This is a genomic window from Knoellia sp. B-D-2 (assembly GCF_057714695.1).
This window is the reverse complement of sequence record NZ_CM173189.1, coordinates 1,130,039-1,242,494: the sequence shown is the minus strand read 5'-3', so window position 1 is coordinate 1,242,494 and position 112,456 is coordinate 1,130,039. Positions and strand designations below refer to the sequence as shown.

Below are 112,456 nucleotides of genomic sequence, written 5' to 3'. Positions count from 1 at the left end.
GCGCAGCAGCTGCTGGCACCTCGCCGGCAGCGCCTCGACGTGCTGCCACACGGCACGGGCGACCTCGGCGTCCTCGGTCGCGGTCACCGGGTCGAGCACCCGCAGCGGGGCGGTGGTGTCCCGGGACGTCGGCTCCTCCCACGGCTCGTGGGGCACGGTGCGGCGACCACGTCGGACCGAGCGCCACGCCTCGCGCCTGGTTGTCATGAGGAGCCACTGCAGGACGGCCTGGCCGTCGGAGATGTCGGTGGTGTGCTCGACGAGGCGCAGCCACGTCGTCTGGACGACGTCCTCGGCCGTGGCCGGGTCGGCGCCCTGCGAGCGAGCGGTGTGCCACAGCAGCGGGGTCAGTTCGTCGACGAGGTCACCCATCGCGTCCGTGTCGCCGTCGCGGTGCCGGGCGAACGCCCGGGCCGCGGTGACGGCGAGCCCGGCCGGGGCCGGGGCCGCAGGTCGCTGCGAGTCGGGCTTCGGGGTGCTCATCCGTGGACCCTGCCCGCCTCGAGCGCCGTGGCGACGGCCTTGCGGGCGCGCTCGCTGCGCTCTCCGGCGTCCGGGCCACGGTCGCTGCCCAGGGCGCGGGCGATGTCGCCGGCGAGGGCCGGGGCCGCGAAGGACGTCCCGCTCCAGAGGCCGAAGCCGCCGCTGAAGTCGTCGGAGTCGATCGCCCCGCGGGTGGGCATCGACTCCCCGAGCGACGGGGTCGGCTGGCGCAGCAGGGAGCCCCGCTGCGAGGCGTTGAAGGTCCGCGGCATCGTGCTCACCACCGCGGTGGCGGCACGGTAGGTCTGCACCCAGGGGCCGGTGTTGGAGTAGACCGACACGGTCCGGTGGTCGGGGTTGAGCGCGCCCACGCTCACCATCGGGGCGCCACCGGTGACGTGCGTGGCGAAGGCCGCGGGGAAGAACTCCACGTCGCTCGCGTCGTTGCCCACGGCGGCGACGATCGTCACCCCCTGCTCGGAGAGTCCCCGGAGCACCCTGACGAGGGCCTCCTCGTCGTCGAACGTGCCCGGCGTCTCGTGCCGGTAGCCGAGGGAGAGCGTGATGACGTCGATGGCCCGGCTCGGGTCGCCGCGCCGCAGCGCCGCGAGCTGGCGGGCGTAGAGGCCGACGAGGGCGCGCACGACGTCGACCTCGTCCGCGACCCCGTCGCCCCACATGACCGGGACCGACAGGATGGTGGCGTCCGGGCAGTGCTGGCGCACGATCCCCGCGATGAACGTGCCGTGACCGGCGATCGGGTCGAGTCGACCGTTGACCCGGTCGATCGTCACGCCGGTGTCCTCGGGGTCCGCGCCGGCGGGGAAGGTCACGCCGAGTCCGGGGCCCCCGGCCCCCGGGTGCCGCTCGGCGCCGTCGCCCTCGGGGAACCAGGGGTGCTGCCCGAGGCCGGTGTCGAGGGTGGCGACGACGGGGCCGGTCTTCGTGGCGCGGGTCGGTGCGGGCGCGGACCAGACCACGGGGATCCGCCCCCGCGGGCCACCGTTGATCCCGTCGCCGTAGCCGATGCCGTCCCCGTAGCCGATCCCGTCGCCGTACCCGATCCCGTCGCCGTACCCGATGCCGTCGCCGTAGCCGATCCCGTCCCCGTACCCGCTCGAGGTCATGACGTGCGCCAGGCCCAGGCCCGTGGCGGCCGCCGGTCCCGGGTCGTCCCGGTCGTCCGGCGTCCCCTTCGGGTCGCCCGAACGGGCCAGCTGCAGCAGCTCCCACGCGTCCGGCGGCGGACCCGCCCCCTCCAGCGGGACGAGCCGGACGGCGGTGTGACCGACCCGGTCGAGGTCGTCGAGCAGCTCGTTGTCCCGCGCGAAGGCCATCAGGTCGTCGTCCCCGACCACCTCGACGGCATACCCACGGCGACGGGCGACGGCCCGAAGGCGGGCCAACGGGTCCTTCGCGCGCCGGTCCAGGTCGGCGAGTCCCGGGACGAGGATGACGTCCGCGACGTATGCCGTGGGCTCGGGTGCGGGTGCGCCGTCACCGCGGATCGCGGTGGCCGGGTCGAGGGCGCGCGCGCCGAGCCGGCGCGCCGCGGTCCCGGGGATCACCGTCGGAGGAATCCGCCGAGGCGTCCTGTCCTGACCTCTGTCGTGGTTCATCGATGCCTTCCGTGAGCTCTGCGCCCGTCCCCGGTGGCGTGCTGCCGTCGACTCAGGGTAGGGACTGGCCGGTCACAGGGGAAGGAGTCGCGAGGCGCTCGGCAGATACCTGCATCGGCACAGAATCTTCTGCGGTCGCGGTCGTCCACGGGGATGTATCTGGCGCGCGAATGGGTACTCCTTGCTTGGTGCCGGGGCCACGCAAGGGGCGGCCCCGCCCACCCGAGGAGCAGTCATGGCAACACAGCACGAACTCGCCGCACAACGCGCCGCGATCAGGCCGGTGAAGGAGGCCGTCGAGGACGAGCTCATCGCCAAGCCGGGCGTCGTCGCCGTCGACATCGCCGAGAAGGAGACCGACGGGAAGAAGACGGGCGAGCTGAGCATCGTCGTCTTCGTCGAGCAGAAGAAGCCGACGTCCAAGCTGGCCAAGGGCGCCGCGATCCCCAAGGAGATCGACGGCATCAAGACCGACGTCCAGGAGCTCGTCATCGAGCTGCAGCCGGCGATGCGGCAGGTCGACGACGCCGAGCTGTTCGTCGACCCCGCCGACTACCCGACTCTGGCCGGCGGCATCAGCATCGGCCCGCGCCGCAGCGTCTTCCTGTCCCCGCCCGACGTCACGTCGCCGGGCAACTACGTCTTCGTCGGCACCCTGGGTGCCATGGTCCGCGACCGGGCCACCGGGGCGACGATGGCGCTCACCAACTTCCACGTCGCCTGCGTCAACAACACGTGGAGCGTCGGGGACCGTCAGGTCCAGCCCTCGCTCGTCGACGGCGGGGCCCCGACCGGAGAGTTCGGGGCACTGACCCGGGCCGCCCTGTCGGAGAACATCGACGGCGCCGTCATCACGGTCGACGCCGCGGAGCCGTGGTCGGCGTCGGTCACCGGTGTCGGCGACGTCGCCGGCTCCGCCACTGCCACCGTCGGCATGGCCGTCCAGAAGCGTGGGCGCACGACCGAGCACACCTTCGGCACCGTCGCCTCGGTCGACTTCACCGTCAACGTCAACTACGGCAGCGACGTGGGTCCACGGACGCTGCGTCACCAGATCCGCATCGACACCGACACCACGCGCAACCCGCGCTTCTCGAACAGCGGCGACTCCGGGTCGGTCATCCTCGACACGTCCCGCAACGTCGTCGGGCTGCTCTTCGCCGGCGCCACGGACGGGTCGATGACCTTCGCCAACCCGATTCAGGCCGTCTACGACGAGCTCGCGGTCGACCTGCTCGTCCCGACGGTCACGCCGGTGACACGCCCGCTCTCGACCTGTCTCAAGTCGCGCATCGCGATCTGCTTCAAGACGCGGATCGACATCAGCTGTCCCACGGTGAGGACCCGCGTCGCGGTGCTGTGTCCGAGCCTCGTGACGAGGCCGCACCTCTGCGACATCATCACGCGACCGAGCACGTGCGACGTCACGAGGATCGCGATCTGCGACCTCCGGGTGACCCGTGCCGGCTGCCCGCTGCCCACGCGCGCCTGCGGTGGGGAGTTCGAGCGGCCGATCGACCGGTGGGGCAACCCCCGCTCCGGGGACTACGGGTCCTCTGTCGACGAGATCGAGGAGGCGGTCGACGAGGTGTACTGGGCCGGCTACCTCGCCGCGCTCGAGGAGGTCGAGGCGCTCGACACCGAGGGCTCCCGCACCCCGGGCCAGGGAGCCTGACCGTGCTCACGAGCCCCGGCCTGCTCGCCGCGGCCGTCCGCCAAGGGATCGTCCCCGCGGCGGACGTCCGCGCCGGACGCGTGCGCGTGCGGCCCGTGTCGCGCAGCAACCCGGTCCACGTCGTCGAGAACGCCGGCACACCGGTCGGCTACGTCAAGCAGACCGGCACGGCGGCCCGGCTCGACGGTGACGACACCGTCGCGGTCGAAGCCGCCCTCCTGGACGCGATCGCGTCCCTCCGTCTCGCACCGACCCCGATCCGACAGGGGGGATCGGGGTCGGTGTGGATGACCGCCCTGCCGGGCGAGGAGCTCGGCGCCGCCATGGACGACGCGATCCGGCGTCCGGCCGCCGTGGACCTGGGGCGCGCCCTCGCGCGCCTGCACCGGCATCCCGCGGCGCCGGAGCTGCCCGAGGCGCCCCGACCGTGGCCGCTGCTCGACCGGCTCCCCCCGTCGATGGAGGGCGGGACCGAACGGGCCGACACCCGGCCGGTCCTCGACGCGCTCACCCACCCGGCGGTGGAACGGGCGCTGACGGTGGCCCGTGCCCAGTGGCGCCCGACGCACCTCGTCCACGGCGACGTGGCGGCCGGCAACGTCATCGTGCGGACCTCACCGTCGGGTGACGTCCGCGTCGGCCTCGTCGACTTCGAGCTCGGTGGTCGGGGCTGTCCCGAGCACGACCTGGCCTCGGCCGCCGCCATGCTCACCGACCTCTCCCGCCCCGGGCTCGACCTCGCGGCACTCTGCCTGGATGCGTACTGGTCCGCCTGCGGTCCGGCGTCCCTCACGGCTCCGTGGCGCTGCGTGCGAGCCCTCCTCACGGCCTGGCAGATGGCCCTGACCCACGGTGAGGACGGGGCAGCCGACGTGGCCTGCCTCCTCGACCGCGCGGTCCACACCGCCGAGGAGGTTCCGGCATGAACGACTGGCGACCCGAGCACGCCGCCCAGGTGCGGACGGCATACGACGTCCTCCGGGCCGGGCACGACGGTGCGCCTGCCGACGTCCTCTACCGCCACTGGTATGCCGTCCGCCCACCACGGCGGGACGCGCCCGACCCGTGGGCCGCGCCGGTCGGCTCCTCCGCGCGTGCCGCGCACGACGACGCGGAGGTCTGGGCGCAGGCCGACAGCGAGGTGGTGGGGACCGGGGTCGCGGGAGTCGTCGTCGTCGCGACGGCGACGGGGCGACGGGCCCTGTGCCGCGGGGAGTACGTCACGACCAGCGGGCGGGTCGGGTTCCCGCCGAGGGTGGGCGACCGCGTGCGCGCCCTCCGCCGGCACGGCGCCGTGGTGCAGGACGGCTGGTGGCGCACCTGGGGGAGCGGCTGGAACCCCCGGCCGGGCGACGGACCGCTGGTGCGCGTCTACCTGCGCCCGGCCACGAGGGCGTCGGCCCGGCTGGTCCACGAGGTGACGAGGGCGCTCAGTGGGACCGACGGGTGGCTGCTCAAGATCGCTGCGTCCACCGAGCACCTCACCCGTCCGGACTCGTGCGTCGTCTACCTCGCAGCGCCGTTGGGGGAGAAGGCTCGTGGCGAGGTGGCCACCGCGGCGGCAGGGCTGACCGACGGCGAGCCACCGCCGCTCACGGAGAAGGTCGCGGACGGCATCGGGTGGGCCGAGGACCCGGGCACCGGCGCGAGCTTCGGCGAGGTGCGGTGCGCCGCGCTGGCGACGGCACACGAAGGAGTCGGGGATGCCGCCGTGACCGCGGACGAGTGGCTCGCTCTCGTGGCCGACGCGCTGCGGCGCCTCGGCATCGACCCCTCTGCGCCCCACCTCGCAGCGGCGACGAGGGGGGCGGCGGGATGACGTCGGCGGCGAGGGGCCACGAGCACGCGACGACGGGTCGTGGGACCCACGTCCGGACCGACCGTGACGCCGACCGCGAACGGGTCCTCGACGCCGCGCACCGGTGCGTCGACGTCCTGGTGCGCACGGCGATCATCGACAGTTCCGGCACCCCGACGTGGCCGGCGTGGGAGCTGGGCCCCGACGGCCGCCCGATCGCGGTGGTCGCGGGCCAGCGCTCCCTCTACGACGGCGATGCCGGGGTCGCGTGGGCGTTGACGCACCTCGGCATCGCCCTGGACCGTCCCGACGCGCGGGACCTCGGCGAGACGGCCGCCCGCGTCCTGCTGAGGGCGCGCCCGAAGGGGGCGGACACCCCGGCGGGGCTGCTCGTCGGGGAGGCCGGGGTCGACCTGCTCGCTCGCGTAGGGGGACCGGTCACCCTCGGGTGGTCCGACGGCTCGGACCTCACCGACGGCCTCGCGGGCATCCTCCTCGGTCTGGCCCGGTCGCGCCGGCACAAGACACATGCCGCGGGCATCGTCGCGGAGCTGCGCCACCGCTCGCGGGTCGAGGACTGGGGTCGCAGCTGGCCCGACGCGAGGTTGGCCGGCGAGTCGGCCAGACCCCTGTGCGGTCTGGCGCACGGGGCGTCCGGCGTCGCGTGGGCCCTTGCCGAGGCCGCCGCGGTCTGGCCCGGGCTCGCCCCGCAGGCACTCGACCTCGCCCACGAAGCGCTGGCGTGGGAGGCCTCCTGGTCCGACCCCGCGCGAGGTGGCTGGCCGGACCTGCGCGAGGGCGACGTGACCTGGCCCGACCTCTGGTGCCACGGGGCGGCGGGGGCGGGGGCGGTGCGCCTGCGGCTGCTCGAGCTCGCCGAGGCGGGGCTCGACGTCCCGTGGTCGCTCGACACGACCCGGGCCGAGGCGGAGATGGCCGTCCAGCGCTGCGGCCGGGCGATGACCGAGGCGGCCGCGCTCGCCACGACCCACGGCGCGGAGGCCCTCACCGCGGGGTGGACGCTCTGCCACGGAGCCGGTGGACCCACCGCCGTCGTGGCCCTCGCGGCCGACGTGTTCGGCGAGGCCGAGCACCGGGACCTGGCGGTGGCCGCCGCGGCGGCCTGGGTCGACGCCGCCGGCGACGCCCCGGATGCGTGGCCGTGCGGCCTCCGGGGCGCGGACGGCGACGTCTCGCTCGTCAACGGGGTGGCGGGAACGGCGGTGCTGCTCGCCGACCTGGCCCTGCCGGGCTCCATGCCCTCGCTGCCCCTGCTCGGCATGGGCGGGTCCCGGTCCACCCGGGCCGCTGGGGCCGCTCGGTCAGCGGCCGGTGGCCTTGGCCCAGGGGTCGTCGCCGGGGGCGCCGGGCGACGGAACCCACTGTCCCTCTCCCGCAGAGCGGTCGGGCCGGTCGCTGACGCGTGACGGGATCGTGCGCGAGGCGCGCAGCTTCTCACCGGTGGCCTTCGCCGCGTCCGCGACGAAGTCGGCGACGACGGGCGCGGCCCGGGTCCGGGCGCTCTCCCTGGCCGCGGACACCTGCTTCTGCACGGGCTTGCTCTGCCAGACCTTGCCGGAGACGGTCTTGATCTGGGCGTAGCGCTGCTTCCCGGCGCGAGCGCCGAGGACGTAGCCGGCGGCGAGGCCGGCGAAGAAACTCAGTCTGGGCATGGGGATCGTCCCTTTCGATGTGAGCATCGACCCTACCTGCAGGGATGCGGACCGCCGGGTTCCACGGCCGGGGCGCTCGCGGCATACCCTGTCTCTCGGTCACCGGTTCGCCGGTGCGCCGGGCGGGTTCGCATAGTGGCCTAGTGCAGTCGCCTTGAAAGCGACCAGAGGGAGACCTCTCGTGGGTTCAAATCCCACACCCGCCGCCTCCGCCAGACGGCGCCCTGCGCCGGTCGGCTCGTCTCACGATCCGCACCTCCGGTTGACATACCCGCCGGTCGGGTTTCAACTGTCCGTTGACAACGTTGTCATACCCGGGAGATGCCCATGCCAGTCACTGCACGTCCACGCTCGCGACGCCGCCACGGCGTGGTGCTGATCGTCGTCGCCTTCCTCACGGCGCTCGGGGTCGCGCCCGCCGCGGCCGACACGCCCCAGCACCGCCCGGCCTACCACTTCAGCCCGGCGAAGAACTGGATGAACGACCCCAATGGGCTCGTCTTCCACAAGGGCGTCTACCACCTCTTCTTCCAGTACAACCCGCTCGGCGACCGCTGGGGCAACATGTCGTGGGGGCACGCGACGAGCAGGGACCTCGTCCACTGGGCCGAGCAGCCGGTGGCCATCCCCTTCGACGCGAACGAAGGGGTGTTCTCCGGTTCGGTCGTCGTGGACACGGCGAACAGCTCCGGCTTCGGGACGGCGCAGAACCCGCCGCTCGTCGCCATGTACACGAGCGCCTACACCGCGGCCAGCGGCCGCGACGGCATCCAGGCGCAGTCGTTGGCCTACTCGACCGACGACGGCACGACGTGGACCAAGTACTCGGGCAACCCCGTCATCGACATCGGCTCCCGCGAGTTCCGCGACCCCAAGGTGTTCTGGTACGCCCCGGCGAAGGAGTGGCGGATGGTCGCCGTCATCGCCAACGAGCACAAGGTCCTCATCTGGCGCTCCGCTGACCTCAAGGAGTGGACGCGGCTGTCCGAGTTCGGGCCCCGCAACGCGACCGGTGGGGTCTGGGAGTGCCCGGACCTCTTCCCGCTCGCCGTCGACGGCGACCCGACCAGGGTCAAGTGGGTCATGCTCGTCAGCCTCAACCCCGGTGGGATCGCCGGTGGGTCGGGCACGCAGTACTTCGTCGGTGACTTCGACGGGACGACCTTCACCGCGGACGGGCCGGCGAGCTACGAGCCACCTTCGGGGACGCTCCTGCAGGGCTTCGAGAACGGGTATGCCGGCTGGACCCCGACCGGGACCGCCTTCGGCTCCCAGCCCGCAGCCGGGTCGCTGCCGGGTCAGCAGACCGTCACCGGCTACGTGGGCGAGCGACTCGCCAACAGCTTCATCGACTTCGACGGCCCCCAGGGTGAGCTGACCTCACCCGCGTTCACCGTCGACCAGCGCTACCTCAACTTCCTCGTCGGGGGCGGCCGCCACCCGGCGGTCCCCGGGGCGACCCAGGGCGACCCGGGCGGCGAGGTGTTCACCGACTTCGAGACGCTCGACCCGGCGACCCACCTGCCTGCCGGGTGGAGCGCCACCGGTGACTTCGTGGGCTACGGCGCGACCAGTTCGGGCCTGCCCTACCACCAGGGCGACAAGGTGCTCGACACCTGCGTCGTGCCGGACCGGTGCGACCTCGCGGTCGGCACGTTCGTCTCGCCGGAGTTCACGGTGACCCGCGACTGGGTCAACCTCCTCATCGCCGGTGGCACGCATCCACTTGGGACCAGTGGGCCGACGGTGGTCGAGCTCGTCTCAGGAGGCCGGGTCGTCGGATCCGTGACCGGTAACAGCTCCGGCGACATGGACTGGCGGCACATCGACGCCCGCTCCGTCGTCGGGTCCACGGCGCGCATCGTCGTGCGCGACGAGAACAGCAGCGGCGACTGGGGTCACCTCATGGTCGATGACATCCGGTTCTCCGACAGCGCTGCAGGACCCCGTGACACCCAGACGACGGTCAACCTCGTCGTCGACGGTGACGTGGTCCGCTCGAGCACCGGCTCCGACAGCGAGGCCTTGGACTGGGCCTCGTGGGACCTGGCCGACCTGCAGGGTCGCTCGGCCCAGATCCGCATCGTCGACCACAGCTCGGGCGGCTGGGGCCACGTCCTCGCCGACCAGTTCATGCTCGCGTCGGCTCCCGCGAAGAGCGGGACCGAGCGCGCGGACTGGGTCGACTACGGGCGCGACAACTACGCCGGGGTGACCTTCAACGGGCTGCCCGACGAGCAGCGCATCTCCATCGGCTGGATGAACAACTGGCAGTACGCCCAGGACGTCCCCACGAGTCCGTGGCGCGGGCAGATGACGATGCCGCGCACCCTGTCGCTCGTCTCGTCCACCGACGGACCCCAGCTGCGCCAGGAGCCGGTGCGAGGCATCGCCAAGGCCCTCGTCAACCGCGACAAGAAGCAGGTCAAGGTGCGCCAGGTGGCGACGGGCGAGCGGGCGACGCGGCTCCATGCCACGGTGGCCCGCGTCGAGGTCCGGGTCGCCCTCGGCTCCGCGACCGAGGCCGGCGTCGTGCTGCGTCGCAGCGCCGACGGCTCGGTCGGCACCAGGGTCGGGGTCCGTCGCGACGGCACGCTCGTCGTCGACCGCACCCGCAGCGGCGACGTCGCGTTCCACCCCCTCTTCGCCAGCGTCGAGGAGGCGCCGGTGAAAGTGCGCAACGGCGAGGTGACGTTCACGGCATACCTCGACAGCAGCTCGGTGGAGGTGCTCGCGCAGGGCGGGCAGCGTTCGGTGACCGACCTCATCTACCCGCCGGCGTCGGCCACGGGCGTGGCCACCTACGCGGTCGGCGGCACGGCCAAGGCCGTCGACGTCAAGGTGACGCCGCTGCGTCCCTGACGGCTCCGCCGCCTGACTCCCGGCCATGCGCCGGGAGTCAGGCGGGGGGGATCTCGCCGGAGCCTCGCACGACGAGGGTGGGGTCGATGACCACGCGCTTCGGCGCCGAGGTGTCGCCGTCGATCCTGGCGAGCAGGAGGTCGGCGGCGAGGCGCCCGATCCGGCCGACGTCCTGACGGATGACCGTGAGTCCGGGGTGCAACAGGTCCGCGAGGGGGAAGTCGTCGAACCCGACGACGGCCACCGTTCGGCTCAGCCCGCGCCGGCGCAGCGCCCGGACCGTGCCCTGCGCCAGGTCGTTGCGGCCGGCGAAGACCGCCGTCGGCGGCTCGTCGAGGTCGAGCATCTGGAGGACGGCCTCCTCGGCGGCGGCCGCACCCCGAAGTCCCGAGATCGTCAGGCGATCGAGGGGTCGCAGGCCGCGCTCGGCGAAGGCCTGGACGAACCCGGCGTGCCGGTTCTTGGCGGTGGAGATCTCGGGCAGGTCCGTGAGCGACGCGATACGGCGATGGCCCTGTGCGAGAAGGTGTTCGGTACCCATCTGGGCGCCTTCGAAGTTCTCGACGGTGACCGAGTCCGCGGCCACGCCCCGCGGTTCACGGTCGACGAACACCACCGGCAGTCCGGCCCGCACCTCCGCGGTGAGGTAGTCCTGGCGCAGCGTCGACGGCATGATGACGAGGCCGTCGACGCGGCGCGTGACGAGGTCGTGGACGAGGCTGAGCTCGCGGTCGGGCTCCTCGTCCAGGCTCGCCGACAGGATCGCCGTGCCCCGGCTGCGGGCGGCGTCCTCGAGGGAACGGAGGAGTGCGGCCGAGAAGCTGTTGCTCACGTCCTGGAGCAGGGCGCCGATGAGGCCGCTCCTCGTCGTGCCGCGGCGCAGGTTGCTGGCGCCGAGATGGTGGCGGTAGTCGAGCCGGGCGACGGCCTCCTGCACCCGCTCGCGCACCGGATCGGCCACCCCGGGCTCGGCGTTGACCACCCGCGACACCGTCTTGATGCTCACGCCCGCGAGGGCCGCGACGTCGCGCATCGTCGCCCGCCCGCCCCGCTCAGACATGACCGAGCCAGCACCACGGGACTGACAACGATGTCACCTTCATGTAACGAGTTGTACGGCATCCCTTGACCTGAGCGCAAGGTGCCCCTATAAATGTCCCTGACAACGTTGTCATCGGACTCAAAGGAGAGAACCACCATGCGCATCACCCCCCGAGCTCCCCGAGCCACCCGAGGCCTCGTCTTCGCCGTGGCCGCCACGACCGCCCTCGGACTGGCCGGCTGCAACCGCGCGAGCGACTCCGACACGGCCGGCGGTGGCGGCGAGGCCCAGGTCGGCGTCGTCCTCATCACCAAGGACTCGACCAACCCGTTCTTCGTCGCCATGCAGAACGGTGCCAAGGCGGACGCCGCCAAGAACAACGTCAAGCTCACCGTGGCCTCCGGCAAGCAGGAGGGCGACGACCAGGGTCAGATCACGGCCATCGAGGACGCCATCGCCCGCGGCGACAAGGGCATCCTCATCACCCCGATGAGCACCGGCGTCAACGCGGCGATCAAGAAGGCCCGCGAGGCCGGCCTCTACGTCATCGCCCTCGACACCCCGCCCGACCCCGCCGACACCGTCGACATCACCTTCGCCACCGACAACCGCAAGGCCGGCAAGCTCATCGGCCAGTGGGCCGCGGCGCAGGTCGCCGGCAAGCCGGCCACGATCGCCCTCATCGACCTCTTCAGCGACAAGATCGTCTCGGTGGACTACAACCGCGACCAGGGCTTCCTCGAGGGGATGGGCATCGACGTCAAGGACGGCAAGAAGAACGGCGACGAGGCCAAGACCGGCAAGTACACCGCGTCCGGCGGTGGCGACTACACCATCGTCTGCAACGAGGCCGGCAACGGCGAAGAGGCCGGTGGCCGCTCGGCCATGGAGAAGTGCCTCGCCAAGAACCCCGACATCAACGTCGTCTACACGATCAACGAGCCGACCGCGGTCGGTGCGAACGCGGCGCTCAAGGCGGCCGGCAAGACGGCGACGATCGTCTCGATCGACGGTGGCTGTGCGGGCGTCGCGTCGGTCAAGGGCGGCGTCATCGGAGCGACCGCGCAGCAGTACCCCCTCAAGATGGCCACGCTGGGCATGGAGGCGATCGCCAAGGTCGCGCGCGGTGGTGAGAAGCCGAAGACCACGGAGGGCCTCGACTTCTTCGACACTGGGGTCGCCCTGGTCTCCGACAAGAAGGCCGAAGGCGTCGAGAGCATCTCCTCGGACGAGGGCTCGAAGATCTGCTGGGGCAACTGAGCATGAGTGCCGACGTCACGTCCGCCGCCGCAGAGTTCGCTCGGCGGCAGCAGTCCCCGGTGCAGAGGCTGCAGCACCAGCTCCACGGCAAGCCGTGGCTGAGCCCGCTGTTCCTCCTCGTCGTCGCGTTCCTCGTGTTCTTCATCGCGACGCCCACCTTCCTCACGGCCAACTCCATGGGTATCCTGCTCCAGCAGACCGCGGTCGTCGCGGCCCTCGCCGTGGGCCAGACCCTCGTCATCCTCACCGCCGGCATCGACCTCTCGGTCGGCGCGATCATGGTGCTGTCGATGATGGTCATGGCCACGCTGGCCCGTGACGACGGGATGCCGGGCATCCTCGCGGTGCTCATCGGTGTCGCTTTGGCGACCGGCGCGGGCCTGCTCAACGGGCTGCTCGTCACCCGGATCAACCTGCCGCCGTTCATCGTCACGCTCGGCACGCTGAGCATCTTCACGGCGATCGCGCTGCTCTACTCCGGTGGCTCGAGCATCCAGGCCGACCGGCTCCCCGACACGCTCAACTTCCTGGGTGAAGGCTTCGGCATCGGGCAGTTCCGGCTCACGTGGGGCATCGTCGTCGTCATCCTCCTCTACGCCGTCATCGGGTTCGTCCTGTCCCAGACCGCGTGGGGCCGGTACGTGTACGCCGTCGGCGACGACGCCGAGTCGGCCCGCCTCTCCGGCGTGCCGAGCAAGCGGATCCTCCTCGGCGTCTACACCGTGGCGGGTCTCATCTACGGCATCGCGGCCTGGATCCTCATCGGTCGCGCCGGCGCCGCGACGCCGAACGCCGCCCCGGACGCCAACTTGGCGAGCATCACCGCGGTCGTCATCGGTGGCACGAGCCTCTTCGGTGGACGCGGTCGGCTCGTGGGCACCCTCATCGGTGCCCTCATCGTCCAGACGTTCGCCTTCGGGCTCTCCCAGATGGGCGTCGACCAGCAGTGGCGCGTCCTCGCCACCGGCGTCCTCGTCATCGTCGCCGTCGCCATCGACCAGTGGATCAGGAAGGTCAAGTCATGAGTGCCACCACGAGCGACCTCGAGGTCGCCCACGGCGGCGTCCCCGCCGGCAAGGAGCACATCTACGACAAGCAGCCCGTGCTGTCGGCGCGCAACGTCGTCATCACCTTCGGCCGCGTCGTCGGCCTCGACGGGGTGGACCTCGACCTCTACCCCGGCGAGGTGCTCGCGGTCATCGGTGACAACGGCGCCGGCAAGTCCACGCTCATCAAGTGCCTCACCGGGGCCTACGTCCCCGACTCCGGTGACATCAGGCTCAACGGTAAGCCGGTCTCCTTCCGCAAGCCCCAGGACGCCCGCGACGCCGGGATCGAGACGGTCTACCAGCAGCTGGCCGTCATCCCGGCGCTCGACATCGCGAGCAACCTCTACCTCGGTCGCGAGGACCGTCGCAAGGGTCCCCTGGGTTCGGTCCTGCGCATGCTCGACAAGAAGGGCATGGAGAAGCGGGCCGGCGAGTCGGTGCAGAACCTCGGCATCCAGACGATCCAGAACATGGGTCAGGCGGTCGAGACCCTCTCCGGCGGTCAGCGCCAGGCCGTCGCCGTGGCTCGGGCCGCGGCGTTCGGGAGCAAGGTCGTCGTCCTCGACGAGCCGACCGCCGCGCTCGGTGTCAAGGAGTCGGGCATGGTGCTCAACATGGTCAAGCAGCTCCGTGACAAGGGGCTGTCGGTCATCCTCATCTCGCACAACATGCCGCACGTCTGGGAGGTCGCGGACCGCATCCACATCCAGCGGCTCGGAGGCCGGGCCGGGGTCATCACCCCCGAGACCCACGACATGGGTGAGGGTGTCGCCATCATGACGGGCGCCACGAAGCTCAGTGAGGACGCACCATGACCATCGTCGTCGGCTACATCCCGAGCCCCCCGGGCCTGGCTGCGGTCGACGCGGCGATCGAGGAGGCGCAGCGGCGCGGCTCGAGGCTGGTCGTCGTCAACTCCGGCGTCATGGGCGACTACTCGGGGCCGAGCTTCGCCGACCCCCAGGACCTCGACGCCCTCGACGCCCAGCTCGCCGAGAAGGGCATCGACCACGAGGTCCGGCAGACCACGCGCGGCCTCGCACCCGCCGAGGAGATCCTCTCCGTGGCGGCCGAGGTCGACGCCGACCTCATCGTCATCGGGGTCCGTCGCCGCTCACCCCTGGGCAAGCTCGTGACGGGCAGCACGGCGCAGCAGGTGCTCCTCGACGCGACCTGCGCGGTGCTCGCCGTCAAGGCCTGACCCCCGGCTCGAGGGCCCGGCCCCGGTTTGTTTGCGTCTGCGCGGATGGTGAGGTTTCTGACCATCCGCGCAGACGCAGGCGCAGGCGCGTGAGGGAGCCGCCACAGGGGGCGTTCAGGCTCGCGCCCTAGAATCGTCTGCGCGCGGCGTCGGACCGGGATCTGCACACCGCACCACCACCCCCGGACGAAGAGGACGTTGTGCAGCAGGACGATGACGAGCTGAGGAGGCGGGCCGACGTGCGCGTCGAGCGGGAGACCGCCCTCCGCCACCGCCGGCGCCGCCGGGTCATCGCCATCTCCGTCGTCATCGCCTCCGTGCTCGCCGTCGGCCTCGTCGCGGTCTACCTCAGGCTCAACGGCAACATCGACCGCATCGACGTCTCGGACATGCTCGGTGACGACCGCCCGACTGCCGCAGGCAACGTCGCCACGGGGCCGCTCAACATCCTGCTCGTCGGGTCGGACGCCCGTGAGGGCGAGGGCAACGAGGGCTACGGCAGCGGCGACTGGGAGCCCGGCCAGCACTCGGACACCAACCTGCTCATGCACATCTCCGCGGACCGCTCGTCCGTGACGATGGTCTCCATCCCGCGCGACTCGATGGTCCCGGCGCCGGTCGGCTGCGACGCCAGTGCCCCGGAGGCGCAGTGGCAGGTCCGGCAGTGGAACCAGAACTTCAACACCGGCGGACCCGGCTGCCTCATCCGGACCATCGAAGGCAACACCGACATCTTCGTCAACCACTTCGTGGTCGTGGACTTCGGTGGGTTCAAGGACATGGTCAACGCCCTCGGCGGCGTCCCGGTCTGCACGCCGATCGACATCGACGACCCCAAGGCCAAGCTCACGCTGTCGGCCGGCCGGCACCGTCTCGACGGCGAGCAGGCGCTCGGCTACGTCCGCACCCGCTACACCGTCGGTGACGGCTCCGACATCGGTCGGATCAAGCGCCAGCAGGCCTTCATGTCGTCGGTGGCCCAGGAGGCCACGCGCTCGTCGCTGCTCCTGCGCCCCGACCGGCTGCTGCGCTTCCTCGACGCGGCCACCCAGTCGTTGACCACCGACCCCGACTTCGGGATCGGCGAGATGCGCGAGGTGGCGGAGAGCGTCAAGGGGATCGGCGTCGACAAGATCCAGTTCGTCACCGTGCCGACCGAGCCGTACGCGCCCGATGCCAACCGGGTCCAGTGGGCACCCTCGGCCACGACGCTGTGGGAGGCGATCCGCACCGACCGCACCCTGGGAGCTCCCAGCCCGACGCCGAGACCCACCGACACGACACCGCTGACGGTCACGCCCGACAAGATCGCGGTCCAGGTGGTCAACGCCTCCGGCACGATCGGCCTCGCCAAGCAGACCGTCGTGTCGCTGGAGGTCCAGGGGTTCGTCAACCCGACCTCGCTCAACTCCGACGCCCCGGCCACGGGCGTGACCGTCGAGTACTCCGGCCAGGGGCTGGAGTCGGCCCGCACCGTCGCCGCGGCCTTCCCCGGCGCGGTCGTCAAGGCCGCCACCGCGGACCTCGGCGCCGTGGTCCGGGTCACCCTCGGCGCTGGCGCCCCGGACGTCGTCGCGGTGCCCAACCGTCTCGGCACCGGGCCGCTGCCCGCACCCACCGTCTCTGCCACGCCGAGCCCGTCGCAGATCGAGACCCGCAAGGCCGACCAGGACATCTGTTCCTGACGCACTGCCGAAGACGCGGCACCGCTCAGAACAGCCGCGCCGCCGCCACCTCCGCCGGTTCCTCGAGCGCGAGGAGCCGGGCCTTGCGGTCCAGCCCACCGGCATACCCGGTCAGGGAGCCATCGGCACCGACGACGCGGTGGCACGGGATGAGGATGCTCACGGGGTTGCGCCCGACCGCCTGGCCGACGCGCTGCGCCATCCCCGGGCCGCCGAGCTCACGCGCGATCGCGCCGTAGGTGGTCGTCGCTCCGTAGGGGATCCTCGCCAGGTGGTCCCAGACGCGTTCCGAGAAGGCGTCACCGTGGGTCGCCGTGGGCACGGTGAAGGCCGTGCGCTCGCCGCGGAGGTACTCCGCGAGCTGGGTCCGGGTCGCCTCGAAGACGGGGTCGTCGGTGGCCGAGACCCCGGGACCCGTCGTGCCGGTCCTCGGCGGGTGCCAGTGGCCCGGGAAGTACAGCCCGACGAGCGCGTCGCCCTCGGCGACGGCGAGGAGGTCACCGAGGTCGCAGGCCACCGTCGTGTGGCGGCGGGGCAGAGGGGTGGTCGTGGTCATGATGCCCATTGAACGCCGCCGGACGCACCGGTGTGAGCCCGCCGCGCCCCGCCGCGCCCGCTCGGTCGGGACACGGGAAGGGCCCCGGGAAGCAGAGCTCCCCGGGGCCGTTCCGTGTGCGGAGGCGGAGGGATTTGAACCCTCGATGGGCGGTTAGCCCAAACCGCATTAGCAGTGCGGCGCCATAGACCGGACTAGGCGACGCCTCCTCAGCCGGATCAGGGTAACTGCCCGGCCCGGCGCCGAGCAAAGCGGCCGCGTCCGGGCCGGCGGCAGGCAGGCACAATGGGCCGCTGCCGCCCGCATCCCCAGGAGTCCCGCGCATGTCCCTCGCCCCAACGCCGTCCACCGCCCCGACCCCGCGTCCGTCGTGGGTGGCGTGGACCGCCCTCGCCCTCAGCGCCGCCACCTTCCTGCTGACGACGGCCATCGGCATCGTCTACACGGTCGACCGCGTCTCGGGTGGTGGCTCCGAGTACGCCGACGAGGGCCCGTACTACGACGCCGGTATGCCGTCGTGGGGCGAGGTCGCGCTCAGCCCGACCGGCCAGGCGACCGAGCGGACGCTGACCGACAGCGTCGAGCAGGCGCTGCGCGTGGGGTTCGAGGACTTCGGCAACGACCCCGACGAGCTCGAGGACCTCTACTGCGCGGCGCTGCCGGCGCCGAAGAAGGACACCGTCGCGACCTGCTCGGTGACCGCGGTCGGCATCGACTCGACCGTCGTCCTCTTCTTCACCGACGACGAGGGCAGCTTCCTCGCGACGCTGTACTGAGCTCCCTCAGGCCGGAAGCAGGACGCTGAAGTCGGTGCGCCCGGGTGACGAGGTGAGCTCGACCCGGCCACCGTGCGACTTGGCGACGGCGTCGACGATGGACAGGCCGAGCCCGGTCGAGCCCTGGGCCCGGTTGCGGGACTCGTCGCCCCGGGTGAACCGCTCGAACACGTTCTCCTGCAGCTGCTCCGGCACGCCGGGGCCGTCGTCGACCACGCTGAGCCGCACCCACTGCTCCTCGCGCCGCAGCGAGGTCACGACCCGGGTCCCGGCGGGGGTGTGGGTCCGGGCGTTGGCGAGGAGGTTGGCGACGACCTGGTGCAGCCGCGCCTGGTCGCCGGTCACCTCGACCGGCTCGTCGGGGAGGTCCAGCTCGAAGCGGTGCGAGGGCGACGCCGCATGGGCGTCCGAGACGACGTCCATCGCGAGCAGGGTGAGGTCGACGGGCTCGCGGTCGAGGGGACGTCCCGCGTCGAGTCGGGCGAGGAGCAGGAGGTCCTCGACGAGGCCCTGCATGCGCAGCGACTCGGACTCGACCCGCGTCAGCGCGTGGGCGACCGTCGGGGGCACCGGGTCGGGCTCGCGCCGGGACAGCTCGGCATACCCCCGGATGGACGCGAGCGGCGTGCGCAGCTCGTGCGAGGCGTCGGCGACGAACTGGCGGACCCGGGTCTCGGACTCGTGCCGTGACCGGAGCGCCCCCTCCACGTTGTCGAGCATGCTGTTGAGGGCGAGGCCGACCTGGCCCACCTCGGTGCGAGGGTCCGTGTCGGCGACGGGGACCCGCTGCGCGAGGGCGACGTCTCCCGAGTCCAGCTGGAGGCGGCTCACCTGGGTGGCGGTCTGGGCGACGCGGTGCAACGGCAGCAGGCCGCGTCGGATGAGCCACTGCCCGCCGAGCGTGACGAGGGCGAGCCCGGCGATGGTGGTGCCGACGACGAGACCGATGACCTCGTCGAGGATGCGGCTGATCCCGCTCATCGGCAGCCCGGACACGACGACGGTGTCGTCATCCGCGTCCCGCGCGGCGGCCACGCGGTACTCACCGAGTCCCTCGATCTCCACGGTCCGCGGCGACGCCCCGAGGTCGTCCCCACGCAGCGACGCGAGCTGGGCCGCGGTGAGCTCGCCGGTCGTGCGGTCGTACTCGACGCGGTTGGTGACGACCTCGCCGTCGCGCAGCACGACGAGGAGGGACTCGCCGCCGCCACCGGGGATCGGCCCGCCCCCGCCCCCCGGGCCCGCCCCTCGCGGCCCGCCGGCGCGGGCGAGCAGGGAGGTGACGTCCTGGTCCATCTGGTCGACCAGGTGGTCGCGCAGGGAGAGCACCGTGAAGGTCGACGTCGCGACGGTGATGACGAGGAAGAGCCCGACGACCGCGGCCACGAGCTTGCTGCTCAGCGACCAGCCGGTCGGGTCCAGGCGCGAGCGGAGGGAGGGGGCCGTCGTCGGCGTGCTCACGGAGCCGGCTTGAGGACGTACCCGACGCCGCGCATGGTGTGGATCATCGGCGTGCGGCCGACGTCGATCTTCTTGCGGAGGTAGGAGATGTAGAGCTCGACGACGTTGGCCTGGCCGCCGAAGTCGTAGTTCCACACCCGGTCGAGGATCTGCGACTTGGACAGGACGCGCTTGGGGTTGCGCATGAGGTAGCGCAGCAGCTCGAACTCGGTCGCGGTGAGGTGGATCTCGTCGCCGCCCCGGGTGACCTCGTGGCTGTCCTCGTCCATCGTCAGGTCGCCGACGACGAGGAGCGAGGACGACGCGTCGGTGACGACGGTCGTGCGCCGCATGAGCGCCCGCAGCCGCGCGACGACCTCCTCGAGGCTGAACGGCTTGGTGACGTAGTCGTCGCCGCCCGCGGTGAGCCCGGCCACGCGGTCCTCGACGGCGTCCCGGGCGGTGAGGAAGAGCACGGGCACCGCGTCGTTGTCGGAGCGCATCCGGCGCAGGACCTCGAGGCCGTCGAGGTCCGGCAGCATCATGTCGAGGACGACCGCGTCCGGCTGGAAGTCCCGTGCCGCCTTGACCGCCTTGGTCCCGGTCCCCGCCGAGCGGACCTCCCAGCCCTCGTAGCGCAGGGCCATCGACAGAAGCTCGGTGAGGTTGGACTCGTCGTCGACGACGAGCACGCGCACGGGGCTGCCGTCGGGACGCAGGAGCTTCGCGGAGGAGGTCGGTGTCGTGCTCATGGAACCAGTGAACCGCTCGGGCTTCAGCGTTGTCCTTGAGCCGGCTGTGCGCTTCCTGTGAACGACACCGCGACGAGCGGGATGTCTCGCTCGCTCGCCCACTGCTGCCACTCGGTGGCGCTGCGCCCGGCGAAGACCCGGGCGAGGTGCTCGCCGGTGAAGTCCTCCTCGCCGATACCGAGGGCGGTGAGCAGCCTCTGGGCGAAGTGGGCCTCGAGGGCCGCCAAGGCGACGTGACCCTCGGCCGCGGCGTACACGGCATACACCGGCAGGCTCCCCCCGAGCAGGCCGTGCGTCCCCGTGAGCCCGTGGGCGAGGGGCCGGGCCAGGCTGTCGGCGACGTCCGACAGGGCGACCTCGCGCCGGCTTCCCCGGCCGGTCCGGGCCCGTTCGACGAGGGCCGCGGCGGCCTCGCCCGCGGCGCGTTCGGCGGCCGCGAGGTCGACGACGGTCGTCGCCGGCATCCGCCCGTCCGGGATGAGCCCCGCGCCGGCCTGGTAGGTGAGGTCGTGGCCGGGCACCTCGGCCCCCTCGCCGGGGTGGCCGACGATGTCGACCTGGCAGACCCCGGTATGCCGGGTGCGCACGTTCTCGTGGTCCAGCCCGAGCCGTCGCAGCGCGGACGGGCGCGAGCTCGTCACGAGGACGTCGGCGTCGGCGAGCAGCTCCTCGAGCCGCGCCCGGCCGACGGGGTCCTTGAGGTCGAGGTGGACGACCTCCTGCCCCGCGTGCAGCTCGTCGAAGTAGGCGCCGGCGAACTCCTGCAGCGGGTCGCCGGCCGGGGGCAGGACGGTCGTGACGTCCGCCCCCAGCGCGGTGAGGCGCGCCACGGCAGCCGGACCGGGCAGGTTGACGGCGACGGAGACGACGCGCACGCCCGCGAGGGGGCCGGTCACGGGCGCCGGCACTCGAGGTCGCGCAGGTCGACAGCGGCCGCCATCGCGGCGTAGCCGGTGTCACCGGGGTGCAGGTGGTCTCCGCTGTCGTGGGCGGGCAGCATCCGCGACGGCCGCTGCGGGTCGCGGACGGCGGCGTCGAAGTCGACGACGGCGTCGAACTCCCCGCTCGTGCGGATCCACGCGTTGACGGCCTCGCGGATCTCGTCCTTGGCCGGCGACCACCGGCTGCCGCCCTCCCACGGGGTGATCGTGCCGCCGACGACGCAGACGCCGCGGGCGTGGCCGCGCGCGATGAGCTGGCGGTACGCGGTGATGAGGTCCGCGGGCCTGGTCGCGATCTCCCAGCGCAGGTCGTTGACGCCCTCCATGACCACGGCGGTGCGCACGTCCGGCTGGGCGAGGACGTCGCGGTCGAAGCGGGCCTGCGCGCTCTGGCCGGACCCGTCGCCCAGGACGCGGTTGCCGGAGATGCCGGCGTTCATCACGCCGAGGTGCTTCGGCGCGGGCTGCTCGAGGATGCGCTCGGCGAGGAGGTCGGGCCAGCGGCGGTCGGCGCCCGTCGTCGACCGGTCGCCGTCGGTGATCGAGTCGCCGAACGCCACGACGGTGTCGACCTGCTTCGGGGCCTCGACGACGAGGGCCTCCACCCACGCTGAGCTCGTCGTCGGTGTCGCGTATGCCGTCCCGCTCTCGTCCTGCGCGTGGTCGCCGGGTGTCGAGACCCAGTTCGTCTGGTGGGCCAGCCGGTGGCCGCTCACGGTGCCGGCGTCACCGACGACGTGGATGCTCACGGCGAGGGTCGAGCGTGCGGGGACCTCGCCGGGGAGCGGGTCGCTGAGGACCTCGGCGCCCGGCGGCACCGTCACCGAGGTGCTCGCGCTGAAGGTCACGCGGCGGTTGGTCCCGGCGACGACCGCCGCCCCGGTGCCTGCCGTGCCGGCCCACACGGAGTCGAACGTGACCGCCCGCGACCCGAACGCGTTCGACAGCGAGACCCGCAGGTCGGTCCCGCCGACGCTGGTGTGGACGATGTTGCGCACCGTCTGGTCGGCCAGCGCGAGGGCCGTCGTGTCGGCTGCCGTGCCCCAGGTGCCGACCTGGTCGGTCGGTGGGCCCGGGCTCGAGGTCGCGTCCTGGGGGAGGACCGTGAGCGCGATGGCGAGGGCCCCCACCGCCGCGGCGACGAGGGGCGTTCGCAGGAGCAGTCGGGAGGTCATGGCGACCAGTCAAACCCCGCTGCCCCGCGCCCGCCACCCGAACGCCCGATCCCGGACGGACCGACGCCCGACGCTCACGCGGTGGCCACCGGCCCGCTCGCGCGGGGGACGCCGAAGGCGCCGCCCCCAGGGGGAGCGGCGCCTCTCGTGAGCGTCAGCGCGTGAGGGGGTCTCCCGCTCAGGCCTTGACGCCGAGGCGGGCCTTGAGGCCGTCGAGCTCGACCCGCAGGGCGGTCGGGAGGTTGTCGCCGAACTTGGCGAACCACTCCTCGATCTGCGGGATCTCGGCCTTCCACTCCTCGGGGTCGACCGCGAGTGCCTTGGCGAGCTCGGCCGGGTCCATGTCGAGGCCGTCGGTGTCGATCGACTCCGGGGTGGGGACGTGGCCGATCGGGGTCTCGACCGCGGCGGCCTTGCCCTCGATCCGCTCGATCGCCCACTTGAGGACGCGGCTGTTCTCGCCGAACCCGGGCCACACGAAGTTGCCCTCCTCGTCGCGACGGAACCAGTTGACGTAGAAGATCTTCGGCAGCTTGGAGGCGTCGGCGTCCTTGCCGAGGTTGATCCAGTGCTGGAAGTAGTCGCCGGCGTTGTAGCCGATGAACGGCAGCATCGCCATCGGGTCACGACGGACGACGCCGACCTGACCGGTGGCCGCCGCGGTCGTCTCGGACGACAGGGTCGCGGCCATGAAGGTGCCGTGCGTCCAGTCGCGGGACTCGGTGACGAGGGGAACGGTGGTCTTGCGTCGGCCGCCGAAGAAGATCGCGGAGATCGGGACACCGTTGGGGTCGTCGTACTCGGGGGCGAGGATGTCGCACTGCTTGATCGGGGTGCAGTAGCGGCTGTTGGCGTGGGAGGACAGGACACCGCGCTCGCCGTCGGCGGGCGTCCAGGGCTCGCCCTTCCATGACGTGGCACGTTCCGGAGTGTTCTCCAGCCCCTCCCACCAGATGTCGCCGTCCTCGGTGAGCGCCACGTTGGTGAAGACCGAGTTGCCCTTGTTGATCGTCGACATCGCGTTGGGGTTGGTGTGCTCGTTGGTGCCGGGGGCGACGCCGAAGAAGCCGAACTCCGGGTTCACGGCATACAGACGACCGTCCTTGCCGAAGCGCATCCAGGCGATGTCGTCACCGAGGGTCTCGACCTTCCAGCCCGGGATGGTCGGCTTGAGCATCGCGAGGTTGGTCTTTCCGCAGGCGCTCGGGAAGCCGGCCGCGATATAGTAGACCTGCTGCTCCGGGGAGGTGAGCTTGAGGATGAGCATGTGCTCGGCCATCCAGCCCTCGTCGCGCGCCATCACCGAGGCGATGCGCAGTGAGTAGCACTTCTTGCCGAGCAGGGCGTTGCCGCCGTAGCCGGAGCCGTAGGACCAGATCATGCGCTCCTCGGGGAACTGCACGATGTACTTCTCGGTGTTGCAGGGCCACTTCACGTCCTGCTGGCCCGGCGCGAGGGGGGCTCCGACGGAGTGGAGGGCGGGGACGTAGCGGGCCTCGTCGCCGAGCTCCTCGATCCGGCGCAGGACCTCGGTGCCACAGCGGGCCATGACGCTCATCGAGACGGTGACGTACTCGGAGTCGGTGATCTCGACGCCGAACATCGGGTTCTCGGACTCGACATGGCCCATGACGAACGGGATGACGTACATGGTGCGGCCCGCCATGCAGCCGGCGTAGAGCCCGCGCATGAGGTCCTTCATCTCGTTCGGGTCCATCCAGTTGTTCGTGGGACCGGCGTCCTTCTCGTCGAGCGAGCAGATGAAGGTGCGGTCCTCGACGCGCGCGACGTCGCTCGGGTCGGAGGCGGCATAGAAGCTGTTCGGCTTCTTGCTCTCGTCGAGCTTGACGAAGGTCCCGGCGGCGACGAGCTTCTCGGTGAGCCGGGTCCACTCCTCGTCGGACCCGGTCACCCACACGACCTCGTCGGGGGTGGTCATCGCGGCGACCTCGTCGACCCAAGCCTGGAGGCCTGCGTGCGTGGTGCCCTGAACGGGTGCAGCGGGGGCGGTCATGGTCTCCGTTGTCCTTCCGGTTCCGGGCTGGCGCCCGGCTGTGACCCGGCCAAATGCCGGAGCCACCTCGGAGGTGATCCGACGACTGACCTGCTGGATGATCCACCGTACCCGCATCGTGAGACGGATCTGGTCACGACGAGGGAACCGTGGTTCGGGGGCTCGAGGAGCCCGTTGACCCCACCGTAGGAGGTGACCGAGGGGTACATCTCTGCGGAAGCCTTTCCGCATCTATGAGGTCGCTCACACGCACGGATCGGGCCGGGTCCGGGGCCCCGGGAGGACGTCCCGAGAGCGGATTTCTCGTGCGACCCGGTGCTCGGGTACGCTTGCCGATCGTTGCGCCCACGGGTGTGACAGGCGCCCGTAGCTCAACGGATAGAGCATCTGACTACGGATCAGAAGGTTAGGGGTTCGAATCCCTTCGGGCGCACTCTGTGTTGAGACAGACGACGGGCCCCCGGCCAGCGGAAACGCTGTCGGGGGCTTACTCGTGCCCGGCATCCGGATGGCCCCGGATGAGGGCGTGGGCCCCAAAATGGGCCCCAAAATTCGCGCCGGAGTGCTCGGGTCGCGTGGGGTGACACTGAGGTCGTGAGCACAACGAATCGGGTCGGGACTGACCACACGACCCACTCCTCGCGGCTTTCGGGGTCATGGACACCGCACCTCACACCCAGGCCACCCTCCTGCTCAACCTCAACGAGGTCGCGACCCCGCTGCGCTGGACGCGCCGCAGCGTGGAGCGCCAGATCTCGGATCGCCGGCTGCGCGCGGTTCACCTCGGTCGCTCCGTACGGGTCGAGCGCGCCGAGCTCGACCGGTTCGTCGCTTCCATGCGTGATCCCGATGCGGGGTAGGCCAGATGCGCGGTAGGCCCCGAGCCAGCACCGCTGACACCGCCGCGACGAAGTACCGCGGCGCCGACGGCCGGTGGCACGCCAGGGTCACCGTCGGGCGCCGTCTCGACGGGGAGCGGGACCGCCGCCACCTCAGTCGGGCGACCAAGCGCGAACTCGACGCCGCCGTGCGAGAGCTGGAGAACTCACGCGAGAGCGGCCAGCAGCCCTGGCTCCTCGACAACATCACCGTCGAGCAGTGGCTCGAGCACTGGCTCGAGGAGATCCTGCCGTTGTCGGTGCGGTGGAAGACCCGCTCCGGGTACGCCAGCCACCTGCGCGTCCACGTCATCCCGTCCATCGGACCCGCGCGGCTGACCGAGCTGCGGCCCGAGACCCTCGAGCGCCTCTACCGCCAGCTGATCGACGACGGCCGCTCGACCCACGTCGTACACGGCGTTCACCGAGTCCTGCGCTCCAGCCTCAACGAGGCGGTCCGGCGCCAGCGTCTGGTCACCAATCCTGCAGCCCTGGCACGCCCACCGCGGGTGGATAGAACCGAGATCGAACCGCTGACCGTGGACGAGTGCCGAGCCATCCTGCGGGCGTCGCGGGGACGGCTGAACGGGACCCGCTGGTCGGTTGCGCTGTCCCTGGGGCTGCGCCAAGGGGAGGCGCTCGGCTTGATGTGGGACGACGTCGACCTCGACACCGGCGTCCTGCGGGTGCGACGTGCCGTGCAGCGGCGCACGTGGAGCCACGGCTGCAGCCCGCGACGGCGGGCGGAGCCGGCGTGTGGCCACACCCGCGGCTCGGAGTGCCCGCAGCGACGCGACGGGGGACTGGTGCTGGTCGAGCCCAAGACCCGATCGTCCCGGCGCTCGGTGGCCCTACCGCCGCCGCTCGTGGCCGAGCTGCGCGCCCACCGGGCGGTGCAGCTGCGGCTCAAGCTGGAGCGGGCCAACGTCTGGGACCACACCCACGACCTCGTCTTCTGCACCGACTGGGGCGCGCTCATCGACCCGCATGCCGACTACCGCGACTGGAAGCAGATCCTGCGCGACGCCGAGGTGCGCGAGGTGCGCCTGCACGACGCCCGACACACCGCGGCCACCCTGCTGCTGCTGCAGGGCGTCGACATCCGCACCGTCATGGCGATCATGGGCTGGACCGAGCTGGCCACCGCGCAGCGCTACGTCCACGCCGTCGACGAGCTCCGGCATGAGGCGGCCCGGCGGATGGGTGGGGCACTGTGGGGCGCCGCCTCTGCGGAACCAGCGGGGAGTCGCCAGCCGCCTGGCTGACACATTGCGGGCTCGTCAACGGCGCTGGATCCGTCGCTCAAGGGCGTCGATCAGCGCGTTGGCCGCCGGGATCAGCACCGGCAGGTCGCGGTCGTAGACCCGTCCCGTGTCCAGCCCGACGGCGAGCTCCTCCAGCAGCCGCGCCCACTCGTGGGCACTCGCGGGATGGACGGCTACGGGCACCGTCGTCCGGTGGTGCTGGACCACGGTCTCGGTCCGTACCGTCTCCACGACGCGGTCCACCACGGTCACGGCCGCACGCCCGGACGCGGCAGCGCGCGTCTGCTCCCACGCCCGGTGCCGACACGTCCCCGAGCACCATTTCGGCAAGCGACCGCGGGCCGGGACGGCCACCTCCGCCCCGCACCACCCGCACACGACGACCTGGCCCGGTGCTCGTGGGGCGGGCCGCGCCCGCGTCGTCGCGGGGGGCGCGGACACCTCGGCTCGCTCCGCCGACTCAGGGTTCTTCACGACGTCCCTTCTGGCCTGTGGGTGCGGATTTCTTCGTCACAACGATATAGCCGGACCCCGGAGTGCATGAGGTGTGTGGGCCATGAGATCTCGGACTTCTAGGTGGGGACGTACGTGCAGGTGCGAGCGCACGGCGATGCACGGTCGGGTAGGCCGAGCGCTCGTGAATCGGTGCGCAGGAGCGAGGCAGCGGGCGTGCTCGGTGTAGTCGAGATGATGAGGATGACCGTCCGGCTGGCCAGATCAGGGCTGGTGGGCCCGGATCGGGCTGTAACCCTGCGCGGCGAGCCAAGAGCGGGCGCGGCCGCGCAGCCGATCATCGCTGAGGGTGTACCACCGATCGGCGGCGGCCGGGTCGGCGGCGATGACGTCGTTGAAGCGGCGAAACGCGCCGCGCCCAGCAACCGCAATGGTCAGACGGTCGGCCAGTGCGGGGTCCTCGACAGTGCCGATGAACAGTTCCATGTCGCGGTGCCCTGCACGTGAGCCCTGCGGGTCCACCCACAACCAGCTCGAGTCGTCCTCGTCGTCATCTTCTTCCTCGTCGTCATCGAAGTCGTCGACGACGGACTGTGGCCATACCTCTCCGGTCCGCAGATCAAGCCGGCCGCCTCCGTGTACCGGGTCGCCCTCCAAAACCGAGGCCAGCTCGTCCAGGTCCACCGGCACGGGCCGAAGCATCGGCGTCGGGCCGTCGTTGCCCGCTGACGCCAGCGCGGCAGCAAGTTCGGCATCGCCCTCCCAGCCGCGTTCCTCCAGCATGGCAATGCACTGCCGCGCCAACACCCACGCGTCGGTCGCATCGCTAGCGACCACGACGAGGATGGCGTCGCCGACCAGTTGCAGCGCATCCTTGGGCGACGGGCTCGACGTCAACAGCTCCACCAGGACCGGAGAGTCTGCGCGAGCAGTGGCACCCCGCAGCTGCGTGCGGTACTCCCGAAGCGACACCCCGCCATTCTGCTACCACCCACGCGTCAACAAGTGGCTGTGCCCCCGAAGTCGGCTGTCACGGCGGAATGCCGATGAAGGCCGCGGCGAATGCGAGAGTCAGCAGCCTCGAGCCGCGCGGCACTGTCCGCGGCATGTCCGGACGACCTCGAACAGCCGAACCGGAGACATGCCGAATCAACCTCCCGAGTCACGATGATCATGACGACGATGACGAGGATGAAGAAGAAGAGGAACAACAGGAGCGGCGTCGACGATCCCTCATCGCTCGTCGACACTTTTGCAGGCGGGGCACGTCATCGTGACTTCCCTTGGGACTTCCAGACCCGGTCAGCCACGGAGCAGACCGAGGCGACAGCGGTTGGCGCGCCGGCGCAGTAGTTACCCGAATACCCTCATAGACGGTCTAAACTACATAAGCGGCTGCCGCATTATCTAGTTTAGACCGTCTGTGAGGGCTTCTGATGCACTCGTTCGTCGACCTTGACCGAGTCCTCGGCGCTGTGCCAGCGCCCTTGGTCATGACGTTACGCGACATCGACCGAGGCCAAGGCAGCGAGGGGCTGTACCTCAATCAGGTACCCGACCTACTTACCGAGCTGGCCAACCGCGCTCGGGTCGCGAGCATCACTGCGTCGTCTGCCCTCGAGGGCGTCGTCGTCAAGAACCGCAGCCGTGCGGCCGCCATCATCGCCAACAAACCCATCGAGCTGCGCACCCGCAGCGAACAAGAGCTCGCCGGCTACCGTGCTGCCCTCGATTACCTCTTCGCCGACGACTGGCGCCCCCTGAACGTCGGCCTGCTCCTTCACCTGCATCGGCTGCTGTTCGCGGATACCAAGGCCACCAACGGAACCTTCAAGCAGAGCGACAACCTTGTCGTCGACCGGTCTCCCGACGGAATCCAGACCGTCCGATTCAGACCCGTCCCTGCCGCTCGCACCGAGTACTACGCCGCCGACCTCATCGACCGCTACGCCGAAGCCCTCAAGGCAAACCAGCACCACCCCGTGCTCCTCGTCGGCCTGTTCGTCTTGGATCTGCTCATCATCCACCCGTTCGACGACGGCAATGGTCGCGTGGCACGCGCGCTGACGAACGCCCTCCTCGCCGAGGCCGGGTATGGGGTCGGCCGCTACGTGTCGCTCGAACAGCTCATTGCCGAATCTGCCGACGACTACTACCAGGCGTTGCTTGACTCAACCCACGACTGGAACGACCACGCCAACGACCCGTGGCCCTGGCTGGCGTACTTCAGCAAACTCCTGGCTCGCGGCTACGCGCGGTTCGCTGAGGGTGTCGCCGCCGATAGGTCTGGAAGCACGAAATCGGAACGCGTCCGTGAGCACGTCTTGAGGCACGGTGCTCCCGTTTTTGCGATCTCCGATGTCAGAGCCGCGCTACCCGGAATCAGCGATCCCACCATCCGACTCGTCCTCAATGAGCTGAGGGACGAAGGGCTTCTCAAGCCACAGGGCACAGGACGCTCGGCCGTGTGGTTGCGTGTGACCAAGTAAGCCACTCGCCACACGCCTTGCGGCATGTGGGGTAATCGGGGCCGCTTGGGTCGGCCTCAGAGCGTGCCTATCGGCGTCCTGAAATCGTCCTTCGGACAGGTCCAGATCGCGCCGCTGTCCTCGTCTACGACGGGTACCCCGTCCTTCATGCTCCAACTCATCCGACGATCTAGGACGCGCAGGGCATGGCCGCGCGGATGAACGGGACAGGACGGCCAGGTCGCGTCCTGCCCCCGTTCCCACAACAGCATCTGGGCCAGATCCTGCACGCCAGCCGCGATCGTCATCACCAAGTCGTTGTCGTCGCCGTGCCCGGGCGTCTGATGGTCTTCTGCCGGAAAGGGGTGCAAGGCCATGGAGTCAGCCCCCTCCTCTAGCAATCGGAACGTCTCCCACACCGGCCGGCGCGGCAGCGCGCCGGCCTCATGGACCGCGTAGCCAACCCCGGCGCGGCTGTCTTGCCAAGGTGAGACCTGGAGGTGAAGGCGGGTGGTCACCGCAACGTCCCGCAGCGCCGGTGCAGAGCACTCTTCAAGGCGCACATCCTGTGACACGTCTTGATCCTTTCACCGCTGGAGCGTCAGGAGCCACATCCTCCTTCGCCGAGTGCGGCATGTCCGGACGTTCGGGACTGCCACTATTTGACGCCCATGCCTTGCCAAACCTCGCAGGACTCGCGTTCTTGCCGCTACTACCGGCTGTACTGCACCGACGGATCGCGGCACGTCCGCACCGATGACGAACTGCGCCGGCTGCGGAACCCTGTCGATGGCCGCCCGTCGCCGTACGTCATCTGCAACAACCCTCCCCGCGTCGGCGACGCCGAGCGGTTCCTCGACCGGCTCCGCGACCACACCTGATGGGTTGAGTTCCACTCTCCTTTTGCGGATGGCCGAGATCAGTACGGACCGGGCCGCCCCAGCCGCAGTCGGTACAGCCCCTCGCGGGCGGTGATGTACAACATGCGGCCGTCTGCGCCGCCGAAGGCGCAGTTGGCGGGAACCTGCGGCACGGCGATGACGCCCCACGGTTTGCCGTCAGGTGCGAAGACGGCGATTCCGTTCTCGGCGGCGACGAACAGGTTCCCGTCGAGGTCGACCGCCAGGCCGTCTGGGCTGACTGCCTCCACGAACGTGCGAGCCTCGGACAGGGAGCCGTCAGTGGCGACGTCGAAGCTCCAGACCCGGTCGCCCGTGTAGTCCGAGACGTAGAGCAGACGCTCGTCGGGGGAGAGGGCGACGCCGTTGGGTGCCTCTTCGATGGTGCCGCGCCGTTCGGCGGTGAGCTCACCGTCGGGAGCGATCCGGAAGATCCCCCTGAAGTCGAGCTCGGCATCAGCAACGGCGTCATCGCCGAACGTTGGATCGGTGAAGTAGATGGTGCCATCGGAACGGACGACGATGTCGTTGGGTTGATTGAGCCGATGTCCTTGGAATCGCTGTGCGATGGGCGTCACCGTGCCATCGCTCTCGGTGCGGGTCACTCGACGCGATTCGGCTTCGGCGGCCAGCAGCCGCCCTTGCCGGTCGACAGCGAGACCGTTGGCCCCGTTGCTCGGGCTCCGGAACGTCGTGACGCTGTCGTCCGCGGCGACCTCGAAGATCTTGTTGTCGTCGGTGAAGCGCAACACCCCGGCGTCCGACATCCACTGGGGCCCTTCGGTGAACCCGTAGCCGTCGCTGACCAGCTCCACCTCGCCGCGACCCGCCAGTGGGCCCGGTGCGGCAGCGTTGCTGCTCGCGCCCACTTCCGGCGCGCTGCCGCCGCACGCGCTCACCAGCACACAGAGGCCCAGGATCACTGGTATCGGGATTCTCAGCACGGTGAAGTGGGTGTGCCTTGCGACCCCTCTGGGAGCCATCCGGTGGCGGTGTCCCCGTTGCGGGTGAGAGGTGCTGCTGATGACATGGGTACGAAGAGCGGACATGACCTGACCTCTTGATCGAGGTGACGCCACCCGGGCGGATGGCTTCCTCGGTTGTGACATGGGTCGGTCCTATGGTCGTGTCGCCCGGGTATCACGGCGGTATCGCGCCCCTTGACGGGCCGTCTCGGCAGGTCGACATTCGAGGCGTGGGTATCGCCGTGCTTGGTCCGCTCGAGCTCGACGGGACGACCTCGACCATGGGCCTGCGCGACCGCGTGGTGCTCGAGGCGTTGGCGGTCCGGCCGGGCGCGGTGGTGCGCGCCGAGTCACTCGCCGAGGCGATCTGGGGCGAGACGCCACCAACGTCATGGCCGAAGGTCGTGCAGGGCTGCGTCTCGCGGCTTCGCAAGGTTCTCGGCAACAACGTCATCGAGACTGCGGAGCACGGCTACCGGTTGCGCGTGCACGTCGACCATCTTGACCACCTGCGGTTTGAGCGGCTCGTCGGCCGCGCCCGCGAGCTGCTCGAGCTCGGCGAGCCAGAGCGGGCCGCCTACCTCCTGCGCGAAGCCCTCGGCCTGTGGCGGGGCGAGCCCTTCACCGAGCTCAACGGGTGGGCCCCAGGGCAGATCGAGCTCGAACGCCTCGTCGAGCTGCACCGTGACGCCGAGGAGCTGCACGTCGAGGCGATGCTGCGCTCGGGCCGCCACGGCGACGCGCTCGCCCCCGCGGTGCGGCTGCTGCACGACGCCCCGTTCCGCGAGCGCCGCTGGGGTCTGTTGGCGCTGGCCCAGTACCAGGGCGGCCGCCAGCGCGAGTCGCTCGACACCCTGCATCAGGCCCGCACCGTTATGGTCAACGAGCTCGGCCTCGACCCTGGCTCCGACCTCATGGCGCTCGAGCAGGCCATCCTGCGCCAGGATCCGTCTGTCGAGGTGCAAGCCGCCCTGCCGGAGCCGAACCCCGTCTGTCCGTACCCCGGGCTCGTGGCCTACGACATCCAAGATGCCGGGTCGTTCTTCGGGCGGGAGTCGGATATCGAGGCGTGCCTGGCCCACCTCGACGCCGGCAGTGCTCTGGCCATCGTCGGGGCGTCGGGGAGCGGGAAGTCGTCGCTGGCCAGGGCGGGCGTCGCGGCCACCCTGGAGCGGGACGGGCGCCGGGTGCGGGTCATGACGCCGGGACGGCATCCGTTGGACGTCCTGGGCGGCCTGCCCCAGCGCAGGGGTGACGTGCTCGTCGTCGACCAGTGCGAGGAGGTGCTGGCGCCCGAGGTGGACCCGGACGAGCGCACGGCCTTCCTCGCGGCGCTCGCCGACATCGCCAGCAGGGGGCCGCTGGTCCTTACCCTGCGGGCCGACCGACTGGGTGAGGTCTCGCGGTACGCGGGCTTCGCGCACCTGGTCGAACGAGGGCTGCACCTCCTCGGGCCGATGGAAGCCGACGCACTCAGGCGGGCTATCGAGGGACCCGCCGTGCAGGCGGGGCTACGGCTGGAGCCGGGACTGGTGGACCTGCTCGTCCGCGAGGTAGGAGGAGCCCCCGGGGCGCTACCCCTGCTGTCCCACGTCCTGCGCCAGACGTGGGCCCGGCGCGAGGGGAACACCCTGACGGTGTCTGGCTACACGGCTACCGGCGGCATCCAGGAGGCGGTGTCCCAGTCGGCCGAGACGGTGTTCAGGGGGATGACGGGCCGCCAGCAAGGCATGCTGCGTGACCTGATGTTGCGCTTGGTCGTGCCCAGCGACTCGGGCGACCCGGTGCGCACCCGGGCTCCGCGACGGTCGGTGGCCGCCGACGAGGAGCGCGAGGCGGTGATCGAGAGCCTCGTGGGTGCGCGGCTGCTCAGCAGCGATGGCGACAGCGTCGAGATCGCCCACGAGGCGCTCGCCGTCGCATGGCCGCGCCTGCGGTCCTGGCTCGACGACGACGTGGAGGGCCTGCGGATCATGCGGCACCTCGCGGTGGCGGCCGACAGCTGGGAGGAGCTCGGGCGACCGCCCGGCGAGCTGTACCGGGGGCCTAGGAAAGCCAACGCGCAGCAGTGGCGCACCCGAAGCGCCCCCACCCTCACCCCATCGGAACGCGACTTCCTCGACGCGTCTGCGGCGCTCGCCGAGGCCGAGGCGCGCGCCACCGAGGAACAGGTGAGCCTGGAACGTCGCTCCAACCGGCGGCTGCGGTGGGGGCTGACCTCAGTGGCGGCCCTGCTGGCCGTGGCGCTCGTGGCCGGCTTTGTGGCGGTGACCTCGGCGCAGCGCGCCGACCAGGAGGCCGCGTCTGCCGAGCAGCAGGCCAAGGCTGCGGACGCTCGGCGGTTGGGGGCCGAAGCCCTGCGCAGCATCGAGCTCGACCGAGCGCTCCTCCTCGCCGTGGCGGGGACCGCGCTCGACGACACCCCCGACACCAGGAGCAACCTCAGCGCGGTTATGGGCCGCACCCTGCAGCTGCTCGACTCGACCCGCAGCGACTCGACCATCTCCCTCTCCATCAGTCCGGACGGGCGCACCCTTGCCACGGCCGGCATGCTCAGCGGGGTCCACCTCCTTGACGCCGGCAACCTGGAAGAGAAGGCGACCAACGGCAGTGTGCCCATCCGAAAAGTGCAGTTCAGCCCGGACGGCACGAAGCTTTTCGCCTCCGTCAACCCCTTCTCGCCCACCGGTCTGCGCCGGGTGGACCCCGCCCCCCTCCGTGTCCTCGACCCGCTCACCGCCGAGCTCGCCGACACCCAGCTCGGCGGCATGCCCGAGGGACTGACCCTGAGCGAGGCGTTCTCCATCAGCACCGACGGCCGGTGGCTAGGCGCGGCATTCCTCCACCCCAAGTACCTCGACAACGCGAGCCACGTCCGAGTCTGGGACATGCATGACATGTCCGCACCGGTCGCCTCGTTCACCGTCCCCTACCTCGCGTCCCAGCTCGTCGTCAGCCCGGACGGGACCAGGGTCTTTGTCACGGGCGGCGGTGAGGTGCACGCTCTGGACGTGCGCAAAGGCCGAGAGGTCGAGTCGGCGCCCGTCACCGACGAGCTCCTGCTGGCCCTCACGCCCGACGGCAAGAAGCTGGCCGTGCTTCGGGACCCGAACGTGGCCCTGCTGGACCCGCAGACTCTGTCGGTGACGTCCGTCCTCGCGAACGAGGGCCACGTGTCCGGCGACTTCGTGGTCTCGGCGGACGGAAACATGATCGCGTACGCCGTGGACGACACCCTGCTGGTCCGCCCCCTGGCCGACCCCGAGAGTGCTGGCACGCTGTTTCCCACCGGCAACCGCGTCGAGCCGGAGGGCATCGCCTTCGCCAAGGACATGCGCACCGTCTACGAAGCGAGGGGTGACGGACTGACCCTGGCCTTGGACGCCGTCGGCGACCGCCAGCTGGTCCGCCCGATGGCACTGCAGCCCCGGCCGGGCAACGCCCATATTCAGTGGGCCCGAATCTCGCCAGACCGGCGCACCGTGGCCACCCTGCTCGAACGGCAGGGGTCGGTGGCCATACTCGACGGACAGGGGTCGTTCGCCGTCCAGTTCCTCGACGTGGCGTCGGGGACGTGGACGAAACCCAGCGACTTCTTCCCCAACTCGAACTTGAGATGGGACATCGCCTGGGACCGCGCAGGGCGCCAGTTCGCGACCGCCTGGGGCGGCCAATCAGTCCGGGTGTGGGATCCCCGCACTGCACGGCTGGTGGCCGAGTACCGGGTGCCAGAGGACCACGGGGTCACGACCACGACGGGCTTTAGCGGCGACGGTTCGCGCATCGTCGTGGGCACGGACGAAGGATGGCTCCACACGTTCAGCACGTCATCGGGGCGGTCCGAGGGTAGACCCGTCCACGTCGGGCCGGAAATGCTGGAGCACCAAGGGTTCCCGGTCCTCAACATGGACGTCGACACCGACGGGGCCCGTGTGCTCGCCTCAGTGGGCGGCGCCCTCCACCTCGTGGACCTGACCGCCGGCACGGTAGTCAAGAGCAAGGACGACCTCGGCTTCATGGTCGAGTGGTTCGCCCGGTCCCCCGCCGATGGCACCGTCACCGTGGGCGGGTTCAACTGCATCTCCAAGTGTTCAAATTCGGTGAATCGCGTCCTGTCGGACAACAAACAGGTGGCGACCATCGACCCAGTGACACTCGAGGTGCGGTCGGGTCCGACGAAGGCCGACGCCTTCGCGAACCTCGGGTTCTCCCGGGACGGAGCCCGCCTGATCGCCTCGGAGGCGCAGATAGTGAGCATCACGGCCACCCAAGGGGGCGAATCGCTCGGGTCGCTCCGCCTCGGGGATGACGGAATCGGCGGCGCGTTTTTCGGCGGCGCTGCTTTCACCGCGGATGAGAAGCGCGTGCTCATCGTCTCGGAGGAGGGAGGGCTCTACGTCTGGGACTACTCCCCGGCCGCAGCTACCCGGGCCGCCTGTCAGGCGGCCGGTCGAGACCTGACGAAGGAGGAGTGGCAGACCTACCTACCCAAGCGCGAGCCGTTCGAGGTCTGCCCGCACTGACGCGGAGCCGGATCCCGTCCACCCGAGGTGGCTGGACGGCATCCGCCTCGTGACGTGTGCAAGAAGGCAGGGTGATCATCGGTAACGGTGAGGCGTCCTGGGCGATGCCCACGGAAGGCTTGTCGTTGTTCACCGCAGGGCTGTCCCGCAAGGTGCAGATGACCGACATGCGCTGGCACGCCTGCGGCGTGACCTGAATTGCGTGAGCCCTTCTGGTCGATGGGTGGCCGATGGCTACGGCGGTCCGCAGGGACTATTGGAGGTCTTGTCGACGGCGGAGTGATGAGTTCACGACTTTGGAACCGTGCTAGGTCGAAAATGAATGGGTCGGTGTCCCCGGTCGCATCACGAGCAGGTCTGGCGACTGTCCGTCGGTCGCGGCTGAGGCCAGGCACGTCGCTCGAGATCGGTGGCGGCTGAAGATGGCGGGCTGGCTCCGGAAGGGCGCCAGTGGCCGACAGCCGCGCCGGGCCTCGGGGTAGGCGCCTCACAGCGCCGACCAAGGCCTCAACACAAGGGACAACCCCCCAGCCAAATGCGCGACTGCGCTCCGAGCCCAACGACTGGGAAGTTGCCCCGCAAGACGGCCGGTTGACAACAGAAGAGAGCCGAAGTGACGCTGCTTGAGCGCCTGCGCAACGTCCGGAACTCGGCATGTGCGTGAAACCAGGCGGTGCATGGACACCTTCTGGATTGTGTATAGCACTTGCTATAATGGGGCATGGACGCGAGGTTGGCAGAGGTGGCTCGAGAGAGTGATGCCGCCGTGCGCCGTGCCAGGGAGGCGCTGGTGCGGGCAGTGCGCAACGCTGCCGCGGCGGGCATGACTCAGGCGCAGATCGCCGAGCAGATCGGTCGGAGCCAGCCCGAGGTGTCGCGCTTGTTGCGGTTCCACGGAACGACCCCCTTGGCCCGAAGGCTGCGGACCGCGCGGTCCGAGATTCTGCGGTTGGTCAGTGACGCTGGCGGCGAACAGGTTCGGGTGTTCGGCTCGGTGGCTCGGGGCGACGATGACGGAGGATCGGACATCGACTTGATGTTCGTGATGCGCCGCCCGCTGAGCTTGATGGAGCTGGGTCGGCTCGAGGACGAGGTGTCTGCTGTGGTCGGGGTGCCTGTTGACCTGGTGCCGGAGAGCTCGCTTCGCCCTGGCTTGCGTGACCGGGCTCGTGACGAGGCGGTGCTCCTGTGAGGCGCCGGCAGCCGAAGTTGGTGCTTGAAGAGGCGTTGGCTCACTTCGAGGTCGTGGCCGAATACGGCTCGGGCGACCTGGCCGACCAGAAGACGGTCGACGCGATCTGCATGCGGCTCTCGGCGGGGATCGAGGCGCTGTCGGCGCTCAGCGCGGCCGACCGCAAGGCGCTGTCCGGTGATGTCTGGAACCAGATGTGGGGGATGCGGAACCGGATCGCGCACGGCTACCTGCTGGTCGAGCCGGCCATCGTGCGCAGCACAGTCGATCGAGACCTGCCGATGATGATCGAGGTGGTCGAGCTGCCATCCATCGGCTCTCGTGAAGCTCCGAGGACCGTCCGACGCGGCCGCCTCGCGTGGGCCCCAAAATGGGCCCCAAAATTCGGTTTCGGTATCGGTCCCGTAACGATGCGCCAGAGGCCGAACTGAGCCGCCACAGGCCACCTGACCTGCGGAAACGCGGTCCTGTGCGTCGCGACGTGGCAGCAGGATTCGGGTCGATTAGGGGCCCTCGCGTGCCTGCGGATCAGAAGGTTAGGGGTTCGAATCCCTTCGGGCGCACTCTGTGTTGAGACAGACGACGGGCCCCCGACCAGCGGAAACGCTGTCGGGGGCTGACTCGTTCAGCCAGGACCGCCGGATCTTCTGGTGGCCGTGCTGATCCTCGTCGTCCGAACATGGAGCTCGTCTTCATTGTGAGCAACGAATGGGTGTGCAGTTCAGCTGATCCGCAACCCGCTTGCTCATGTACTGGACACCACTGCTCAGCCGCGGAACACTCGGGCATCTCGTCATGCTGGCACTCGTCGGAAGTGAGCAACCCATGTGGTGGTGGATCTTGGCCGGTGTCATCGTGTTTGTCGTCCCGATCGTCGTGCTGATGCGCCGTAGCTCTGGCCCAGGAGATTCGCACCACGTGCCCGACCAGGTGTATGGGACTGGGCCCAGCACGACGCCGAACCAGTGGGGCAACGGACAGAACTTCTAGCCGATGTTCCCGCGCGGAGAGCGGCAGAGTTGGACGTCACTCCGAATGGAGTGGTGTCGAGCCACAGTCCTTCTAGCATGTGGCCGTGGCCTACGACGCGTTCACTGAGAGCGTCCAACTGATTCAGTCCGGGCCCTCGCAGCCGGTGTCTCGGTTGAGCCGGCGCCGTCGGTTCGCTCCGATGGCAGTCGACATCGCAGGCGACGTGGCGGTCACCCTGTTCGCCCGGCGTGGGGTCGGCTGCGTCATGTCTGAGACGTGGGTCCTGAGCAAGCATGGCGCGAGCTGGCACCTGCTCGGCGGCGGCGGTGCTTCTGCCGAGGATGACCTGCTCGCCCCACGCCCCACCCGATTGCCGGCCGCTCTTGGCCCACCAGAGACAGCGGATACCGGGATCGACACCGGGCTCGTCGCGGTCGATGGCAGCGGCGGGGTCCATGACGGCCAGGGGGGAGTGGATCGGTGGCCGTGGAGCGGTCGGTGGATTCGCTACGTCGTCCTACGAACCAGCGCCGACGTGGAATCGCTCATTCTCGACGACCGTACGGTTGTGGTGCCTTGGCACGGCCGGGTCGTCCTCGCTTTGACCAAGCGAGGGTCACCTCGGGTGATCGTCAACGGCAAGCATGGGGCGGTTCTCGGCGAGGTGCGCCCCTTCGAACAGGGAAGGTGAACCCGTCGCCGCCGTCAGGAAAGGCAAGCTCGGACGCGGCATTTGCCTGATCTCGCCCTGGATCAGCGGGAGGCTCGCAGATTCTCGATGATGCAGGTGGGACCGGCCGCTTGGGCAAGTCGTCGGTCGCCCGTCAACAGGGTCGTGTCCAGGGCCTCGGCCAGGCCCGCAGGTCCCAACAGCGGGGCAGCAGCGGCAGGTGCGCGGCGCGGCGCAGCGGCAGCGCCCGCAGGTCGGTCATCGCCAAGTCAGCCCGGCGGTTGTCGAGCATCCCCACGCGGTTCTGACGACGCAGGACGGATGCGACCTCGAGGTCGACCAGCTCTGGCGCGGCCAACGTCTCACCGCGCAGCCGGGATCGAGCGGCATCCCCGTCGAGTCCGTCGTCGGCCAACGCGACCGTAAGGACGATGGCGTCAACGACGAGCACGAGCCACCTGCACGGTCTTGACCGCATCCCTGAGCGGGACCGACCCTCCGGATCGCCCGCCGGCCCGATCCAGGACCTCCTCCAAGGTGGGCTGCTCGGCTTCGGCGATCAGCCGGGAGCACAGGTACTCCTGCAATGACTGGTGCGCGGCTGCAGCCCGTTGAGGGCCGCCCGCGCCCCGACGTCAACCAGGCCCTGACCGCCGGAGCCACCATCGAGCGCCTCTTGACGGTGTCAGCACTTGCTCTGAGGAGCATGGGCGCGAGGCTGGCGGTGGCGGCTCGCGAGAGTGATGCCGCCGTGGCAGCTAGTCCAACCAGGTTCGCAGGGCGCTCGAGCTCGCGACGTACGCCACGAGCAGCACCGTGGACACCGTGATCGTGCTCCAGTGCAGACGCCTGGCCCGCCTCGTCAGGCCCGGTCCTCGAGCCCGGAGCACCGACCCACTGATGACTGCCGCCAGACCTGCGGCCACCGGGCCGAGGAACGCGCCGACCAGAAGCCCCAACGGCCACAAGCCCTCGAGCGCGACGGGGATCTCCAGCGCGTCCACGTGCACCGGCAGCGCGACGAACACGAGGAAGGCCAGGCTGCACGCCACGGCGACCGCGCAGCAGAGCACCGCGTCCTGCTCGGCCTGTCGCGGTGTCGCAGCCTGCGTACCTGGCATGACGCCAGCGTGGCACCCGGGACGACGTCTGACCAGCGACGGGCGATGCACCGTAGCGCCACGCCCGTCGTCGGATGTGGCGCGTCAGTCGGCGGCCTGGAGCGCCTTGACCTCGTCGCGTGCCGCGACGACGGCCTGGCGCTGGCGGGAGACGACCTCACGGAACCCGGCGCTGAGGTCCTTCTCGAGCGCCTTCTCGTACTCGGACACCGCGTGGTCCTCGCCGGTCGCGGCGGCCCCGAGCACGGCGCTCGCGTCGTCGCCGGTCACGGCGTCCTTGAGGGCGATCCAGCCACGGTGCAGGGCCGCGGCGGCGGTGCCGCTCTCGTCGACGTCGTCGCCGTACTCGTGACCGAGGGCGACGATCTCGCGGGCGAAGTCCGCGCGCTGCTCGGACAGGCGCTGCATCAGCGTGGCCCACTCGGGGCGGTCGCCGTCCCGCAGCTTGTCAGCGGCGGCAGAGAAGCCCTTCTCGCCGTCGCGCAGCGTCTCGACCAGCTCCTTGGCAGCCTTCTCGTCGTCCGACATGGGCGCTCCTTCACGTGTGGGGTCAGGGCCCGGTGGGGCCGTTCACGACGGTACGCGAGGAGCGCGCCGGGGTGCGGGGGAGCGCAGGCGCGAATTGCGACTGTCGTGGGCGCGCGGCATACGGTGCAGGGATGGACTACCGACACCTCGGCAACAGCGGGCTCAAGATCTCCGAGATCACCTACGGCAACTGGCTCACCCACGGCTCGCAGGTCGAGAACGACATGGCGACGCAGTGCGTGCGCGCGGCGCTCGACGCCGGCATCAGCACCTTCGACACCGCCGACGTCTACGCCAACACCAGGGCGGAGACGGTCCTCGGCGAGGCGCTCAAGGGCGAGCGGCGCGAGAGCCTGGAGATCTTCACCAAGGTCTACTGGCCCACCGGGCCCGGCGGGAAGAACGACACCGGCCTGTCCCGCAAGCACGTCATGGAGGCGATCGACGGGTCCCTGCAGCGGCTGCAGACCGACCACGTCGACCTCTACCAGGCGCACCGCTACGACACCGAGACGCCGCTCGAGGAGACGATGCAGGCCTTCGCCGACATCGTCCGTCAGGGCAAGGCGCTCTACATCGGCGTCAGCGAGTGGACCGCCGACCAGATCCGTGAGGGTGTGGCGCTGAGCAGGGAGCTCGGCTTCCAGCTCATCTCCAGCCAGCCGCAGTACTCCATGCTCTGGCGCGTCATCGAGGACGAGGTCGTCCCCGCGTCCAAGGAGCTCGGCGTGAGCCAGATCGTGTGGAGCCCGATCGCGCAGGGCGTGCTCACCGGCAAGTACCAGCCGGGCCAGAAGCCCCCGGAGGGCTCGCGCGCCACCGACGAGAAGGGTGGTGCGGACATGATCAAGCGGTTCATGAACGACGACGTCCTCACCCGCGTGCAGAACCTCAAGCCCGTCGCCGACGAGGCCGGGCTGACGATGGCGCAGCTCGCCGTGGCGTGGGTGCTCCAGAACGACAACGTCGCGGCCGCCCTCGTCGGTGCCTCGCGCCCGGAGCAGGTCCACGAGAACGTCAAGGCCGCCGGCGTGCGGCTCGAGCCCGAGCTCATGGCGCGGATCGACGACGTGCTCGGTGACGTGGTCGAGCGCGACCCGGGCATGACCGCGGCGAACGCACCACGCACGCGGGTCGCCTGAGCACCCTGGCGGTGCTGCTCGGCCCGCGGCCGGCGATGCGGCGGATGTGGCACCACCCGACGACCGCCCTCGCGGCGAAGTCCGCGGTCGCCGCGGGGGCGGCGTTCTGGCTCGGCGGGCTGGTGCCGGGCGACGTCGGCGAGTACCGCTACTACGCAGCCCTCGGCGCCTACACCGTGATGTACCCGAGCGTCTCCGACTCCCTCACCCAGGCCGCTCGCGCGGTCGTCGCGGTCATCGTCGGCGCCCTGCTCGCGATGCTGCTCCAGCTCGCCGCGTGGACCAACCCGATCACCGTCGGGCTGGCCATCGGGCTCGGGGTGCTGCTCGGGGCCTGGCGCTGGCTGAGGGACCAGACCTCCTGGGTCCCGCTCGTCGCGCTCTTCGTGCTCGCGGTGGGCGGCGCCCAGCCCGAGGGGTACGTCGTGGGCTACGTCGTCCAGATCCTCCTGGGCGCGCTGGTGGGGACGGCGGTGAACTTCGTCGCCTTCACGCCGCTGCCGGTGCACGAGCTGCAGTCATCGACGACGGCCCTGCGCCGCGAGCTCGCGGTCCAGCTCCAGGCCGTGGCCGACGCGCTCGACGAGGACGGGCACGGACACGCCGACGAGGTGCTGGCCGGCCTTCCCGACGTCAGCCCCGCCCGGGAGCGGGTCAGGCTGTCCATCGCCCAGGCGCGCAGCGCGCTCAAGGGGAACCCGCGCGCACCGCGCAGCGCGCACATCCACCGGGCGCTCTTCGACCTCGGCGAGACCCTCCAGCGCTGCAGCACGAGCGTGGAGTCCATGGCCGTCGTCATCCTCGACCCGAACGCCACACCGTTGGCGGACAACCTCCGTCGCCGGACCGCCGCCCTGCTCACGTCGCTGGCGACCCTCTTCGACGACCTCGAGGGCGAGGTGCCGCACGAGCGCCAGGTCGAGCTGACCTGCCAGCGCGTCGACGAGCTCATCGACGCGGTCGAGACCGACACCGAGGGCGGTCGCGAGAGCCGCTGGGTCGCCGGAGCGGTCGCCGTCTCGGGACTGCGGTGCCTCGTGGCCTTCGTCACCGCGCAGCGCCGTTCGGGACCGGACGCCTCGGCCGTGCCGGCCCTCCCCGCGGGAGGCTGACAAGGTCGGGACGAGTGGGCGCGCGCGGGCTCAGTCGACGCGCACCCGCTCGCCGTACCGGGGGACGACGACCACGGAACCCAGCTCGCGGCGGACCCGCTCCGCCAACGCTGCTGCGGACCGGGCCTCGCCGTGGTTGACGAAGACGCTCTCGGGCTCGCGCGGCTGCTCGTGCAGCCACCCGAGCAGCTCGTCGGCGTCGGCGTGGACCGAGAACCCCTCGTCGCGGGCGATCTCCGCCCGCACCGGGACGTAGCTGCCCGCGATCTTCACCTCGCGCGCGCCGTCGACGAGCGCGCGGCCCCGGGTGCCGACGGCTTGGTACCCCGTGAGCAGCACCGTGTGGCGGCGGTCGGGGAGCATCGACGCGAGGTGGTGCACGACCCGGCCACCGTTGGCCATCCCGGACGCCGACACGATGATGCATGGCGTCTTCGGGCGGTTGAGCGCTCGGGACTCGTCGGCGGTCGCCGCGGTCCGCCAGCGAGGAAGGGCGTCGAGGGTCGACTCGATGTCGTCCACGAGCTCGCCGTCTGCGGCCGCGCTGCGGTAGACCTCGAGCACCTTGAGGGCCATCGGGCTGTCGAGGTGGATGGGCACGTCCGGGATGAGGCCGTCGGCACGCAGCCTCCCCAGCGCCTCGAGGACCAGCTCGGTGCGGTCGACCGCGAAGGCGGGGACGAGCACCGACCCGCCGCGCTCGACGGTGCGGCTGATGCACGCCGCCATCTCGAGGTGGCCGGGGTCGTCCGCCGGGTGGGTGCGGTCCCCGTACGTCGCCTCGATGACGACGTGCCGCGCGGCCGGGGGCCGGGCGCGCGGTCGCAGGAGCGGGTGGTTCGGCCGTCCGAGGTCGCCGGAGAAGAGCACGGTGGTGTCGCCGACGTGCAGGAGCGCACTGGCCGACCCCAGGACGTGCCCCGCCCGGACCAGGGTGAGCTCGCGGCCCGAGGCCAGCCGGGTCCGGGTGTCGTATGCCGTGGAGCGCAGTGCGGTGATGGCCCGTTCCGCGTCGGCGGCGGTGTAGAGCGGGAGCGGGGGGTCGTGCTTGGAGTAGCCGGAGGTCCGCGCGTACTCCGCCTCCGCCTCGAGGAGATGGGCGCTGTCCCGCAGCACGATCGGCACCAGGGCGGCCGAGCCGGCGCTGCACCATGCCGGGCCGGTGAAGCCCCGGTGGAACAGCGCGGGGAGGTAGCCGCAGTGGTCGAGATGGGTGTGGGTGAGGACGACGTCGTCGATGCTCGACGGCTCGACGGGGAAGGGCTGCCAGTTGAGCCGGCGCCACTGGCGCTCGCCCTGGTAGAGGCCACAGTCGACGACGGTGCGTCGCCCGTCGTGCTCGACGAGGGTCTTGCTGCCGGTGACCGTGCCGGCGGCACCGAGGAAGGCCAGGACGGCGCTCACGAGACGGCGCTCGCGGCCTGCGTCCCGCCGCCGTGGGGTGAGGGCACCACGACGACAGGACAGTGTGCGTGGTGGATGACGTGGCTTCCGACCGAGCCGAGCAGGAGGCCGGGGAACCCCCCGAGGCCGCGACGGCCAACGACGAGCAGCTGCGCGTCGCGCGACTCCTGGACGAGCACCGTCCCGGCGCGACCCCGGACGAGCATCTCGGTGACGTCCACGTCGGGGTACTGCTCGCCGAACCCGGCGAGCATCTCGGCGACGAGGAGCCGGTGCGCCTCGACGACCCTCGAGCGCGCACCCCTCTGGTCGGTGCCGGCGAGGTAGGCGTTCGCCTCGTCCCACCACCACGTGTGCACGGCCTTGAGCGGCGCTCCCCGGCGGGAGGCCTCGGCGAAGGCGAGGTCGACGGCGGGTGCCGAGTGCGCGTGGGCGTCGACCCCCACGACCACGGCTCCGGACGTGGACCAGTCGGCCGCGAGCGGGACCACCATGACGGGACACTCGGCGTGGGTCACCACCTTGTGGGCCGTGGCGCCGAGGAGGACGGCTCCGGTCTGCCCGAGCCGGCCACCGTCGAGGACGACCATGGACGCGTCGCGGCTGGCCGCCACGAGCATCGCTGCGGGGTCGTCGACCTCGGTCGCCGTCGTGATGTGGAGGTCAGGACCCACCGTGACGGCGCGCTGGCGGCAGTGCTCGGTGACCACCGCCACGCGTTGCAGGTGCTCGCTGGTCCACGGGACGATGGTGCGGCCGGTCGCGTGCATGAGGTGCAAGGGCCGACCCCACCGCAGGGCCTGCGCGGCGGCCTCCTCGACCGCCCTCCCGGCCGACTGGCTCCCGTCCACGCCGACGACGACGACGGCTCCCTGCACCTGCGTGTCCGATGTGCCCATGACGATCTCCTCTCGGCCCCTCCAGCGTCGCGGTGCGGAGCAGGTGAGGGGGAGGGGCGAAGGTCCCGGCGGCGTGGGTGACACTGTGCGGATGCTGACCATGGGCGCGCACGTCCTCCTCACCGGCGCGACCGGGACGATCGGCGCCGCCCTCGCGCGCCGGCTGGCCGTCCGCGGTGCGCGGGTCACCCTGCTCGCGCGCAGCCCCGTACCGCTCGCGGCGCTCGCCCGCTCCACCGGCGGGACGGCCTTCCCGGCCGACCTGTGCGAGCCGGACGGCGCCGACGGCCTGGACGGCCTCATCGACCGGGTCGAGGCACTGCAGGGGCCCGTTGACGTCCTCGTCAACAACGCCGGTGCCGAGACCACCGGGTTCCTCACCGACCTCACGGCCGAGGACCTCCGCCGCACCGTCGACCTCAACCTCACCGCACCCCTGGAGCTGTGCCGGCAGGTGCTCCCGGGCATGCTCGCGCGCGGACGCGGGCACCTCGTCAACATCTCGTCCCTGTCCGGGGTGGCGACCTTCCCCGGGCTCGCCCTGTACGGCGGCACCAAGGCCGGCCTGACCCACGCGACGTCGGGCCTGCGGGCGGACCTGCGCGGCGACCCGGTCGGCACCCTCGCGGTCGAGATCGGCCCGGTCGTCTCCGAGATGATGGAGCGCATCGGCCGGCACCGGCCGAGCGAGGCCGCGTTCGAGCGCGTCCTGCGCGCCCGGCTCCTCACCCTCCTCGACCCCGACGTCGTCGCCCGCAGGGTCGTGTCCGCCCTCGAGCAGGACCGACCCCACCTGCGCCTGCCGAGGCGCGCCGCGCCGATCGCCGCCGTGACGGGAGCCCCCCGGGCGCTCGCCCGGGTCGCACTCTCCGGCATACCGGCTCGTCACGTCCCAGCCCGCCCGCCGCGGTCCGCGCGATGAGCAGGCGTCGCACCCCGATCCGCCGGAAGATCGCGGTGGCCACGTGGCGGCCCTCGCGCGACGGCCGGATCCACGCGCGCATGGAGGTCGACGCCACCGCGGCCCTGGCCTACCTGGACCGGGTGCGCGCCGAGTCGGGCGAGCGGGTCACCATCACCCACGTCGTCGGAGCGGCGCTGGGGCGCGCACTCCGGCAGGTCCCCGAGATCCGCGCGCGCATCGTCCTGGGCCGGCTCGTCGACCTCGACACCTGTGACGTCGGGTTCGCCGTCGACATCGAGCAGGGGTCGGACCTGGCGCCGGTCAAGGTGCACGACGTGGACCGGCTGACCCCGCTCGAGGTGGCTCGGGCGGTGGACGCCGGTGCCGGCCGGCTCCGTGCGCGCGAGGACGTCGCCCACCGCCGCAGCTCCGGGATCGTGCGCCTCACCCCCGGGTGGGCGATGCGGCCCGCCCTGTCGTTCGCGAGCCTCGTCGCCGGGGGGCTGGGGTGGTCCGCGCTGGGCCAGCCCGGTTTCCCGCTCGGCACCGCCTTCGTGTCCAACGTCGGCTCGCTCGGGCTCGACGAGGCCTTCCTCGCCCCCCTGCCGTTCGCGCGCACCCCCGTCTACCTCGCCGTCGGGGCGATCCAGGACAAGGCGGTCGTCGTGGACGGCGAGGTCGTCGTGCGCCCGGTCGTCGTGCTCGTGGCGACGGCCGACCACCGCATCGTCGACGGCGCGCACGCGGGGCAGATGGCCGGCATCGTGCGCGACCTCCTCCTGCACCCCGAGCGCCTCGACCTCCCCGCCCCACCGGCGCCGTCTCGGGCCCTTCGGCCCTGACGGCCGGGGGAGCGCCGGGGTTGACTGGGCCCAGGTCCACCGACGAAGGAGGAGTCATGGGAGCTCGGACGAGACAGGTGGCCGGGGCGGTCGTGGCCGTGCTCGCCCTCGCCACGGCGTGTGGTGACGGTGACGGCGACGGCGCGACCCCGTCCCCGTCCCCGTCCGCGAGTCCCAGCGCGTCGGCGAGCCCGACCCCGGCACCGAGCGGGTCCGCCCCGCCGACGGCGCTTCCCTCGACCTCGCCCACCCCCTCGCCCACCCCCTCGACGAGCCCCTCCGCGAGCCTGCGGAGCATCCCGGTCTACTACGTCGCCGAGTCCCGCCGCTCGTTCGTGCTCTACCGCGAGTTCCGCACGGTGCCCGACGTCGGCGGTCAGGTCGCCTCCGCGGTGTCGGCGATGACGCGGCTGGCTCCCCTCGACCCGGACTACGCGTCGCCGTGGCGGCCGGCGCGCCGGACGGCGGTGACCCAGCGTGGCGGAGCCATCACCGTCGACCTGTCCGCCGACGCGTTCTCGAACGGCGACGTCGGCAGCGAGCTGGCCGAGACGGCCGTCCAGCAGCTCGTCCACACCGCGACCGCCGCGGCCGCCCAGAGCGGTGCGCCTGCCACCACCGTGACGATCACGCAGGACGGGAGGGCCGCCGACGTCTGGGGCGCCGTGCGCATCGGCTCCCCGATGCGGCGGGCGCCGATGGCGGACATCCAGGCCCACGCATGGGTCACCTCGCCGCAGGAGGGTGAGGTGCGACGCGCCGGCACGGTCTCCTTCGCGGGCTTCGGGACGTCCTTCGAGGCCACCTTCGGGTGGGTCGTCCGCACGACCTCCGGCGCGGAGGTCGCCCGTGGCTCGGCGATGGGCGGTACGGGGTCGGGCGGTTTCGGCTCGCTGTCCTTCACCGCCCGGCTGACGCCGGGCACCTACACGGTGACGCTGTCGACCGACGACCCCTCCGGGGGCGCGGAGGGCAGCGGGCCGGCCACCGACGACAAGACCTTCACGGTCCGCTGAGGACGTCGTCCTCGACCTCGACCTCGCCCGTGACGGCGGTGGCGGCGGGGAACCGCAGGGCGAGCGCCGCACCGATCGCGAGGTGGCGCTCGAGGAAGGCCCGCTCGTCGAGGCGCTTGCGCCGCAGCCAGCCGGTGACCTCGTCGTTGCACTTGCTGGCGTTGCAGGGACCGCAGGCCGGGGCGATGTTGGCGAGCGTGTAGCGGCCGCCCCGGGAGAGGGCGAGCACGCAGTCGCGCTGCAGCGGTCGGTCGGTGGCGCCGCAGTAGGCGCAGCCGCCCCACAGCGACGTCAGCGCGGCCCACTGCTCGCCGCTGAGGTCGTGCTCGACGCGGTCCATGCGCCGCTTGCGGCGACGGGCGGCGACGGCCCGACGACTCCGGTTGACCGCCATCACCGCAGCGTAGGTGCCTCCGGGGTCACCGGCGTGGAGGCCGGGCCCGTGCCGGTGGGGGCCGCGTGGGCGGCTGCCGTGGCCTCGGCGAGGACGACCCGAGCCGGCGTGCCGGTCGCGGCGGCAGCCGCCCGGACGTCCTCGAACTCGGGAGTCGCGTGGACGACGGCGCCGTCGGCGTCCAGGGAGAGCTTGACCCGCACCTGCTCGCCGCGCACCGTGACGCTCTCCCAGGTGCGCCCGAGGGAGACGCGCTCGACGGAGTGCTCGCGCACTCCCAGCGTCGACGTGTGGGTGAGGACGACCTCACGCAGGGCGGTGCGGTGGGCCCCGTCGCACAGGACCGAGACGGTGTGCGCGGGGCGCCCCTTCTTCATGAGGATCGGCGTCAGCCAAGCATCGGCGGCACCGGCGGCCATGAGCGACTCGAGGACTCCGGGCCAGAGGCGCGGGTCGAGGTCGTCGACGTTGGCCTCGAGCACCCACAGGGGCTGCGGGCTGGACCCGGGCGGGTCGGCCTCGCCCGCGTCGTCGAGCTCGCCGAGGACGACGCGGGTGACGTTCGCCCGCCCGTCGACGTCCCGGGTCCCGGCGCCGGTCCCGGACGCGGTGACCCGCATCGCCGGCAGTCCCTCGCACGAGTCGGTGAGGCCGCGCACGAGGGCCATGCCGGTCGGCGTCGTCAGCTCGCCCTCGCCCTCGCCCCCGCCCTGGCCCTCGCCGACCGAGGCGACGACCCAGCCCGTGGTCAGCTCGAGGGTGGCGGGTGCGGGGACCGCCACGACACCGTGGCTCGTGCGCGCCGTCCCCGACCCGAGCGCGACCGGGCCCGCCGACACCGACGTGACACCGAGGAGGTGCACGGCGGCGGCGGTGCCGACGACGTCGGCGATGGAGTCCCACGCACCGACCTCGTGGAAGTGGACCTCGGCGACCTCCACGCCGTGGACGTGGGCCTCGGCCCGGGCGAGCAGGGCGAAGACGCCGAGGGCGGTCGTGCGCACCTCCTCGGAGATCGGAGCAGCGTCCAGGAGCCCGCGGATGTCGGACCACCGTCGGTCCGTGTGGTCCGTGGCGAGCACCTCGACGTCGACCTTGCGGGCCCGCAGCCCGGCCCGGGTGACGTCGGTGGCGACGAGCCGGACCGTCCCGGGCAGCACGGCGTCGACGGCGGCCTGGATCCCGTCGAGGGGGGCCCCGGCGTCGACGAGCGCGCCGAGCAGCATGTCCCCGGCGACGCCGGCGCCGGCATCGATCCAGAGGTGGGTGGTCATCCGTGAACGCTAGTGCCCGCACCCACCGGCGTGCGGAAGAGGTCGGCGACGGCGGCATACGAGTCGAGGAGCGAGGGGATGCGCTCGCGGGCCGCGCGGTAGGCGGCGCGGTCCGCGTCGCGGACCACGACCGCGTCGCCGGCCCGACGGAGCCCGGGTGCGAGCCGGTCCAGGCCGTCGGTGAGCGAGGAGGCGCGGCCCACGGCGAGCAGGCCGAGGGCGGCCGCCCCGAGCGCTGACCCCTCCGCGCCCCCGGTGACCGTGACCGGTCGCGCGAGGACGCCGGCGGTGACCTCTCGCCACACCTGGGAGCGGAAGACACCCCCGGTCGCCCGGATGCTCGTCACGGGGGTGACCGCGTCGAGCCCGTCGACGATGCTCCAGAGCTGGAGGGCCACGCCCTCCACGACGGCGCGCACGACGTGGCCGCGGGTGTGCGAGTGGCGCATCCCGATGATCGCGCCGGTGAGGGTGGGGTCCCAGAGCGGGGCACGCTCGGCCAGGAGGTAGGGGAGGACGACGAGGCCGTCGCTGCCGGCGGGCACGGTCGCGGCGAGCTCGAGGAGTGCGGCGTCGTCCCCGCCCGCGTCGCCGAGGACGTCGCGCGCCCAGCGGATGGCGATGCCGCCGTTGCTCACCGCGCCGCCGACCACCCAGGCGTCGTCGGTCAGGGCGTAGCAGAAGAGCCGCCCGGTCGGGTCGGTCACGGGAGCCGGGACGACCATCCGTGCGGCACCGCTCGTTCCGACGGACAGCCCGACGACCCCCGGGTCGAGGGCGCCCGTCCCGAGGTTGCCGAGCGGGCCGTCCCCGGCGCCGACGACCACCGGCGTCGCGGTGGCGAGGCCGAGCCGTGAGGCGACGGACTTGGTGAGCCCGAGGACCGCCGTCGTCGGCAGGATTGGCGGCAGCTGGTCCTCGCGGATGCCGGCCAGCTCCAGCGCGCGCGGGTTCCAGGTGCGCGCGGCGAGGTCGAGCAGGCCGGTGCCGGAGGCGGTCGACAGCTCGGTCGCCGAGGTGCCGGTGAGGGCTTGGAGCACGTAGTCCTTGAGGCCGACCCACGCCCGGACCCGGGCGGCGAGGGCCGGTGCGTGACGGGTGAACCAGAGGAGCTTGGCCAGCGGGCTCATCGGGTGCAGGGGCGTGCCGGAGGCCCGGTGCAGCGCCTCGGCCTCGTCGGAGGAGCGGAGCTCCGCCGCCTCGGACGTGGCCCGGGAGTCGGCCCACGTGACGATCGGGGTGAGCGGGCGCAGCCCCTCGTCGAGCCCGATCAGCCCGTGCATCGCGGTGCTGACCGAGATCCCCACCACGCGGGCACCACGCGCCGTCGTCACGACCTCGGCGAGCGCGCCCATGACCGCGGCGACGACGGTGGCCGGGTCCTGCACCTGCCACCCGGGGCCGGGTGCCAGCAGCGGGTACTCGCGGACGACCGTGTGGCGCCACGGTGACCCCATGCCGAAGGCGACGGTCTTGGTGCCGGTGGTCCCGACGTCGAGGCCGATGACGACCTCCGCGGGCGGGTACGGGCTCGACGTCGTCATCGTCAGGACATCTGGATCTCGGCGCCGCCCTGCGACCACGGCGTGTGGAAGGTGCCGGGACGGTCGACGCGGCCGTAGGTGTGCGCTCCGAAGTTGTCGCGCAGGCCCTGGACGAGCGCGGCGGGGAGTCGCTCGGCACGGACGGTGTCGTAGTACGCGAGCGCGCTCGAGAAGCCCGGGACGGGGACGCCCGCGCTCGTCGCGAGGCCGATGACGCGCCGCCAGCCGTCCTGGCGCTCGGCGAGGCCGGCCGCGATGCTCGGGGCGACGAGGAGGGTGGCGAGCCCGCCGGCGGCGTACTCGTCGCTGATCTGACCGAGCAGGCGTGCCCGGATGATGCAGCCGCCGCGCCAGATGCGGGCCACGGTCGCGACGTCCACGTCCCAGCCGTACTCCGCGCTCGCGGCGCGGATCTGCTCCAGCCCCTGCGCGTAGGCGACGACCTTGCTCGCCCACAGCGCCTCGCGGACCTGGTCGACGAGGGCCGACCGGTCGACGTCGCCGAGCGCGCGGTCCGGTCCGGACAGGACCCCACGGGCGGCGTCGCGGATGGCGACGTCGCCGGAGGCCGCACGGGCGAAGACCGACTCGGCGATCGTGGAGACGGGGACCCCCAGCTCGAGGCCGGACTGGACGGTCCAGCGACCGGTGCCCTTCTGCTCGGCGGCATCGGTGATGACGTCGACGAGCGCGCGCCCGGTCTCCGGGTCGACCCGGTCGAGCACCTCCGCGGTGATCTCCACGAGGAACGAGTCGAGCTCGCCGGTGTTCCACTCGCGGAACACCCCGGCGACCTCGCGGGCGTCCATCCCGGCGGCCGACAGCACGTCGTAGGCCTCGGCGATGAACTGCATGTCGGCGTACTCGATGCCGTTGTGGACCATCTTGACGAAGTGGCCGGCGCCGTCGGGGCCCAGCCAGGCGCAGCACGGCTCCCCGTCGACCTTCGCGGCGATCGACTCGAGGATCGGTCCGAGCGCGGCAGACGACTCGCGGGAGCCGCCGGGCATGATCGACGGGCCGTTGAGCGCGCCCACCTCGCCGCCCGAGATGCCGGTCCCGACGAAGTGGAGGCCGAGGTCGCGCAGCCTCGCCTCGCGGCGACGCGTGTCGGTGAACTGCGCGTTGCCCCCGTCGACGACGATGTCGCCCTCGTCGAGGTGGGGGAGCAGCTCGTCGATGACGGCGTCGGTGCCGGCACCGGCCTGCACCATGACGATGATGCGCCGCGGCCGCTCGAGCGAGTTCACGAACTCCTCAACCGTCTCGGCCCCGACGAAGGTGCCGTCCGCGGCATGGGCCTCGAGGTGCGCGAGGGTGCGGGCGTGGGTGCGGTTGAACACGGCGACGGTGTGGCCGTGCCGGGCGAGGTTGCGTGCGAGGTTGCTGCCCATGACGGCCAGGCCGACGACGCCGACGTTGGCGAGCCCGGGGGCGGGAGGTGCGGTGGTCATGGCTCAGGCCTCCTTGTTCCAGCGGCGGCGCAGCGCGAACGCAGCCGACTTGGGGCGACGGTCGCGCGTGAAGGCGCCCTTCTTGTTGCCGTCGACGCGCATGATTCCGGAGGTCGTGGCGAAGTCGGCGAAGTTCCAGACGTGCTCACCGACGACGGCGTCGATGGAGTCGAAGACCCGGTGGTTCATGTCGAGGTACTCGACCTGGTACTCCTCGCTCCACGGCTGCGGGGTGAGGGAGTGGTTGCCGGACAGGGTGTCCGCGCCGTACTCGGTGATGACGATCGGCTTGCCCTCGCTCGCCCAGCCCTGCAGCTCCTCGGTCCAGGCGATCTCGGCGCCGGCGAGGTCACCGGTGTTGACGTACCAGCCGTAGTAGCGGTTGAGCATGAGGACGTCCGCGAACTGCGAGACGCGGCAGGTGCCGTGCGGCGCGAGCATGACGTTGACGAAGCCCACCGGCCGGGTGGGGTCGGCCTCACGGGCGACGTCGAACAGCGGCCGGAAGTAGTCCTCGGCACCCTGGGTGTCGGACTCCGGCTCGTTGGCGATGGACCAGACCACGACGCTGGGGTGGTTCTTGTCGCGGGCGATGAGCTCGCGGATCGCCTCGGCGTGGACCTGCTGGCTCGCCTCGTTGATCGTCTCGGGGGAGAAGGTCGTGTAGCCCTGCCCGCCGAAGATCCCGCCGCCCAAGCCCATGTTGAGGCCGACCGCCGCGGTCTCGTCGATGACGACGATGCCGTGCTTGTCGGCGTAGTCGAGGACGTCCTCGCTGTAGGGGTAGTGCGAGGTGCGGAACGAGTTGGCGCCGATCCAGTCGAGCAGCTCGAAGTCGTTGACGAGGTGGGCGTTGTTGTGCGCCTTGCCGATGATGGCGTGGTCCTCGTGCATCCCGAAGCCGGTGAAGTAGAACGGCTCGCCGTTGATGAGGAACTCGGTGCCGCGGACCTCGACGGTGCGGATGCCGACGTTCTGGTGGATGGAGTCGCGCACCTCGCCGCCGTCGTCGACGAGCTGGACCTCGAGGTCGTAGAGGTAGCCGTCGCCGGGAGCCCAGAGGTGCACGTCGGCCACGTCGAGGGTGCCGGTCGAGCCGTCGCCCTCGGCGACGACCTCGCCCGCGGCGTCACGGAGCACGACGTGCACGTCGAGCCCGTCCTGGTCCACCGCGGCCGCGGTCCACTGCACCGAACCGGTGGAGCCGGAGAACCCGGTCACCACGGTGAGGTCCTCGATCCGGGCCTGCGGGGTGGCCGAGAGCCACACCGAGCGGTGCAGCCCGGCGTAGTTGAAGAAGTCGTGCCAGTACACCTGGGCAGGGCCGCTGGGCCGCTGCTCGATGACGCCGGGCGGGATGCTCTGGAAGCTCAACGTGTTGTTGACGAGCGCGGTGACGCGGACCTCGTCGCCGGCGGTGACGAACTCGGTGATGTCGGCCTCGAACGGGGTGTAGCCGCCCTCGTGGCTCACGACCTCGTGGTCGTCGACCCAGACGGTCGCGCGGTGCGTCGCCGACTCGAAGTGGAGGACGACGCGCTGGCCGTCCCAGCCCCGGGGGACGCGGACCGTCCGCTGGTACCAGATGTCGCCGAAGTAGTCCTTGACGGCGGCGTCGGCGACGACGTCGTTGAAGCTGGCCGGCACGGCCATGTCACGCGCGTCGGTGAGCGGGGCGGCATACCACCGCGCGTCACGACCGGAAGCCTCGGCGTCGAGTCGGAAGGACCAGAGGCCGTCGAGGTTCTTGCGCTCTCGGCTGGTGGTGTCCTGGGGTCGCAGCATGGGTGGTGCCTTTCGCTTCGCGGGGTCGGGGGGTCTGGTGTCCATTGACGCAGCCACGGACCCGCGCTGCCCAGCGATTGCCACGAGTTGCCACGGTCCCTAGGTTGGGCTGATGGAGCGGCGACCGACGATCTACGACGTGGCCAAGGTCGCGGGTGTCGCCGCCTCCACCGTGTCGCGGGCGTTCGCCCGCCCGGGGCGCGTCAACGCCGAGACGGCGGCCCGCATCTTCGAGGCGGCGCGCGAGCTCGGCTACCGGACCACCGCGCTGCCCGGGCTGACCACCTCACGGTCCCGGACCCTGGCGCTGGTCGTCACCGACATCACCAACCCGTTCTACGCGGAGATCATCCGCGGCGCGCACGAGGCCGCGGCCGAGCTCGGCTACACCCTGAGCCTGTCGCACACCCAGGAGGACGCCGACATCGAGCGGGCCTGGATCGAGCACGAGCTGGGCACCGTCGAGGGCGTCGTCCTCGCGAGCTCGCGGATGTCGGACAGCACCATCCGCATGCTCGCCAAGCAGAAGCCGGTGGTCGTCCTCAACCGGCGCCTGCCCGAGGTGCCCTGCCTGCTCGTCGACAACGCCCGCGGGATGCGCCGGGCCCTCGAGCACCTCGGCGAGCTCGGGCACACGTCGGTGACCTACCTCGCCGGCCCCGAGGCCAGCTGGACCGACGGGGTCCGGTGGCAGGCGCTGCGGGAGGCCGGGTTCGAGCTGGACATGCGGATCCGCCGGGTCGGACCGACGCAGCACCCGACGATCGACGCCGGGTTCGCCCGCGTCCGCGAGATCATGTCGCAGCCGACGACGGCGGTCATCGCCTACAACGACGTCCTGGCGATCGGCGTCATCAAGGGCCTGCGACGGATGGGGGTCGGCGTGCCGGGCGACGTCAGCGTCGTCGGCGTCGACAACATCCTGCTGGCCGAGGTCGTGGAGCCGGAGCTGACGACCGTCGCCGCGCCCCTGCGCGCACAGGGCGAGACGGCCGTGCGCAACCTCGTCGCGATGGTGGGCGGCGCGGTGACGTCGGGCCAGCCGCTCGTCCTGCCGGTCACGCTCGTCGTCCGCCGGTCGACCGCGCAGCGCAGCCGGACGGCGACCTCGCCGGCACGGGTCCCGTCGGCGGCAGGACCAACGACCCTCCCGTGACGGCGCGGCGAGCAGGAGGATCGAGGGGTCGAGAGGAGCCCGCCATGACCCGCCGAGTCGACCAGATCCTGTCGTGGTACCCGTCGGACAACCGCACCACCCGCGCCAACCTCCGTCGCATCCTCACGCAGGGCCGCACCGGGGGGTCCGGGAAGCTCGTCGTCCTCCCGGTCGACCAGGGCTTCGAGCACGGCCCCGGTCGCAGCTTCGCGGCCAACCCCGCCGGGTACGACCCCCGCTACCACGCGCGGCTCGCGATCGACGCCGGGTGCAGTGCGCACGCGCTGCCCCTCGGCGCGGCCCGTCTCGTCGCCCCCGAGTACGCCGAGGACCTGCCGCTCATCCTCAAGTGCAACAGCGCGGACGGCCTGTACGTCGGGGCCGACCCCCAGCCGGCCGTCGTCGCCGGCGTGGAGGAGGCGCTCGCGCTGCGCTGCGCCGCCGTGGGGTTCACCATCTACCCGGGATCGGCCCACCGCAACGAGATGTACGAGCAGGCCCGCTCGCTCGCTCGCGACGCGGACGCCGCCGGGCTGCCGCTCGTCCTGTGGTCGTACCCCCGCGGCAGCGGGGTGTCCGACACCGGGCGCACCGCGGTGGACGTCGTGGCGTATGCCGCGCACCTCGCCTGCCAGCTGGGCGCACACATCGTCAAGGTGAAGCCGCCGACCGAGCACCTCGAGTCGGAGGCCGCGCGCAGCGCCCTGGAGCGGGCGGGGGTGCCGCTGGACACGCTCGCGGACCGGGTGCGGCACGTCGTGCAGTCGGCCTTCGACGGCCACCGCATCGTCATCTTCTCGGGCGGCGCGGCCAAGGAGACCGCCGCGGTTCTCGAGGAGAACCGGCAGACGGCGACGGGCGGCGGGTTCGGCACGATCATGGGCCGCAACTCCTTCCAGCGCCCCCACGACGAGGCCGTGCACCTGCTCGGCAACGTCATGGACATCCACCTGACGACCCACGGGCACGACGACGGGCACGACGACGGAGCCGCTCAGCGGAGCCGGAAGAGGACCTCCCCCGCGTTGGGCACGACGAACGTCTCGCCGTCGGCCTCGGCCGCCGCGAGGTCGACGGTGTCCGGGTCGAGGTAGCCGAGGTTCGCCTGTCGGCACTGCTCCTCGGGGACGCGGGTGGCGAGGGTGACCTTGACCCGCAGCCGCTCCTCCCCCGTCTCCGCGTCGTAGGTCCCGGCGCCGCGCAGGTGGGTGGAGTGCGCGAGCGTGCCCCAGTGCACGTGCTTGAACCGGTCCCACTGCTTCACGAAGTAGTCACGGCAGTGGTAGCCGATCTCGAGGATCTCCGGGTGGCTCGTCGAGATCTCGGTGATGTGCGGCGCGTAGAGGATGACCTCGCCGCCGTCCGCGACGACGGGTTCGAGCTTGTAGAAGCCCTTGGCGCCGGTCCAGATGTCCTCGTACATCTCCGGGATGACCGAGATGACGCGGTGCACCGGCTCGTCGAGGTGGTGCACGTGGGTGGCGGCGCAGACCTGGGCGGCGCTGGCCCACGACGAGATCGTGTCGCCGAAGGAGATCGAGTGCAGGTCGAGGCTGCCGGCCTCGCCGACCACGCAGAACGCGAGCTTCTCCGCAGGGACGAGGGCGGCCCCCTCGTTGATGAGGGCCCGCACGGGGGTGATCGCCGTCGTGCCGATGATCTCGGCGGACGTGATGAGGGCGCCGATCCAGTGGGAGACGTCGATGATGTCCTGCCCGGCGACCCCGGGGAAGAAGTACTTGTTGCCGCCCGAGATGCCGACCACCTCGTGGGGCAGCACGGGCCCGACGACGAGGGCGATGTCGTGCTCGACGACGGCCCGGTTGAGCAGCACGGGGACGTCCATGGTGAGGCGCCCCTCGGAGAGCTCGGCGAGCCGGGCCGCCGGGATCGTGCCGAGGTCGGCGAACGTCGACTCGTCCCACCACTCGTGGTTGACGACGGTCATGCCGGGATAGGTCTCCTCGAGCCGCCCGACCTCGTAGCCCAGGTGTGACGCGAGGGCCTCCTCGCTCATCGGCTGGTGCGTCCCGAGCGCGATGAGGGTGGTCATCCGCGTCGCGCGCCCGTGCAGCGCCGCGTGCACCGCGCCCATGAGCATCGGCAGCGGGCAGGTGCGGGTGCCGTCGGGGACGACGATGCAGACGCTCCTGCCGTCGACGTCGGTGTCGGCCAGGCGGTCGCGGATGAACGACGTCACCTGCTCGGTCGTGAGCACGCCGTGCTCGTCGCCGATCCGGGCCGCGCGCTGGGCCGCCTCGGCGGGGGACTCCTCGGTGGTCGTCGTCATGGCATCACTCTCGCCGGGGGACCCGCGCGTGGCAAGGACGCCGGGCAACTCGTGGCAACCCGTGGACGTGCGGCGACGGGGCGCCCACGATGACGAGCATGACCTCACTCCACGCCGACCGACTGCTGCCCGCCGATCCGGGTACGCGCGACATCGCCAGGCGGCTGCATGCCGCCACCGCCGGGCTGCCGATCATCTCCCCGCACGGGCACGTGCCGCCGCAGTGGCTGGCCGAGGACACCGCGTTCCGCGACCCGACGTCCCTGCTCATCTCCCCGGACCACTACGTCTTCCGCCTCCTGCACGCGCAGGGGGTGCCGCTGGACGACCTCGGGGTCGGCGGCGTGGACCTCGACGAGCAGGGCGCCCGCCGCGCGTGGCGGCTGTTCTGCGAGAACTGGTCCGCGTTCCGGGGGACGTCGAGCAGGTTCTGGCTCGAGAGCGTGCTGTCCGACGTGTTCGGCCTGTCGCAGCGGCCGTCGGCCGAGTCCGCGGACGCGCTCTACGACGCCATCTCCGCCGCGCTGGCGACGCCGGAGTTCCGGCCGCGAGCGCTCGCCGAGCGGTTCGGGATCTCGGTGCTCGCGACCACCGACGACCCGACCGACGACCTCGAGCACCACCGCGCCCTGGCCGACGACTCCGGGTTCGCCACCCGGGTCGCCCCGACCTTCCGGCCCGACCGCTACCTCGAGCCGGCCCGCTCCGACTTCGCCGAGCTCGTCGCGGCGCTGGGGCTCGCGGCCGACGTCGACACCTCGACCTATGTCGGCTACCTCGCCGCCCTCGAGGACCGGCGCCGGTTCTTCAAGGCGCACGGCGGGGTCTCCACCGACCACAGCCACCTCGACGTCGTCACCCTGACGCTCGACCCTGCCGAGGCCCGGCGCATCTACGCCAAGGCCCTCACCGGGCAGGTGTCGGCGACGGAGGCGACGGCGTTCCGGCGACACATGCTCATGGAGATGGCACGCATGGCGACCGAGGACGGACTCGTCATGACCCTGCACCCGGGGGTCCACCGGGACCACCACACGCCGACCGCCGACCGCTTCGGTCCCGACACCGGCCACGACATCCCGGTCGCCGTCGAGTTCACCCGGGCGCTGCAGCCGCTCCTCGAGCGGTTCGGGACGGCCGAGGGCTTCCAGCTCATCCTCTTCACCCTCGACGAGTCGGTCTTCAGCCGCGAGATCGCGCCCCTCGCCGGCTTCTACCCCAGCGTGTATGCCGGTGCGCCCTGGTGGTTCCTCGACGCACCCGAGGCGGTGCGGCGCTACCGCGGCGCCGTCACCGAGACGGCCGGCTTCCACCGGACGTCGGGGTTCATCGACGACACCCGCGCCTTCCTGTCCATCCCCGCCCGGCACGACATGTCCCGTCGTCTCGACGCGGCCTACCTCGCCCAGCTCGTCGCCGAGCACCGGCTCGACGAGGACGAGGCCCTCGAGACCGCGGTCGACCTCGTCACCACCATCCCGAGCCGGGCGTTCAAGCTGTGAGCGCCGACGACCGGCTGCGCCGGCTCTCGCGCGACGTCGACGGACGGCCCGCCGCGCCCGTCCGCATCGTGCACCTCGGCCTCGGCAACTTCTTCCGCGCGCACGCCGCCTGGTACACCGACCGGGCCCCCGACGCCGACGAGTGGGGGATCGCCGCGTTCACCGGCCGCTCGCCGGCCGCCGCCGAGGCGCTGTCCGCCCAGGAGGGCCTCTACACGCTGCTCGTGCGTGGACCCGAGGGTCCCTCGCCGGAGGTCGTCTCGAGCCTGTCCGCCGTCCACCCCGGCGACGACCTCGTCGCCCTGCGCGACTACTTCTCCCGCCCCGAGCTCGCCGTCGTCACGCTGACGGTGACCGAGGCCGGGTACCGACGGGCCGCCGACGGCGGTCTCGACCGGGAGGACGGCGGCGTCAGCGCCGACGTCGCCGCCCTCCTCGCCGACCCGGTGGGGGGCGCCGTGACGACGACGCCGGGCCGCCTCGTCGCCGGGCTGCTCGCCCGTCGCGCCGCCGGCGCAGGCGCCCTGGCGATCGTGCCGAACGACAACGTCCCCGACAACGGGGCGATGGTCGCCCGGGTGGTCACCGACCTCGCCGACGCCGTGGACCCGACGCTGCGCGCGTGGGTCGACGAGCACGTCTCCTGGGTGACGACGATGGTCGACCGGATCACCCCGCGCACCACCGACGACGACCGAGCCGAGGTGCGGTCGCGCACCGGTGTCGACGACCCCGAGACCGTGCCCACCGAGCCGTACAGCGAGTGGGTCCTGGCCGGGTCGTTCCCCGGCGGCCGGCCCGACTGGGAGGCCGTCGGCGCCCGCGTCGTGGACGACGTCGCGCCCTTCGAGCAGCGGAAGCTGTGGCTGCTCAACGGCGCCCACTCGGTGCTCGCCTACGGCGCCTCGGTGCTCGGCCACGAGACGGTCGCCCAGGCCATCGCCGACCCCCGGGCCCGGGCGTGGGTGCAGGAGTGGTGGGAGGCCGCCTCGCGCCACCTCCGCCTGCCCCCAGAGGAGGTCGCGGACTACCGCGACGCCCTGCTGGACCGCTTCTCCAACGGCTCCATCCGCCACCTGCTCGCGCAGATCGCCGCGGACGGCTCCCAGAAGGTCCCGATCCGCGCCGTGCCGGTCATCTCGGCCGAGCTCGCGCAGGGCCGGGTCGACCACGGCGCCACCCGGATGGTCGCGGCGTGGGTCGCCCACCTCCGCGGCCACGGCGCGCCCGTCACGGACACCCGGGCCGAGATGCTGCAGGAGCTGGCCGCCGGGTCCGTCGACGACGCCGTCGACCGCGTCCTCACGTGGCTGGACCTCGACCCCCCTGCTCTCCACGACGTCGTCGTCGAGCAGGTCACCGAGCTCGAGTCTGCGTCCCGGTCCGTCACCTGAGCGCAACAACTGGCAACTCGTTGTCGCCGCTCCCGCCCCGCCGCTTCACTGGACACAACACCCCACCCCCACCCGGCAAACGTTGGTATCAAAGGAGATTCAATGTCCACTGTGACGAAGGAGGCGATCGCCCAGGAGTTCGTCGACGAACGGCTCCCCAAGCGCTCGGTCATCGGCTACGGCTTCGGTGACTTCGGCAACAACCTGGCCTTCACCCTCAGCACCGCGTTCCTGCTCTACTACTACACCGACGTGGCCGGCCTCTCCGCCGCCTCGGTCGCGACGATGTTCTTCGTCGTCCGGCTCTGGGACGCGTTCGCGGACGTGTTCGCCGGCCGGCTCGTGGACCGGACGATGACCCGGATGGGCAAGTTCCGCCCGTTCATCCTCTTCGGCGCGGTCCCGCTGCTCTTCCTCAGCTACCTCACCTTCCACGTCCCCGCGTCGCTCGAGCAGGGCCAGAAGCTGCTGTACGCCTACGTCACGTACGCCGTCCTCGGGCTGGTCTACTCGCTCGTCAACATCCCCTACGGCTCCCTCGCCTCGGCGATGACGCAGTCGGTCAACGAGCGGGCCAAGCTCGTCGCGTCGCGCTTCTTCGGCGGCGCCCTCGGCGGCATCGTCCTCACCTACATCATCGCCCCCCGCATCTCCGGCCTGCGGGAGGAGAAGAAGACCCTCAGCTCGGCCGAGTACCAGGAGAAGGTGCAGAGCATCTTCACGCAGACCACCCTGCTCTTCATCGTCCTCGGGAGCATCGCCTACGCGGTCACCTGGTACTTCTGTCGCGAGCAGGTCGTCCGCACCCAGCCGCGGGTGACCCTGCGCGAGACCTGGGACACCCTCAAGGGCAACAAGCCGCTCGGCTACCTCTGTGCGGCGAGCTTCTTCTACCTCATCGGCCTGTTCGCGGTCGGCGGCGCCTCGGTCTACTACGCGCAGTACGTCCTCGGCGACATCAAGTGGGTCGGCCCGATCACCCTCGTCAACAGCGGCATCTCGATCATCGCCGCCCCGTTCATCCCCTGGCTCGTCAACCGCTACGGCAAGAAGGCGCTCTTCCAGTACTGCGGCGTCTTCACCATCGTCGGCGGACTGGCCCTCTTCTTCACCCCCGCAGGCGCCGTCATCCCGGCGCTGATCTTCCTCGGCGTCAAGGGCATCGGCGCGGCGCTCATCAACACGCTGATGTTCGGCCTCGAGGCCGACACGGTCGAGTACGGCGAGTGGACGTCCGGCAAGCGCGCCGAGGGCACCACCTACGCCCTGTTCTCGTTCACCCGCAAGATCACGCAGTCCGTCGGCGGGGCGCTCGGCGCCGCGGCGCTGGCCTGGGGCGGCTACCTGTCCGCCACTCCGGAGATGCCGAACCCGATCCAGCCCGAGACCGCGGTCACGGCGATCCGCGCCACGATGGGGCTCATTCCGGCCCTGGCGGCGCTCATCGCGATGATCATCTTCTGGAAGTACCCCCTCACCGACCAGCGCTTCAAGGAGATCCGCAACGAGACCGAGCTGCGCAAGCGGCAGGAGGGGCACCTCATCGCCCCCGACGGCCACGTCATCGACTGACACCCGAGACGCCACCGTCCGTCGACCGGCCCCACGGCTCTCTGCGTGGGGCCGGTCCCGTCCCACGGAGAGCAAGGAGTGACAGGATGCGTCACGTGCAGGACGACCCGAGGTTCGGCCCCGACGACGCTGGCGTCGCGGCGGTCCGCGCGGCCCTGGCACCCCACCACCGCGTCGGCATCGCCTTCTCCGGTGGCGTCGACTCGGCCACCCTCCTCGCCCTCGCCGCCATCGAGCTCGGACCGACGCGCGTCGTGGCGCTCCTCGGCATCTCGCCCAGCCTCGCCGCGGACGAGCGGACCGCGGCCCACGAGGTCGCAGCCTTCATCGGGGTGCCGGTGGTCGAGGTGCGCACCCACGAGGGCGACAACCCGGCATACCAGCGCAACGGTCCGGACCGGTGCTTCCACTGCAAGGACGAGCTGTTCAGCCGCATCGACGACACCGTCGTCGCGGCGCACCGCCTCGACGCGGTGGCCTACGGCGAGAACGCCGACGACGCCCAGCGGCCGGACCGCCCCGGGTCGCGGGCGGCGAGCGAGCACCGGGTGCTGCGGCCGCTCGCCGACGCCGACCTCGACAAGGCGGCGGTGCGCCGCATCGCCCACGTCCTCGAGCTGCCGTGTGCCGACAAGCCGGCCGCGCCGTGCCTCGCGTCGCGGATCCCGCACTTCGAGGAGGTCTCCCCCGAGAAGCTGGCCCAGGTCGAGGCGGCCGAGGCAGGCCTGCGCTCGCTCGGCTTCACCGACTGCCGTGTGCGCCACCACGGCGACGTCGCGCGCATCGAGCTGGTGCCCGCCGACATCCCGCGCGCGACCGAGCCCGGCCTGCGCGAGGAGGTCGAGGCCGTCGTGCGCTCTGCCGGCTTCCGGTTCGTCGCGGTCGACCTCGCGGGGATCCAGTCCGGGGCCTTCACGCTGTCGCTGGTGGCGGCGACCCGTGGCTGACGGGTCCGGCTGGGAGCCCGGGGAGGCACTGCGAAGCATCGCCGAGCTCGACCTCGACCGTGCGTCCCGCCGCGGCTACCCGGAGGCCGTCTACTGCGAGGGCAAGACGGCCGAGCAGGTCGGCGCGATCGCCGCCGAGGTCGGCGCCCATGGGGCGCGGACGCTCTTCACGCGGGCCGGTCCCGAGCACGCCGAGGCCGTCCTCGCCCGGCTGCCCGACGCCACCCACGACACCACCGCCCGGCTGCTGGCCTGGCCCGCCGAGCCGCCCGAGCCGACCGGGGGAGACGTGCTCGTCGTGGCCGCCGGGACCTCGGACCTGCCCGTCGCCACCGAGGCCCTGCTCGTCGCGCGGCACCTCGGTCGCCGCGCCGAGATCGTCGTCGACGTCGGCGTGGCCGGACTCCACCGCATCCTGTCGCGCCTGGACCGGCTGAGGTCGGCGCGCGCCATCGTCGTCGTGGCCGGCATGGACGGCGCCCTGCCCGGGGTGGTGGCCGGGCTCGTGTCCGCCCCGGTCATCGCGGTGCCGACGTCGGTCGGCTACGGCGCCGCCTTCGAGGGGCTCGCGCCGCTGCTCACCATGCTCAACAGCTGCGCACCCGGCGTCGCCGTGGTCAACATCGACAATGGCTACGGCGCCGGCCACCTCGCCGCACAGATCGCCGAGCCGCACGGACCCTGACGGACTCACCAGTACATTTGCGTGATCGCTCCGGGTGGATGTCACACTGACGTTGCCGCGGACGGTGACCCAGTCGTGCGCGGCCTGCTGATGCCCTGGGTCCGCTCGGATCAGGAGGTGGGCGAGTGCTGAACTCGACGCTGCTCATGTCGTCGGCCCACTTCTTCGGCAACGACCACAAGCTCAACCCGTACTACGAGGACGGCGCCACGGTCGACACGGCCAAGGCCGAGACGGAGCACCGAGGCATCGTGGACGCGCTCCACCGCGCCGGCGCCGAGATCGTCACCGTCGACGCACCGCCCACGAGCCAGGACGGCGTCTACACCGCCAACTGGGCCCTCGTGCGCGACGGGCGGGCGCTCATGGCGACCCTTCCGCCCTCGCGCCAGTCCGAGGAGGCGTGGGCCAAGGACCGGCTCTCCGAGCTCGGCTACCGGATCGAGCACCTGCCGCAGCCGTGGCGGTTCAGCGGCCAGGGCGACGCCCTCGTCTGTGGCGACCTCGTGTTCTGCGGCGCCGGCTACCGCTCGGACGAGGCGGCGCTGGAGTACGCCGCCCACCACTTCGGCCTCGAACGCATCCAGCTGCAGACGCTCCCGCTCCTCGACGGCTCCGGCCGCCCGGTCACCAACGTCGTCAGCGGATGGCCCGACAGCTACTGGTACGACATCGACCTCACCCTCGCCGTGCTGCGCGAGCCGGACTCGACGAGCAAGGGGCTCATCGCCTACTGCCCCGAGGCGTTCACGCCGGGGAGCCGCGCGATCCTCGCGGGCCTGGACTCGGTGGACACCATCGAGATCGACGAGCGGGAGGCCAGTGAGGCCTTCGCCTGCAACCTCGTCTCCACCGGGACCACGGTCGTCATGAGCGACCAGGCGCCGCAGCTGCGCGCCGACGTCGAGAGCGCCGGGCTGTCCGTCATCACCCCGCACGTCGACGAGCTCGCGAAGGGCGGCGGCTACATCCGCTGCACGTCCCTCTGGATCTGAGCGTCAGGGCCGCGGAGCGGTGGCCCGGGCGTGGCGCTGGTGCAGGCGGTCACGCACCTCGTCCGGGGTGTAGGCGCGGCGCTGCCGCTCGTTGCGCGCGGCCACCGCTCCGGTCGCGACGACGGTGACGACCCCGGCCAGCCCGAGGAGCTTCCACCAGTTCGGCTGCATGACGGCAGCGTATGCCGTCACGCGGCATACGCTGCCGGCATGCCTTCGACGCCCCGACCCGGCGGCCTCTCCCTCGACGAGGCCGTCGACCTCACCCGCACCGGTGACGTCTGGATCTTCCGAGGACGTTCGGTCGCCGACCGGGCGATCCAGGCCGCGACCAACGCGCCGGTCAACCACGTCGGCATGGCCGTCGTCCTCGAGGACCTCCCGCCGCTGATGTGGCACGCCGAGCTCGGCAAGTCGCTCCAGGACGTGTGGACCGGCGACCACCACCGCGGGGTCCAGCTGCACGACCTGCGAGCGGCGGTGACCCGCTGGCAGGAGACCTACGACCAGCAGGCGTGGCTGCGCCAGCTCACCCCCGAGGTGGGGGAGGAGCACGAGGACGCGGTGCTCCGGTGCGTCGCCCGGCTCGACGGGGTCTCGTTCCCGTCCACGGGGAGGCTCGCGTGGCGCTGGCTCAGTGGTCGCGACGGCCACGTCTCCCGCAAGGACCTCGACCTCAAGGCGATGCGGCCCGAGGTCGCCTACTGCGCGGAGGTCGTCGCGCTGACCTACGAGGAGATGGGGCTGCTCCATCCGGACGCACCGATGAACTGGTACGACCCGGGGAAGTTCTGGAGCGGCGACTCGCTGCCCCTCGTGCCCGGCTGGGACCTCGGCACGGAGATCGCCGTGCGCCGGTCCGGTGGGATGCCGTCCGCGTGACTTCGCCTGTGCGACAACAGAATTGGGTTGAGGAGAACCTTGTCTGCGAACGTGCGTTCGAGTAGAATCCGGGTATGGATCTCGGGGCGGTGAAGGTGGCGTTGACGGAGCTGTATGCCGCCGTCGCGGCGCCCGCGGACGGGGGTGGGGCGGGCTCGTCGGGTGTCGAGGAGCTGCTCGAGACCGTGGAGGTGTCGCAGCAGGTGCTCAACATCGCCTCCGCCATCCAGACCCGCGCGATCGCGCACGTCGCCGCGCACGACGAGGTCCGCGACGACGAGGCCGAGCAGGGCTGGTCCTGGCGCCGGCACGGCCTGGGGTTCATCGCCGAGGACGCACCCGCGCTGGTCTCGACCCGGCTCGGGGTCTCCGCGCCGGTCGCGGCCCGGCGGGTCGAGGCCGCGGTGCACCAGGTGGGGGTCACCCCGCAGCTCGTCGACGCGATGGGCGCCGGGGACCTCGACCAGTGGCGTGCCGCGGTCGTCACCAAGGAGCTGGTCCGCTGCCCCGACCAGGTCGCCCACGACATCGCCGACCGGCTCGTGGCCCGGTTCGAGCACCCGCGCGGGTGGGACGAGACCGCCGGACCGTTGGCGTCGCGCACCCGCCGGCTCATCGCCCGCCTGGCCCCCGAGGTCGCCGACAAGGAGGCCGCACGGGCCCGCAAGGAACGCTCCCTGATCCGGCGGGCGGTCTCCGCCGCCGCCGACCAGTGGGACGGGCTGGTCCCGGTCGAGCAGTCCCTGGTGATGTGGCAGGCGGTCGACTCCCTGGCCCGCGACCTGCGCGCCGAGGACCCCACCCTCACCCTCGACCAGGCCCGGATGGACGCCATGGCCCAGCTCATCCTCCAGCAGGCCGACGTCACCCTCCACCTCCACGCCACCACCCCCGCCACCACAGCCGGTGACGAGACCCAGACCGAGACCGAGCCGGCCACCGACGACGCCGGACCCGAGCCGACACCCGCGCCTGCGCCTGCGCCCTCACCCGAGGGCACGGACCGCGCCGACTCCGCGTCGACGGCACCGGCCGGTCGCCGCACGACCTCGTCCTCCTCGCGTGCGCGTGCGGGTCGGCGCGAGGTCGTCGAGCTCGGTGGGCTCGGACGACCGGGCACGACGACCGTGGACCTGGCCCAGCTCCCCGCCCACGTACGGATCGTTCACTCCACCGCACTGGACTGCGACCCCGACACCGGCGCCATCGTCGCCGGAACCGTCCCCAAGACCCTCGCCCCCTGCGACCTGAGACCACCCCCACCGGGCACGGTCGAGGACCGCTACCGACCCTCCCCCGCACTCCAACGCCTCATCCGCCTGCGCGACGGACACTGCCGCTTCCCCGGCTGCGCCGTCAACGCCCGCTCCTGCGACCTCGACCACGTCACCCCCTGGCCCACCGGGGCCACCACCGCCACGAACCTCATCTGCCTCTGCCGGCGCCACCACCGCGTCAAGCAACGACCCGGCTGGACCGCCCACCTCGACCCCGACGGCACCGTGCACTGGACCGACCCCACCGGCCACACCACCGACACCCACCCCGTCGACCACCTCGACCGCATCCACCACCCCGCACCCGCACCCACCCGCGCCGCGGTGGCGGACGAGCACGCCCACGGCGACGCCCAATCCCCAGCCACGGCAGCGCCCGTCGCGCGACCCGCCGACCCAGCACTCATCCCCACCCTCCTCGAGCTCAGCCTCACCCGGCTGCTCGACCTCGCCGAGGCCGACACCCGACCCCGCCCACCCGTACGCATCGACTGGCACACCGACATCACGCCCGTCCTCGTCGACGTCCCCACCCCCAGAAGCGCTCCGCCGGACCCCTCGGACGACCCGCCGTTCTGACCCGAAACGAGAACACCGATTCTGGTTACCGGGCGGTAGGTCTGGGCTACGCTGGGGACGCGGAACGCGTCAACGACAGGCTCCTTCCCGGCCAGGGCGAGGCCCCGCGATGACATCCTGAAGGGACTCACACGATGGCGGTGAACCCGTCCACGGCAGTGGACCGAGGCCAGCGCCTCGGGCTGCGCCTCATCGCCAAGGTCGGCGGGATGCCGGCACTGGCGGACCCGACCCTGCGGGGCAGGGTGGAGCGGATCCTCGGCCGGGGCGCGCAGAGGGGCTTCCGGGCCCAGGTCGCCGTCGGCCGTGCCTTCACGCGGGTTGGCGGGGTCGGCCCGGCCACCCACCCCGGCCCGAGCCGGCGCCGCGGGGTCTACGACCTCACCCCCAGCGAGGACCAGCAGCAGCTCCAGCAGGCGGCGCGTGAGCTCGCCGACGAGCTGATCCGGCCGGCGGGAGGCGTCGCCGACGCGAACCGCGCCGTCCCGCGCGAGGTGCGCCGGGCCATGCACGAGATGGGCCTGACGCTCATCGGGGTCCCGGCGGAGCTCGGAGGCATCGCCGAGGAACGCTCCGCGGTCACCGGCGTCCTCGTCCTCGAGCAGCTGGCCCGCGGTGACATGGGAATCGCCGTCGCGCACATGGCGACGGCGTCGGTCGCGACCGCGCTGGCCCTCTACGGCGACGCCGACCAGCAGGCGACCTACCTGCCGCACTTCACCGGCGCGGAGCCCGTCGCTGCCGCGGCCCTGGCGCTCCAGGAGCCACAGGTCCTCTTCGACCCCCTCGCGCTCACGACCACCGCTGTCGCGCAGGGTGACTCGCTCGTCCTCGACGGCACCAAGGCGCTGGTCGTCGGCGCCGACGCAGCCGAGATCTTCGTCGTCTCCGCGATGTTCGAGGGCGAGGCGCGCCTCGTCATCGTCGAGCGCGCCACCGACGGCATCACCATCGAGGACGACCCCGCCATGGGGGTGCGTGCTGCCGCCACCGGACGTGTCGTCCTCCGGGACGTCACGGTGCCGCGCGCGAACCTGCTCGGAACGGCCGACGACCACCGCGACGCCGTCCGCCGGGGCCGGATCGCGTGGGCCGCGGCGGCGTGCGGCACCGGCCGGGCCGTCCTCGACCAGGTCGTCGGCTACGTCACGGAGCGCAAGGCCTTCGGCGAGCCCATCGGCCAGCGCCAGGCGGTGGCGTTCATCGTCGCGGACATCGCGATCGAGCTCGACGGACTCCGCCTCGCCACGCTCAAGGCGGCGTCCCGGTTGGACGCCGGCATCGACGCCGCCCAGCTCGTCGCCGAGGTCCGTGCGCTCACCGCCACCCACGCCGCCGCGATCGGCTCGCACGCGGTCCAGCTCCTCGGCGGGCACGGCTTCGTCAAGGACTTCGACAACGAGCGGTGGTTCCGCGACCTCCGTGGAGCGGGTGTCCTCGAGGGCACCCTGCTCGTGTGACCGGCATACGCGCATGAACGACGACCGGGAAGGGCAGCCGTGATCGACCTCGAGGTTCCCCGCAAGTTCCGCCCGCTCATCGAGCGTGCTCGCGGGGTGGCCGAGGAGGTGTTCCGGCCGATCTCGCGCACCTACGACCGCGCCGAGCACGAGTACCCGCGCGAGCTCGACCTCCTCTCCGCGGTCATCGACGGCATGAGCTCGTCGGGAGCGCGCGACGTCGCGGGGGCGTCGAGCCTGGTCGCCGCCGTCGGCTCTGGGGAGAGACACCCGGCTGCACCGACGGTGCGCAACGGGTCCAACCTCTCCTCCGTCCTGTCCATCCTCGAGACCTGCCGCGGTGACGTCGGGCTCACCCTCTCGATCCCGCGCCAGGGCCTCGGCAACGCCGCGATCGCGGCCGTCGCCACCGACGAGCAGAAGGCGAGGTATGCCGGGCGCTGGGCCGCGATGGCCATCACCGAGCCCGAGACCGGCTCGGACTCGGGAGCCATCCGCACCACGGCCGTCAGGGACGGCGACGAGTACGTCCTCAACGGCGAGAAGATCTACGTCACCTCGGGGGAGCGGGCCGACCTCGTCGTCGTCTGGGCCACGCTCGACCGCTCGCTCGGCAAGCGGGCGATCAAGTCCTTCGTCGTCAGCCGCTCCAACCCCGGGCTCAAGCTCGTCCGGCTCGAGCACAAGCTCGGCATCCGGGCGTCCGACACCGCCGCGTTCCACCTCGACGACTGCCGCGTGCCGGCGCAGGACCTCCTGGGAGACCCGGAGATCACGACCGCGGGTGGGTTCGGCGGTGCGATGCAGACGTTCGACAACACGCGGCCGATCGTGGCGGCGATGGCCCTCGGGCTCACCCGTGCCTGCCTCGACATGACGACGGCCCTCCTCGCCGACGCGGGCATCCACGTGGACTGGGACCGGCCGGCCCACGTCCAGCACGCGGCCGCGGCCCGGCTGCTGCAGATGGAGGCGGAGTACGAGGCCGCCCACGCCCTCACCCTGCGCGCGGCCTGGATGGCCGACAACGGCAGGCCCAACACGATGGAGGCCTCGATGGCCAAGGCGAAGGCGGGGCGGACCGGCGTCGCCGTCTCCCTCGCCTGCGTCGAGCTGGCCGGCGCCACCGGCTACGCCGAGCGCGAGCTGCTCGAGAAGTGGGCTCGCGACTCCAAGATCCTCGACATCTTCGAGGGGACGCAGCAGATCCAGCTGCTCGTTGTCGCCCGGCACCTGCTCGGCCTCAGCTCGAGCCAGCTCAAGTAGCCCGAGCAGCCCGAGCAGCCCGAGCAGCCCGAGCAACTCGAGCGGCCCGGGTCAGCGCCGTCGCTCGCGCTGCCGTCGCACCCACGGGATGCCGATGGCGAGAGTGGCGAGGGCCAGCACGACCGCTGCCGCGAGCAGCCCGCACAGGGCCGCGAACCCGACCTTGATGACCGCCTCCCACACGAGGTGGTCGTAGGCGAGCTCCGGCTCGTTCTGGGTGCCGGTCCAGAAGCCGAGGACGAACGCGAGCCCGGCGAGCACCATGAGGCCCAGCGAGATGCCGGCCCCCTTGGCCACCGTGGCCGCGTCGACGGGAGGTGCCTCCCCGCCGGCCTCGTCGACCCGGTGCGCGAACGTCTCGAAGACGTCCGGCATCGGTCCGGTCCCGCGACGCTTGGGCATGCGGGGAAGCATAGGCCGCATCGGGGTGGAGGGCCTCTGGTGCACGCAGCGCCGCGGTGGGTACAGGAGGGGTCACACCGTTCATCGAGGGGCGGGTGGTGCCGATGGAGATCTCCGGACTGCCGTTGCACGTGCTCGTGGTCCACGGGGCCGTGGTCCTCACACCGCTGGCCGCGGTGGCGTCGATCCTCCTCGCCGTCGTTCCGCGATGGCGCTACCTCACCCGGTGGCCCGCAGTCGCCCTCGCCCTCGCGGCCACGGCGACCGTGTGGGTGGCGCGGATCAGTGGCAACGAGTTCTTCGAGTCGCGCTTCGCCGGGCTGCCGGCCGACAGCGGGCTGCGGCGGGCGATCGTCGAGCACCAGGACCACGGCGTGACGCTCTCCCTCCTCGCCCTCGTCTTCGTCGCCGTCACCGTCCTCGGGGGCGTCATCCTCGGAGGCGAGTCGGGACTCGCCAGCGGTCGTGGCGCGAAGCCCCTGAGGTAGCGGTGGGTCGAGCTGGCCCTGCCCGCCGCGATGGTCGTCGCGTCGGTCCTCGTCCTCGTCTACGCCGTGCTGACCGGCGACGCCGGGGCGCGCGCCACGTGGGACCCGCCGGCGTGACGAGCGTCGGACCTCGCTCCTAGGGTCGGGGGATGGCGACCGTCGCGCGGCCCGAGGTTCCTCTGCCGTGGATCGAGCGGCTCTCCGCGATCCTCAGCGCCTTCCCGGAGGTCCGTGAGGACGACTCGTGGGTGGGGCTCGCCTGGCGGGTGCGGTCGGCGACCGTCGCCCACGTCTTCGGCGGCGAGGACCAGCTGTTCCGGATCACCTTCCGGGCCGAGCCCGACGAGGTCATGGCCTTCCAGCACATGGGCGATCCCTACTTCAAGGCCAACTGGGGCGGCAACGTCGTCGGGCTGCTCCTCGACGACGACACCGACTGGGAGGAGCTCGCCGAGCTGCTCACCGACTCCTACTGCATCCAGGCGCCGACGAAGCTCGCCGACCGGGTTCCGCGCCCCGGCTGACCGCGTGCCGTCGGCTCAGCCGGCGAGGACCCACCCGAGCCAGGCGGCCCCGAGGCCGAGGACGAGGTGGAGGGCGAGCGCCGCCACCGCGTGCGGCATCCGCCGCTCGACGATGCCGTCCCACACCTCGAGAGCCAGGGTCGACATCGTCGTGAGGGCGCCGCAGAAGCCGGTGCCGACGAGGGCCAGCGCGTTGCCCCGTACGTCCCCACCGACGAGGACCCCGAGCACGAGCGACCCGGCGACGTTGACGAGGAGCGTCCCGGCGTGGCTCGTCGCGCCCCGGTCGCGCAGGGCCACGGTCACGGCGAAGCGCAGCGGCGCCCCGACCCCGGCGCCGATCGCCACGAGCAGCCACGCGGTCATCGTCGACGCCACAGGTGTCGTGCCACGACGGTGCCCGTCGCGACGGCCCCGACGCAGGTCACGAGGGTGACGACGACGTATGCCGCCGCGAGACCGGCGCTGCCCCCCTCGAGCAGGCCGACGGTGTCGACCGCGAAGGCGGAGTACGTGCTGAAGCCGCCGAGCACCCCGGACATGAGCAGCGGCCTGACCCAGTGGGCGGCGCGGCGCCAGTGCGCCCAGCCCGCGACGACGCCGATGAGGAGCGAGGCCGCGACGTTGACCGCGAGGGTCGCCCACGGCCAGCCGCCGGCGGCGTGCGGGACCGCGGTGCCCACGGCACACCGGAGCAGTGCACCGGCCACGCCACCCACGGCGACCAGGGCGAGGTCTCGCGACCGGGCCGGCATCCTCAGCGACGGATCGTCTCGAGGTACTCCGCGATCCGGCCGATGGCCTCCGTGAGCACCTCGGCGTCGGGCAGCGTGACGAGCCGGAAGTGGTCCGGCTCGAACCAGTTGAAGCCGGTGCCGTGGGTCACGAGGATCTTCTTCGCGCGGAGCAGGTCGATGACGAACTGCTGGTCGTCCTCGATCTCGTACACCTCCGGGTCGAGGCGGGGGAAGCAGTAGAGCGCCCCGTGCGGCTCGACGCAGCTCACGCCGGGGATGTCGTTGAGGAGGCGGTTGGCGAGCTTGATCTGCTCGTAGAAGCGGCCCCCCGGCACGATGAGCTCGTTGATCGACTGGTAGCCGCCGAGGGCGGTCTGGATCGCGTGCTGCGCCGGCACGTTGGCGCACATGCGCATGTTCGCGAGCAGCGTCAGCCCCTCGAGGAAGTCCTCGGCGAGGTGCTTGGGACCGGACACCATGACCCAGCCCGCGCGGTAGCCGCAGACCCGGTAGGCCTTGGACAGCCCGCTGAAGGTGAGGCAGAGAACGTCGTCCTCGGCGTGGGTCGCGACGTGGTGGTGGACCGGCGTCACGGCCTCGTCGGCGTAGAGGATCTTCTCGTAGATCTCGTCGGCCATGAGGACGAGCTGGTGGCGGCGGGCGATGTCGACGAGACCCTTGACCGTCTCCTCGCTGTAGACGGCGCCCGTCGGGTTGTTGGGGTTGATGATGACGAGCGCGTGCGTGTTCGGGGTGATCTTGGACTCGATGTCGTCGAGGTCGGGGTTCCACCCGTTCGCCTCGTCGCAGCGGTAGTGCACCGGGGTCCCGCCGGAGAGCGTCACCGCCCCGGTCCACAGCGGGTAGTCCGGGGCCGGGACGAGGATCTCGTTGCCGTCGTCGACGAAGGCCTGGAGCACCATCGAGATCAGCTCGGAGACGCCGTTGCCGATCCAGATGTCGTCGACGACGGTCTCGGTGAGGCCACGCGACTGGTAGTACTGCGCGACCGCCGTGCGCGCCGAGTAGATCCCGCGGGAGTCGGAGTAGCCCTGCGACTCCGGCAGGTTGTGGATGATGTCGGCGACGATCGCCTCGGGGGCCTCGAACCCGAACGGCGCGGTGTTGCCGATGTTGAGCTTGAGGATCTTGTGCCCCTCGCCCTCGAGTCGCTGGGCCTCGACGAGGATCGGACCCCTCACGTCATAGCGGACGTGCTGCAGCTTCTGGCTCTGGACGATGTGGCGCATGCACGCATGGTTCCAGACGGCGTATGCCGTCCGCGCGACCGTTTCGTCCGCGTCGCCCGTGTCCCCGGCTCAGCCGACGACGACAGTGGTGACGACCGAGGTCACCGAGGGGGTGCGCGGGGTCGAGGAGAAGCCGAACCGGCAGGGCGGGTCGATGTCGGCGAGCTCGCCCAGGTCGCGCCCGTCGAGGGTCGCCCGCATCGCGGTGACCCGGCGCAGGTCGGTCGCGCCGTAGAACTCGCGGCGTCCCTCGAGCGCCGTCCCCACGGTGCGCACTCCCGGCAGGACGACCCGCGCGACGGGCGAGACGAGCCGCGCCCAGGTCGGGCTGGCCCCGAGCGGGCCCGGCACGGCGCGCAGGAGCCAGCCGAGCGGCATACGCGCTCCGACGGTGACGTCCAGCGTCAGGGAGGGGGACGCGACCGACCACCGGTCGTCCCGTTCCGTGCAGACGACCGGCTCGATCCGGACCTCGTCGAAGGAGTAGGTGGCGGTGACGTAGTCGGCCACGTCCTGGGAGGGCGCGAGGAGCAGCCGGTGCCCGGTGTCGGTCTCGACCATGACGTCGGAGAACGCGCCGAGCGGGGTCGTGTGCCACCGGCCGAGGACGACGCGCACGCCCGAGGTCGAGCCGACCCCGACGATGTGCCCCCGGAACCGGTCGCGCCCCGTCGCCACCCGGGCGGTCAGGTCGCCGGCGCGGCGCGCACGAGCATGACGGGGGAGGTGGCCGTCTCGAGGACGCGCTGGCTCTGCGACCCGAGGAGCATGCCGGCGAAGCCGCCCCGGCCCCGCGTCCCCATGACGAGCAGGCCGGCGTCGGCGGAGCGCTCGGCGAGCACCTTCGCGGGGGAGCCGCGCAGGATCTCGACGGTGCACTCGACGTCGGGGTGGGTCGCGCGCAGCGGCTCGACGATGCGGTCGGCGACGGCGCGGTACTTCGCCTCGACCTCGTTCCACGCGTCGGTGCCGGGGGTCGTGACGACCATGCCGTCGACGACCTCGACGTTCCACGTCGTCACCGCGACGAGCGGTGCCCGGCGCAGCTCGGCGATCCAGAAGGCGCGCTCGGCGGCCGCGGCGCTGTGCGACGAGCCGTCGATGCCGACGACCACGGGCCCCTCGGCGTCGTTGCGGGACCCCTGGGGGACGATGACGACGGGGCACGTGGCGTGCATGGCGGCGGCGAGCGACGGGCGTCCGAGCCCGAGCCGCTGGAGGGCGTTCTCGCGGACCGCGCCGACGACGATGAGCCGGGCGACGGCCGAGGCGTCGATGAGCGCCTGCTCGGGGCGCACGAACGGCTGGCTGCCGGTCACCTCGACGTCGGGCCACCGGCGCCGGGCCGCGGCGACGGTCTCCGAGACCACGCTCTCGTTGCCGATGTCGCCGTCCGGGCCGAGCGAGATCGCGTTGCCCGCCACGGGGTCGATCGCCGTGATCTCGGCGTTGAGGTCGTGCGCGTGCAGGATGTGCAACGGGCTGCCGGACCGCTGGGCGGAGTCGCCCGCCCAGGTGAGGCACTCGGCGTCACGGTCGCTCTTGCCGATCCCCACGACCACCGCGCCCTCGGGGATCGCGTCACCCTCGCGTTCGTCCATGGAAACGACCTTACCCACGGCACGGGACGTGAGGTGGTCGGTGGGGGCAACCGACCCGGCCGGGGACGGGGTGCTGGGCCGCCAACCGAGGTACAACTGGACCGTACGCGTCATCACTCTCTGCGTGGAGGTCGTTGGTGTCAGCAGCCCTGCTCACCCTGAACCCGCACTTCGTCGTCGGCCCCCTCAACCGGCGGATCTTCGGTTCCTTCGTCGAGCACATGGGTCGCTGCGTCTACTCCGGCATCTACGAGCCGGACCACCCGAGCGCCGACGAGCACGGCTTCCGCGGGGACGTCGCCGCGCTGGTCCTCGAGCTGGGGGCGACGATCGTCAGGTACCCGGGTGGCAACTTCGTGTCGAACTACCGGTGGGAGGACGGCGTCGGCCCCCGCGCGGAGCGACCGACCCGCCTCGACCTCGCCTGGCGTTCCATCGAGACCAACCAGGTGGGGACCGACGACTTCCTGGGCTGGTGCGAGCGCCTCGGCATCGAGCCGATGATGGCGATGAACCTCGGCACCCGAGGACTGGCCGAGGCCATCGAGCTGGTGCAGTACACCAATGCCGAGCCGGGGACCGAGGTGGCGGACCGCCGCGGCGCCAACGGCCGCCACGCGCCCTGGGACGTGCGGGTGTGGTGCCTCGGCAACGAGATGGACGGGCCGTGGCAGATGGGCGCCAAGACACCGGAGGAGTACGCCCGCCTCGCCGAGGAGGTCGGCCGGGCCCTCAAGCGGTTCGACCCCACCCTGGAGCTCGTCGCGTGCGGGTCCAGCAACCGCGCCATGCCCACCTTCGGCGCGTGGGAGCGGATCGTGCTCGACCGCGCGTTCGACCACGTCGACCACATCTCCGCCCACGCCTACTACGAGCCCCACGACGGCGACGTCGACTCGTTCCTCGCCAGCGGCGAGGACATGGACCGCTTCATCTCCTCGGTCGTCGCGACGGCCGACCACATCGCCGCCGTCAAGCAGTCCGCCAAGCGGGTCATGGTGAGCTTCGACGAGTGGAACGTGTGGTTCGCGGAGCGCTTCCCGGGTGAGGCCAACCTCGAGTTCGAGGAGGGCCGAGAGCTCATCCGTGACGTGTACTCGGTCCTCGACGCGGTGGTCGTCGGTTCCCTGCTCATCACCCTCATGCGGCACACCGACCGGGTGTCGATGGCCTGCCAGGCCCAGCTCGTCAACGTCATCGCACCCATCCTCACCGTCCCGGGTGGTCCGGCCTGGCGGCAGACGATCTTCCACCCCTTCGCCCTCACCGCCGCGCACGCCCGAGGCGTCGTCCTCAGCGTGGGTGGAGACATCCCGTCCGTGGCCACGGCGGCATACGGTGCGGTCGACCAGGTCTGGAGCACGGCGACCTGGGACAGCGACAGCGGCGCGCTCACCGTCTTCGCCGTCAACCGCAGCCGAACCGAGGGCTGCGACCTCGACCTCGACCTCAGCGCCTTCGGTGACCTCGAGATCCGGGAGCACCTCACCCTCCACGACGACGACCACGCCGCGACCAACACCCAGGACGACCCCGACCGGGTCGTCCCCCGACCGGGACGCAGCGCCATCGATGACGGACACCTGAGGTCCACCCTCGCCGCCGTCTCCTGGCACTGCATCCGCCTCGAAGCCGAAAGGGTCGTCCATGTCCAACCCGCCTGAACCCACGCTGTCGCACGCCGTCGGGCCGACGTCCCCGCCGCTGCTCGAGCAGACGATCGGGGCCAACCTCGACGCGACCGTGGCCAGGTTCGGCGACCGCGAAGCGCTGGTCGACCGCGCCCAGGGAATGCGGTGGACGTATGCCGTCTTCGGCGAGCAGGTGGATCGCCTCGCCAGGGCGCTCGTCGCCGCTGGGCTCGGCCGCGGTGACCGCGTCGGCATCTGGGCGCCGAACTGCGCCGAGTGGACCGTCGTCCAGTACGCCACCGCCAAGGTGGGGGTCATCCTCGTCAACATCAACCCGGCCTACCGCTCGCACGAGCTCGGCTACGTCCTCGCCCAGGCCGGCATCCGCGGTCTCTTCTCGGCGGAGTCGTTCAAGGGCTCGAACTACGTGGTGATGATCGACCAGGTCCGCGGCGACTGCCCCGACCTCGAGTTCGTCTGGGTCATCGGCGACGCGAGCTGGAGCGGGCTGCTCGAGGGCGCCGACGCGGTGAGCGACGAGCGGCTCCAGATGGTCGCGGCCGAGCTCGACCCGCACGACCCCATCAACATCCAGTACACCTCGGGCACGACCGGCTTCCCCAAGGGCGCCACCCTCAGCCACCACAACATCCTCAACAACGGCTACCTCGTCGGTGAGGTCTGCCGCTACACCGAGCACGACCGCATCTGCATCCCCGTGCCCTTCTACCACTGCTTCGGCATGGTCATGGGCAACCTCGCGGCGACGACCCACGGGGCGTGCATGGTCATCCCGGCGCCCGGCTTCGACCCCGCCCAGACCCTCGCGGCGACGGCCGAGGAGAGGTGCACGAGTCTCTACGGCGTGCCGACGATGTTCATCGCCGAGTGGTCCCTGCCCACCTTCGCCGAGTACGACCTGAGCTCGGTGCGCACCGGGATCATGGCCGGCTCGCCATGCCCGGCGGAGCTGATGAAGAAGCTCATCGCGGCCGGCATCGAGGAGATGACCATCTGCTACGGCATGACCGAGACCTCGCCGGTGTCGACGCAGACGCGCCCCGACGACACGTTCGAGCGCAAGGTCGGGACCGTCGGGCAGGTGTGCCCGCACCTCGAGGTCAAGGTGGTCGACCCCGTGACGTTCGAGACCGTGCCGCGCGGCGTGGCCGGGGAGTTCTGGACCAGGGGCTACTCGGTGATGCTCGGCTACTGGGGCCAGGACGACAAGACCGCAGAGGCGCTCGTCGACGGGTGGATGCGCACCGGCGACCTCGCGGTCATGGACGCCGACGGCTGCCTCCAGATCACCGGTCGGATCAAGGACATGGTCATCCGCGGCGGTGAGAACGTCTACCCGCGCGAGATCGAGGAGTTCCTCCACACCCACCCCGACATCATCGACGCCCAGGTCATCGGGGTGCCCGACGAGAAGTACGGCGAGGAGCTCGCCGCGTGGGTCCGGATGCGCGAGGGAGCCGCGCCGCTGACGCCGGAGTCGTTGCGGGAGTTCGCCTCCGGCAAGCTGGCTCACTACAAGATCCCCCGCTACGTCCGGGTCGTCGACGACTTTCCGATGACGGTCACCGGGAAGGTGCGCAAGGTCGAGATGCGCGAGATCACCGCGCAGGAGCTGGGCGTGCGGCCGGGCGGCTGAGCCCGGTCCTGCATACCCCCCTATCGGCGCAGGTCGGCCGGTAGTTTGGGGAGCCAGCGGGTGTCGCCACCCGACCTCCACGGCAGGAGCACATCTCGCATGCGGTACCTCATCGGCGCACTGGTCGTCCTCGCCCTCCTCTTCCTCGCGTGGTGGCTCTTCTCGCGCGGGCAGAAGCAGAAGCTCGAGGAGCAGCGCGCCGAAGCCGCCCGCATCCGGGCCGGCGCGGAGGAGCGACAGGCGGCGATCCGCGGCCAGGAGACCTTCGCCCAGCAGGCCGGCGAGCGTGCGACGCTCGCCCGGCACGAGGCGGAGGAGCGCGCCCGCCAGGCCGAGGAGAGCGCCCGCGAGGCCCAGCGGGTCGAGGAGGACGCCAGGGCCCACCAGGCCGAGCTCGACCGGGCCCGCCTGCAGCGGGACGCCGAGCTGCGTCGCGCCGACGAGCTCGACCCGGACGTCGAGGTGGACAAGAACGACCCCCGCCCCCTGCCGGAGGACCTCGACGACCACGTCCGCCCGCTCGACGAGCCCGTGGGCGACCGTTCGGACGCCGACGGTTCGGACGGCGGCGACCGGGTGGACGCGGGCGGTGCGGATGCGGAACGTGCGGACGCGGACCGTGGGGACGCGGACGTTCGTACTACCCGGGGTGGCGCGGTGGCCACCGGTGCCGGTGCCGCCGCCCTCGGCAGCGCGTACGCCGCGAGCCGTGGGGACGTCAGCGACGACGAGGCCCAGCGCCTCGCCTCCGGTGCTGACTACCGCGACGACGACACCGAGTGGGTCGCGGGCGGCCGGCACGCGCACGATGACGCCGCATTTGCCGAGAACAGCGCGGACGGACGGACCGACCGCGTCGAGCACGCAGAGAGGCAGGGACACGACATGACCGACCACGACGAGGGCGAGGCCCGACACGCGGACGAGGCCGCACCCGACGACGTCGACGCGCCGCGCGACGGGGGCGACGACACGCGTGACGACGCCACGACCGAGCCCGGCGACGGCGACATGGTGATCATCAACGACGTCGAGGACTACGCCTCGACCGAGCCGCTCCCGATGGACGAGCAGACCCCGGTCGACCGCACCTCCGACGAGCCGACCACCGAGGACACGTGGGATGCCGACGCCACGGCCGACCGCGACACCGACACCGACACGGACCGGGACGGCGACAGGGACCGGGACGACGAGCCCGCCGTCGAGCGGGTCTCGGACGAGGACCTCATCGCGGGTGGAACCGACCCGAGCTCGCCCTCCGAGGACGGCGACGCGACCCATTGGCCGGACGGCACCGAGCGGGTCAACGTCGCCGACGACGCGAACTCGGACGCGGACGCGGACGGCGCCGACGACTCTCGCTCGGACGAGGGCTACTCCGCCTCGGACGAGGGGACGCGACGGACCTCCGAGGTCGACGAGATCCGCGACGGCGGCTACGGCGTCGGGTCGGCTGCGCCGCTCGAGGACCGGGCCCAGCCGCGCGACCACCCCGTGCAGGCCTACCGCGACACGATGACCTTCCGCGTCCCGGGTGCGCCCGGCTACGACTCCGCAGAGCCCGACGTGTGGTTCTACGACGAGGACGCCGCCCGCCAGGCCGGCTTCAACCCCTCCGAGGGCTGACCGGCCGGGCTCCCGCCCGCACCCGAAGCCCCGCCGGACCTCGTCCGGCGGGGCTTCGTCAGCCCTGGCGCCGGAGGGCGCTCACCAGTGGCCGCCGCGGCGCTCGTCCTCGGGGTCCGCGACCGGCGCCGCGCCGGCGTCGTCGACCGTGACGTGGCGCTCGGGAGCGAGGTCGGAGAGGTTCGCGACGTCCGACTCGGGCTCGGCCCACGACCCGGTGCGCCCGGCATACGCCTCGGTGGTCGTCTCGGCGGTGCTGCCGTCACGCCACCCCGCGCCGCCGAGCCGGCTGCGCGGAACGGTCTGGTCCACTGGCGTGTCGTCGACCGGTTCGCTGCCGCCGACGATGACGGCGCTGCGGCCGCCGGTGCCGGTCCCGGTCACCGCGGGGGGCCCGTAGTCGTGCGGGTGAGCGGCCGAGGCGGCGTCGGCGCGGTGGCGCAGCACCCAGACGAGGGCGGCGACGGCGACGGCGAGGGCGATCCCGCCGACGATCCACAGCATCGAGTCATCCATGCGACGACCGTAGCCACCACGGGCGCGCGGGGGTGGGATGAGCGACCACGGATCGGGACGCGAGGGTCGCCACGGTCACAGGGTCTGCACGCGTCGGCGGGCGCCTAGTAGGTTCGCGGTCGAATGTCTGTCCCCGGACGAGGAGGTCCCCCCGTGCGCATCGGTGTGCCGTTGGAGTCGTTGGCTGGCGAGACCCGTGTCGCTGCGACCCCGAAGACGGTCGAGCAGCTCATCGGACTCGGGTATGCCGTGTTCATCCAGTCCGGCGCGGGCCGGCGGGCGACGTTCGAGGACGCGGCCTACGTCGCCGCCGGCGCCGACGTCGTGGGCGACGAGGTGTGGAACACCGACGTCATCCTCAAGATCAACGCGCCCGCCCCCGACGAGGTCGACCGCCTCCGCCACGGGCAGACGGTCGTCAGCCTGCTGTCCCCGGCGCTGCGCCCCGAGCTCGTCTCGGCGCTCTCCGAGCGCGGCGTCACGGCGCTCGCCATGGACGCGGTGCCGCGAATCTCCCGCGCCCAGTCGCTCGACGTGCTCTCGTCGATGGCCAACATCGGCGGCTACCGGGCGGTCATCGAGGCGGCGCACGAGTTCGGCTCGGTCTTCACCGGTCAGGTCACCGCCGCGGGCAAGGTGCCGCCGGCCAAGGTCCTCGTCGTCGGTGCCGGTGTCGCCGGGCTGTCGGCGATCGGCACGGCCGGCTCGCTCGGCGCCATCGTCCGGGCGTTCGACGCCCGCAGCGAGGTCGCCGAGCAGGTCGAGTCGATGGGAGCGAACTTCCTCCGCATCGAGGTCGAGGACACCGGGCCGAGCGCCGACGGCTACGCGCGGGAGACCGGCGAGGACTTCAACGCCAAGGCCGCCGAGCTGTACGCCGCGCAGGCCGCGGAGGTCGACATCGTCATCACCACGGCCCTCATCCCGGGCCGGCCCGCTCCCCGCCTCTTCACCGAGGAGATGGTCGCCTCGATGAAGCCGGGCTCGGTCGTCGTCGACATGGCAGCGGCCAACGGCGGCAACGTCGCCGGGTCCGTGGCCGACCAGAAGGTCGTGACGCCGGGCGGCGTGACGATCCTCGGTTACACCGACCTCCCGGGACGCCTCCCCACCCAGGCGTCCCAGCTGTTCGGGACGAACCTCGTGAACCTCCTCAAGCTGCTCACCCCCGAGAAGGACGGGCAGCTCACCCTCGACCTCGACGACCCGGTCCAGCGCGGCATGACCGTGGTGCGCGACGGCGAGGTGCTGTGGCCGCCGCCGCCGGTCCAGGTCTCGGCGGCGCCCGCCGCGACGGCCCCGGCGGCCGTGGCGAAGGAGCCGCGCAAGCCGCGCGACCCGCGGATGAAGTACCTCTGGATGGCGCTCGGGTCGCTGGTCTTCGCCCTCATCGCGTCGGCGTCGCCCGCGGTCTTCCTCGGTCACTTCACCGTCTTCGCACTCGCGGTCATCGTGGGTTTCTACGTCATCTCCAACGTGTCGCACGCCCTGCACACCCCGCTCATGGCCGAGACCAACGCCATCAGCGGGATCATCGTCGTCGGCGGCCTGCTGCAGATCGACTCCGACGACCTCGTCGTCAAGACGCTCGCGTTCCTCGCGATCCTCGTCGCCAGCATCAACATCTTCGGAGGCTTCGCTGTGACCGGCCGCATGCTCGAGATGTTCCGGAAGGACTGAGGCGACGATGACAGCGAACGTGGTCTCTGCGGCATACATCGTCTCTGCCGTGCTCTTCGTCCTCTCCCTCGCGGGTCTCTCCCGGCACGAGAGCGCCAAGGAGGGCAACGCGTTCGGGGTGACCGGCATGGTCATCGCCCTCGGCGCGACCGTCTGGCTCACCCTCTCGCGCTCCGAGCACGCCGTCGCGACGCTGCTCCTCATCGCCCTCGCGATGGCCATCGGTGCCGCGATCGGCCTGTGGCGGGCGCGCAAGGTCGAGATGACCCAGATGCCCGAGCTCGTCGCGATGCTGCACAGCTTCGTCGGCCTCGCGGCGGTGCTCGTGGGCATCAACAGCCACCTCACGGTGGGCGATGCGTCCGACACGGTGCACTCGGTCGAGGTGTTCCTCGGGGTGTTCATCGGCGCCGTGACCCTCACCGGCTCGATCGTCGCGTTCCTCAAGCTGTCGGGGCGGATCTCGTCGTCGCCGCTCATGCTGCCCGCGCGGCACTGGCTCAACCTCGCCGCGCTCGTCGTGTCGACGGGGCTGGCCGTCTGGTACGTGCAGTCGCACTCGCTCGTGCCGTTGCTCCTCATGACGGTCATCGCGCTCGCGTTCGGGTGGCACCTCGTGGCCTCGATCGGTGGCGGCGACATGCCCGTCGTCGTGTCGATGCTCAACTCGTACTCCGGGTGGGCCGCGGCCGCCGCCGGCTTCATGCTCGGCAACGACCTGCTCATCGTCACCGGTGCGCTCGTCGGTGCCTCCGGTGCGATCCTGTCCTGGATCATGTGCCGGGCGATGAACCGCTCGTTCATCTCGGTCATCGCGGGCGGGTTCGGCCAGGAGGTCGTCGTCGGCGACGACAAGGACTACGGCGAGCACCGCGAGATCACCGCGGAGGGCGCGGCCGAGCTGTTGCGCGACGCGTCGTCGGTCATCATCACGCCGGGCTACGGGATGGCGGTGGCGCAGGCGCAGTATCCGGTCGCCGAGCTCACCAAGCGCCTGCGCGACCGGGGTGTCGACGTCCGCTTCGGCATCCACCCGGTGGCGGGACGGCTGCCCGGGCACATGAACGTGTTGCTCGCCGAGGCCAAGGTGCCCTACGACATCGTGCTCGAGATGGACGAGGTCAACGACGACTTCCCCTCCACCGACGTCGTCCTCGTCATCGGCGCCAACGACACCGTCAACCCCTCCGCCGCCGAGGACCCGACCTCACCCATCGCCGGGATGCCGGTGCTCGAGGTGTGGAACGCCCACAACGTCATCGTCTTCAAGCGCTCGATGGCAACGGGCTACGCGGGCGTGCAGAACCCGCTGTTCTTCCGCGAGAACTCGCAGATGCTCTTCGGCGACGCCAAGCAGCGCGTCGACGACATCCTCACCGCCCTCTGACCCCCGCCCCCCGCTTGCGTCTGCGTCGATGGTGAGGTTTCTGACCCATCACGCAGACGCTCCCGTATGCCGCCCGCTTGCGTCTGCGTCGATGGTGAGGTTTCTGACCCATCACGCAGACGCCGGGCAGGCGGGTCGGGTCGTCCACAGGGGGCGCCGGGTCGGTCGGAGGTCCACACGTTCGACCGTCGGGGCTGGTGGAGAGGGCGCCTCGGCACGTTCGCTCGGGTCATGGGCACACACCATCGGCGCACCCAGGAGGTGTCCCGGGACCTCGACGGAGTCGCCACACTGGCGCAGCTGAACCAGGCCGGCGTCACCCGGACCGTGCGACGGCAGATGGTGCGGTCGGGGCAGTGGCGGGCCGTGAACGGCAAGGGTGTGGTGCTGCACACGGGACCGCTGCACGGTGAGCAGGCCTGGCGGGCGGCTCTCCTCCGGGTCGGCCCCGCCGCCAGGCTCGGCGGAATCACCGCCCTGCAGGCCCACGGCCTCCAGGGGTTCGACGAGCCGTTGACCCACGTCTGGGTACCGAAGGGGCACGAGAAGGACCTGCGAGACCTTCCGCCGCAGGTCGTGGTGCACGAGACACGCCGGTGGGGCGAGGGCGACGCCGTGACTGCGGGGATTCCGCGTTCGCGCCCGGCCGTGGCCACGGTGCAGGCCGCACTGTGGTCCGCGTCGCGCCGGCGGGCCGCACTCTGCCTCGTGATGCCGATCCAGCAGCGTCTCGTGCGCCCTCAGGACGTGGCAGCAGAGCTCGACCGGGTCAGGCGCCACGAGTTCCGCTCGATGCTCAGGGCCCTGGCCAACGACGTCATCGGTGGCGTGCACTCCCTCAACGAGCTCGACTTCACGCGGGAGTTCCGGTCCCGAGGGCTGCCGGAGCCGAGCCGCCAGGCCCGCCGCGCCCTGCCCTCCCGCCAGGTCGTCCTGGACGTGTGGTGGGAGGAATTCGGTGTGTGCGTGGAGGTGAACGGGGCGGGGCACGAGCGGCTGGACACGGCGATGAAGGACGAGGTGCGGCTCATCGACCTGCAGGCGTCCGGCGACGCGGCGGTCCCGCTGTCCGTCCTGACCCTGCGCGTGGATCCCGACCGCTTCTTCGAGGCGCTGCGGCGGCTCCTGCGCAGCCGAGGGTGGAGAGGCTAGCTGAGCGAAGCGCGGCGGGAGCAGGCCGGCATACGTCAGCGTCTGCGTGGGTGGTCAGAAACCTGACCAACCACGCAGACGCAAGCGGCCGGGGCCGGGACGAGCGAAAGGTGGGGTCAGGGGGCGGGTTTGCTCGGGACGCTGGAGCGGGCGTCCTCGTGGACGCCGAGCGCGAGGCGGGAGCGCTTGTAGCCGTAGGCGAAGTAGATCCCGAAGCCGAGCGCCATCCAGATGGCGAAGCGGATCCACGTCTCGAGCGGCAGGGTGAGCATGAGGTAGGCGCAGATCGCGGCCGACAGCCACGGCAGCCACGGTGAGAACGGCACCGTGAACGGCCGGTCGAAGTCGGGGCGGCGGCGGCGCAGTACGGGCACGGCGAGCGACACGAGGAAGAACGCCGTGAGCGTGCCGATGTTGATCATGTACTCGAGCTTGCCGATCGGCGTCAGCGCCGCGGTGAGGGCGACGAGGAGACCGATGCCGACGGTGATCTTGACCGGGGTACCGGTGCGGGCGTTGGTCTTGCCCAGGCTCGCCGGCAGCAGCCAGTCGCGCGACATGGCGAAGACGACCCGCGAGCTGCCGATGAGCAGGGTCATGACGACGGTGGTGAGACCGGCCACGGCGCCCGCCGCGATGAGCGTCGCGTAGCCCGGCTTGCCGACGTCCTCGAAGACCTTGGCGAGCGACGCCTCCGGCGAGAGCTGGTCGTAGCGGACCATGCCCGTCATGACGATGGCGACGGCGCAGTAGAGGATCGTGCAGATGAGCAGCGAGCCGAGGATGCCCTTGGGCAGGTCCTTCGCGGGGTTGCGCGCCTCCTCGGCGGTCGTCGCGACGACGTCGAAGCCGATGTAGGCGAAGAAGACGAGGGAGGCGCCGGCGAGGATGCCGCCGATGCCGAACGCCGACGGGGTGAGCCCGAAGAGCGTCTGCAGGAGCGGCGCCTCGAGCGTCGACCCCGCGCCCTCCGTGGGCACCGCTTCGGGGATGAAGGGCGTGTAGTTTGCGGTCTTGATGAACCCGATGCCGGCGACGATGACGAACAGGACGATGAAGACCTTCACCGCGACGAGCGCAAGGTTGACCCGCATCGACTCCTGGATCCCGATCGAGACGAGCACCGTGAGCACGGCGACGAGCAGGAAGGCCGGAAGGTCGAACGACGAGCCGTAGGCGACCGACTCGGGGATGGTGATGTCCAGGCGGTCGAGGAGCACCCCGAGGTACGCCGACCACCCCTGGGCGACGACGGCCGCGCCGAGCATGAGCTCGAGCAGCAGGTCCCAGCCGATGATCCAGGCGACCAGCTCGCCGAGCGTCGCGTAGGAGAACGTGTACGCCGACCCCGAGACCGGGATGGTGGACGCGAACTCGGCGTAGCAGAGCGCCGCGAGCCCGCAGCAGATCGCGGCGATGACGAACGAGATGAGGATGGCCGGGCCGGCCAGCGTGTGGGCCGCGCGCCCGGCGACGGTGAAGATCCCGGCCCCGATGACGACGCCGACACCGAAGACGGTGAGGTCGAGCGCGCTGAGGCGTTTCTTGAGCTGGTACTCCGGTTCGTCACCCTCGGCGATGGACTGCTCGATCGACTTCGTCCGCCACACGCTCATGGCCTGCCCTTCCTCCTGCTGCGACTGCGGATCGGGCGGATGACCGGGATCTCTCCCGTGTCGGCCGTCCGTGAGGCCCGGACCAGGTCAGGGCTCTGGTACAGCGTTTCGTGCGGCGGCTCGATGTCGTGCCGGTCCCGCACAGGATTGCGTATGCCGGGGGTGCGGCGAAAGGGGTCATCTCGCCATCCGCCGTCCGCGCGGGCCGTCGTCGTGTCCTCCCAGCCCCCGTCCCAGTCGTCGTCCCAGCGGGAGCCGGTGGGTCCGCGGCCGTGGGGGCCGCCGGGGCCACCGCCGCGCGGGCCGTCGTCGTCCAGGCCGCCGTCCTCGTCGTCGTCCCCGTCGTCGTCGACGTCGAGCCAGACGTCGTCGGGGTCGACCGCGCCGTCGGCGCCGAAGAGCACGGTGCAGATCGCGCGGTAGTGGTCCTCGGCGTCGGGGACGTACTCGATGTGCCCGAGCGCCTGGTCCTGTCCGGCCGACTCGAGCAGGAAGGTGCCGTAGCCGATGATCCGGCCGAGCAGCGACCGGTCGAAGGTCATGTCCGTGACCTTGGTCAGCGGCATCATCGCGACCTTGCGCCGGATGAACCCGTAGAAGAGGAGGAAGCGCTTGTCGGTCGCGACGAACCAGTCGCGGCGCCAGTTGAGGTAGCGCCACAGGAGGTACAGCGAACCGGCCAGCGCGGCATACCAGAAGAGGTTGGCGAGGAACGCGCCGCCGCGAGTCTGCGGGGCCTCGGCCTCGACGAAGGTCGCGAGGAAGAGCAGCCCGACGAAGAGGGCGATCGGGCGGACCAGCGAGAACCAGTGCTGCCGGACCACGGTGACGACCGTCTCGCCGCGGACCAGGTAGCGCTCCAGCTCGCGGTCGAGGCGCCCGGCCGCCAAGGTCAGCTCCGGGCGATCAGGGAGTCGAAGAACCGACCGATGTTGCCGACGCCGTTGGTGACGACGTCCCACGCGCTGCCGACCATGTTGGCGGCGTCGGTGGGCGAGGTGAAGATCGCGTAGAGCAGGAAGATGACGAGGAGCCACGTGACGATCTTCTTGATCGGGGGCATGGTCACGTCGGCTCTCTCTCGGGGTCAGGCCCGCGCGGGAGGTCTCGCACGGGTGCACACTGCAGTACCCATGATGACGGATGTGACTGGTGTGACTGGTGAGGCCACCTTCGGCGTGTCGGAAGAACCCGCGGCGAGCGGCCCGCAGTCAGACGACGCCGTAGAGGCGGTCGCCGGCGTCGCCCAGCCCGGGGACGATGTAGCCGAGCTCGTTGAGACGCTCGTCGATCGAGCCGGTGACGAGCTGGACCGGCACGCCGGCGTCGGCGAGGGAGGACTCGAGGTGCGAGATGCCCTCGGGCGCCGCGAGCAGGCAGACGGCGGTGATGTCGTCGGCGCCGCGCTCGAGGAGGAAGCGGATCGCGTCGACCATCGAGCCCCCGGTCGCGAGCATCGGGTCGAGGACGTAGACCTGGCGGCCCGAGAGGTCGTCGGGGAGGCGGTTGGCGTAGGTGATCGCCTCGAGCGTCTCCTCGTTGCGCTGCATCCCGAGGAACCCGACCTCGGCGCTCGGCAGCAGCCGCACCATCCCCTCGAGCATCCCGAGCCCCGCGCGCAGGATCGGCACGATGAGCGGCTTGGGGTTGGACAGCTTGATGCCCGTCGTCGGCGCCACCGGCGTCTCGATCTCGAACGGCTCGACCCGCACGTCTCGGGTCGCCTCGTACGCGAGCAGCGTCATCAGCTCCTCGGCCAACCGGCGGAACGTGGGGGAGTCCGTCCGCTTGTCGCGCAGGTAGGTGAGTTTGTGTGCAATCAGCGGATGGTCGGCAACGTGAACGCGCATGGGCGAAACTTACCGCGTGAGCCCCACTCCCGGACCCGCGTCCGCTCCGCCCCGTCCGGAGTATGCCGGTGCCATGCGTCGCGCCCTCGACCTCGCGTCCGTGGCCGGTGACGCGGGCGACGTCCCCGTCGGTGCCCTCGTGCTCGGTCCCGACGGTGCGGTCCTCGGGGAGGGCTGGAACCAGCGGGAGATCGACGCTGACCCCACCGCGCACGCCGAGGTCGTGGCCCTGAGGGCGGCCGCCCGCGCCACGACCTCGTGGCGCCTCGACGACTGCACCCTCGTCGTCACCCTCGAGCCGTGCCCGATGTGCGCCGGCGCGTCGATGCTCGCCCGGATCTCGCGGATCGTCCTCGGCGCGTGGGACCCGAAGCTCGGCGCGACCGGGTCGGTGTGGGACGTCGTCCGCGACCGGCGCGCGACCCACCGGATCGAGGTCGTCGGCGGGGTCCTCGAGGACGAGTCGTCGCGCCTGCTGCTCGACTTCTTCGAGGCGCGCCGGTGACCGACCTCCTCTCGGCGCTCCTCGACCAGCCGCCGTGGCTCATCCTCGCGGTGAGCGGACTCGTCGTGTTCGGCGAGTGCGCACTGCTCGTCGGCATGGTCCTGCCCGGCGAGACCGTCGCCGTCCTTGCCGGCGCCGCGGCGGCCCTGGGACGCACCTCGATCGTCAGCGTCCTCGTCGTCGTCCTGCTCGCGGCGCTCGCCGGTGACACGGTCGGCTACGTCGTGGGCCGCCGGGTGGGTCACCGACTGCACCGACGCGTGAGCCACCCCGGTCGGCGCCAACGACTCGAGGACGCGGAGGCGCAGCTGCGCACCCGCGGGGGCTGGGCCGTCGTCCTGGGTCGCTGGACGCCGTTCGTGCGCTCGGTGATGCCCTCGCTGGCGGGGATGTCGGGCATGCCGTACCTGAAGTTCCTCGGGTACGACCTGCTGGGCGCAGGGTCGTGGTCGGTCATCAGCGTGCTCGCGGGGTACGGCGCGGGGATGTCGTACGAACGCGTGGTCAGCTGGTTCGGCACCGTGGGCGCGGTCCTCCTCGGGGGCCTCCTCGTGGCCGTCGTCGCGACGTGGAGCTGGCGGCGCACCGCCGGCCTCGACCGCCCCTGACGGCCACGCGCGGACGCCCGGGTCTCACGGGATCCGGAGGTCGCCCTTCGGGTGCACCCGGAGCCAGCGGTAGCCGTACCCGTCGAGGACGACCTCCAGCGACCCGTCCCTCGTGGCGACCTCGCCACCCGAGAGCAGGTCGGCGAGCTCGACGTCCCCGTCGGACACCCACGACGAGAGGTCGAGGCTGACGGTGCGCGGTTCGGCCCCGAAGTTGTGGACGGCGATGACCGCCGCCTCACCCGTGGAGCACTGGTGCGCGAGCACCTGGTGGTCGGGTTGGGGCAGCACGGTGAGCTCGCCCCACCCGAGCTCGGGGCACGAGCGGTAGGTCTGGGTCAGGTGTCGCATGAAGCTCCACAGCGAGTCGGGGTCCATGCGCTGGGACACGACGTTGACGTGCTCGGGGCCGAAGCCGTCCGTGGTGGGCCGTCGGACGAGCCGGTGCGGGGGCGCCGTCGAGAAGCCGCCGGTGGGTCCGTCGGTCCACTGCATCGGTGTGCGGACCGCGTGTCGCCCCTCGCCGGCGAGGTCCTCGCCCATGCCGATCTCCTCGCCGTAGAAGAGCGTCGGGGTGCCGGGCAGCGAGAACATCAGGCTGTAGGCCATCCGGATGCGGCGCGGGTCGCCACCGAGCATCGGCGGGAGCCGGCGCTTGAGTCCGCGGTCGTAGATCTGCATCTCGGGCTCGGGCCCGAACGCCGCGAAGACCTCCTGGCGCTCCTTGTCCGTGAGCTTGTCGAGGGTGAGTTCGTCGTGGTTGCGCACGAACGTCGCCCACTGGCAGCTGGGGTGGATGTCCGGCCGGTCGAGGAGCGCCTTGGCGAGGGGACGGGCGTCCTCCCGAGCGAGCGACAGGTAGAGCTTCTGCATCCCGATGAAGTCGAACATCATGTGCAGCTCGTCGCCGGCGTCCCCGCCGAAGTACTCGCGCTGCTGCTGGTGCGGGAGGTTGACCTCGCCGAGCATGATCGCGGAACCGTTGCGCCGGTTGATGAACGCCCGCAGGTCCTTGAGGTGCTGGTGCGGGCTCACGGCCGCGGCGACCTCGTCGCCACCCTCGGTGCCCGGGCCGCTCCTGCCCTTCGTGCCGCCCTTCGCGGATGCGCCCGACGACGCCACGGCGGTCTCGACGTCCTCGACGAAGAACGGGACGGCGTCCACGCGGAAGCCGTCGATGCCGAGCTCGAGCCAGAAGCCGGCGATGCGCGCGATCTCGTCGCGGACCGCCGGGTTGGCGACGTTGAGGTCGGGCTGGTGCGAGTAGAAGTGATGGAGGTACCACTCGCCGGTACGGTCGTCGAGGCTCCAGATCGACGTCTCCTTGTCGGGGAAGACCACCTCGGCGCTCGTGTCCGGTGGCGCGTCGGAGCGCCACACGTACCAGTCGCGCTTGGCGGAGCCGGTGCTGCGCCGGGACTCCCTGAACCACGGGTGGGCGTCGGAGGTGTGGTTGACGAGCAGGTCGGTGATGACGCGCAGCCCGCGGTCGTGGGCGGTGCGGACCACCTCGACGAGGTCGCCGGCGGTGCCGACGCGGGGGTCGACCCCGTAGAAGTCGCTGACGTCGTAGCCGTCGTCCCTCTGCGGGCTCGGGTAGAACGGCATGAGCCAGATGCAGGTCACCCCGAGCTCGGTGAGGTAGTCGAGGCGCTCGGCGAGCCCGTGGAGGTCGCCGGTCCCGTCGCCGTCGGAGTCGTAGAAGGTCTCGACGTCGAGGCAGTAGATGACCGCGGTCTTCCACCACTGGTCGCTCGTGTCCGTGATGCGCATGGTCAGGGTCCGTCCCTCAGGCTCGTGACGCGTGGGTGGAGGTCAGCTCGGGCAGGACCTGCTCGCCGAAGGCCTCGATGAAGGCCCCCTGCTCCTGGCCGACGTGGTGCAGGTAGAGGTCGTCGAAGCCGAGCGCGGCGAGGTCCGCGAGGCGCTCACGGTGCTCACCGAGGTCGGCGGAGACCTGCACGGCGCCGCGCACGGCCTCGGTGCTGACCTGCTCACCGATGGCGTCGAACGCCTCCGCCGTCTCGGCGTCCCACGCGACGGGAGGACCGATGACGTTGCTGCGCCACTGGTCGACCGCGATGTCCTCCGCCGCCTGCTCGCTCTCTGCCCAGCTGAGGTGGACCTGGAGGGAGAGCTCGCCCCCACCGCCTGCCCCGCGGTAGGCCTCGATGACGCGGCGCAGCCGGTTCTCGGGCTGGACGATGGTGATGAGCCCGTCCGCCCACGCCGCGACCCGGGCAGCGCTCTCCACCGAGACCACGGGGGCGATGAGCCTCGGCTGCTGCTCGGGCAGGTCCCACAGCCGGGCCCGGTCGACGGTGACGAGCCCGTCGTGGCTGACCTCCTCACCGGCGAGCATCCGCCGGATGACGTCGACGCACTCGTCGAGCCGGCGGTCGCGGACCTCCTTGCGCGGCCAGCCGTCGCCGGTGATGTGCTCGTTGCTCGCCTCGCCGCTGCCCAGGGCGACCCAGAAGCGACCCTCGAACATCTGCGACAGGGTCGCGATCTTCTGGGCCGCGACCGCGGGGTGGTAGCGCTGGCCGGGCGCGCTGACGCAGCCCATCGTGAGGTTCGTCGTCGCGAGCGCGGCGCCGAGCCAGGCCCAGGTGTAGCCGCTGTGGCCCTGGCGGGCGCTCCACGGGGAGAAGTGGTCGGAGCACATCGCCATCTGGAAGCCGGCGGTCTCGGCGTGCTGGACGTCGCGCAGGAGCACCGAGGGGCTGATCTGCTCGTGGGAGGCGTGGAAGCCGTAGCGCGTCATGCCTCCACCCGACCACATCTGCGCGGCGTGGAGCCATGCCGCGGAGGGGGATCTCCGGTCGGTCGCTAGCGTGGAGCCATGGGAAGCGGGCACAGCCACGGGCACGCCGGGGCCACGCACCGGTGGCGCCTCCAGGCGGCGTTCGGTCTGGTCGCGGTGTTCTTCGTCGTCGAGCTCGTCGCAGCCCTGACCTCCGGCTCCCTCGCCCTCCTCTCCGACGCCGGTCACATGGCCGCCGACGTCGTCGCGCTCGGTGCCGCCGTCGTGGCCACCCGCGTCGCCGGCCGTCCGGACCGCACCGGCCGCCGGACCTACGGGTCGTTCCGTGCGGAGGTCTTCGCCTCGGGACTGGCGGTGCTCCTCATGGTCGGCGTCGCGGCATACATCGCGGTCGAAGCCGTGCGACGCATCGGCGACGCGGTGCAGGTGGCGACCGGCCCCATGCTCGTCGTCGGGTCGATCGGGCTCGTCGTCAACCTCATCGCCCTCGCGCTGCTTCGTGGCGGCGCCGGGGAGTCGCTCAACGTCAAGGGCGCCTACCTCGAGGTGGTCGCCGACACCCTCGGGTCGGTCGGGGTCGTCGTGGCCGGGGTGCTCGTCGCGGCGACGGGGAACGCGTGGTGGGACACGGGCATCGCGCTCGCGATCGCGGCGTTCGTCGCGGTGCGGGCCGTGCTGCTCGGCCGTGAGGTGCTCACGGTGCTGGGGCAGCACGCCCCTGCCGGCATGAGCCCGGACGACGTGACCACCGCCCTGGCCGCGGTGCCGGACGTGACCGACGTGCACGACCTCCACGTCTGGACCCTGACGTCGGGGATGAACGTCGCCACCGCACACCTCATGACGAGCGACGGCGCGGACGCCCACGCCGTCCTCGACGCCGCCCGGCGGGTGATGCGCGACGAGTTCGGGGTCGAGCACGCGACCCTGCAGGTGGAGCCCGAGTCGCACTCCGGGTGCAACGACACGACCTGGTAAAGCCCTTGCACAGGTGGCTCCGCCGATTTAGCGTCGGAGTACACGGAAGGGAGGTGGTCCAGGAATTGAATTCACATTGGACGCGTGAGGTGACTGCGCGCTAGCGCACCTCGACTGCTCGAGGTCGCGCCCCGGCGCAATCCCCAGCAGCTCACCGCAGCCCGCGGGTCGTGCAGGTCGTCCCCTGCACTCGTCGCCGACCGCTCGGTCGACAGGCCCGCGGGCTGTTCCGTGCCCATCCGTATGCCGGGTGCACGGGAGGGGACGAAGGTCCGGTTCGGAGGTGGTCGCGGTCGACGATGATGGTCGCATGCGCCTGGCCCTCCCCGTCCTCGTCCTCTCTACTGCGCTGGTCGCGGGGTGTTCCGCACCGACGACCGCCCCGACGACCGCCCCGGATGGGGCTGGCTCGGCGACGACCCAGACGGAGACCGCCCCCGCGCCGTCGGCAGCCGGTGAGGCGCTGCTGGCCAAGCACGCCCTGAGGGGGAAGAGCGCCATGGAGGTGATCGACACCCTCGACCGGATGCCGATGGACCAGCGGCCCACCGACCTCATGGCGTCGGTCCGCCCCGACAGGCTGCTCGTCTCGGGGGACGACACCGAGGTCACGTTGCCCATCCCGCCGGACCGGTTCTACCTCTCGGTGGCTCCCTACGTCGACAGCACGCACGAGTGCTTCAACCACTCGCTGACGACGTGCAAGGGGGAGCTGGGCGGCGAGGACGTGGAGGTCAGCCTCGTCGACGAGAGCACCGGCGCCGTCCTCGCGGACGGGGTGAAGACCGTCTTCGCCAACGGCTTCATCGGCTTCTGGCTCCCCAAGGACACCACCGCCACCCTGCGCATCGGGCACGAGGGCAAGGTGGCGCAGACCAAGGTCTCGACGCACGCCGATGACCCGACCTGCCTCACGACGATGCAGCTCGCCTGAGGACCGCCTCGGCGCCCGCCGGGCGGTGCACAGAAGGGTTCGCGAACCGAGCCGGTGTTCGCGAACCGGATCGAACCGGTTCAGGAGGGCGAGGCCGGTTCGCGAACCGGATCGTGCACGCCTGGACGGGGTCCTGCACCCCAGGGCCGGGTCCTGCACGGCCACCCGCACAGGCGAAGGGCCCCGATCGAACTCGGGGCCCTTCGTTGTCTGGCGGTGGCGGTGGGATTTGAACCCACGGAGGGCTTGCACCCTCACACGCTTTCGAGGCGTGCTCCTTAGGCCGCTCGGACACACCACCGCGAAGCAGGATACGCAACGACCCGGCCGGAGCGAAATCGAGCGCTTGGGTCGATCGGGTGCTGCCGGCAGACGCACGGCGCGGGTGAGGGGGCAGGTGGGTGGCGTTCTCACGCACCCCGCAGGTTTCCTTGAGGGGGAGCAGGAGCCCGGGTCAGGCGCGGGCGTCGAGCATCGACTGCATCGTCGTGATCTCCGACGTCTGGGCGCGCTTCATCGAGCCCGCGAGCGTGACGACCTCGTCACGGTCGGAGCGTGACAGCACCGCGTCGGCCATCTGGACCCCGCCGCGGTGGTGGGCGATCATCAGCTCGAGGTAGATCCGCTCGGCCTCGACCCCGGACGCGGCGCTCAGCCGTTGCAGGTCGGCGGCGGAGGCCATCCCGGGCATCGGCACCGCGTCGCCGGAGGCCGACGTGGCCCCGTGGTGGTCCGAGCCCATCCACTCCATCGGCGTCTGCGAGCCGGTCGGGGTGAGCCCCCACAGCTGCAGCCACGCGAACATCTGGCCGGACTGCTGCTGCTGGCTCGTCGCGATGTCGTTGGCCATCGTGCGCACGGCGGGGTCGGTGGTCCGGTCGACGACGAGGAGCGACATCTGGACGGCCTGGCCGTGGTGGGTCTGCATGTCCCGCGCGAACCCGGCCTCGGCCGACCCGTCCAGCGGGAACCCGCCCCGGCCGAACAGCGCCCATCCGAGCACGAGGCCGACGAGCAGCGACGCGACGCCGAGGAGGACGGCCAAGCCGACGACCTCCCCCCGCGAGCGGGAGGAGGTCGTCGGCTGGAGCGAGGTGCTGTCGGTCACGATGCCGAGGGGGAGGGGGTCGCGGCGGACGGCGACGGGCTCGTGGCCGCGGACGGGGAGGTCGACGGCGACGCGGACGGCGACGCCGACGGCGAGGTCGGCGGCGGCATGTCCGAGCCGTCGGTGCCGTTGGTGCAGAGCGCGCCCGGCTCCGGCGTCTGCGGACCCTGGCGGTACTCCTTGATGAACTCCTCCAGGCGCGGGTCGTCGGCGCCGGTCAGGGCGAGCTGCTTGCCCCAGGCCGAGACGACGACCGGTGCGGGCAGGCCCTCGTACGGGGAGAGCACCGAGTACGTGTCCGGCGCGATGTCCCTGAGCGTGTCGACGTCGGACTGGGCCAGGTCGGGCTGGTAGGTGATCCACACCGCGCCGTGCTCCATCGAGTGCACGGCGTTCTCGCTGCGCACCGGAGCGTCGTAGACGCCGCAGTTGAGCCACACCGGGTGGTGCTCGCCGCCGACGGGCGGGTTCTCCTTGTAGGTGACGGTCGACTCCGTGTGGGCCCCGGCGTCGTACTTGAAGGACTTGACCGCCGCCATGCTCGGGGTGTTGGACTTGTCGCTGATCACGGCGAACGCGACGGCGCCGACGACGATCGCGATCGTCACGGCGGCTGCCCCCCAGATCGCCATCAGCCGACGGCGGTCCTTCTTCTGCTGCTCCTTGCGCATCTGTGAAACTCGGTCAGAGGTGCTGCGCTCATTGGCGCGCGCCTTCTTGCTGCCACTCCCGGACGGGGCCACGACACACTCCTGTAGATCGATCGGTGTCGGGCGATTGTCACCCATGCACCTGAATGCCGGCTGACCCCGTCCGCCATCAGGCCACCCACTGGCGGTGGGCCGCCGCCCAGGTGGCACCCACGAGGAGCACGAACGACAGTCCCAGCCCCACGGCATACCAGCGTCGGTATGCCGTCGTGTCGCGCATCGTCGCGACGGCGAGGTAGGCGGGGAACCAGGTGAGGGCGTAGCGGGGGGCCGAGACCCAGAGCGTCGAGCAGAGGACCACCCCCAGGGTGAGGGTCATGTAGGTCAGCTCGGGCCAGCGCCGCTGTCGCGCAAGCAGGACGCACAGCGCGAGCCCGAGCGCGACGGCGACGATGTCGGCGGCCCGGCTCGCGGCGAGCCACGTGGTCGGGCTGTCGAGCAGGGCTCTCCACGCGGCCGCGGCCCCGTCCCACGGCCACGCGACCGACCGGTCCCAGCCCGTGGCCTCGGCCTCGCGCCAGGCGTCCCACGACCCGGTCCGCGAGTGGAGGTGGACGACGAAGGCGCCGACGCCCAGGGAGGGGAGGCCGAGCGCGAGGACGTCCGGGCGGGGGCGGGGGCGGCCGTCGCTGTTCCACTGCACGGCGTACATGACGACGAGGGCTGCCGCGAGGAACAGGCCGTTGACGCGCACCGCGGCGGCGAGGGCGGCCACGCTCCCGGCCCACCACCACTGGCGCCGGCCCGCCAGCAGCCACGCGCCGAGGGCCAGTGCGAGGAAGAGCCCCTCGGTGTAGACCGCGACGAGGAAGAAGCCCGCCGGTGCCACCAGGAGCAGGGCGAGGGCCCGGCGGGCCGCGAGGGGACCGCCGCGCGCGTCCTCGGACACGAGGGCCCACAGGAGTGCCGCCGCGACACCTCCGGCGGCGACGCTGACGAGCAACCCTGCGGCAGTGACGTTCCCACCATGCAGCGGCGTGAGTGCCGCCATCGCGAGGGGGTAGCCGGGGAAGAACGCCTGGTCGCAGCAGTCGAGGCCGGGCGGCAGGTAGCCGAGCGACGCGATGCGCACGAAGTGGTAGCTGTCCCAGGCCGAGAAGCGGTCGAGCCACCACACGCCGCTCGCCCACTCGTGACCCACGGCGCCCTGGCCCGTGGCGGCGGCCATGGCGAGCACGGTCGCGCCGAGGAGGAGCCGGGAGAGGAGGAAGGCCACCGCCGCCCGCGGGGCGGAGGTCACCTCAGCCCGCTGACGGGGAGGCGGAGGGGGACGGGACCGGGCACATGGGCCTGCCCGTGGCCTTGGGGGCCGGCGCGAGGGTCGTGAACTTGGCGCCGATGACGACGTCGACGACCGTGCTCTTGCGCTTGTCGGCCAGCTGCGTGGTGCCCTTGCCGCCGAGCGGGGCCAGCAGCCGCGCACGGCTGGCCCCGGCGGGCCCGAACCGCACCTCGAGCGGCCCGGCGACGACGCGGTCAAGGGGGTCGTTGCTCACGTCGCGGATCGTGTAGCCGCGGGCGCGCAGCTCCCTGGCCGTGCGTGCGGCCAGACCGTTGCGCGACGTCGCGTTGTAGACGTTGACCGTGGTGGTGGCCGGTGTCGGGACCTTGGGGTCGTACGGGCGGCACGTGGCCTCGACGCCCGTCGGGGGCTCAGGGTTGAGCGAGGCCCGGTAGTAGGAGAACGCGTACCAGAACGCGAAGAACAGCATGAGGATGACGACGAGGATGGTCGTCGTGGTCCTGCGGTGCTGTCGACGGTGTCGCAGCTCGTCGGTGAGGTCGCGGTCGGACATCGTCGGTCACTCGATCACGAGGACGCGGGCATGCAGCGTCGGTCGTTGGTGGAGGGCGGCGCGCAGCGCCCGGTGAAGGCCGTCCTCGAGGTAGAGCGTCCCCTCGAACTCGACGACGTGGGCGAACAGGTCCCCGTAGAACGTCGAGTCCTCCGAGAGGAGCATGCCGAGGTCGAGGGTGCGCTTGGTCGTCACGAGGTCGTCGAGGCGCACGAGCCGCGGGGGCACGTTCGACCACTGGCGCGTGCTGTACCCGTGCTCCGGGTACGGACGCGTGTCGCCGACGGCCTTGAAGATCACGCCCGCCACTGTAGGACGGCGACGGCATGGGGTGCGGCACGCCTCACGGGTCGTGAGGACACTGTGACCCGGCGTATGCCGTCCGCCCGCGTCCCCGTGCGCCGTGACGTCCCCGCTCAGGAGGCGGCGGTCGCGAGCTGGAGCTCGACCTGTTCGGCCGACAGGACGTGCTGGATCACCATGGTGGCGGCGCCGATGACTCCGGCATGGTCGCCCGTGCGGGCGGTGACGATCTGCAGCTCCTCCGTGGCCAGCGGGAGCGACCGGCCGTAGACGACCTCGCGGATCCCGGCGAGCAGGCTCTCCGCGGACTGGGCGAGCACCCCGCCCACGGCGATGACCGACGGGTTGAGCAGGCTGACGATCGAGGCGAGGACCTCGCCGATCTCGCGCCCGGCCTGCCGGAGCGCGGCGATGGCCTCGGGGTTGCCCGCCCGGGCCAGGGCGAGCAGCTCGCGGCTGTCGGCGACCCGGATGCCACGAGCGGCGAGCTGGGCGACGATCGCCGGGCCACTGGCGACGGCCTCGAGGCACCCGATGTTGCCGCACGTGCAGAGGATCCCGGCGCCGTGGGGTGCGGCGACGTGGCCGAGGTCGCCGGCGGAGCCCTGGGCCCCCCGGTGGAGCTGGCCGCCGCTGATGATGCCGGCGCCGATGCCGGTCGCGACCTTGACGAAGACGAGGTGCTCGACGTCGGGGTAGATCGTCGCGTGCTCGCCGAGCGCCATGATGTTGACGTCGTTGTCGACGAGGACCGGGCCGCCGAGCGCGGCGGAGACGTGCGCCGGGACGTCGTAGCCGTCCCAGCCCGGCATGATCGGGGGAGAGGCGGGGCGACCGGTGGAGTGCTCGACGGGACCGGGCAGCCCGAGGCCGACACCGACGAGCTGGCGCTTGGTCTTGCGGGCCGAACGCAGCAGTGCTCGGCTGATGGTCACCACCGCGTCGAGGACGACCTCCGGGCCCTGGCGGATGTCGAGCTCCTGTGACGTCTCGGCGACCACCCGTCCGCTGAGGTCCGTGAGGGCGACGGTCGCATGGGTCGCGCCGAGGTCGGCGCCGATGACGAAGCCGGCCTCGGGGTTGAAGGCGAGGCGCGTGGGAGGTCGTCCTCCGGTGGACCGTGACTCCCCCGCAGGTGCGAGCAGGCCTGCGGCGAGCAGCGACTCGACGCGCGCTCCCACCGTCGAGCGCGCCAGACCGGTGAGCTGGATGAGCTCGGCGCGGGTGCGTGGCTGGCCGTCCCTCATGAGCTGGAGGAGGGCTCCGGCGCCTGCCGCGGTGGCGCCCGTCGGGGCATGGACCCCGGCGGGTGCCCGGGGGTGGAGGTCGACGGACGTACTCACGCTCGTAGTGAAGCACATGAGCGGACTTCGGTCACCTGCACGAACCGATGATTGTCCACGACGCAAAACTTTTGCTTGACGATCAGACAAAAGGGCAATAGCGTCCTCGTCATGACTCGAGGCAATGAGGCCTCACCTCTTTTGGTGATGGCCGGAATCGTGAAGAGGTTCCCCGGTGTGGTCGCACTCGGCGGGGTCGACCTGGACGTGCGTCCGGGGGAGGTGCACTGCCTGCTCGGGCAGAACGGCGCCGGCAAGTCCACCCTCATCAAGACGCTGGCCGGGGTGCACACGCCGGACGAGGGCACGATCACGTGGGACGGCTCCGAGGTGACCCTCGGGCACCCCCAGGCGGCCATGGACATGGGCATCGCGACGATGTACCAGGAGCTCGACCTCGTCGAGGGGCTGACCGTCGCCGAGAACATCTTCCTCGGCCACGAGAAGTCCCGGTTCGGCATCTCGCAGCGCTCCGCGGCCCGGGCCGAGACGAGGGCGCTGCTCGAGCGGCTCGGCCATCCCGAGATCTCCCCGACGACCGAGGTCGGCGACCTGTCCGCCGCCGGCCAGCAGATCATCAGCATGGCGCGGGCGCTGTCGCGCCATGCGCGGCTCATCGTCATGGACGAGCCGTCGGCCGTCCTCGACGGCGGTGAGGTCGAGCGTCTCTTCGACGTCATCCGACAGCTCACCGCGGAGGGCGTCGCCGTCGTCTACATCTCGCACCGGCTCGAGGAGATCCGGGTCATCGGTGACCGGGTCACCGTCCTCAAGGACGGACGCACGGTCGCCACCGGGCTGCCCGCCAAGGAGACCCCCACCGCCGAGGTCATCCGACTCATGACCGGCCGGTCGATCGAGTACGTCTTCCCCGAGCGCCGGTCCTCCCCCGAGGGTGACCCCCTGCTCGTCGTCGAGGGCATCTCCCGCCGGGGCGAGTTCCAGGACGTGAGCTTCGAGGTGCGACCCGGAGAGGTGGTCGGACTCGCCGGGCTCGTCGGTGCCGGACGCTCCGAGATCGTCGAGACCGTCTTCGGCGCCCGGAAGGCCGACACCGGCACGGTCACCGTCGGCGGCAGGCGCCTGCGACCGGGGTCGGTGGGCTCCGCCGTCGACGCCGGTGTCGGGCTCTGCCCCGAGGAGCGCAAGAGCCAGGCGCTGGTGCTCGGTGACAGCGTGGCGCACAACATCAGCATGGCCACGCTCACCCGCTTCGCGCGGGGCGGGTTCATCGACCGCACCGCCGAGAACAACGCCGCGCAGGAGCTCGCCACGAGCCTCGACCTGCGGCCGACCGGGGTCACCCGCGAGATCCGCACGCTCTCCGGCGGCAACCAGCAGAAGGTCGTGCTCGCCCGGTGGCTGCTGCGCGGCTGCCGCGTCCTCCTGCTCGACGAGCCCACACGCGGTGTCGACATCGGCGCCCGGTCCGAGATCTATGCACTCGTCCGCCGGCTCGCCGACGACGGCGTCGCCGTGGTCGTCGTCTCCAGCGAGATCGAGGAGGTCCTCGGTCTGGCCGACCGTGTCCTCGTCGTCGGCGACGGCCAGGTCCTGCACGAGGCGCCGTCCGGCGACCTCGACGAGCACCGCGTGCTCGACATCATCATGAGAGGAGACGCCGCATGAGCGTCGAGACCCCACGCACCTCCGAGGAGCCCTCGGGCAGCCAGGCGATGGTGGCGCCCGCCGCCACCGCCGGACCCGGCCCCGGTGCCCTGAGCCGGTTCATGAGCGGGTCGGCCACGCGCAACCTCGGCCTCGTCATCGCTCTCGTCCTCCTCTGCATCGTCGGGATCGCCACCGCTGGTGACCGGTTCGGCAGCATCGACAACGCCCTGACGGTCCTGCGGTTCGCCGCGGTCATCGGGGTCGTCAGCGTCGGGATGACGTTCGTCATCTGCGGCGGTGGCATCGACCTCTCCGTCGGGGCCATCGTGGCCCTGTCGTCGGTCTGGGCCACCACGCTCGCCACCCAGACGCTGGCGGAGGACATCCACTGGATCGTCATGGTGCTCACCGCGCTGGTCGTCGGCGCCGCCTGCGGGCTCGTCAACGGAGTCCTCGTCGCGTACGGCAAGGTCGCGCCGTTCATCGCCACCCTGGCGATGCTCGCCGCGGCCCGGGGTCTCGCCGAGATCATCGCCCAGCGCCGCACGCAGATCGTGCGGGACCGCGGCTTCATCGACTTCTTCGGCGGCAGCGTCATCGGCATCCCGGTCCTCGTCATCATCTTCGCCCTCGTCGCCACGCTCGGCTGGGTCCTGCTCAACCGCACGACCTTCGGGCGCCGGACGCTCGCGATCGGCGGCAACCCGGAGGCCGCGCGACTGGCCGGGATCAAGGTCCAGCGGCAGACGGCATACCTCTACGTCCTCCTCGGACTGGCCTGCGGGCTGGCCGCCGTCATGCTCATGGCGCGCACGACGACCGGCACGTCCACCCACGGCGGGCTCTACGAGCTCGAGGCCATCGCAGCCGTCGTCATCGGTGGCACCCTCCTCAGCGGCGGCCGCGGAACGATCGTCGGCACCGTGCTCGGCGTGCTCATCTTCGCGACGCTCACCAACGTCTTCACCCTCAACAACCTCGACACGTCGACCCAGAACGTCGCCAAGGGCGTGATCATCGTGGCCGCAGTCCTCCTGCAGCAGTGGCTCGCTGCTCGCCGGCGAAGCACCTAGTCCCAGCTCCTCCGCACCACGGCACCACGCACGGCACCACCGCTCCCTTCACCCACCCCGCACCACAGCCCAGGAGAGACACCATGAACCGTCGCACCATCTCCCGCCCCGTCCGCACCGCCGCGGCACTCGGCGTCGTCGCCCTCGTCGCCGCCGGCTGCACGAGCAACACCCCCGAGGACGAGGGCACGACGTCCTCGGACAGCCAGCGGGCCGGCAGCAACAACGACGAGCCGGGAGACAAGATCACCATCGGGTTCTCCGGGCCGGCGGCCGACCACGGCTGGCTGGGCGCCATCAACTCCGCCGCCCAGGCCGAGGCCAAGAAGTTCTCCGACGTCGAGTTCAAGGCCGCCGAGGGAACGAACGACGCGAGCCTGCAGATCTCCCAGATCGAGACCTTCATCAACGACAAGGTCGACGCGATCGTCCTCCTCCCCACCGACGGCGCTGCCCTCACCGAGGTCGCCACCAAGGCCATGCAGGCCGGCATCATCGTCGTCAACGTCGACCGTGAGTTCTCGACGCCGTTCGCGGCGCGCACGACGATCCTCGGCGACAACTACGGCATGGGCGTCAGCGCGGGCACCTACGCCTGCAAGCTCGTCACGGACAAGAAGCTCACCAACCCGGTCATCGCCGAGATCGCCGGAATCGACGCGCTGCCCCTGACCCAGGACCGCAGCAAGGGCTTCGCCGACGCGCTCAAGGCCTGCAACCAGACGGTCGACAACCGCGTCGCCGCCGAGTTCACCGTCGAGTCCGGGGAGAAGGTCGCCTCCAACCTCCTCCAGGCGGCACCCAGGCTCGACATCATCTGGAACCACGACGACGACCAGGGCGTCGGCGTCATGGCCGCGTTCGACAACGCCAAGCGCAGCGAGTTCTCGTTCATCGGTGGGGCCGGTTCGGCCAACGCCATGCGCTGGATCAAGGAGGGCAAGATGGAGGCCACCGTGCTCTACCCGCCCACCCAGGCGGCTGACGGCGTGCGCCTCGCCCGGCTCCTCGCCCAGGACAAGAGCATGAGCGACCTCGTCCAGGTGGCCGTCCCGCGCCGCATCGTCCTCGACGCCCCGGTCGTCACCAAGGACAACGTGGAGGAGTACCTCCCCCTCGGCTTCGAGTCCTGAGCCCTCGAGTCCTCGAGCACCGAGTCACGTCAGGGAAGGCTTCACGGATGAATGAGCTGGACGAGACCGGCGGACCCACGGGTTCGCCGCCCGAGCCCCGACGCCTCGGCGTCGCCATGATCGGCTACGCGTTCATGGGTCAGGCGCACTCCCAGGGGTGGCGCAACGCGCGCAGCTTCTTCGACCCCGCGGTCGTGCCCGAGCTCCGGGTGGTCTGCGGCCGCAACGCCGAGGCCGCGCAGGACCTGGCCCGGCGCTTCGGCTGGGAGTCGGTCGAGACCGACTGGCGCGCCGCGATCGCCCGCGACGACGTCGACATCGTCGACATCTGCACCCCGGGCGACACCCACGCCGAGATCGCGCTCGCCGCGCTCGCCGCGGGCAAGCACGTGCTGTGCGAGAAGCCGTTGGCGAACTCCGTCGAGGAGGCCGTCACCATGGCCGACGCGGCGGGGCGGGCCAGCGCTTCCGGCACGCGCAGCATGGTGGGGTTCACCTACCGTCGCGTGCCGGCCATCGCCCTCGCTCAGCAGCTCGTCGCGGCCGGGCGGATCGGCGAGGTGCGGCACGTCCGTGCGCAGTACCTCCAGGACTGGCTCGTCGACCCGGAGTCGCCGCTCACGTGGCGGCTGCAGAAGGAGCGAGCCGGCTCGGGAGCACTCGGCGACATCGGTGCCCACGTCATCGACCTCACCCAGTTCATCACCGGTGACCGCCTGGCCGGTGTCAGCGGGCTCACCGAGACCTTCGTCAAGGAGCGCCCCCTGCCCCGGGCCTCGAGCGGGCTGTCGGCCACGGTCGGCTCGGGGACCGGGCAGGTGACCGTCGACGACGCGACCGTGTTCATCGGGCGCTTCTCCGGCGGGGCCCTCGCCTCCTTCGAGGCGACCCGGTTCGCCACGGGCCGCAAGAACGCGATCCGGGTGGAGCTCAACGGGACCACGGGCAGCATCGCCTTCGACTTCGAGGACATGAACGTCCTCAACGTCTACGAGGCCGACGGCGACGAGCCCGGGTTCCGCCGGGTCCAGGTCACCGAGGCCCACCACCCCTACGTCGCGCCGTGGTGGCCGCCGGGTCACGGCCTCGGCTACGAGCACGGCTTCACCCACCAGGCGGCCGACTTCCTCACCGCCATCGCCGACGGGACCGACCCCGAGCCGTCGTTCGCCGACGGGCTGGGCGTGCAGCGCGTCCTCGAGGCCGTCGAGACGAGCGCCGCGAGCGGCGCCGCGTGGACCCCGATCGCGCCACCCGCCGTCGGCTGACCACAGCCCTCCCACCCCCGCAGCACCCACCGCCCCTGAGAGGAGATCCCCGGTTCGTCCCGCCTCACCCATGTCATTGCAGTGACGAAGGAGCAGCAGAACATGAACACCGACAACGACGTCAACGTCTCGGGCCTGGTCACCAAGCTCGGCCTCAACCGCCGGCAGTTCTTCGCGGCGACCACCGGGATGGCGGCAGCGGCAGCGTTCACCGCCCCCGCCGCCCTGGCCGGCCCCGCCGGCGGCAAGGCGAACGGCGTGCTCGTGCCCCCCGGCAAGCGAGGCATCATCCTCTACACCGTCCGCGACGCGGTCGGCCGCGACCCGCTCGCCACGCACCTCGCCTCGGGCTTCAAGGAGGTGCTCAAGGAGCTCGCGACGATCGGCTACAAGCAGATCGAGTTCGCGGGCTACCGGCAGCATGCCAACGCCGAGGGTGGCGCCGACCTCAACACGGTGGCCGGAGCCACCCAGCTGCGCGGCTGGCTGGACGAGTTCGGGCTGGAGGCAGAGGGCAACCACGGCAGCATCCCCGCATCGGTCACCGACGCGACGATCTCGCAGTTCGACGCCGCGTGCGAGATCTCCAACATCCTCGGCATGGGGCACATCGGCACGGGCAACGACCCGACCACCAGCGCCCATGTCGCCGACTGGGAGCTCGCGGCGGAGCGGTGGAACTTCTTCGGTGAGCGGGCGGCCTCCCACGGGCTGAAGCTCTACACGCACAACCACGACATCGCCTACAGCTTCCTGCTCGACAGCGGCCCGCTGGACCTGCAAGGGCGTCCGACGAGGAGCAGCGGCATCCGCCGCCTCGAGCACTTCCTGGCGAACACCGACCCGGCGTACGTCCACCTCGAGATGGACGTCTACTGGGCGCACGTCGCGCAGTACAAGCACCACACGTACACCGCCCCCGACGGCTCCGTCGTGACCGGCGCCGTCTTCGACCCGGCGGGCGTCGTCGCGGCGCAGACGAAGCGCTTCCCGCTCTTCCACGCCAAGGACGGCGCCTCGCTCCCGGGCACGACCAACGGCTACGCCATCGTCCCGTTCGGGGTCGGCGACATCGACTACACGACCTTCTTCCAGCGGGTCGGGGCCAAGGGCTCGCACAACCCGATGTGGGAGCAGGACAACGCCGGTGGCGGCGCCGCCAACCCGGCGCAGTCGCTCGAGTTCGCCAGGCTCAGCTACGACAACCTGGCCGCCCTGCGCGGCTGACCGCTCCACCGGTCCCGGCCCGGGCACGCTGTTGCAGCAGGGGCCCGGGCCGGGACCGGCTTCCGCCCGACTCTCGACAAGCTGGACGTGACCCGGATTCTACGGACCGTGGACCGGCGCAGACGCACACATTGGAGGACTGACGTGGCACGACCGATCACCCTGTTCACGGGGCAGTGGGCCGACCTTCCGTTCGAGGAGGTGTGCCGCCTCGCTGGGTCGTGGGGGTACGACGGACTCGAGATCGCCTGCTGGGGCGACCACTTCGAGGTCGACCGCGCGCTCGCCGAGGACGACTACGTCGACGGCCGCCTCGAGATCCTCGAACGCCACGGCCTCAAGGTCTGGGCCATCTCCAACCACCTCGTCGGGCAGGCGGTCTGCGACGACCCGATCGACCAGCGGCACCAGGACATCCTCCCGGCCGACGTCTGGGGCGACGGAGACCCCGAGGGCGTGCGGCAGCGCGCCGCCCGGCGGATGGCCGACACCGCACGCGCCGCCGCGAAGCTCGGCGTCGACACGGTCATCGGCTTCACCGGCTCCGCGATCTGGAAGTACGTCGCGATGTTCCCCCCGGTGCCGGCCGAGACGATCGAGGCCGGCTACCAGGACTTCGCCGACCGCTGGAACCCGATCCTCGACGTCTACGACGAGGTCGGCGTCCGGTTCGCGCACGAGGTCCACCCGAGCGAGATCGCCTACGACCACTGGACGACGGTGCGCACCCTCGAGGCGATCGGGCACCGCCCCGCCTTCGGCCTCAACTGGGACCCCTCGCACATGATCTGGCAGGACCTCGACCCCGCCGCCTTCATCTGGGACTTCCAGGACCGGATCTACCACGTCGACTGCAAGGACATCAGGATGCGGGTGGGCAACGGCCGCAACGGTCGCCTCTCCTCGCATCTGCCCTGGTCCGACCCCCGGCGCGGCTGGGACTTCGTCTCGACCGGCCACGGGGACGTCCCGTGGGAGGACTGCTTCCGCACCCTCACCGCGATCGGCTACGACGGCCCGATCTCGGTGGAGTGGGAGGACGCCGGCATGGACCGGCTCGTCGGCGCCGCCGAGGCCGTGGAGTTCGTGCGCCGACTGGCGTTCGACAAGCCCGACGCGGCGTTCGACGCCGCCTTCAGCACGAAGAAATGACGGTGGCTGCGATGACCGACTTCACCCCCACCCCCGAGGACCGCTTCTCGTTCGGCTTCTGGACCGTCGGCTGGCAGGGGGTCGACGTCTTCGGCGGCGCGGTCCGCGAGCCGCTCGACCCGGTGGAGGGCGTGCACCGCCTCGCCGAGCTGGGCGCCTGGGGTGTGACGTTCCACGACGACGACGTGACCGAGTTCGGGGCCTCGCCCGGGGAGCGGCTCACCGCCCTCGTGCCGTTCCGGAAGGCGCTCGATGAGACCGGTCTCGTCGTCCCCATGGTGACGACGAACCTCTTCTCGCACCCCGTCTTCCGCGACGGCGGCTTCACGAACAACGACCGCGACGTGCGGCGGTATGCCGTCCGCAAGGTCGCCGAGAACCTCGACCTCGCCGCCGAGCTCGGCGCGACGACGTTCGTCGCCTGGGGCGGCCGGGAGGGCGCCGAGTCCGGTGGGTCCAAGGACGTCCGAGCCGCGCTCGACCGCTACAAGGAGGCGTTCGACGTCCTCGGCGACTACGTCGTGGAGCAGGGCTACGACATCCGGTTCGCCCTCGAGCCCAAGCCCAACGAGCCTCGTGGCGACATCCTGCTGCCGACGATCGGGCACGCGCTGGCGTTCATCAACGAGCTCGAGCGGCCCGAGCTCGTCGGCCTCAACCCCGAGGTGGGGCACGAGGAGATGGCCGGCCTCAACTACGCCCACGGCATCGCCCAGGCGCTGTGGCACGGCAAGCTCTTCCACCTCGACCTCAACGGCCAGCACGGTCCCCGCTTCGACCAGGACCTGCGCTTCGGTGCGGGCAACGCGCGCGGAGCCTTCTGGACCGTCGACACGGTGGAACAGGGCGGCTACGACGGCCCGCGCCACTTCGACTTCAAGCCGCCGCGCACCGAGGACATGGACGGCGTCTGGGCCTCGGCCGCCGGGTGCATGCGCAACTACCTCATCCTGCGCGACAAGGCGCGTGCCTTCCGGGCCGACCCGGAGGTGCAGGAGGCGCTGGCCGCGGCCCGGGTGCCGGAGCTCGGGCAGCCGACCCTGGCCGAGGGCGAGACGCTGGCGGACCTGCGGTCCGAGGCGTTCGACCCGGACGAGGCCGGTAGGCGGGGCATGGGCTTCGAGCACCTCGACCAGCTCGCGCTCGAGCACCTCTACGGGGTCCGCCGACGCCGGGATGCGCGGGAGGGGAGACCGCCGGGCCGATCGTCGTTACATTGACGACGTGACCACGCCCGACGCCGCCCCTGACCACCTCGACGAGATCCGGGCCGGGTACGCCTTCGAGGGCCCGGCGCTCGACTTCGGTGCCGCCGTCATCGACGGCACCGCGCACCCCGACACCCCGGTGCGGATCCCGCTGGCGGTGCTCAACCGGCACGGCCTCGTCGCCGGGGCCACCGGCACCGGCAAGACCAAGACGCTCCAGCTCATGGCCGAGCAGCTCTCCGGTCAGGGCGTTCCCGTCTTCCTCGCCGACATCAAGGGCGACCTCTCGGGGCTGGCGAGCCCCGGCGAGGCCAGCGACCGGACCGCGTCACGGGCCACGGACGTCGGACAGGACTGGCAGCCCACGGCGTACCCGACGGAGTTCCTGTCGCTCGGCGGGCAGGGCAAGGGGGTGCCGATCCGCGCGACGATCACCGACTTCGGCCCCACCCTGCTGTCCAAGGTCCTCGGGCTCAACGACACGCAGGAGTCCAGCCTCGGGCTCGTCTTCCACTACGCCGACAAGAACGGCCTCGCCCTTCTCGACCTCAAGGACCTCCGCGCCGTCATCAGCCACCTCGTGAGCGACGAGGGCAAGCCCGAGCTCAAGTCGCTCGGCGGCCTCTCGTCGGCGACCGCCGGGGTCATCCTGCGCGAGCTCATCGCCTTCGAGGACCAGGGCGCCGACGCGTTCTTCGGTGAGCCGGCCTTCGAGACCTCCGACCTCATGCGCACGACGAGCGACGGCAAGGGCCTCGTCACCTGCCTCGAGCTGCCCGGCGTCCAGGACCGCCCCGCGCTGTTCTCGACCTTCCTCATGTGGATGCTCGCGGACCTCTTCCAGGACCTCCCCGAGGTCGGCGACGTCGACAAGCCCAAGCTGGTCTTCTTCTTCGACGAGGCCCACCTGCTCTTCGCCGACGCGAGCAAGGCGTTCCAGGACGCCATCGAGCAGACCGTCCGCCTCATCCGCTCCAAGGGCGTCGGCGTCTTCTTCGTCACGCAGTCGCCCAAGGACGTGCCGTCCGGGGTGCTCGGCCAGCTCGGCAACCGGGTCCAGCACGCGCTGCGCGCCTTCACCCCCGACGACGCCAAGGCGCTCAAGGCCGCGGTGAAGACCTACCCGCACAGCCGATACGACCTCGAGGAGCTGCTCACCTCGCTGGGCACCGGCGAGGCCGTCGTCACCGTGCTCTCCGAGAGGGGCGCGCCCACCCCGGTCGCGTGGACCCGCATGCGGGCACCACAGTCGCTCATGGCGCCCTCGCCCGACGCGCTGCTCGACCAGGCGATCGCGTCCTCGCCCATCGCGACGAAGTACGCCGCCGTCGCGGACCGTGAGTCTGCCTACGAGAAGCTCGCGGCACGCGTCAGGGCCGCGGCCCCTCCCGCCGCCGCACCGCCCACCTCGCCCGCGCCGACGCCGGCGAGGAGGACCGCCGCCGCCAAGGAGGACCCGGGCCTCGTCGAGCAGGTCGTCAAGTCCAGCGCCTTCCGGTCGGCGCTGCGCTCGGCCGGCACCGTCATCGGCCGCGAGATCACCCGCTCGATCTTCGGCACCCGCAAGCGCTGAGCCTCAGATCGTGAGCAGCGCTCTCGCGTAGGCGCACTCGACATCCGGATCGGTGAGCGTATGCCGGGTGCCGTCGCCTGCGGCATACGTCACCTCCCAGCCCCCGGGGACCTGGCGCAGGGACTCGAGCCGGTCGCCGAGCAGCTCGCGGAGCTGGTCCTCGCGGGGCAGCCAGACCGCCTGGTCGAGGCTCACGGAGTCGAGCGCCCACTCGGTGGTGCCGTTGAAGCCGAGGACCGTCTGGTCGGCGAAGTGCTGCGGCTCGATCGTGAGGTTGCTGACCCAGAAGACCTCGCTGGACAGGAGCTCGGCCTCGATGACGAAGCGGTCGCCGGCCCTCGGCTGCCAGAGGACGCCGGACTGGTGGAGGAGCGCGCGGGCGAGCTCGAGGCTGATCATCGTGTCAGCGGGACATGAGCGAGGCCCGGGAGACCGGGAAGTCGAAGAAGGTCGTCGGGAAGAGCTCCGGGCGGTGGGTGAAGTGCCACCACTCCGCCTCGTAGTTGGCGAAGCCCTGGTCCGCGAGCACGTCGACGAGGAGCTCGCGGTTGGCCCGAGCGGCGTCCGTGACCTCGGGGTTTGCCGTGTTCGAGAGGACGTCGAAGCAGTCGAAGGCCGTGCCCATGTCGAGCGAGGCGTCCGGCGCCCGGTCCTCGACCGGTCCGAGGCACGATCCGGCCGGGTGCGGGGAGTGCGGGGTCGGCCCGGGGCGGGCGTCGACCGGCTGGAGCGTGAGGTCCACGGTGCTCGCGCGCCTGTGGCCGGACTTCGCGGCGATGTAGCCGTCGGCGAAGAGCCGGGACTTCTCCACCCGCGGGTAGAACTCCGACTTCATCTGCTCGTCCTCGAGGTCCTCGGCCCAGCGCACGAAGTGGTCGACGGCGCTCTGCGGGCGGTAGCAGTCGTAGACCTTGAACGTGAGGCCTCGGGGGCGCAGCGCGTCCTGAGCCCGGGACAGGGCCTCCGCGGCCGGACGGGTGAGGAGGCACAGTGGCGCCCGGTAGGCGTCGATCCGCTCGCCGACGAAGTTGTGGCTCGTCGTGTACCGGATCTCGTGGACGATCGTCGGGTCGACGTCGCGCAGGGCGACGATCTCCGACGGGGCGCTGGGGTGGCCGCGAGGGTGAGGCCGAGGGCCAAGGCGGGCAGCGCGCGACGGGTCATGACCTCGTTCCTAGCAGCGACACGGGCGCACCGCCACCTGAGAGGACGAGGTCACCACCACGACAGGACGGTCGCCGTCCCGCCGATGACGGCCCAGAAGCGCAGGGCCCGGCCGACCAGACCGGTGACGAGGAAGACGGTCACGGGCACCCGGAGCGCGCCAGCGAGGACGGCGAGGACGGCATACGGGGGGAACCCGGTGGCCGCCGAGACGAGGAGCATCCCGGCGCAGAACCACGGCCGGCCCTCGGTGCGCACCCGCCACCTGGCCATCGACGCCTTGGCCCGGGGCCGCTCCATCCGGCGGGCGACGAAGCCGAACCGGTCGACCTCGCGGCCGCCGTAGTACCAGAGCAGCTTGCCGGCCATCTGGCCCACGGTGGCGCCGAGGACGAGCAGCCACGTCGGCGCCTGCCCCTGCACCGCCGCGACGGCGATGATCGCCTCGATGTTGATGAGCGGGATGAGGGCTGAGGCGACCGCGAGGCCGAGGACGGCCAGGGCCTCACCCCACATGGGCGACCTGCGGGACGGGCAGGCCGATCCGCAGGAGCCGCACCACCGACCAGCACTTGAGGACGAGCAGCGCACTCGCGACGGCGAGGCCGAGCCACATCCACCCGGTGGCAAGGAGGAGGACGGCGAAGAGGGCGCTGTTGACCGCCTTGGCCGGCTTGGACCAGTTCCAGAGCCAGATCGTGCGGTCGACGACGTGGAAGTAGTTGGGGCTGCGGATCGGCCAGGCGAGGAAGGCGATGGACAGGAACGTGTCGACGACCATGAACTCGGCGAGGTAGACGAAGATCGCCGGCGACAGCTCGGGCTGGAGCCACGCGAGGCCGACATAGAACGCGCCCGCGTTGAACCGGTCCGAGAAGATGTCGAGCACGGCACCGATCCGGGTCTCGCACCCGCGCACGCGCGCCCAGGTGCCGTCGAGGACGTCGCCGGCCCAGTAGATGCCGAGCGCGACGACGAGCAGGGTGAGGCTGCGCTCGTGCAGCGCCCAGGCGGCGGCACCGGCCGAGGCGGCCGTGCGCACGGCGGTGATGACCGTCGCCCCCGTCCACAGCCGCTCGTGCAGGACCCCGACGTCGGCCACCGTCTCGCCAGTGAGCGCAGTTCTCGACACGCGCACAGGATAGGTGTCTCAGCCGAGCAGCGCCGCGATGAGCAGGATCACCGGCACGGCGCCCACGGTCGTGATGAGGATGGTGTCGCGGGCGAGGACCGTGCCCCGGTCGTAGCGGGTCGCGTGGACGAAGATGTTCTGCGCGGTGGGCAGCGCCGACGTGACGACGATCGCGAGCAACGCGGGCCCGCCGACTCCGAGCGCGAGGTGCGCCACGGCATACGCGACGAGCGGCTGGACGACGAGCTTGAGCGCGGAGGTCGTGACGAGCTCGGCCACCGAGCCGGCGGCGCCGAGACCGGGGCCGAGCCGCAGCGCGATGCCGTACGCGATGAGCATCGACGGGACCGCGAGGTTGCCGAGCAGCTCGAGCGGGTTGCCGACGACGTCCGGCAGGGTCCAGCCGGTGACCGACAGCAGTACGCCGAGGAGTGAGCCCACGGTGAGCGGGTTCCGGAACGGCCGGGTGACGAGCTGCAGGAGCGACGGGGAGCGTCCGAGGGCGTCGGCGTCGAGCACCGCCAGGGCGACCGGCTGCAGGACGAGGAGCTGGAGCAGCAGGGTCGGGGCGACGAGGGCCGCGTCGCCGAGGACGTAGCTCGCGACCGGGATCCCGAGGTTTCCCGCGTTGACGTATGCCGCCGAGAGGGCGCCGATGGTCGCGTCACCCAGGCGTCGGCGCCAGACGAACCGGGCGAGGAGGCCGTAGACGACCACGGGGACGAGCACGGCGACCGACGTGGCGACGAGGTTCCTGGAGAGGACGTCCTGGACGTCCGCCCGGCTCAGGGTCATCACCATGAGGGCGGGGGAGCCGACGAAGAAGGCGACCTGTGACAGGATCCGCTGGGCGGTGAGGTCGACGATGCGCAGGTGGGCGAGGAGGGCGCCGACGGCGATGACGACGCCGATGGTGGCGAACCCCGTGAAGACTCCCTGCACCCGGTCAGGCTAGGACGCCCCACGCAGGACCCGCCGACCCGTCTCGCGCCACGCCGGGGACTGCGTCGTTCGAGCCATGCGCGGGAGGCCG

At 71.6% G+C, this 112,456-nt stretch carries 106 protein-coding genes and 4 tRNA genes (1 of these 110 only partly in view); 58 read left to right on the top strand and 52 right to left on the bottom strand.

The annotated features are described in order from the left end of the window. Positions 1–483 carry the 5' portion of an RNA polymerase sigma factor gene (locus AC3EU2_RS05985; RefSeq protein WP_488178800.1) on the bottom strand. The gene continues 150 nt to the left of window position 1, outside the view, so 483 of the gene's 633 nt are visible here — the first part of the coding sequence; its start codon is at positions 481–483; the stop codon falls past the left edge of the window. After that, complete coding sequence (locus tag AC3EU2_RS05980; RefSeq protein WP_488178799.1) at positions 480–2,051, bottom strand: S8/S53 family peptidase; 1,572 nt, start codon at positions 2,049–2,051, stop codon at positions 480–482. Before AC3EU2_RS05980 ends, AC3EU2_RS05985 begins: the two co-directional genes overlap by 4 nt. Before the next feature lie 286 nt (positions 2,052–2,337). Here AC3EU2_RS05980 and AC3EU2_RS05975 point away from each other — a divergent pair, with 286 nt between their 5' ends. From AC3EU2_RS05975 to AC3EU2_RS05960, 4 genes are read left to right on the top strand one after another with little or no spacing between them, the layout of a single operon-like run. Beyond that, positions 2,338–3,777 carry a chymotrypsin family serine protease gene (locus AC3EU2_RS05975; protein WP_488178798.1) on the top strand — a complete coding sequence of 480 codons (1,440 nt, stop codon included), beginning with the start codon at positions 2,338–2,340 and terminating at the stop codon, positions 3,775–3,777. A 2-nt stretch (positions 3,778–3,779) separates the two neighbouring features. Continuing rightward, positions 3,780–4,703 (top strand): phosphotransferase family protein, encoded by a 924-nt coding sequence (locus AC3EU2_RS05970; RefSeq protein WP_488178797.1) that lies wholly within the window; start codon positions 3,780–3,782, stop codon positions 4,701–4,703. Then, a complete protein-coding gene (locus tag AC3EU2_RS05965) occupies positions 4,700–5,596 on the top strand; it encodes a T3SS effector HopA1 family protein (protein ID WP_488178796.1) in 897 nt (298 codons plus the stop codon). The genes AC3EU2_RS05970 and AC3EU2_RS05965 overlap by 4 nt, the downstream gene beginning before the upstream one ends. Then, on the top strand, positions 5,593–7,002 hold the full coding sequence (locus tag AC3EU2_RS05960; RefSeq protein ID WP_488178795.1) for a lanthionine synthetase LanC family protein: 1,410 nt from the start codon (positions 5,593–5,595) through the stop codon (positions 7,000–7,002). Before AC3EU2_RS05965 ends, AC3EU2_RS05960 begins: the two co-directional genes overlap by 4 nt. On the opposite strand, the gene AC3EU2_RS05955 is transcribed toward AC3EU2_RS05960, so the two are convergent. Continuing rightward, a complete protein-coding gene (locus AC3EU2_RS05955) occupies positions 6,898–7,248 on the bottom strand; it encodes a protoporphyrinogen oxidase (protein WP_488178794.1) in 351 nt (116 codons plus the stop codon). The two genes, AC3EU2_RS05960 and AC3EU2_RS05955, sit on opposite strands and share 105 nt — an antisense overlap. 121 nt (positions 7,249–7,369) lie before the next feature. Here AC3EU2_RS05955 and AC3EU2_RS05950 point away from each other — a divergent pair. Continuing rightward, a tRNA-Ser gene (locus tag AC3EU2_RS05950) sits at positions 7,370–7,454 on the top strand. A 121-nt stretch (positions 7,455–7,575) separates the two neighbouring features. After that, complete coding sequence (locus AC3EU2_RS05945; protein WP_488178793.1) at positions 7,576–10,110, top strand: glycoside hydrolase family 32 protein; 2,535 nt, start codon at positions 7,576–7,578, stop codon at positions 10,108–10,110. A 37-nt stretch (positions 10,111–10,147) separates the two neighbouring features. Here AC3EU2_RS05945 and AC3EU2_RS05940 read toward each other — a convergent pair whose 3' ends face one another. After that, positions 10,148–11,170 (bottom strand): LacI family DNA-binding transcriptional regulator, encoded by a 1,023-nt coding sequence (locus AC3EU2_RS05940; protein WP_488178792.1) that lies wholly within the window; start codon positions 11,168–11,170, stop codon positions 10,148–10,150. Positions 11,171–11,308: 138 nt separating this feature from the next. Between AC3EU2_RS05940 and AC3EU2_RS05935 the strand changes: the two genes are divergently transcribed. From AC3EU2_RS05935 to AC3EU2_RS05915, 5 genes are all read left to right on the top strand, one after another. Continuing rightward, positions 11,309–12,412, top strand: coding sequence for a substrate-binding domain-containing protein (locus tag AC3EU2_RS05935; RefSeq protein WP_488178791.1), 1,104 nt, complete (start codon positions 11,309–11,311; stop codon positions 12,410–12,412). A gap of 2 nt (positions 12,413–12,414) precedes the next feature. After that, complete coding sequence (locus tag AC3EU2_RS05930; protein WP_488178790.1) at positions 12,415–13,437, top strand: ABC transporter permease; 1,023 nt, start codon at positions 12,415–12,417, stop codon at positions 13,435–13,437. Then, positions 13,434–14,276, top strand: a complete 843-nt coding sequence (locus tag AC3EU2_RS05925; protein WP_488178789.1) for an ATP-binding cassette domain-containing protein — start codon at positions 13,434–13,436, stop codon at positions 14,274–14,276. Before AC3EU2_RS05930 ends, AC3EU2_RS05925 begins: the two co-directional genes overlap by 4 nt. Then, positions 14,273–14,662: a universal stress protein gene (locus tag AC3EU2_RS05920; RefSeq protein WP_488178788.1), complete on the top strand. Its 390-nt coding sequence runs from the start codon at positions 14,273–14,275 to the stop codon at positions 14,660–14,662. Before AC3EU2_RS05925 ends, AC3EU2_RS05920 begins: the two co-directional genes overlap by 4 nt. A gap of 200 nt (positions 14,663–14,862) precedes the next feature. Then, positions 14,863–16,347 (top strand): LCP family protein, encoded by a 1,485-nt coding sequence (locus tag AC3EU2_RS05915; RefSeq protein WP_488178787.1) that lies wholly within the window; start codon positions 14,863–14,865, stop codon positions 16,345–16,347. Positions 16,348–16,372: 25 nt separating this feature from the next. Here the strand turns inward: AC3EU2_RS05915 and AC3EU2_RS05910 are convergent, their stop codons facing one another. Beyond that, the gene (locus AC3EU2_RS05910) at positions 16,373–16,903 is read right to left on the bottom strand and encodes a methylated-DNA--[protein]-cysteine S-methyltransferase (protein ID WP_488178786.1); all 531 of its coding nucleotides are present in this window, start codon (positions 16,901–16,903) and stop codon (positions 16,373–16,375) included. A 119-nt stretch (positions 16,904–17,022) separates the two neighbouring features. Further along, positions 17,023–17,112, bottom strand: a tRNA-Ser gene (locus tag AC3EU2_RS05905). 114 nt (positions 17,113–17,226) lie between these two features. On the opposite strand from AC3EU2_RS05905, the gene AC3EU2_RS05900 reads away from it, so the two are divergent. Continuing rightward, the gene (locus tag AC3EU2_RS05900) at positions 17,227–17,679 is read left to right on the top strand and encodes a DNA-binding transcriptional regulator Fis (protein ID WP_488178785.1); all 453 of its coding nucleotides are present in this window, start codon (positions 17,227–17,229) and stop codon (positions 17,677–17,679) included. A 6-nt stretch (positions 17,680–17,685) separates the two neighbouring features. Here AC3EU2_RS05900 and AC3EU2_RS05895 read toward each other — a convergent pair whose 3' ends face one another. From AC3EU2_RS05895 to AC3EU2_RS05875, 5 genes are all read right to left on the bottom strand, one after another. Next, positions 17,686–19,140 (bottom strand): sensor histidine kinase, encoded by a 1,455-nt coding sequence (locus AC3EU2_RS05895; protein WP_488178784.1) that lies wholly within the window; start codon positions 19,138–19,140, stop codon positions 17,686–17,688. Further along, positions 19,137–19,871 (bottom strand): response regulator transcription factor, encoded by a 735-nt coding sequence (locus AC3EU2_RS05890; protein WP_488178783.1) that lies wholly within the window; start codon positions 19,869–19,871, stop codon positions 19,137–19,139. Before AC3EU2_RS05890 ends, AC3EU2_RS05895 begins: the two co-directional genes overlap by 4 nt. Positions 19,872–19,894: 23 nt before the next feature. Continuing rightward, positions 19,895–20,767: a CoA transferase gene (locus tag AC3EU2_RS05885; RefSeq protein WP_488178782.1), complete on the bottom strand. Its 873-nt coding sequence runs from the start codon at positions 20,765–20,767 to the stop codon at positions 19,895–19,897. After that, positions 20,764–21,987, bottom strand: coding sequence for an SGNH/GDSL hydrolase family protein (locus AC3EU2_RS05880; protein WP_488178781.1), 1,224 nt, complete (start codon positions 21,985–21,987; stop codon positions 20,764–20,766). The genes AC3EU2_RS05885 and AC3EU2_RS05880 overlap by 4 nt, the downstream gene beginning before the upstream one ends. 178 nt (positions 21,988–22,165) lie before the next feature. Beyond that, the gene (locus AC3EU2_RS05875; protein WP_488178780.1) at positions 22,166–24,001 is read right to left on the bottom strand and encodes a phosphoenolpyruvate carboxykinase (GTP); all 1,836 of its coding nucleotides are present in this window, start codon (positions 23,999–24,001) and stop codon (positions 22,166–22,168) included. Between the two features lie 360 nt (positions 24,002–24,361). Between AC3EU2_RS05875 and AC3EU2_RS05870 the strand changes: the two genes are divergently transcribed. From AC3EU2_RS05870 to AC3EU2_RS05860, 3 genes are all read left to right on the top strand, one after another. Next, positions 24,362–24,434, top strand: a tRNA-Arg gene (locus AC3EU2_RS05870). 223 nt (positions 24,435–24,657) lie between these two features. After that, positions 24,658–24,861: a helix-turn-helix domain-containing protein gene (locus AC3EU2_RS05865; protein ID WP_488178779.1), complete on the top strand. Its 204-nt coding sequence runs from the start codon at positions 24,658–24,660 to the stop codon at positions 24,859–24,861. A gap of 5 nt (positions 24,862–24,866) precedes the next feature. Beyond that, the gene (locus tag AC3EU2_RS05860) at positions 24,867–26,144 is read left to right on the top strand and encodes a tyrosine-type recombinase/integrase (protein ID WP_488178778.1); all 1,278 of its coding nucleotides are present in this window, start codon (positions 24,867–24,869) and stop codon (positions 26,142–26,144) included. Positions 26,145–26,159: 15 nt separating this feature from the next. Here the strand turns inward: AC3EU2_RS05860 and AC3EU2_RS05855 are convergent, their stop codons facing one another. Continuing rightward, entirely contained in the window at positions 26,160–26,396 is a 237-nt protein-coding gene (locus AC3EU2_RS05855) for a hypothetical protein (protein ID WP_488178777.1), read from the bottom strand. Positions 26,397–26,861: 465 nt separating this feature from the next. Then, positions 26,862–27,503, bottom strand: coding sequence for a UPF0158 family protein (locus AC3EU2_RS05850; protein WP_488178776.1), 642 nt, complete (start codon positions 27,501–27,503; stop codon positions 26,862–26,864). Positions 27,504–28,033: 530 nt separating this feature from the next. Here AC3EU2_RS05850 and AC3EU2_RS05845 point away from each other — a divergent pair. Continuing rightward, complete coding sequence (locus AC3EU2_RS05845; protein WP_488178775.1) at positions 28,034–29,086, top strand: Fic family protein; 1,053 nt, start codon at positions 28,034–28,036, stop codon at positions 29,084–29,086. A gap of 56 nt (positions 29,087–29,142) precedes the next feature. Here AC3EU2_RS05845 and AC3EU2_RS05840 read toward each other — a convergent pair whose 3' ends face one another. After that, positions 29,143–29,640: a hypothetical protein gene (locus AC3EU2_RS05840; protein WP_488178774.1), complete on the bottom strand. Its 498-nt coding sequence runs from the start codon at positions 29,638–29,640 to the stop codon at positions 29,143–29,145. A 344-nt stretch (positions 29,641–29,984) separates the two neighbouring features. Further along, positions 29,985–30,908 carry an SMP-30/gluconolactonase/LRE family protein gene (locus AC3EU2_RS05835; protein ID WP_488178773.1) on the bottom strand — a complete coding sequence of 308 codons (924 nt, stop codon included), beginning with the start codon at positions 30,906–30,908 and terminating at the stop codon, positions 29,985–29,987. Positions 30,909–31,159: 251 nt separating this feature from the next. Between AC3EU2_RS05835 and AC3EU2_RS05830 the strand changes: the two genes are divergently transcribed. The 5 genes from AC3EU2_RS05830 to AC3EU2_RS05810 all read left to right on the top strand — a co-directional run bounded on the left by AC3EU2_RS05830 (position 31,160) and on the right by AC3EU2_RS05810 (position 38,307). Then, positions 31,160–35,452, top strand: coding sequence for an nSTAND1 domain-containing NTPase (locus tag AC3EU2_RS05830; protein ID WP_488178772.1), 4,293 nt, complete (start codon positions 31,160–31,162; stop codon positions 35,450–35,452). A 71-nt stretch (positions 35,453–35,523) separates the two neighbouring features. Continuing rightward, on the top strand, positions 35,524–35,649 hold the full coding sequence (locus AC3EU2_RS05825; protein WP_488178771.1) for a hypothetical protein: 126 nt from the start codon (positions 35,524–35,526) through the stop codon (positions 35,647–35,649). Positions 35,650–36,173: 524 nt separating this feature from the next. After that, on the top strand, positions 36,174–36,644 hold the full coding sequence (locus AC3EU2_RS05820; RefSeq protein ID WP_488178770.1) for a nucleotidyltransferase family protein: 471 nt from the start codon (positions 36,174–36,176) through the stop codon (positions 36,642–36,644). Then, positions 36,641–37,075 carry a HepT-like ribonuclease domain-containing protein gene (locus AC3EU2_RS05815; protein WP_488178769.1) on the top strand — a complete coding sequence of 145 codons (435 nt, stop codon included), beginning with the start codon at positions 36,641–36,643 and terminating at the stop codon, positions 37,073–37,075. Before AC3EU2_RS05820 ends, AC3EU2_RS05815 begins: the two co-directional genes overlap by 4 nt. Before the next feature lie 644 nt (positions 37,076–37,719). Continuing rightward, complete coding sequence (locus AC3EU2_RS05810) at positions 37,720–38,307, top strand: hypothetical protein (protein ID WP_488178768.1); 588 nt, start codon at positions 37,720–37,722, stop codon at positions 38,305–38,307. Positions 38,308–38,440: 133 nt separating this feature from the next. Here the strand turns inward: AC3EU2_RS05810 and AC3EU2_RS05805 are convergent, their stop codons facing one another. The 3 genes from AC3EU2_RS05805 to AC3EU2_RS05795 form a co-directional block, all read right to left on the bottom strand. Further along, positions 38,441–38,737 (bottom strand): type II toxin-antitoxin system VapC family toxin, encoded by a 297-nt coding sequence (locus AC3EU2_RS05805; protein ID WP_488178767.1) that lies wholly within the window; start codon positions 38,735–38,737, stop codon positions 38,441–38,443. 307 nt (positions 38,738–39,044) lie between these two features. Then, positions 39,045–39,407, bottom strand: a complete 363-nt coding sequence (locus AC3EU2_RS05800) for a hypothetical protein (RefSeq protein ID WP_488178766.1) — start codon at positions 39,405–39,407, stop codon at positions 39,045–39,047. Positions 39,408–39,491: 84 nt separating this feature from the next. Next, a complete protein-coding gene (locus AC3EU2_RS05795) occupies positions 39,492–39,935 on the bottom strand; it encodes a ferritin-like domain-containing protein (RefSeq protein WP_488178765.1) in 444 nt (147 codons plus the stop codon). 131 nt (positions 39,936–40,066) lie between these two features. Between AC3EU2_RS05795 and AC3EU2_RS05790 the strand changes: the two genes are divergently transcribed. Both AC3EU2_RS05790 and AC3EU2_RS05785 read left to right on the top strand, forming a co-directional pair. Then, complete coding sequence (locus tag AC3EU2_RS05790; RefSeq protein WP_488178764.1) at positions 40,067–41,077, top strand: aldo/keto reductase family protein; 1,011 nt, start codon at positions 40,067–40,069, stop codon at positions 41,075–41,077. Between the two features lie 44 nt (positions 41,078–41,121). After that, positions 41,122–42,189 carry a hypothetical protein gene (locus AC3EU2_RS05785; RefSeq protein ID WP_488178763.1) on the top strand — a complete coding sequence of 356 codons (1,068 nt, stop codon included), beginning with the start codon at positions 41,122–41,124 and terminating at the stop codon, positions 42,187–42,189. Positions 42,190–42,219: 30 nt separating this feature from the next. Here AC3EU2_RS05785 and AC3EU2_RS05780 read toward each other — a convergent pair whose 3' ends face one another. Beyond that, on the bottom strand, positions 42,220–43,593 hold the full coding sequence (locus AC3EU2_RS05780; RefSeq protein WP_488178762.1) for an MBL fold metallo-hydrolase RNA specificity domain-containing protein: 1,374 nt from the start codon (positions 43,591–43,593) through the stop codon (positions 42,220–42,222). Then, entirely contained in the window at positions 43,590–44,492 is a 903-nt protein-coding gene (locus tag AC3EU2_RS05775; protein ID WP_488178761.1) for a universal stress protein, read from the bottom strand. The genes AC3EU2_RS05780 and AC3EU2_RS05775 overlap by 4 nt, the downstream gene beginning before the upstream one ends. Positions 44,493–44,565: 73 nt before the next feature. Here AC3EU2_RS05775 and AC3EU2_RS05770 point away from each other — a divergent pair, with 73 nt between their 5' ends. From AC3EU2_RS05770 to AC3EU2_RS05760, 3 genes are read left to right on the top strand one after another with little or no spacing between them, the layout of a single operon-like run. Continuing rightward, the gene (locus AC3EU2_RS05770; RefSeq protein WP_488178760.1) at positions 44,566–45,414 is read left to right on the top strand and encodes an SDR family NAD(P)-dependent oxidoreductase; all 849 of its coding nucleotides are present in this window, start codon (positions 44,566–44,568) and stop codon (positions 45,412–45,414) included. Then, positions 45,411–46,238 carry a 2-oxo acid dehydrogenase subunit E2 gene (locus tag AC3EU2_RS05765; RefSeq protein ID WP_488178759.1) on the top strand — a complete coding sequence of 276 codons (828 nt, stop codon included), beginning with the start codon at positions 45,411–45,413 and terminating at the stop codon, positions 46,236–46,238. The genes AC3EU2_RS05770 and AC3EU2_RS05765 overlap by 4 nt, the downstream gene beginning before the upstream one ends. 56 nt (positions 46,239–46,294) lie before the next feature. Then, positions 46,295–47,254, top strand: coding sequence for a Gmad2 immunoglobulin-like domain-containing protein (locus AC3EU2_RS05760; protein ID WP_488178758.1), 960 nt, complete (start codon positions 46,295–46,297; stop codon positions 47,252–47,254). Here the strand turns inward: AC3EU2_RS05760 and AC3EU2_RS05755 are convergent. Genes AC3EU2_RS05755 through uidA form a run of 5 tightly spaced genes read right to left on the bottom strand, consistent with a single transcriptional unit; the run spans position 47,241 to position 53,705 of the window. After that, on the bottom strand, positions 47,241–47,648 hold the full coding sequence (locus tag AC3EU2_RS05755) for an HNH endonuclease (protein WP_488178757.1): 408 nt from the start codon (positions 47,646–47,648) through the stop codon (positions 47,241–47,243). The two genes, AC3EU2_RS05760 and AC3EU2_RS05755, sit on opposite strands and share 14 nt — an antisense overlap. Continuing rightward, complete coding sequence (larC, locus tag AC3EU2_RS05750) at positions 47,648–48,922, bottom strand: nickel pincer cofactor biosynthesis protein LarC (protein ID WP_488178756.1); 1,275 nt, start codon at positions 48,920–48,922, stop codon at positions 47,648–47,650. The genes AC3EU2_RS05755 and larC overlap by 1 nt, the downstream gene beginning before the upstream one ends. Beyond that, complete coding sequence (locus AC3EU2_RS05745; RefSeq protein ID WP_488178755.1) at positions 48,919–50,466, bottom strand: gluconokinase; 1,548 nt, start codon at positions 50,464–50,466, stop codon at positions 48,919–48,921. The genes larC and AC3EU2_RS05745 overlap by 4 nt, the downstream gene beginning before the upstream one ends. 2 nt (positions 50,467–50,468) lie before the next feature. Continuing rightward, positions 50,469–51,920, bottom strand: coding sequence for an NADP-dependent phosphogluconate dehydrogenase (gene gndA / locus AC3EU2_RS05740; protein ID WP_488178754.1), 1,452 nt, complete (start codon positions 51,918–51,920; stop codon positions 50,469–50,471). 3 nt (positions 51,921–51,923) lie between these two features. Then, positions 51,924–53,705, bottom strand: coding sequence for a beta-glucuronidase (uidA, locus tag AC3EU2_RS05735; RefSeq protein WP_488178753.1), 1,782 nt, complete (start codon positions 53,703–53,705; stop codon positions 51,924–51,926). A 112-nt stretch (positions 53,706–53,817) separates the two neighbouring features. Between uidA and AC3EU2_RS05730 the strand changes: the two genes are divergently transcribed. Further along, positions 53,818–54,861, top strand: coding sequence for a LacI family DNA-binding transcriptional regulator (locus tag AC3EU2_RS05730; protein ID WP_488178752.1), 1,044 nt, complete (start codon positions 53,818–53,820; stop codon positions 54,859–54,861). A gap of 44 nt (positions 54,862–54,905) precedes the next feature. Then, positions 54,906–55,955 (top strand): class I fructose-bisphosphate aldolase, encoded by a 1,050-nt coding sequence (locus AC3EU2_RS05725; RefSeq protein ID WP_488178751.1) that lies wholly within the window; start codon positions 54,906–54,908, stop codon positions 55,953–55,955. Here AC3EU2_RS05725 and AC3EU2_RS05720 read toward each other — a convergent pair. Next, the gene (locus tag AC3EU2_RS05720; protein ID WP_488178750.1) at positions 55,856–57,151 is read right to left on the bottom strand and encodes a lactate racemase domain-containing protein; all 1,296 of its coding nucleotides are present in this window, start codon (positions 57,149–57,151) and stop codon (positions 55,856–55,858) included. The two genes, AC3EU2_RS05725 and AC3EU2_RS05720, sit on opposite strands and share 100 nt — an antisense overlap. Before the next feature lie 98 nt (positions 57,152–57,249). Here AC3EU2_RS05720 and uxaC point away from each other — a divergent pair, with 98 nt between their 5' ends. The 6 genes from uxaC to AC3EU2_RS05690 all read left to right on the top strand — a co-directional run bounded on the left by uxaC (position 57,250) and on the right by AC3EU2_RS05690 (position 64,246). Continuing rightward, positions 57,250–58,653, top strand: a complete 1,404-nt coding sequence (uxaC, locus tag AC3EU2_RS05715; protein WP_488178749.1) for a glucuronate isomerase — start codon at positions 57,250–57,252, stop codon at positions 58,651–58,653. Further along, positions 58,650–60,047, top strand: a complete 1,398-nt coding sequence (locus tag AC3EU2_RS05710; protein ID WP_488178748.1) for a mannitol dehydrogenase family protein — start codon at positions 58,650–58,652, stop codon at positions 60,045–60,047. The genes uxaC and AC3EU2_RS05710 overlap by 4 nt, the downstream gene beginning before the upstream one ends. Before the next feature lie 102 nt (positions 60,048–60,149). Continuing rightward, positions 60,150–61,619 carry a glycoside-pentoside-hexuronide (GPH):cation symporter gene (locus tag AC3EU2_RS05705; protein WP_488178747.1) on the top strand — a complete coding sequence of 490 codons (1,470 nt, stop codon included), beginning with the start codon at positions 60,150–60,152 and terminating at the stop codon, positions 61,617–61,619. A gap of 86 nt (positions 61,620–61,705) precedes the next feature. Next, a complete protein-coding gene (larE, locus tag AC3EU2_RS05700) occupies positions 61,706–62,566 on the top strand; it encodes an ATP-dependent sacrificial sulfur transferase LarE (RefSeq protein ID WP_488178746.1) in 861 nt (286 codons plus the stop codon). Next, a complete protein-coding gene (larB, locus tag AC3EU2_RS05695; RefSeq protein ID WP_488178745.1) occupies positions 62,559–63,251 on the top strand; it encodes a nickel pincer cofactor biosynthesis protein LarB in 693 nt (230 codons plus the stop codon). The genes larE and larB overlap by 8 nt, the downstream gene beginning before the upstream one ends. A 125-nt stretch (positions 63,252–63,376) precedes the next feature. After that, positions 63,377–64,246, top strand: coding sequence for a dimethylarginine dimethylaminohydrolase family protein (locus tag AC3EU2_RS05690; protein ID WP_488178744.1), 870 nt, complete (start codon positions 63,377–63,379; stop codon positions 64,244–64,246). Positions 64,247–64,249: 3 nt separating this feature from the next. On the opposite strand, the gene AC3EU2_RS05685 is transcribed toward AC3EU2_RS05690, so the two are convergent. Continuing rightward, positions 64,250–64,438, bottom strand: coding sequence for a hypothetical protein (locus AC3EU2_RS05685; RefSeq protein WP_488178743.1), 189 nt, complete (start codon positions 64,436–64,438; stop codon positions 64,250–64,252). Positions 64,439–64,456: 18 nt separating this feature from the next. Between AC3EU2_RS05685 and AC3EU2_RS05680 the strand changes: the two genes are divergently transcribed. The 4 genes from AC3EU2_RS05680 (at position 64,457) to AC3EU2_RS05665 (ending at position 69,710) form a co-directional block, all read left to right on the top strand. Further along, complete coding sequence (locus AC3EU2_RS05680) at positions 64,457–65,128, top strand: hypothetical protein (protein ID WP_488178742.1); 672 nt, start codon at positions 64,457–64,459, stop codon at positions 65,126–65,128. A 74-nt stretch (positions 65,129–65,202) separates the two neighbouring features. After that, positions 65,203–66,984: an HNH endonuclease signature motif containing protein gene (locus tag AC3EU2_RS05675; protein ID WP_488178741.1), complete on the top strand. Its 1,782-nt coding sequence runs from the start codon at positions 65,203–65,205 to the stop codon at positions 66,982–66,984. Between the two features lie 134 nt (positions 66,985–67,118). Then, complete coding sequence (locus tag AC3EU2_RS05670) at positions 67,119–68,444, top strand: acyl-CoA dehydrogenase family protein (protein WP_488178740.1); 1,326 nt, start codon at positions 67,119–67,121, stop codon at positions 68,442–68,444. A 39-nt stretch (positions 68,445–68,483) separates the two neighbouring features. Continuing rightward, positions 68,484–69,710 (top strand): acyl-CoA dehydrogenase family protein, encoded by a 1,227-nt coding sequence (locus AC3EU2_RS05665; protein WP_488178739.1) that lies wholly within the window; start codon positions 68,484–68,486, stop codon positions 69,708–69,710. A 51-nt stretch (positions 69,711–69,761) separates the two neighbouring features. Here AC3EU2_RS05665 and AC3EU2_RS05660 read toward each other — a convergent pair whose 3' ends face one another. Continuing rightward, positions 69,762–70,112, bottom strand: coding sequence for a hypothetical protein (locus AC3EU2_RS05660; RefSeq protein WP_488178738.1), 351 nt, complete (start codon positions 70,110–70,112; stop codon positions 69,762–69,764). A gap of 104 nt (positions 70,113–70,216) precedes the next feature. Here AC3EU2_RS05660 and AC3EU2_RS05655 point away from each other — a divergent pair, with 104 nt between their 5' ends. Beyond that, complete coding sequence (locus AC3EU2_RS05655) at positions 70,217–70,600, top strand: hypothetical protein (protein WP_488178737.1); 384 nt, start codon at positions 70,217–70,219, stop codon at positions 70,598–70,600. A gap of 149 nt (positions 70,601–70,749) precedes the next feature. Beyond that, a complete protein-coding gene (locus tag AC3EU2_RS05650; RefSeq protein ID WP_488178736.1) occupies positions 70,750–71,124 on the top strand; it encodes an MmcQ/YjbR family DNA-binding protein in 375 nt (124 codons plus the stop codon). A gap of 15 nt (positions 71,125–71,139) precedes the next feature. Here the strand turns inward: AC3EU2_RS05650 and AC3EU2_RS05645 are convergent, their stop codons facing one another. The 5 genes from AC3EU2_RS05645 to AC3EU2_RS05625 all read right to left on the bottom strand — a co-directional run bounded on the left by AC3EU2_RS05645 (position 71,140) and on the right by AC3EU2_RS05625 (position 74,712). Further along, positions 71,140–71,490 (bottom strand): fluoride efflux transporter FluC, encoded by a 351-nt coding sequence (locus tag AC3EU2_RS05645; RefSeq protein WP_488178735.1) that lies wholly within the window; start codon positions 71,488–71,490, stop codon positions 71,140–71,142. After that, on the bottom strand, positions 71,487–71,879 hold the full coding sequence (locus AC3EU2_RS05640; protein WP_488178734.1) for a fluoride efflux transporter FluC: 393 nt from the start codon (positions 71,877–71,879) through the stop codon (positions 71,487–71,489). The genes AC3EU2_RS05645 and AC3EU2_RS05640 overlap by 4 nt, the downstream gene beginning before the upstream one ends. A gap of 2 nt (positions 71,880–71,881) precedes the next feature. Then, the gene (locus AC3EU2_RS05635) at positions 71,882–73,111 is read right to left on the bottom strand and encodes a pyridoxal phosphate-dependent aminotransferase (RefSeq protein ID WP_488178733.1); all 1,230 of its coding nucleotides are present in this window, start codon (positions 73,109–73,111) and stop codon (positions 71,882–71,884) included. Positions 73,112–73,180: 69 nt separating this feature from the next. After that, positions 73,181–73,789: a hypothetical protein gene (locus AC3EU2_RS05630; protein ID WP_488178732.1), complete on the bottom strand. Its 609-nt coding sequence runs from the start codon at positions 73,787–73,789 to the stop codon at positions 73,181–73,183. Between the two features lie 8 nt (positions 73,790–73,797). Further along, on the bottom strand, positions 73,798–74,712 hold the full coding sequence (locus AC3EU2_RS05625) for a universal stress protein (protein ID WP_488178731.1): 915 nt from the start codon (positions 74,710–74,712) through the stop codon (positions 73,798–73,800). Between the two features lie 137 nt (positions 74,713–74,849). On the opposite strand from AC3EU2_RS05625, the gene arfA reads away from it, so the two are divergent. From arfA to AC3EU2_RS05610, 3 genes are all read left to right on the top strand, one after another. Next, complete coding sequence (gene arfA, locus AC3EU2_RS05620) at positions 74,850–76,376, top strand: arabinosylfuranosidase ArfA (protein ID WP_488178730.1); 1,527 nt, start codon at positions 74,850–74,852, stop codon at positions 76,374–76,376. Next, positions 76,360–78,000 carry an AMP-binding protein gene (locus AC3EU2_RS05615; protein ID WP_488178729.1) on the top strand — a complete coding sequence of 547 codons (1,641 nt, stop codon included), beginning with the start codon at positions 76,360–76,362 and terminating at the stop codon, positions 77,998–78,000. Before arfA ends, AC3EU2_RS05615 begins: the two co-directional genes overlap by 17 nt. Positions 78,001–78,099: 99 nt before the next feature. Continuing rightward, the gene (locus AC3EU2_RS05610) at positions 78,100–79,629 is read left to right on the top strand and encodes a sunset domain-containing protein (protein WP_488178728.1); all 1,530 of its coding nucleotides are present in this window, start codon (positions 78,100–78,102) and stop codon (positions 79,627–79,629) included. 81 nt (positions 79,630–79,710) lie between these two features. On the opposite strand, the gene AC3EU2_RS05605 is transcribed toward AC3EU2_RS05610, so the two are convergent. Beyond that, positions 79,711–80,145, bottom strand: coding sequence for a hypothetical protein (locus AC3EU2_RS05605; RefSeq protein ID WP_488178727.1), 435 nt, complete (start codon positions 80,143–80,145; stop codon positions 79,711–79,713). Positions 80,146–80,298: 153 nt separating this feature from the next. On the opposite strand from AC3EU2_RS05605, the gene AC3EU2_RS05600 reads away from it, so the two are divergent. From AC3EU2_RS05600 to AC3EU2_RS05590, 3 genes are all read left to right on the top strand, one after another. Continuing rightward, the gene (locus tag AC3EU2_RS05600; protein ID WP_488178726.1) at positions 80,299–81,825 is read left to right on the top strand and encodes a Re/Si-specific NAD(P)(+) transhydrogenase subunit alpha; all 1,527 of its coding nucleotides are present in this window, start codon (positions 80,299–80,301) and stop codon (positions 81,823–81,825) included. Positions 81,826–81,832: 7 nt separating this feature from the next. Next, the gene (gene pntB, locus AC3EU2_RS05595; protein ID WP_488178725.1) at positions 81,833–83,212 is read left to right on the top strand and encodes a Re/Si-specific NAD(P)(+) transhydrogenase subunit beta; all 1,380 of its coding nucleotides are present in this window, start codon (positions 81,833–81,835) and stop codon (positions 83,210–83,212) included. Between the two features lie 231 nt (positions 83,213–83,443). Further along, positions 83,444–84,364 carry a hypothetical protein gene (locus AC3EU2_RS05590; RefSeq protein ID WP_488178724.1) on the top strand — a complete coding sequence of 307 codons (921 nt, stop codon included), beginning with the start codon at positions 83,444–83,446 and terminating at the stop codon, positions 84,362–84,364. A gap of 116 nt (positions 84,365–84,480) precedes the next feature. On the opposite strand, the gene AC3EU2_RS05585 is transcribed toward AC3EU2_RS05590, so the two are convergent. From AC3EU2_RS05585 to upp, 4 genes are all read right to left on the bottom strand, one after another. Continuing rightward, a complete protein-coding gene (locus AC3EU2_RS05585) occupies positions 84,481–85,980 on the bottom strand; it encodes an amino acid permease (protein ID WP_488178723.1) in 1,500 nt (499 codons plus the stop codon). Then, positions 85,977–86,870 carry a PH domain-containing protein gene (locus tag AC3EU2_RS05580; RefSeq protein ID WP_488178722.1) on the bottom strand — a complete coding sequence of 298 codons (894 nt, stop codon included), beginning with the start codon at positions 86,868–86,870 and terminating at the stop codon, positions 85,977–85,979. The genes AC3EU2_RS05585 and AC3EU2_RS05580 overlap by 4 nt, the downstream gene beginning before the upstream one ends. A 2-nt stretch (positions 86,871–86,872) precedes the next feature. Continuing rightward, on the bottom strand, positions 86,873–87,049 hold the full coding sequence (locus AC3EU2_RS05575; RefSeq protein ID WP_169744268.1) for a hypothetical protein: 177 nt from the start codon (positions 87,047–87,049) through the stop codon (positions 86,873–86,875). 142 nt (positions 87,050–87,191) lie between these two features. Beyond that, positions 87,192–87,830, bottom strand: coding sequence for a uracil phosphoribosyltransferase (gene upp, locus AC3EU2_RS05570; protein ID WP_488178721.1), 639 nt, complete (start codon positions 87,828–87,830; stop codon positions 87,192–87,194). 73 nt (positions 87,831–87,903) lie between these two features. Between upp and tadA the strand changes: the two genes are divergently transcribed. Together tadA and AC3EU2_RS05560 are read left to right on the top strand one after the other, a co-directional pair. Then, positions 87,904–88,335: a tRNA adenosine(34) deaminase TadA gene (tadA, locus tag AC3EU2_RS05565; protein WP_488179445.1), complete on the top strand. Its 432-nt coding sequence runs from the start codon at positions 87,904–87,906 to the stop codon at positions 88,333–88,335. Next, a complete protein-coding gene (locus AC3EU2_RS05560; protein WP_488178720.1) occupies positions 88,332–88,943 on the top strand; it encodes a DedA family protein in 612 nt (203 codons plus the stop codon). The genes tadA and AC3EU2_RS05560 overlap by 4 nt, the downstream gene beginning before the upstream one ends. A 24-nt stretch (positions 88,944–88,967) precedes the next feature. Here the strand turns inward: AC3EU2_RS05560 and AC3EU2_RS05555 are convergent, their stop codons facing one another. Both AC3EU2_RS05555 and AC3EU2_RS05550 read right to left on the bottom strand, forming a co-directional pair. After that, positions 88,968–90,716: an alpha-amylase family protein gene (locus tag AC3EU2_RS05555; protein WP_488178719.1), complete on the bottom strand. Its 1,749-nt coding sequence runs from the start codon at positions 90,714–90,716 to the stop codon at positions 88,968–88,970. Positions 90,717–90,732: 16 nt separating this feature from the next. Next, a complete protein-coding gene (locus tag AC3EU2_RS05550; protein WP_488178718.1) occupies positions 90,733–91,710 on the bottom strand; it encodes a TIGR03885 family FMN-dependent LLM class oxidoreductase in 978 nt (325 codons plus the stop codon). 78 nt (positions 91,711–91,788) lie between these two features. On the opposite strand from AC3EU2_RS05550, the gene AC3EU2_RS05545 reads away from it, so the two are divergent. Beyond that, the gene (locus AC3EU2_RS05545) at positions 91,789–92,688 is read left to right on the top strand and encodes a cation diffusion facilitator family transporter (RefSeq protein ID WP_488178717.1); all 900 of its coding nucleotides are present in this window, start codon (positions 91,789–91,791) and stop codon (positions 92,686–92,688) included. Positions 92,689–92,998: 310 nt separating this feature from the next. Then, a complete protein-coding gene (locus AC3EU2_RS05540; RefSeq protein WP_488178716.1) occupies positions 92,999–93,622 on the top strand; it encodes a CueP family metal-binding protein in 624 nt (207 codons plus the stop codon). A gap of 211 nt (positions 93,623–93,833) precedes the next feature. Here the strand turns inward: AC3EU2_RS05540 and AC3EU2_RS05535 are convergent. The 7 genes from AC3EU2_RS05535 to AC3EU2_RS05505 form a co-directional block, all read right to left on the bottom strand. Continuing rightward, positions 93,834–93,923, bottom strand: a tRNA-Ser gene (locus AC3EU2_RS05535). 153 nt (positions 93,924–94,076) lie between these two features. Next, positions 94,077–94,730, bottom strand: a complete 654-nt coding sequence (locus AC3EU2_RS05530; RefSeq protein ID WP_488178715.1) for a DUF305 domain-containing protein — start codon at positions 94,728–94,730, stop codon at positions 94,077–94,079. After that, positions 94,727–95,518, bottom strand: a complete 792-nt coding sequence (locus tag AC3EU2_RS05525; RefSeq protein WP_488178714.1) for a thioredoxin-like domain-containing protein — start codon at positions 95,516–95,518, stop codon at positions 94,727–94,729. The genes AC3EU2_RS05530 and AC3EU2_RS05525 overlap by 4 nt, the downstream gene beginning before the upstream one ends. 31 nt (positions 95,519–95,549) lie before the next feature. Next, positions 95,550–96,680, bottom strand: a complete 1,131-nt coding sequence (locus AC3EU2_RS05520; protein WP_488178713.1) for a mannosyltransferase family protein — start codon at positions 96,678–96,680, stop codon at positions 95,550–95,552. A gap of 1 nt (position 96,681) precedes the next feature. Next, positions 96,682–97,236 carry a LytR C-terminal domain-containing protein gene (locus AC3EU2_RS05515; protein WP_488178712.1) on the bottom strand — a complete coding sequence of 185 codons (555 nt, stop codon included), beginning with the start codon at positions 97,234–97,236 and terminating at the stop codon, positions 96,682–96,684. A gap of 6 nt (positions 97,237–97,242) precedes the next feature. Beyond that, positions 97,243–97,536: a type II toxin-antitoxin system VapB family antitoxin gene (locus AC3EU2_RS05510; RefSeq protein ID WP_009776380.1), complete on the bottom strand. Its 294-nt coding sequence runs from the start codon at positions 97,534–97,536 to the stop codon at positions 97,243–97,245. A 116-nt stretch (positions 97,537–97,652) separates the two neighbouring features. Next, positions 97,653–98,882 carry an ROK family protein gene (locus AC3EU2_RS05505; RefSeq protein ID WP_488178711.1) on the bottom strand — a complete coding sequence of 410 codons (1,230 nt, stop codon included), beginning with the start codon at positions 98,880–98,882 and terminating at the stop codon, positions 97,653–97,655. 147 nt (positions 98,883–99,029) lie between these two features. Between AC3EU2_RS05505 and AC3EU2_RS05500 the strand changes: the two genes are divergently transcribed. The 8 genes from AC3EU2_RS05500 (at position 99,030) to AC3EU2_RS05465 (ending at position 109,127) form a co-directional block, all read left to right on the top strand. Further along, the gene (locus AC3EU2_RS05500) at positions 99,030–100,511 is read left to right on the top strand and encodes a sugar ABC transporter ATP-binding protein (RefSeq protein WP_488178710.1); all 1,482 of its coding nucleotides are present in this window, start codon (positions 99,030–99,032) and stop codon (positions 100,509–100,511) included. Further along, entirely contained in the window at positions 100,508–101,566 is a 1,059-nt protein-coding gene (locus AC3EU2_RS05495; RefSeq protein WP_488178709.1) for an ABC transporter permease, read from the top strand. The genes AC3EU2_RS05500 and AC3EU2_RS05495 overlap by 4 nt, the downstream gene beginning before the upstream one ends. An 83-nt stretch (positions 101,567–101,649) precedes the next feature. Continuing rightward, positions 101,650–102,699: a substrate-binding domain-containing protein gene (locus tag AC3EU2_RS05490; protein ID WP_488178708.1), complete on the top strand. Its 1,050-nt coding sequence runs from the start codon at positions 101,650–101,652 to the stop codon at positions 102,697–102,699. Positions 102,700–102,746: 47 nt separating this feature from the next. Next, entirely contained in the window at positions 102,747–103,967 is a 1,221-nt protein-coding gene (locus AC3EU2_RS05485) for a Gfo/Idh/MocA family protein (protein WP_488178707.1), read from the top strand. Between the two features lie 102 nt (positions 103,968–104,069). Next, positions 104,070–105,194, top strand: coding sequence for a sugar phosphate isomerase/epimerase family protein (locus AC3EU2_RS05480; RefSeq protein ID WP_488178706.1), 1,125 nt, complete (start codon positions 104,070–104,072; stop codon positions 105,192–105,194). 144 nt (positions 105,195–105,338) lie between these two features. Beyond that, positions 105,339–106,346: a sugar phosphate isomerase/epimerase family protein gene (locus tag AC3EU2_RS05475; RefSeq protein WP_488178705.1), complete on the top strand. Its 1,008-nt coding sequence runs from the start codon at positions 105,339–105,341 to the stop codon at positions 106,344–106,346. Between the two features lie 11 nt (positions 106,347–106,357). Continuing rightward, positions 106,358–107,566, top strand: coding sequence for a xylose isomerase (gene xylA / locus AC3EU2_RS05470; RefSeq protein WP_488178704.1), 1,209 nt, complete (start codon positions 106,358–106,360; stop codon positions 107,564–107,566). A gap of 4 nt (positions 107,567–107,570) precedes the next feature. Further along, positions 107,571–109,127, top strand: a complete 1,557-nt coding sequence (locus AC3EU2_RS05465) for a helicase HerA-like domain-containing protein (protein ID WP_488178703.1) — start codon at positions 107,571–107,573, stop codon at positions 109,125–109,127. 3 nt (positions 109,128–109,130) lie between these two features. Here the strand turns inward: AC3EU2_RS05465 and AC3EU2_RS05460 are convergent, their stop codons facing one another. From AC3EU2_RS05460 to AC3EU2_RS05440, 5 genes are all read right to left on the bottom strand, one after another. Further along, the gene (locus AC3EU2_RS05460) at positions 109,131–109,526 is read right to left on the bottom strand and encodes a hypothetical protein (RefSeq protein ID WP_035938273.1); all 396 of its coding nucleotides are present in this window, start codon (positions 109,524–109,526) and stop codon (positions 109,131–109,133) included. A gap of 4 nt (positions 109,527–109,530) precedes the next feature. Further along, positions 109,531–110,211 (bottom strand): M15 family metallopeptidase, encoded by a 681-nt coding sequence (locus AC3EU2_RS05455; protein ID WP_488179444.1) that lies wholly within the window; start codon positions 110,209–110,211, stop codon positions 109,531–109,533. Between the two features lie 131 nt (positions 110,212–110,342). After that, complete coding sequence (locus AC3EU2_RS05450; protein ID WP_488178702.1) at positions 110,343–110,807, bottom strand: VTT domain-containing protein; 465 nt, start codon at positions 110,805–110,807, stop codon at positions 110,343–110,345. Further along, entirely contained in the window at positions 110,797–111,423 is a 627-nt protein-coding gene (locus tag AC3EU2_RS05445) for a CDP-alcohol phosphatidyltransferase family protein (RefSeq protein ID WP_488178701.1), read from the bottom strand. Before AC3EU2_RS05445 ends, AC3EU2_RS05450 begins: the two co-directional genes overlap by 11 nt. 18 nt (positions 111,424–111,441) lie before the next feature. Next, the gene (locus tag AC3EU2_RS05440) at positions 111,442–112,365 is read right to left on the bottom strand and encodes an AEC family transporter (protein ID WP_488178700.1); all 924 of its coding nucleotides are present in this window, start codon (positions 112,363–112,365) and stop codon (positions 111,442–111,444) included. Positions 112,366–112,456: the final 91 nt, after the last annotated feature.

What these genes read in the sequence shown, in the direction of transcription:
- AC3EU2_RS05925 (WP_488178789.1), top strand. Translation starts at nt 13,434, where the DNA reads ATGAGTGCCACCACGAGCGACCTCGAGGTCGCCCACGGCGGCGTCCCC.
- pntB (WP_488178725.1), top strand. Translation starts at nt 81,833, where the DNA reads ATGACAGCGAACGTGGTCTCTGCGGCATACATCGTCTCTGCCGTGCTC.
- AC3EU2_RS05975 (WP_488178798.1), top strand. Translation starts at nt 2,338, where the DNA reads ATGGCAACACAGCACGAACTCGCCGCACAACGCGCCGCGATCAGGCCG.
- tadA (WP_488179445.1), top strand. Translation starts at nt 87,904, where the DNA reads ATGCGTCGCGCCCTCGACCTCGCGTCCGTGGCCGGTGACGCGGGCGAC.
- AC3EU2_RS05450 (WP_488178702.1), bottom strand. Translation starts at nt 110,807, where the DNA reads ATGTGGGGTGAGGCCCTGGCCGTCCTCGGCCTCGCGGTCGCCTCAGCC.
- larC (WP_488178756.1), bottom strand. Translation starts at nt 48,922, where the DNA reads ATGACCACCCACCTCTGGATCGATGCCGGCGCCGGCGTCGCCGGGGAC.
- AC3EU2_RS05865 (WP_488178779.1), top strand. Translation starts at nt 24,658, where the DNA reads ATGGACACCGCACCTCACACCCAGGCCACCCTCCTGCTCAACCTCAAC.
- AC3EU2_RS05800 (WP_488178766.1), bottom strand. Translation starts at nt 39,407, where the DNA reads ATGCCAGGTACGCAGGCTGCGACACCGCGACAGGCCGAGCAGGACGCG.
- AC3EU2_RS05650 (WP_488178736.1), top strand. Translation starts at nt 70,750, where the DNA reads ATGGCGACCGTCGCGCGGCCCGAGGTTCCTCTGCCGTGGATCGAGCGG.
- AC3EU2_RS05610 (WP_488178728.1), top strand. Translation starts at nt 78,100, where the DNA reads ATGCGGTACCTCATCGGCGCACTGGTCGTCCTCGCCCTCCTCTTCCTC.
- AC3EU2_RS05645 (WP_488178735.1), bottom strand. Translation starts at nt 71,490, where the DNA reads ATGACCGCGTGGCTGCTCGTGGCGATCGGCGCCGGGGTCGGGGCGCCG.
- AC3EU2_RS05955 (WP_488178794.1), bottom strand. Translation starts at nt 7,248, where the DNA reads ATGCCCAGACTGAGTTTCTTCGCCGGCCTCGCCGCCGGCTACGTCCTC.
- AC3EU2_RS05680 (WP_488178742.1), top strand. Translation starts at nt 64,457, where the DNA reads ATGCCTTCGACGCCCCGACCCGGCGGCCTCTCCCTCGACGAGGCCGTC.
- AC3EU2_RS05760 (WP_488178758.1), top strand. Translation starts at nt 46,295, where the DNA reads ATGGGAGCTCGGACGAGACAGGTGGCCGGGGCGGTCGTGGCCGTGCTC.
- AC3EU2_RS05655 (WP_488178737.1), top strand. Translation starts at nt 70,217, where the DNA reads ATGGAGATCTCCGGACTGCCGTTGCACGTGCTCGTGGTCCACGGGGCC.
- gndA (WP_488178754.1), bottom strand. Translation starts at nt 51,920, where the DNA reads ATGACCACCGCACCTCCCGCCCCCGGGCTCGCCAACGTCGGCGTCGTC.
- AC3EU2_RS05765 (WP_488178759.1), top strand. Translation starts at nt 45,411, where the DNA reads ATGAGCAGGCGTCGCACCCCGATCCGCCGGAAGATCGCGGTGGCCACG.
- AC3EU2_RS05675 (WP_488178741.1), top strand. Translation starts at nt 65,203, where the DNA reads ATGGATCTCGGGGCGGTGAAGGTGGCGTTGACGGAGCTGTATGCCGCC.
- AC3EU2_RS05660 (WP_488178738.1), bottom strand. Translation starts at nt 70,112, where the DNA reads ATGCCCAAGCGTCGCGGGACCGGACCGATGCCGGACGTCTTCGAGACG.
- AC3EU2_RS05890 (WP_488178783.1), bottom strand. Translation starts at nt 19,871, where the DNA reads ATGAGCACGACACCGACCTCCTCCGCGAAGCTCCTGCGTCCCGACGGC.
- AC3EU2_RS05705 (WP_488178747.1), top strand. Translation starts at nt 60,150, where the DNA reads ATGTCCACTGTGACGAAGGAGGCGATCGCCCAGGAGTTCGTCGACGAA.
- AC3EU2_RS05875 (WP_488178780.1), bottom strand. Translation starts at nt 24,001, where the DNA reads ATGACCGCCCCCGCTGCACCCGTTCAGGGCACCACGCACGCAGGCCTC.
- AC3EU2_RS05545 (WP_488178717.1), top strand. Translation starts at nt 91,789, where the DNA reads ATGGGAAGCGGGCACAGCCACGGGCACGCCGGGGCCACGCACCGGTGG.
- AC3EU2_RS05720 (WP_488178750.1), bottom strand. Translation starts at nt 57,151, where the DNA reads ATGACGACGACCACCGAGGAGTCCCCCGCCGAGGCGGCCCAGCGCGCG.
- AC3EU2_RS05785 (WP_488178763.1), top strand. Translation starts at nt 41,122, where the DNA reads ATGTGGCACCACCCGACGACCGCCCTCGCGGCGAAGTCCGCGGTCGCC.
- AC3EU2_RS05550 (WP_488178718.1), bottom strand. Translation starts at nt 91,710, where the DNA reads ATGACGCGCTACGGCTTCCACGCCTCCCACGAGCAGATCAGCCCCTCG.
- AC3EU2_RS05965 (WP_488178796.1), top strand. Translation starts at nt 4,700, where the DNA reads ATGAACGACTGGCGACCCGAGCACGCCGCCCAGGTGCGGACGGCATAC.
- AC3EU2_RS05480 (WP_488178706.1), top strand. Translation starts at nt 104,070, where the DNA reads ATGAACACCGACAACGACGTCAACGTCTCGGGCCTGGTCACCAAGCTC.
- AC3EU2_RS05605 (WP_488178727.1), bottom strand. Translation starts at nt 80,145, where the DNA reads ATGGATGACTCGATGCTGTGGATCGTCGGCGGGATCGCCCTCGCCGTC.
- AC3EU2_RS05485 (WP_488178707.1), top strand. Translation starts at nt 102,747, where the DNA reads ATGAATGAGCTGGACGAGACCGGCGGACCCACGGGTTCGCCGCCCGAG.
- AC3EU2_RS05635 (WP_488178733.1), bottom strand. Translation starts at nt 73,111, where the DNA reads ATGCGCCACATCGTCCAGAGCCAGAAGCTGCAGCACGTCCGCTATGAC.
- AC3EU2_RS05775 (WP_488178761.1), bottom strand. Translation starts at nt 44,492, where the DNA reads ATGGGCACATCGGACACGCAGGTGCAGGGAGCCGTCGTCGTCGTCGGC.
- AC3EU2_RS05940 (WP_488178792.1), bottom strand. Translation starts at nt 11,170, where the DNA reads ATGTCTGAGCGGGGCGGGCGGGCGACGATGCGCGACGTCGCGGCCCTC.
- AC3EU2_RS05880 (WP_488178781.1), bottom strand. Translation starts at nt 21,987, where the DNA reads ATGACCTCCCGACTGCTCCTGCGAACGCCCCTCGTCGCCGCGGCGGTG.
- AC3EU2_RS05640 (WP_488178734.1), bottom strand. Translation starts at nt 71,879, where the DNA reads ATGCCGGCCCGGTCGCGAGACCTCGCCCTGGTCGCCGTGGGTGGCGTG.
- AC3EU2_RS05625 (WP_488178731.1), bottom strand. Translation starts at nt 74,712, where the DNA reads ATGGACGAACGCGAGGGTGACGCGATCCCCGAGGGCGCGGTGGTCGTG.
- uxaC (WP_488178749.1), top strand. Translation starts at nt 57,250, where the DNA reads ATGACCTCACTCCACGCCGACCGACTGCTGCCCGCCGATCCGGGTACG.
- AC3EU2_RS05755 (WP_488178757.1), bottom strand. Translation starts at nt 47,648, where the DNA reads ATGGCGGTCAACCGGAGTCGTCGGGCCGTCGCCGCCCGTCGCCGCAAG.
- larE (WP_488178746.1), top strand. Translation starts at nt 61,706, where the DNA reads ATGCGTCACGTGCAGGACGACCCGAGGTTCGGCCCCGACGACGCTGGC.
- AC3EU2_RS05590 (WP_488178724.1), top strand. Translation starts at nt 83,444, where the DNA reads ATGGGCACACACCATCGGCGCACCCAGGAGGTGTCCCGGGACCTCGAC.
- AC3EU2_RS05725 (WP_488178751.1), top strand. Translation starts at nt 54,906, where the DNA reads ATGACCCGCCGAGTCGACCAGATCCTGTCGTGGTACCCGTCGGACAAC.
- AC3EU2_RS05745 (WP_488178755.1), bottom strand. Translation starts at nt 50,466, where the DNA reads ATGACGACGTCGAGCCCGTACCCGCCCGCGGAGGTCGTCATCGGCCTC.
- AC3EU2_RS05490 (WP_488178708.1), top strand. Translation starts at nt 101,650, where the DNA reads ATGAACCGTCGCACCATCTCCCGCCCCGTCCGCACCGCCGCGGCACTC.
- AC3EU2_RS05670 (WP_488178740.1), top strand. Translation starts at nt 67,119, where the DNA reads ATGGCGGTGAACCCGTCCACGGCAGTGGACCGAGGCCAGCGCCTCGGG.
- AC3EU2_RS05515 (WP_488178712.1), bottom strand. Translation starts at nt 97,236, where the DNA reads ATGTCCGACCGCGACCTCACCGACGAGCTGCGACACCGTCGACAGCAC.
- AC3EU2_RS05790 (WP_488178764.1), top strand. Translation starts at nt 40,067, where the DNA reads ATGGACTACCGACACCTCGGCAACAGCGGGCTCAAGATCTCCGAGATC.
- AC3EU2_RS05540 (WP_488178716.1), top strand. Translation starts at nt 92,999, where the DNA reads ATGCGCCTGGCCCTCCCCGTCCTCGTCCTCTCTACTGCGCTGGTCGCG.
- AC3EU2_RS05730 (WP_488178752.1), top strand. Translation starts at nt 53,818, where the DNA reads ATGGAGCGGCGACCGACGATCTACGACGTGGCCAAGGTCGCGGGTGTC.
- AC3EU2_RS05945 (WP_488178793.1), top strand. Translation starts at nt 7,576, where the DNA reads ATGCCAGTCACTGCACGTCCACGCTCGCGACGCCGCCACGGCGTGGTG.
- uidA (WP_488178753.1), bottom strand. Translation starts at nt 53,705, where the DNA reads ATGCTGCGACCCCAGGACACCACCAGCCGAGAGCGCAAGAACCTCGAC.
- AC3EU2_RS05960 (WP_488178795.1), top strand. Translation starts at nt 5,593, where the DNA reads ATGACGTCGGCGGCGAGGGGCCACGAGCACGCGACGACGGGTCGTGGG.
- AC3EU2_RS05460 (WP_035938273.1), bottom strand. Translation starts at nt 109,526, where the DNA reads ATGATCAGCCTCGAGCTCGCCCGCGCGCTCCTCCACCAGTCCGGCGTC.
- AC3EU2_RS05495 (WP_488178709.1), top strand. Translation starts at nt 100,508, where the DNA reads ATGAGCGTCGAGACCCCACGCACCTCCGAGGAGCCCTCGGGCAGCCAG.
- AC3EU2_RS05585 (WP_488178723.1), bottom strand. Translation starts at nt 85,980, where the DNA reads ATGAGCGTGTGGCGGACGAAGTCGATCGAGCAGTCCATCGCCGAGGGT.
- AC3EU2_RS05910 (WP_488178786.1), bottom strand. Translation starts at nt 16,903, where the DNA reads ATGACCACGACCACCCCTCTGCCCCGCCGCCACACGACGGTGGCCTGC.
- AC3EU2_RS05860 (WP_488178778.1), top strand. Translation starts at nt 24,867, where the DNA reads ATGCGCGGTAGGCCCCGAGCCAGCACCGCTGACACCGCCGCGACGAAG.
- AC3EU2_RS05935 (WP_488178791.1), top strand. Translation starts at nt 11,309, where the DNA reads ATGCGCATCACCCCCCGAGCTCCCCGAGCCACCCGAGGCCTCGTCTTC.
- AC3EU2_RS05500 (WP_488178710.1), top strand. Translation starts at nt 99,030, where the DNA reads ATGGCCGGAATCGTGAAGAGGTTCCCCGGTGTGGTCGCACTCGGCGGG.
- upp (WP_488178721.1), bottom strand. Translation starts at nt 87,830, where the DNA reads ATGCGCGTTCACGTTGCCGACCATCCGCTGATTGCACACAAACTCACC.
- AC3EU2_RS05555 (WP_488178719.1), bottom strand. Translation starts at nt 90,716, where the DNA reads ATGCGCATCACGGACACGAGCGACCAGTGGTGGAAGACCGCGGTCATC.
- xylA (WP_488178704.1), top strand. Translation starts at nt 106,358, where the DNA reads ATGACCGACTTCACCCCCACCCCCGAGGACCGCTTCTCGTTCGGCTTC.
- AC3EU2_RS05920 (WP_488178788.1), top strand. Translation starts at nt 14,273, where the DNA reads ATGACCATCGTCGTCGGCTACATCCCGAGCCCCCCGGGCCTGGCTGCG.
- AC3EU2_RS05795 (WP_488178765.1), bottom strand. Translation starts at nt 39,935, where the DNA reads ATGTCGGACGACGAGAAGGCTGCCAAGGAGCTGGTCGAGACGCTGCGC.
- AC3EU2_RS05930 (WP_488178790.1), top strand. Translation starts at nt 12,415, where the DNA reads ATGAGTGCCGACGTCACGTCCGCCGCCGCAGAGTTCGCTCGGCGGCAG.
- AC3EU2_RS05845 (WP_488178775.1), top strand. Translation starts at nt 28,034, where the DNA reads ATGCACTCGTTCGTCGACCTTGACCGAGTCCTCGGCGCTGTGCCAGCG.
- AC3EU2_RS05525 (WP_488178714.1), bottom strand. Translation starts at nt 95,518, where the DNA reads ATGGGTGACAATCGCCCGACACCGATCGATCTACAGGAGTGTGTCGTG.
- AC3EU2_RS05900 (WP_488178785.1), top strand. Translation starts at nt 17,227, where the DNA reads ATGTCCCTCGCCCCAACGCCGTCCACCGCCCCGACCCCGCGTCCGTCG.
- AC3EU2_RS05820 (WP_488178770.1), top strand. Translation starts at nt 36,174, where the DNA reads ATGGACGCGAGGTTGGCAGAGGTGGCTCGAGAGAGTGATGCCGCCGTG.
- AC3EU2_RS05615 (WP_488178729.1), top strand. Translation starts at nt 76,360, where the DNA reads ATGTCCAACCCGCCTGAACCCACGCTGTCGCACGCCGTCGGGCCGACG.